Source organism: Alishewanella tabrizica, from assembly GCF_014652375.1.
Classification (GTDB): domain Bacteria; phylum Pseudomonadota; class Gammaproteobacteria; order Enterobacterales; family Alteromonadaceae; genus Alishewanella; species Alishewanella tabrizica.
Genome location: NZ_BMYR01000002.1, coordinates 288,357 through 403,699 on the forward strand (window position 1 = coordinate 288,357; position 115,343 = coordinate 403,699).

At 45.8% G+C, this 115,343-nt stretch carries 87 protein-coding genes, 2 tRNA genes and 1 CRISPR repeat array (2 of these 90 cut by a window edge); of the genes, 39 read left to right on the forward strand and 50 right to left on the reverse strand.

Annotated features, from left to right (window positions below; all coding sequences use genetic code 11):
• Positions 1 to 267, forward strand: partial view of a type I-F CRISPR-associated protein Csy3 gene (csy3, locus tag IE070_RS03645; protein WP_189480560.1) — the final stretch only. It extends 738 nt beyond the left edge of the window; 267 of the gene's 1,005 nt are visible here — the last part of the coding sequence; its start codon lies beyond the left edge, outside the window; the stop codon is at positions 265 to 267.
• An 11-nt stretch (positions 268 to 278) separates the two neighbouring features.
• Positions 279 to 848 (forward strand): type I-F CRISPR-associated endoribonuclease Cas6/Csy4, encoded by a 570-nt coding sequence (gene cas6f, locus IE070_RS03650; RefSeq protein WP_189480562.1) that lies wholly within the window; start codon positions 279 to 281, stop codon positions 846 to 848.
• 128 nt (positions 849 to 976) lie between these two features.
• A CRISPR array of direct repeats spans positions 977 to 9,228; the repeat unit is 28 nt; unit sequence CTTCACTGCCGAACAGGCAGCTTAGAAA.
• A gap of 549 nt (positions 9,229 to 9,777) precedes the next feature.
• Here cas6f and IE070_RS03655 read toward each other — a convergent pair.
• The gene (locus IE070_RS03655) at positions 9,778 to 11,001 is read right to left on the reverse strand and encodes an FIST signal transduction protein (RefSeq protein WP_189480564.1); all 1,224 of its coding nucleotides are present in this window, start codon (positions 10,999 to 11,001) and stop codon (positions 9,778 to 9,780) included.
• Positions 11,002 to 11,218: 217 nt separating this feature from the next.
• Here IE070_RS03655 and IE070_RS03660 point away from each other — a divergent pair, with 217 nt between their 5' ends.
• Positions 11,219 to 14,005, forward strand: a complete 2,787-nt coding sequence (locus IE070_RS03660; protein ID WP_189480566.1) for a DUF2339 domain-containing protein — start codon at positions 11,219 to 11,221, stop codon at positions 14,003 to 14,005.
• On the opposite strand, the gene radD is transcribed toward IE070_RS03660, so the two are convergent.
• Entirely contained in the window at positions 13,992 to 15,749 is a 1,758-nt protein-coding gene (radD, locus tag IE070_RS03665; RefSeq protein ID WP_189480568.1) for a DNA repair helicase RadD, read from the reverse strand. The genes IE070_RS03660 and radD overlap by 14 nt on opposite strands.
• A gap of 186 nt (positions 15,750 to 15,935) precedes the next feature.
• Here radD and IE070_RS03670 point away from each other — a divergent pair, with 186 nt between their 5' ends.
• Complete coding sequence (locus IE070_RS03670; protein ID WP_189480570.1) at positions 15,936 to 16,343, forward strand: hypothetical protein; 408 nt, start codon at positions 15,936 to 15,938, stop codon at positions 16,341 to 16,343.
• Between the two features lie 125 nt (positions 16,344 to 16,468).
• On the opposite strand, the gene yhbY is transcribed toward IE070_RS03670, so the two are convergent.
• Positions 16,469 to 16,765, reverse strand: a complete 297-nt coding sequence (yhbY, locus tag IE070_RS03675; RefSeq protein ID WP_189480572.1) for a ribosome assembly RNA-binding protein YhbY — start codon at positions 16,763 to 16,765, stop codon at positions 16,469 to 16,471.
• A gap of 82 nt (positions 16,766 to 16,847) precedes the next feature.
• Here yhbY and rlmE point away from each other — a divergent pair, with 82 nt between their 5' ends.
• The 17 genes from rlmE (at position 16,848) to IE070_RS03760 (ending at position 34,591) form a co-directional block, all read left to right on the forward strand.
• Positions 16,848 to 17,477 (forward strand): 23S rRNA (uridine(2552)-2'-O)-methyltransferase RlmE, encoded by a 630-nt coding sequence (gene rlmE, locus IE070_RS03680; protein ID WP_189480574.1) that lies wholly within the window; start codon positions 16,848 to 16,850, stop codon positions 17,475 to 17,477.
• Between the two features lie 50 nt (positions 17,478 to 17,527).
• On the forward strand, positions 17,528 to 19,456 hold the full coding sequence (ftsH, locus tag IE070_RS03685) for an ATP-dependent zinc metalloprotease FtsH (RefSeq protein WP_373296895.1): 1,929 nt from the start codon (positions 17,528 to 17,530) through the stop codon (positions 19,454 to 19,456).
• A gap of 147 nt (positions 19,457 to 19,603) precedes the next feature.
• On the forward strand, positions 19,604 to 20,437 hold the full coding sequence (gene folP, locus IE070_RS03690) for a dihydropteroate synthase (protein WP_189480578.1): 834 nt from the start codon (positions 19,604 to 19,606) through the stop codon (positions 20,435 to 20,437).
• A gap of 3 nt (positions 20,438 to 20,440) precedes the next feature.
• A complete protein-coding gene (glmM, locus tag IE070_RS03695) occupies positions 20,441 to 21,775 on the forward strand; it encodes a phosphoglucosamine mutase (protein ID WP_189480580.1) in 1,335 nt (444 codons plus the stop codon).
• Between the two features lie 172 nt (positions 21,776 to 21,947).
• Positions 21,948 to 22,709 (forward strand): triose-phosphate isomerase, encoded by a 762-nt coding sequence (tpiA, locus tag IE070_RS03700; protein ID WP_189480582.1) that lies wholly within the window; start codon positions 21,948 to 21,950, stop codon positions 22,707 to 22,709.
• A 2-nt stretch (positions 22,710 to 22,711) separates the two neighbouring features.
• On the forward strand, positions 22,712 to 23,047 hold the full coding sequence (secG, locus tag IE070_RS03705; RefSeq protein ID WP_189480584.1) for a preprotein translocase subunit SecG: 336 nt from the start codon (positions 22,712 to 22,714) through the stop codon (positions 23,045 to 23,047).
• 9 nt (positions 23,048 to 23,056) lie between these two features.
• A tRNA-Leu gene (locus IE070_RS03710) sits at positions 23,057 to 23,141 on the forward strand.
• A gap of 63 nt (positions 23,142 to 23,204) precedes the next feature.
• Positions 23,205 to 23,281, forward strand: a tRNA-Met gene (locus IE070_RS03715).
• 236 nt (positions 23,282 to 23,517) lie between these two features.
• Positions 23,518 to 23,973: a ribosome maturation factor RimP gene (gene rimP / locus IE070_RS03720; protein ID WP_189480586.1), complete on the forward strand. Its 456-nt coding sequence runs from the start codon at positions 23,518 to 23,520 to the stop codon at positions 23,971 to 23,973.
• A gap of 34 nt (positions 23,974 to 24,007) precedes the next feature.
• Entirely contained in the window at positions 24,008 to 25,504 is a 1,497-nt protein-coding gene (gene nusA / locus IE070_RS03725) for a transcription termination factor NusA (RefSeq protein ID WP_189480588.1), read from the forward strand.
• 25 nt (positions 25,505 to 25,529) lie between these two features.
• Positions 25,530 to 28,217, forward strand: a complete 2,688-nt coding sequence (gene infB / locus IE070_RS03730; protein ID WP_189480590.1) for a translation initiation factor IF-2 — start codon at positions 25,530 to 25,532, stop codon at positions 28,215 to 28,217.
• 258 nt (positions 28,218 to 28,475) lie between these two features.
• On the forward strand, positions 28,476 to 28,898 hold the full coding sequence (gene rbfA, locus IE070_RS03735; protein WP_189480592.1) for a 30S ribosome-binding factor RbfA: 423 nt from the start codon (positions 28,476 to 28,478) through the stop codon (positions 28,896 to 28,898).
• Complete coding sequence (gene truB, locus IE070_RS03740; protein ID WP_189480594.1) at positions 28,898 to 29,824, forward strand: tRNA pseudouridine(55) synthase TruB; 927 nt, start codon at positions 28,898 to 28,900, stop codon at positions 29,822 to 29,824. The genes rbfA and truB overlap by 1 nt, the downstream gene beginning before the upstream one ends.
• Before the next feature lie 115 nt (positions 29,825 to 29,939).
• Positions 29,940 to 30,209, forward strand: a complete 270-nt coding sequence (gene rpsO, locus IE070_RS03745) for a 30S ribosomal protein S15 (protein ID WP_189480597.1) — start codon at positions 29,940 to 29,942, stop codon at positions 30,207 to 30,209.
• Positions 30,210 to 30,397: 188 nt separating this feature from the next.
• On the forward strand, positions 30,398 to 32,518 hold the full coding sequence (gene pnp, locus IE070_RS03750) for a polyribonucleotide nucleotidyltransferase (protein WP_189480600.1): 2,121 nt from the start codon (positions 30,398 to 30,400) through the stop codon (positions 32,516 to 32,518).
• Between the two features lie 2 nt (positions 32,519 to 32,520).
• A complete protein-coding gene (gene nlpI, locus IE070_RS03755) occupies positions 32,521 to 33,414 on the forward strand; it encodes a lipoprotein NlpI (protein ID WP_189480602.1) in 894 nt (297 codons plus the stop codon).
• A complete protein-coding gene (locus tag IE070_RS03760; RefSeq protein ID WP_189480604.1) occupies positions 33,392 to 34,591 on the forward strand; it encodes a hypothetical protein in 1,200 nt (399 codons plus the stop codon). The genes nlpI and IE070_RS03760 overlap by 23 nt, the downstream gene beginning before the upstream one ends.
• An 8-nt stretch (positions 34,592 to 34,599) precedes the next feature.
• On the opposite strand, the gene IE070_RS03765 is transcribed toward IE070_RS03760, so the two are convergent.
• The 14 genes from IE070_RS03765 to leuS all read right to left on the reverse strand — a co-directional run bounded on the left by IE070_RS03765 (position 34,600) and on the right by leuS (position 47,953).
• On the reverse strand, positions 34,600 to 34,956 hold the full coding sequence (locus IE070_RS03765; RefSeq protein ID WP_189480606.1) for a PilZ domain-containing protein: 357 nt from the start codon (positions 34,954 to 34,956) through the stop codon (positions 34,600 to 34,602).
• Positions 34,957 to 35,192: 236 nt separating this feature from the next.
• Complete coding sequence (lipA, locus tag IE070_RS03770) at positions 35,193 to 36,158, reverse strand: lipoyl synthase (RefSeq protein WP_189480607.1); 966 nt, start codon at positions 36,156 to 36,158, stop codon at positions 35,193 to 35,195.
• 1 nt (position 36,159) lies between these two features.
• Positions 36,160 to 36,813, reverse strand: a complete 654-nt coding sequence (lipB, locus tag IE070_RS03775) for a lipoyl(octanoyl) transferase LipB (protein WP_268247340.1) — start codon at positions 36,811 to 36,813, stop codon at positions 36,160 to 36,162.
• Positions 36,814 to 36,890: 77 nt separating this feature from the next.
• The gene (gene ybeD / locus IE070_RS03780; protein ID WP_189480611.1) at positions 36,891 to 37,172 is read right to left on the reverse strand and encodes a DUF493 family protein YbeD; all 282 of its coding nucleotides are present in this window, start codon (positions 37,170 to 37,172) and stop codon (positions 36,891 to 36,893) included.
• An 83-nt stretch (positions 37,173 to 37,255) separates the two neighbouring features.
• Positions 37,256 to 38,419 carry a D-alanyl-D-alanine carboxypeptidase family protein gene (locus IE070_RS03785; RefSeq protein ID WP_189480614.1) on the reverse strand — a complete coding sequence of 388 codons (1,164 nt, stop codon included), beginning with the start codon at positions 38,417 to 38,419 and terminating at the stop codon, positions 37,256 to 37,258.
• Between the two features lie 40 nt (positions 38,420 to 38,459).
• Entirely contained in the window at positions 38,460 to 39,359 is a 900-nt protein-coding gene (locus IE070_RS03790) for a septal ring lytic transglycosylase RlpA family protein (RefSeq protein ID WP_189480616.1), read from the reverse strand.
• A gap of 1 nt (position 39,360) precedes the next feature.
• Entirely contained in the window at positions 39,361 to 40,482 is a 1,122-nt protein-coding gene (rodA, locus tag IE070_RS03795; protein ID WP_189480618.1) for a rod shape-determining protein RodA, read from the reverse strand.
• Positions 40,475 to 42,343 (reverse strand): penicillin-binding protein 2, encoded by a 1,869-nt coding sequence (gene mrdA / locus IE070_RS03800; RefSeq protein WP_189480620.1) that lies wholly within the window; start codon positions 42,341 to 42,343, stop codon positions 40,475 to 40,477. The genes rodA and mrdA overlap by 8 nt, the downstream gene beginning before the upstream one ends.
• A gap of 2 nt (positions 42,344 to 42,345) precedes the next feature.
• Positions 42,346 to 42,816: a 23S rRNA (pseudouridine(1915)-N(3))-methyltransferase RlmH gene (gene rlmH, locus IE070_RS03805; RefSeq protein WP_189480622.1), complete on the reverse strand. Its 471-nt coding sequence runs from the start codon at positions 42,814 to 42,816 to the stop codon at positions 42,346 to 42,348.
• Between the two features lie 6 nt (positions 42,817 to 42,822).
• Positions 42,823 to 43,143: a ribosome silencing factor gene (gene rsfS, locus IE070_RS03810; RefSeq protein ID WP_189480624.1), complete on the reverse strand. Its 321-nt coding sequence runs from the start codon at positions 43,141 to 43,143 to the stop codon at positions 42,823 to 42,825.
• 63 nt (positions 43,144 to 43,206) lie between these two features.
• A complete protein-coding gene (gene nadD / locus IE070_RS03815; RefSeq protein WP_189480626.1) occupies positions 43,207 to 43,842 on the reverse strand; it encodes a nicotinate-nucleotide adenylyltransferase in 636 nt (211 codons plus the stop codon).
• Entirely contained in the window at positions 43,835 to 44,875 is a 1,041-nt protein-coding gene (gene holA, locus IE070_RS03820) for a DNA polymerase III subunit delta (protein WP_189480628.1), read from the reverse strand. The genes nadD and holA overlap by 8 nt, the downstream gene beginning before the upstream one ends.
• Positions 44,875 to 45,366, reverse strand: coding sequence for an LPS-assembly lipoprotein LptE (locus IE070_RS03825; RefSeq protein WP_189480630.1), 492 nt, complete (start codon positions 45,364 to 45,366; stop codon positions 44,875 to 44,877). The genes holA and IE070_RS03825 overlap by 1 nt, the downstream gene beginning before the upstream one ends.
• Before the next feature lies 1 nt (position 45,367).
• Positions 45,368 to 47,953, reverse strand: coding sequence for a leucine--tRNA ligase (gene leuS / locus IE070_RS03830; protein WP_189480632.1), 2,586 nt, complete (start codon positions 47,951 to 47,953; stop codon positions 45,368 to 45,370).
• 186 nt (positions 47,954 to 48,139) lie between these two features.
• Here leuS and IE070_RS03835 point away from each other — a divergent pair, with 186 nt between their 5' ends.
• The 4 genes from IE070_RS03835 (at position 48,140) to IE070_RS03850 (ending at position 51,591) form a co-directional block, all read left to right on the forward strand.
• Positions 48,140 to 48,634: a zinc ribbon-containing protein gene (locus tag IE070_RS03835; RefSeq protein ID WP_189480635.1), complete on the forward strand. Its 495-nt coding sequence runs from the start codon at positions 48,140 to 48,142 to the stop codon at positions 48,632 to 48,634.
• Positions 48,635 to 48,666: 32 nt separating this feature from the next.
• The gene (locus IE070_RS03840; RefSeq protein ID WP_189480637.1) at positions 48,667 to 49,524 is read left to right on the forward strand and encodes a universal stress protein; all 858 of its coding nucleotides are present in this window, start codon (positions 48,667 to 48,669) and stop codon (positions 49,522 to 49,524) included.
• Positions 49,525 to 49,710: 186 nt separating this feature from the next.
• On the forward strand, positions 49,711 to 51,156 hold the full coding sequence (gene nhaD / locus IE070_RS03845) for a sodium:proton antiporter NhaD (RefSeq protein WP_189480639.1): 1,446 nt from the start codon (positions 49,711 to 49,713) through the stop codon (positions 51,154 to 51,156).
• 84 nt (positions 51,157 to 51,240) lie between these two features.
• The gene (locus IE070_RS03850) at positions 51,241 to 51,591 is read left to right on the forward strand and encodes a putative quinol monooxygenase (RefSeq protein WP_189480641.1); all 351 of its coding nucleotides are present in this window, start codon (positions 51,241 to 51,243) and stop codon (positions 51,589 to 51,591) included.
• A gap of 88 nt (positions 51,592 to 51,679) precedes the next feature.
• Here IE070_RS03850 and IE070_RS03855 read toward each other — a convergent pair whose 3' ends face one another.
• The 5 genes from IE070_RS03855 to IE070_RS03875 form a co-directional block, all read right to left on the reverse strand.
• The gene (locus tag IE070_RS03855) at positions 51,680 to 52,636 is read right to left on the reverse strand and encodes a hypothetical protein (protein ID WP_189480643.1); all 957 of its coding nucleotides are present in this window, start codon (positions 52,634 to 52,636) and stop codon (positions 51,680 to 51,682) included.
• Between the two features lie 111 nt (positions 52,637 to 52,747).
• Positions 52,748 to 53,491, reverse strand: coding sequence for an HvfC family RiPP maturation protein (locus tag IE070_RS03860; protein ID WP_189480645.1), 744 nt, complete (start codon positions 53,489 to 53,491; stop codon positions 52,748 to 52,750).
• On the reverse strand, positions 53,491 to 54,324 hold the full coding sequence (locus tag IE070_RS03865; protein WP_189480647.1) for an HvfB family MNIO-type RiPP peptide maturase: 834 nt from the start codon (positions 54,322 to 54,324) through the stop codon (positions 53,491 to 53,493). The genes IE070_RS03860 and IE070_RS03865 overlap by 1 nt, the downstream gene beginning before the upstream one ends.
• Positions 54,325 to 54,329: 5 nt before the next feature.
• Positions 54,330 to 54,854 (reverse strand): HvfA family oxazolone/thioamide-modified RiPP metallophore, encoded by a 525-nt coding sequence (locus IE070_RS03870; RefSeq protein ID WP_229796908.1) that lies wholly within the window; start codon positions 54,852 to 54,854, stop codon positions 54,330 to 54,332.
• 326 nt (positions 54,855 to 55,180) lie between these two features.
• The gene (locus IE070_RS03875) at positions 55,181 to 55,456 is read right to left on the reverse strand and encodes a hypothetical protein (protein ID WP_189480649.1); all 276 of its coding nucleotides are present in this window, start codon (positions 55,454 to 55,456) and stop codon (positions 55,181 to 55,183) included.
• Between the two features lie 145 nt (positions 55,457 to 55,601).
• Here IE070_RS03875 and IE070_RS03880 point away from each other — a divergent pair, with 145 nt between their 5' ends.
• The gene (locus tag IE070_RS03880) at positions 55,602 to 57,992 is read left to right on the forward strand and encodes a Lon protease family protein (protein WP_189480651.1); all 2,391 of its coding nucleotides are present in this window, start codon (positions 55,602 to 55,604) and stop codon (positions 57,990 to 57,992) included.
• 65 nt (positions 57,993 to 58,057) lie between these two features.
• On the opposite strand, the gene lnt is transcribed toward IE070_RS03880, so the two are convergent.
• The 10 genes from lnt to IE070_RS03930 all read right to left on the reverse strand — a co-directional run bounded on the left by lnt (position 58,058) and on the right by IE070_RS03930 (position 71,897).
• Positions 58,058 to 59,575 (reverse strand): apolipoprotein N-acyltransferase, encoded by a 1,518-nt coding sequence (lnt, locus tag IE070_RS03885; RefSeq protein ID WP_373296907.1) that lies wholly within the window; start codon positions 59,573 to 59,575, stop codon positions 58,058 to 58,060.
• Between the two features lie 77 nt (positions 59,576 to 59,652).
• Complete coding sequence (locus IE070_RS03890) at positions 59,653 to 60,522, reverse strand: CorC family transporter (protein WP_189480653.1); 870 nt, start codon at positions 60,520 to 60,522, stop codon at positions 59,653 to 59,655.
• Positions 60,523 to 60,555: 33 nt separating this feature from the next.
• The gene (gene ybeY / locus IE070_RS03895; RefSeq protein WP_189480655.1) at positions 60,556 to 61,017 is read right to left on the reverse strand and encodes an rRNA maturation RNase YbeY; all 462 of its coding nucleotides are present in this window, start codon (positions 61,015 to 61,017) and stop codon (positions 60,556 to 60,558) included.
• Entirely contained in the window at positions 61,014 to 62,054 is a 1,041-nt protein-coding gene (locus tag IE070_RS03900; RefSeq protein ID WP_189480657.1) for a PhoH family protein, read from the reverse strand. Before IE070_RS03900 ends, ybeY begins: the two co-directional genes overlap by 4 nt.
• Positions 62,055 to 62,116: 62 nt before the next feature.
• Positions 62,117 to 63,541 carry a tRNA (N6-isopentenyl adenosine(37)-C2)-methylthiotransferase MiaB gene (gene miaB, locus IE070_RS03905; protein WP_189480659.1) on the reverse strand — a complete coding sequence of 475 codons (1,425 nt, stop codon included), beginning with the start codon at positions 63,539 to 63,541 and terminating at the stop codon, positions 62,117 to 62,119.
• Between the two features lie 98 nt (positions 63,542 to 63,639).
• Positions 63,640 to 64,488 (reverse strand): DMT family transporter, encoded by an 849-nt coding sequence (locus IE070_RS03910; protein ID WP_189480661.1) that lies wholly within the window; start codon positions 64,486 to 64,488, stop codon positions 63,640 to 63,642.
• Positions 64,489 to 64,584: 96 nt separating this feature from the next.
• Positions 64,585 to 69,018 (reverse strand): EAL domain-containing protein, encoded by a 4,434-nt coding sequence (locus IE070_RS03915; protein ID WP_189480663.1) that lies wholly within the window; start codon positions 69,016 to 69,018, stop codon positions 64,585 to 64,587.
• 173 nt (positions 69,019 to 69,191) lie between these two features.
• Complete coding sequence (locus IE070_RS03920; protein ID WP_229796909.1) at positions 69,192 to 70,142, reverse strand: cobalamin biosynthesis protein CobD/CbiB; 951 nt, start codon at positions 70,140 to 70,142, stop codon at positions 69,192 to 69,194.
• 8 nt (positions 70,143 to 70,150) lie between these two features.
• Positions 70,151 to 70,861, reverse strand: a complete 711-nt coding sequence (gene mtnN, locus IE070_RS03925; RefSeq protein WP_189480666.1) for a 5'-methylthioadenosine/S-adenosylhomocysteine nucleosidase — start codon at positions 70,859 to 70,861, stop codon at positions 70,151 to 70,153.
• Between the two features lie 154 nt (positions 70,862 to 71,015).
• Complete coding sequence (locus tag IE070_RS03930) at positions 71,016 to 71,897, reverse strand: pirin family protein (RefSeq protein ID WP_189480668.1); 882 nt, start codon at positions 71,895 to 71,897, stop codon at positions 71,016 to 71,018.
• A 186-nt stretch (positions 71,898 to 72,083) separates the two neighbouring features.
• On the opposite strand from IE070_RS03930, the gene IE070_RS03935 reads away from it, so the two are divergent.
• Both IE070_RS03935 and IE070_RS03940 read left to right on the forward strand, forming a co-directional pair.
• Positions 72,084 to 72,620, forward strand: coding sequence for a hypothetical protein (locus tag IE070_RS03935; protein WP_189480670.1), 537 nt, complete (start codon positions 72,084 to 72,086; stop codon positions 72,618 to 72,620).
• A gap of 80 nt (positions 72,621 to 72,700) precedes the next feature.
• Positions 72,701 to 73,045 carry a HopJ type III effector protein gene (locus IE070_RS03940; protein ID WP_189480672.1) on the forward strand — a complete coding sequence of 115 codons (345 nt, stop codon included), beginning with the start codon at positions 72,701 to 72,703 and terminating at the stop codon, positions 73,043 to 73,045.
• 69 nt (positions 73,046 to 73,114) lie between these two features.
• On the opposite strand, the gene IE070_RS03945 is transcribed toward IE070_RS03940, so the two are convergent.
• Positions 73,115 to 73,309: a hypothetical protein gene (locus IE070_RS03945; RefSeq protein WP_189480674.1), complete on the reverse strand. Its 195-nt coding sequence runs from the start codon at positions 73,307 to 73,309 to the stop codon at positions 73,115 to 73,117.
• A gap of 231 nt (positions 73,310 to 73,540) precedes the next feature.
• Entirely contained in the window at positions 73,541 to 74,206 is a 666-nt protein-coding gene (locus tag IE070_RS03950) for a DUF2726 domain-containing protein (protein ID WP_189480676.1), read from the reverse strand.
• Positions 74,207 to 74,394: 188 nt separating this feature from the next.
• On the opposite strand from IE070_RS03950, the gene aceB reads away from it, so the two are divergent.
• Positions 74,395 to 75,999 carry a malate synthase A gene (aceB, locus tag IE070_RS03955; protein ID WP_189480678.1) on the forward strand — a complete coding sequence of 535 codons (1,605 nt, stop codon included), beginning with the start codon at positions 74,395 to 74,397 and terminating at the stop codon, positions 75,997 to 75,999.
• Between the two features lie 74 nt (positions 76,000 to 76,073).
• On the opposite strand, the gene IE070_RS03960 is transcribed toward aceB, so the two are convergent.
• Positions 76,074 to 77,012: a LysR family transcriptional regulator gene (locus IE070_RS03960; protein WP_189480680.1), complete on the reverse strand. Its 939-nt coding sequence runs from the start codon at positions 77,010 to 77,012 to the stop codon at positions 76,074 to 76,076.
• 196 nt (positions 77,013 to 77,208) lie between these two features.
• Between IE070_RS03960 and IE070_RS03965 the strand changes: the two genes are divergently transcribed.
• From IE070_RS03965 to IE070_RS03975, 3 genes are all read left to right on the forward strand, one after another.
• Positions 77,209 to 78,801, forward strand: coding sequence for an isocitrate lyase (locus IE070_RS03965; RefSeq protein ID WP_189480682.1), 1,593 nt, complete (start codon positions 77,209 to 77,211; stop codon positions 78,799 to 78,801).
• A gap of 372 nt (positions 78,802 to 79,173) precedes the next feature.
• The gene (locus IE070_RS03970; RefSeq protein ID WP_189480684.1) at positions 79,174 to 80,115 is read left to right on the forward strand and encodes a type 2 periplasmic-binding domain-containing protein; all 942 of its coding nucleotides are present in this window, start codon (positions 79,174 to 79,176) and stop codon (positions 80,113 to 80,115) included.
• Positions 80,115 to 82,532 carry a putative bifunctional diguanylate cyclase/phosphodiesterase gene (locus IE070_RS03975; protein ID WP_189480686.1) on the forward strand — a complete coding sequence of 806 codons (2,418 nt, stop codon included), beginning with the start codon at positions 80,115 to 80,117 and terminating at the stop codon, positions 82,530 to 82,532. The genes IE070_RS03970 and IE070_RS03975 overlap by 1 nt, the downstream gene beginning before the upstream one ends.
• Here the strand turns inward: IE070_RS03975 and IE070_RS03980 are convergent.
• Positions 82,522 to 83,208: a tRNA-uridine aminocarboxypropyltransferase gene (locus tag IE070_RS03980; protein WP_189480688.1), complete on the reverse strand. Its 687-nt coding sequence runs from the start codon at positions 83,206 to 83,208 to the stop codon at positions 82,522 to 82,524. The two genes, IE070_RS03975 and IE070_RS03980, sit on opposite strands and share 11 nt — an antisense overlap.
• 265 nt (positions 83,209 to 83,473) lie before the next feature.
• Between IE070_RS03980 and IE070_RS03985 the strand changes: the two genes are divergently transcribed.
• Positions 83,474 to 84,388, forward strand: a complete 915-nt coding sequence (locus IE070_RS03985; protein ID WP_229796910.1) for a pseudouridine synthase — start codon at positions 83,474 to 83,476, stop codon at positions 84,386 to 84,388.
• A gap of 121 nt (positions 84,389 to 84,509) precedes the next feature.
• On the opposite strand, the gene IE070_RS03990 is transcribed toward IE070_RS03985, so the two are convergent.
• The 3 genes from IE070_RS03990 to IE070_RS04000 form a co-directional block, all read right to left on the reverse strand.
• Entirely contained in the window at positions 84,510 to 84,959 is a 450-nt protein-coding gene (locus IE070_RS03990; protein ID WP_189480689.1) for a YaiI/YqxD family protein, read from the reverse strand.
• Positions 84,960 to 85,109: 150 nt separating this feature from the next.
• Positions 85,110 to 86,852 (reverse strand): bifunctional isocitrate dehydrogenase kinase/phosphatase, encoded by a 1,743-nt coding sequence (aceK, locus tag IE070_RS03995; protein WP_189480691.1) that lies wholly within the window; start codon positions 86,850 to 86,852, stop codon positions 85,110 to 85,112.
• Positions 86,853 to 86,966: 114 nt separating this feature from the next.
• Positions 86,967 to 88,409: a YfcC family protein gene (locus tag IE070_RS04000; RefSeq protein ID WP_189480693.1), complete on the reverse strand. Its 1,443-nt coding sequence runs from the start codon at positions 88,407 to 88,409 to the stop codon at positions 86,967 to 86,969.
• A gap of 285 nt (positions 88,410 to 88,694) precedes the next feature.
• Here IE070_RS04000 and IE070_RS04005 point away from each other — a divergent pair, with 285 nt between their 5' ends.
• Positions 88,695 to 89,105 (forward strand): VOC family protein, encoded by a 411-nt coding sequence (locus tag IE070_RS04005; RefSeq protein WP_189480695.1) that lies wholly within the window; start codon positions 88,695 to 88,697, stop codon positions 89,103 to 89,105.
• A 149-nt stretch (positions 89,106 to 89,254) separates the two neighbouring features.
• Entirely contained in the window at positions 89,255 to 91,297 is a 2,043-nt protein-coding gene (locus IE070_RS04010) for a fused MFS/spermidine synthase (RefSeq protein WP_229796911.1), read from the forward strand.
• A 178-nt stretch (positions 91,298 to 91,475) separates the two neighbouring features.
• Here the strand turns inward: IE070_RS04010 and IE070_RS04015 are convergent, their stop codons facing one another.
• From IE070_RS04015 to gltB, 6 genes are all read right to left on the reverse strand, one after another.
• Positions 91,476 to 93,461: a cyanophycinase gene (locus IE070_RS04015; RefSeq protein WP_189480698.1), complete on the reverse strand. Its 1,986-nt coding sequence runs from the start codon at positions 93,459 to 93,461 to the stop codon at positions 91,476 to 91,478.
• Entirely contained in the window at positions 93,462 to 94,667 is a 1,206-nt protein-coding gene (gene iadA, locus IE070_RS04020) for a beta-aspartyl-peptidase (protein WP_189480700.1), read from the reverse strand.
• A gap of 10 nt (positions 94,668 to 94,677) precedes the next feature.
• Positions 94,678 to 96,162, reverse strand: coding sequence for a putative basic amino acid antiporter YfcC (yfcC, locus tag IE070_RS04025; protein WP_189480702.1), 1,485 nt, complete (start codon positions 96,160 to 96,162; stop codon positions 94,678 to 94,680).
• 49 nt (positions 96,163 to 96,211) lie between these two features.
• A complete protein-coding gene (locus tag IE070_RS04030) occupies positions 96,212 to 99,184 on the reverse strand; it encodes a TonB-dependent receptor domain-containing protein (RefSeq protein ID WP_189480704.1) in 2,973 nt (990 codons plus the stop codon).
• A 709-nt stretch (positions 99,185 to 99,893) separates the two neighbouring features.
• Positions 99,894 to 101,306 carry a glutamate synthase small subunit GltD family protein gene (locus IE070_RS04035; RefSeq protein ID WP_189480706.1) on the reverse strand — a complete coding sequence of 471 codons (1,413 nt, stop codon included), beginning with the start codon at positions 101,304 to 101,306 and terminating at the stop codon, positions 99,894 to 99,896.
• A 10-nt stretch (positions 101,307 to 101,316) separates the two neighbouring features.
• The gene (gltB, locus tag IE070_RS04040; protein ID WP_189480708.1) at positions 101,317 to 105,780 is read right to left on the reverse strand and encodes a glutamate synthase large subunit; all 4,464 of its coding nucleotides are present in this window, start codon (positions 105,778 to 105,780) and stop codon (positions 101,317 to 101,319) included.
• A 569-nt stretch (positions 105,781 to 106,349) separates the two neighbouring features.
• On the opposite strand from gltB, the gene IE070_RS04045 reads away from it, so the two are divergent.
• Complete coding sequence (locus IE070_RS04045; protein WP_189480710.1) at positions 106,350 to 108,665, forward strand: ATP-binding protein; 2,316 nt, start codon at positions 106,350 to 106,352, stop codon at positions 108,663 to 108,665.
• Positions 108,666 to 108,679: 14 nt separating this feature from the next.
• Here IE070_RS04045 and arcA read toward each other — a convergent pair whose 3' ends face one another.
• On the reverse strand, positions 108,680 to 109,387 hold the full coding sequence (arcA, locus tag IE070_RS04050) for a two-component system response regulator ArcA (protein WP_189480711.1): 708 nt from the start codon (positions 109,385 to 109,387) through the stop codon (positions 108,680 to 108,682).
• A gap of 179 nt (positions 109,388 to 109,566) precedes the next feature.
• A complete protein-coding gene (locus IE070_RS04055) occupies positions 109,567 to 111,204 on the reverse strand; it encodes a sensor histidine kinase (RefSeq protein WP_229796912.1) in 1,638 nt (545 codons plus the stop codon).
• Between the two features lie 125 nt (positions 111,205 to 111,329).
• Between IE070_RS04055 and IE070_RS04060 the strand changes: the two genes are divergently transcribed.
• Positions 111,330 to 111,728, forward strand: coding sequence for a DUF3293 domain-containing protein (locus IE070_RS04060; protein WP_189480713.1), 399 nt, complete (start codon positions 111,330 to 111,332; stop codon positions 111,726 to 111,728).
• A 10-nt stretch (positions 111,729 to 111,738) separates the two neighbouring features.
• On the opposite strand, the gene IE070_RS04065 is transcribed toward IE070_RS04060, so the two are convergent.
• From IE070_RS04065 to trmB, 3 genes are read right to left on the reverse strand one after another with little or no spacing between them, the layout of a single operon-like run.
• Positions 111,739 to 112,056 (reverse strand): hypothetical protein, encoded by a 318-nt coding sequence (locus IE070_RS04065; protein ID WP_189480715.1) that lies wholly within the window; start codon positions 112,054 to 112,056, stop codon positions 111,739 to 111,741.
• Positions 112,057 to 112,106: 50 nt separating this feature from the next.
• Complete coding sequence (locus IE070_RS04070; protein WP_189480717.1) at positions 112,107 to 113,114, reverse strand: methyltransferase; 1,008 nt, start codon at positions 113,112 to 113,114, stop codon at positions 112,107 to 112,109.
• Positions 113,114 to 113,851: a tRNA (guanosine(46)-N7)-methyltransferase TrmB gene (gene trmB / locus IE070_RS04075; protein WP_189480719.1), complete on the reverse strand. Its 738-nt coding sequence runs from the start codon at positions 113,849 to 113,851 to the stop codon at positions 113,114 to 113,116. Before trmB ends, IE070_RS04070 begins: the two co-directional genes overlap by 1 nt.
• 229 nt (positions 113,852 to 114,080) lie before the next feature.
• Here trmB and mutY point away from each other — a divergent pair, with 229 nt between their 5' ends.
• Both mutY and IE070_RS04085 read left to right on the forward strand, forming a co-directional pair.
• Complete coding sequence (gene mutY, locus IE070_RS04080; protein WP_189480721.1) at positions 114,081 to 115,139, forward strand: A/G-specific adenine glycosylase; 1,059 nt, start codon at positions 114,081 to 114,083, stop codon at positions 115,137 to 115,139.
• Between the two features lie 11 nt (positions 115,140 to 115,150).
• Positions 115,151 to 115,343 carry the 5' portion of an oxidative damage protection protein gene (locus IE070_RS04085; protein ID WP_189480723.1) on the forward strand. The gene runs 77 nt beyond the window's last position, so only the first 193 of its 270 coding nucleotides appear in the window; the start codon lies at positions 115,151 to 115,153; its stop codon lies off the right edge, out of view.

The window sequence follows — 115,343 nt, forward strand, 5'->3', positions numbered from 1 at the left end:
GCTGCCATGCACTCGCAAAAAATAGGCAATGCTTTGCGCACTATTGACACCTGGCACCCTGAAACTGCAGAGGTTGGAGCAATAGCAGTAGAACCTTACGGTTCAGTAACCAACCGTGGTAAAGCCTATCGCCAGCCAAAAGATAACATGGATTTTTATAAATTACTGGATAGCTGGGTTCTTAAAGGTAAAACTCCATCGTTAGAACAACAGCACTACATAATGGCTATGTTTATTCGTGGTGGCGTATTTGGTGAAGCCGGTTAAGGGGGCTGACTATGGATAGTTTTATCGAAATAAGGGTATTGCCCGATTTAGAAGCTGATGCCAACTTTCTAATGAATAACCTGTGCTCAAAACTGCATGCAGTGCTAGGGCAGATAACTAAGGGTAAAGTAGGCGTTAGTTTCCCCGGATATGCGCAGGCTGGTATGAATCTTGGTTCTCAGCTACGTATTCATGGCACTGCAAGTATGCTAGAAAAGCTGATGGCTGAAAACTGGCTAAAAGGGCTCAGAGATTATTGTGATTGCAGCGCGTTACAGCCAGTCCCTGCCAATGCCAAACAGCGTTATTTTGCAAGACGGCAACTCAAAAGCGTACACAATAAACGTCAACGCTCTGTTGGCAAAGGTTGGTTAACGCATGATGAGGCATTGAGCAAAATCAGTGACGAATCAGAAAAAAAGCTAAAGCTACCATTTTTGCAATTAACCAGTCGTGGTAATAAGCAGCAAATGAAAGTGTTTATAGAGCAGGGGCCGGTAGTAGAGCATGCAATAGTAGGTAGTTTTAATTCATACGGTCTAAGTCGATTATCTGAAAAAGTAACAGTTCCTTGGTTCTAACCCTTTTTTGAGCAACCGCTGACAGCCCTTACCATATAAGGGCTGCTTTTTATCCTTATAAAAAGGGTAAATGACCCAAAGAGTCAAATGTTCTTTAATAATCAGGTTATTAGTGCTTAAATGCACTGCTTCACTGCCGAACAGGCAGCTTAGAAATTGGGGCAATAACAATGAAAATGGCAGTATACCTTCACTGCCGAACAGGCAGCTTAGAAACTGTTGACGGGTCTATAGATATTGTTGGGGTGCTTCACTGCCGAACAGGCAGCTTAGAAAAAGCTGGCGCGCGATCCATTCCATTGGTACGTCTTCACTGCCGAACAGGCAGCTTAGAAAAATGACGAGCTAGTGGGGTTTTACGACTACGGCTTCACTGCCGAACAGGCAGCTTAGAAAAAGCAGTTTAATGAACGAATTGAACGGATGGCCTTCACTGCCGAACAGGCAGCTTAGAAAATCGAGTCCATGCCGATAACGTTAACGGTCGGCTTCACTGCCGAACAGGCAGCTTAGAAAAGATGCGTCTTGTATCTGTTGCAGCGTAGACCCTTCACTGCCGAACAGGCAGCTTAGAAACTGGCTGATAACCCACGGCGGGACATGATGGCCTTCACTGCCGAACAGGCAGCTTAGAAACGCGCTATAGCGGAGTGTGAGGCAAGGATTAGGCTTCACTGCCGAACAGGCAGCTTAGAAACACAACAACTAAGACAAATGGCAGTAGAATCGCTTCACTGCCGAACAGGCAGCTTAGAAAGAAATCACAGCAGAGCGAGGCGTGGCTCAGTACTTCACTGCCGAACAGGCAGCTTAGAAACGTTTCGCTACGCTGTAATCTATAACGATAGCCTTCACTGCCGAACAGGCAGCTTAGAAAAGTTTACGCGCCAAACAGCATAAGTGTCACCACTTCACTGCCGAACAGGCAGCTTAGAAAAAGCCACTCGCGCGGAACTTGCGCATCATAAGCTTCACTGCCGAACAGGCAGCTTAGAAAAACACCCACCGCGCAAAGCCCTGCCAATAAAGCTTCACTGCCGAACAGGCAGCTTAGAAAAGTTGCGCGGCAAATGGGAAGCACCCGACCTACTTCACTGCCGAACAGGCAGCTTAGAAAAAGGTGATGCTAGGCAAGCACGGCTACTCAGACTTCACTGCCGAACAGGCAGCTTAGAAAAGCCACAGCAATGGTCACACCGCCATCATCCTCTTCACTGCCGAACAGGCAGCTTAGAAAAGCTAAACAGTCAATACCAACACCACCAACAACTTCACTGCCGAACAGGCAGCTTAGAAATTAGCATCAAGCGGTGCTGTAACCTTTACCGCCTTCACTGCCGAACAGGCAGCTTAGAAAAGCAAACGAGAATAAGCCCCCTTCGATGCTTACTTCACTGCCGAACAGGCAGCTTAGAAACTGTAACACCCCATCAAGATAAATACTTACTACTTCACTGCCGAACAGGCAGCTTAGAAAAATACCGCGCCAACTGCTGCCAATTCTGTACTTCTTCACTGCCGAACAGGCAGCTTAGAAACGATGGGGCCAAGCAACAGTGTTAAAATAAAGCTTCACTGCCGAACAGGCAGCTTAGAAAAATACCAGCGCCTTTAGCTTTGAACCCTTTAACTTCACTGCCGAACAGGCAGCTTAGAAATAGAAACAAGCACAGGGCTATGATGATGATCCCTTCACTGCCGAACAGGCAGCTTAGAAATTAAATATACCTCCCCCTGCTGGCGCTGGTTGCTTCACTGCCGAACAGGCAGCTTAGAAACGTAGGCGTTAACCTGCCTGAAAGCATCCTCTCTTCACTGCCGAACAGGCAGCTTAGAAAATCAATAACACCGATATGCGACCAATGCGATACTTCACTGCCGAACAGGCAGCTTAGAAACCTTGCACCTGCGCGTATCTCACTGATAAAGGCTTCACTGCCGAACAGGCAGCTTAGAAATGCTAATAAAACAGGCATTCCGAAATAGCGGTCTTCACTGCCGAACAGGCAGCTTAGAAAGCTCAGGTGTTGTGCCGTCCGGCACTTCAATCCTTCACTGCCGAACAGGCAGCTTAGAAAAACTTAAAGCGCTATGCCGATATTGTGAAAGACTTCACTGCCGAACAGGCAGCTTAGAAATGTTATTGTGCGGCTCAGCGGTATTGACAAACCTTCACTGCCGAACAGGCAGCTTAGAAATCAATGTGATAGCTGCGCTCAAACCCGTAGGCCTTCACTGCCGAACAGGCAGCTTAGAAATGCCAGTAACGCCACCAGGCATCCTTAAATATCTTCACTGCCGAACAGGCAGCTTAGAAAACTAACCATAAACCATTAGAAGAAAAGACTCTCTTCACTGCCGAACAGGCAGCTTAGAAACATTGATGGGCGTGCAGCGAGTATGATTAAGTCTTCACTGCCGAACAGGCAGCTTAGAAAAGTCAATAGCATCTTCTTTCGTTGGGAACTTTCTTCACTGCCGAACAGGCAGCTTAGAAAAAGACACTATCATTCCGCAATTGGAGCTTTACCTTCACTGCCGAACAGGCAGCTTAGAAAAGAGGAATGGTAAAGATTGGCGCTTCACGATTCTTCACTGCCGAACAGGCAGCTTAGAAATTGGCTGTATCTTGTAACGGTTTCGCCTTGGCCTTCACTGCCGAACAGGCAGCTTAGAAACGTGATGATATTGACACTGTGCGCCAGCGGCTCTTCACTGCCGAACAGGCAGCTTAGAAAAGAAATAATCAAAGGCGTAGAGCCTGAGTGTATCTTCACTGCCGAACAGGCAGCTTAGAAAATACAGAGAGGCGCTAATCAATAAAATAGGGCCTTCACTGCCGAACAGGCAGCTTAGAAAAGTAAGCCACCCACCACACCACCAAGCGATACCTTCACTGCCGAACAGGCAGCTTAGAAATTGACCGCCTACCGATTCAATAACGTTACCGCCTTCACTGCCGAACAGGCAGCTTAGAAAAAAAAAGATGGGAAGATGATCCAGAGTATTGCCTTCACTGCCGAACAGGCAGCTTAGAAAATGAAGAAGCGCTACAGCAGGCGCGCGACTATCTTCACTGCCGAACAGGCAGCTTAGAAATGACCAGCTCAGCATGGCAGGCGTTCAGGTAGCTTCACTGCCGAACAGGCAGCTTAGAAAATGCGCACAAACTTAGATTGTTTTTGTCTTAGCTTCACTGCCGAACAGGCAGCTTAGAAATCGCCCGTTTTCATTGCGGTGTCGGCGTAAATCTTCACTGCCGAACAGGCAGCTTAGAAACAAGCTCGTTACCGCCTTCATAGCTACCGGTTCTTCACTGCCGAACAGGCAGCTTAGAAATGGCGAAACAAGTGAGACCATCGAACAAAAACCTTCACTGCCGAACAGGCAGCTTAGAAAAACAGTAATTACACTCTGGCTCGTTGTTATGGCTTCACTGCCGAACAGGCAGCTTAGAAAAAGGAAAAGTAAAACCCATAGTTGAAGAATTTCTTCACTGCCGAACAGGCAGCTTAGAAAAAAACGCAAACCACGCAATCAACAGAAATCACCTTCACTGCCGAACAGGCAGCTTAGAAAACAACGAAGCGCTACAGCAGGCACGCGACTATCTTCACTGCCGAACAGGCAGCTTAGAAATGCCGACAAATCAGGCGTACCGCTTATTGTGGCTTCACTGCCGAACAGGCAGCTTAGAAAATGGGAAATTGTACAAAGCATTGTGAACACCACTTCACTGCCGAACAGGCAGCTTAGAAAACTAAAATCAGAGCGAGAGCGTTTTATTGATGCTTCACTGCCGAACAGGCAGCTTAGAAATAGCCGACGCGGTTAAGCTGGCGGCAAAGTGGCTTCACTGCCGAACAGGCAGCTTAGAAAATCATCAGCCCACGCCTGCCAAGGGTCTCCAACTTCACTGCCGAACAGGCAGCTTAGAAATGTGACAATCCAAACGGCCATTATGCTATAAACTTCACTGCCGAACAGGCAGCTTAGAAACATGAAAAAATCCGGCTAACAAGGCCGGACAAGCTTCACTGCCGAACAGGCAGCTTAGAAAAAGTCGAGCACGCTATCATCATGAACGCGCGTCTTCACTGCCGAACAGGCAGCTTAGAAATATGCTATCGGCGCAAGTAAGTCAATCAGCAACTTCACTGCCGAACAGGCAGCTTAGAAATATCCGCGTTTTTTGACGGCACAGAATTACCGCTTCACTGCCGAACAGGCAGCTTAGAAAGTACTCGTGCGCGACAACCTGCCGGCGTAGCCCTTCACTGCCGAACAGGCAGCTTAGAAAATTAACAGCGCTCACAGGCTTCACAGGGCAAGCTTCACTGCCGAACAGGCAGCTTAGAAATTGACCACCCACCGATTCAATAACGTTACCGCCTTCACTGCCGAACAGGCAGCTTAGAAATGATGGCGTTGTGGCTATCGGTGCGAGATTCACTTCACTGCCGAACAGGCAGCTTAGAAATACGCTGAGAACTTCCCTGCTCAGCCGAGGGGCTTCACTGCCGAACAGGCAGCTTAGAAACTGAAAACATGGTCGGCTTTGATTCCAAAAAACTTCACTGCCGAACAGGCAGCTTAGAAAGGAAAAAAAACCAACAATTGGCGCAAATATGCCTTCACTGCCGAACAGGCAGCTTAGAAAGCCATGCCCCCTTTATGGGGGGCATGGTGGGCTTCACTGCCGAACAGGCAGCTTAGAAATGCTTAGCTATTTCTATGCGGAATTGCTCGATCTTCACTGCCGAACAGGCAGCTTAGAAACAACCATTAACCGCAGTAACTGGCTTAGTCGGCTTCACTGCCGAACAGGCAGCTTAGAAATAACAGTTCAGGCATCAACAACGGCACGCTGACTTCACTGCCGAACAGGCAGCTTAGAAAAATCCTGCAAGCCTGTTAACCGCGCCCAATATCTTCACTGCCGAACAGGCAGCTTAGAAAGTACTAGGGCAGGGCGTAGCAGTCGACAGCCGCTTCACTGCCGAACAGGCAGCTTAGAAATAGCCACTCGCGCGGAACTTGCGCATCATAGCCTTCACTGCCGAACAGGCAGCTTAGAAAATGCCGCATCAAGACTGCTGATATTGTCGATGCTTCACTGCCGAACAGGCAGCTTAGAAAATGAAAAAATCCGACTAACGAGGCCAGAAAAACTTCACTGCCGAACAGGCAGCTTAGAAAGATCAGCAAGCCGCCCGCCAGCGCGGTACCGCCTTCACTGCCGAACAGGCAGCTTAGAAACACCTGGGACGGGTAAGACTTTCACTGTTAAACTTCACTGCCGAACAGGCAGCTTAGAAAACTGCCGATAGGTTTGGATGCTGTGCCGTCATCTTCACTGCCGAACAGGCAGCTTAGAAAGCTACCAACAAACGCGGCTAAATCGCTGTCCTCTTCACTGCCGAACAGGCAGCTTAGAAACTGCCAGCCTAGCGTTACCGTTTTACCGATAGCTTCACTGCCGAACAGGCAGCTTAGAAAGTTACCTAGAATCTTATAGCGCTGTGTATTGCCTTCACTGCCGAACAGGCAGCTTAGAAAAACACTATGTTTTGTGGTGATTTTGTTTCGTTCTTCACTGCCGAACAGGCAGCTTAGAAATAGCATAAACGTCGCGGCTTTGTACCATACGTCTTCACTGCCGAACAGGCAGCTTAGAAAATGCCACCCTTGCTTTTCTTTTCGTCATTCACCTTCACTGCCGAACAGGCAGCTTAGAAAAGAAAATATTAGCCGAATTTAAAACAGACCTGCTTCACTGCCGAACAGGCAGCTTAGAAAATCGAAGCCATTGCGCAAATTGTTGCGGGCATCTTCACTGCCGAACAGGCAGCTTAGAAAGCTAAGTTATTGTTAGTTGCATACTCTAGCGGCTTCACTGCCGAACAGGCAGCTTAGAAAGCTACAACAGCAAACCAGCCACACCCGCTGGCCTTCACTGCCGAACAGGCAGCTTAGAAACTCAAAACGCAGTGATATTGGGCTTGCCGTACCTTCACTGCCGAACAGGCAGCTTAGAAAGCTGGGCTGCTGCTGTAGCTGATGATCACGTTCTTCACTGCCGAACAGGCAGCTTAGAAAAAGCCTTTCCAGCCCACTGGCGGCAACTCCCCCTTCACTGCCGAACAGGCAGCTTAGAAAGTCAGGCACGTTTACGGGCGTTAAATGTAGCGCTTCACTGCCGAACAGGCAGCTTAGAAATGCTAAAATTTGCAGCGTACCTGTACCAATCACTTCACTGCCGAACAGGCAGCTTAGAAATACATACTGCTCGCCTTGGAAAACTAGCACGCCTTCACTGCCGAACAGGCAGCTTAGAAATACACAGAGTATCAGCGGCAGGATATACAGGTCTTCACTGCCGAACAGGCAGCTTAGAAAATGACACAGGCAGGTCTGTAACGTTTGAAACGCTTCACTGCCGAACAGGCAGCTTAGAAAAACGGGTAGATTTAACCCTGTACCGCCTGATACTTCACTGCCGAACAGGCAGCTTAGAAAGTACTGCTCGAAATTCTCCGCATAATGCAAAGCTTCACTGCCGAACAGGCAGCTTAGAAAATCAAGGCGGCCAAATCTCCTACTATTTCCAACTTCACTGCCGAACAGGCAGCTTAGAAAATCAAGGCGGCCAAATCTCCTACTATTTCCAACTTCACTGCCGAACAGGCAGCTTAGAAAAGCCCGACAGACAGCCAGAAACTTGACAATGCCTTCACTGCCGAACAGGCAGCTTAGAAAAGTTAATCGGAATGCCAGCAACTAAAGCCGCTCTTCACTGCCGAACAGGCAGCTTAGAAAGCCAAAGCCACATGGATTTACATTTGAAGATTCTTCACTGCCGAACAGGCAGCTTAGAAAATGAAACCAAAGTTGACACCTAGACAATACACCTTCACTGCCGAACAGGCAGCTTAGAAATGCCCGCTGTACGTAATGATTATTGACCCGCCCTTCACTGCCGAACAGGCAGCTTAGAAAACGCAGCCCAATCGAAGATGAGTGGGCAGACACTTCACTGCCGAACAGGCAGCTTAGAAAAAACTATCAAGCGGCGGTCGTGCCGCATACCCTTCACTGCCGAACAGGCAGCTTAGAAACATATCCGTTATCGGCTTGCGCAACGCCTTAACCTTCACTGCCGAACAGGCAGCTTAGAAGTATGCCGCAGGAGGCTGCACAAGGTGCAGAGCCTTCACTGCCGAACAGGCAGCTTAGAAAAAGCCGTGTAAGCGTGGATCGCAAGAGCGTTACTTCACTGCCGAACAGGCAGCTTAGAAAAGAACCTCCACCAGTTGAGCCACCGCCACCAGCTTCACTGCCGAACAGGCAGCTTAGAAATGATACGCCTATCATCGTTATCATGCAGCGATCTTCACTGCCGAACAGGCAGCTTAGAAATCCAATCAAAAAGCCCCGCCGAAGCGGGGCATCTTCACTGCCGAACAGGCAGCTTAGAAATAGTGCCACACAAACAAAGGCCCCGTTATTTTCTTCACTGCCGAACAGGCAGCTTAGAAATAGTGCCACACAAACAAAGGCCCCGTTATTTTCTTCACTGCCGAACAGGCAGCTTAGAAAAGCCACGTATGCAACCCCGGGTGACATTCCTACTTCACTGCCGAACAGGCAGCTTAGAAAACCAACACTTAAACCAGATGATGCAGCGGCAACTTCACTGCCGAACAGGCAGCTTAGAAAAACTACTCTTACCTTTGAGTAGTTGGTGTTATCTTCACTGCCGAACAGGCAGCTTAGAAAGCCTTCGTCTTTGTGGTTTATCAGGTGACATTCTTCACTGCCGAACAGGCAGCTTAGAAAGGTAAACGTTACGTGTGATTGATTACCACAATCTTCACTGCCGAACAGGCAGCTTAGAAAACACTTAAATACTGCGAACGTGATCAAGATCGCTTCACTGCCGAACAGGCAGCTTAGAAAGTCGCCATCATACAGCGAATATTGCTTTTCTTCTTCACTGCCGAACAGGCAGCTTAGAAACAATACAAATAATGGGGCGCTTGCTCTGTCAATCTTCACTGCCGAACAGGCAGCTTAGAAATACCACGATATTTATATTCTGTGGCGTATCTGCTTCACTGCCGAACAGGCAGCTTAGAAATCTCTGTGATAATAACCGCAACGTATGCAAATCTTCACTGCCGAACAGGCAGCTTAGAAATGTGCCAGTTCGTTTTTGTTCAGCATCTTTGTCTTCACTGCCGAACAGGCAGCTTAGAAAGTCACGAACAATAGCTAAATAAAAATCATAAACTTCAATGCCGAACAGGCAGCTTAGAAATGATTGCGCTCGGTGATTGTGCCGCCCAAAGTCTTCACTGCCGCACAGGCAGCTTAGAAATTTACCCAAACGGTGCTACTGTTGACTGGTCTGTTCACTGCCGGACAGGCAGCAAGATTTTCCAACAATGCAAAACTGATCCACTTCAACAATTGAAATCTGATCCACTTATTTCTCTACCGGCATACATTCTAGAAATATATTATTATCAATTTATTGCATACCTAGCAGTTATAGTTCGCCTTGCCATGAGCAGGCGCGCGGATTTAGCAATTTTTTGTATAAGACTGTTTCTATACAAAAGCTTGCTTAAACCCGCCTATTGCTATTGTTTAAAGAGTATTTTCGAAATACCCACAATGCAAAACATTGAGGTTTTTATATCTTTATTAAATAAGGTTATTAATATTTTTCGAGCCTTACGAGTACGTTTATCGTCTGATCTGCGTGTTGCTAATACAAGCGCGGCGATACTTGTACTGAGTGAGGATAAGGCCAAGAAGCGACTGGCGAGGCAGTGTTTCGATGCCACTCTTGCCTGTTCTGGGCTGGTTGATGTTGAGTGGAGTTTGTAAAGGAATTCAAGCCCACCACGCAAAATCTGAGCTTTTAGCTAGCAGGCTGGGTAAGGATAATTAACACACCGCTCCAATCTAAACTGCGGCTTTGATTACCAACAGGAGCGATTTCTACGCCGGTGTAGATGCCTAGCAAGGGGATTTGTGCTTGCGTTAGCACACGTTGGATGAGTTTGGCTTCTGCTTGATTACCACAAATGCGCCCCGCGCAATCAAAGTATAGCGCGACAATAGGCTGGTGTTTATCGTCTTTGATGTGTTGTAGCAACTGTTCGGTTTGTTGTTGGGCTGCCTGCAGAATACTCTCTGTATCGCGCTGCATAATTTGCACTTGCATGCCTTCGTGAAAATCGGGTTCAAATAGAATGATTCCGTCATCGTTAGGCAATACGCCGCTGATCAGGCGCGTAACAAATGGCGTGCTGTACGAGGTTGGTATAGCAGAGGGATAACGGACACCGAGCGCTAGGCGTCTCACGGGGTGTTGTTGTCGCCATAAACTGTTGCCACTAACCTTGTCTAAAATGGCTGTTACTGGAGTATTGTCTAGCGTGTAAAGAAACTGCTGAAAAATACCTGTTATGGTAAAGCGTTGATGGTTGACTGGCGTGCAGCCATGCATGGCACTTATGTAAGGTTTTATTGCGCCCGACATCGTTAACGCTGTTGCTAAATGTTGACTGGCCTGTTGTTGATAAAATTGGCAAGTCGGACCAAATTGTAAATCAGCCAATAAACCGGCACCTACAATTGGCGTGCTAGCTGAAATTCGTTGGTATAATCCTTGAAGTAAAGGCGGTGAGGGAACGAGCACGGCAGGTTGTTGTTGACTGCCCGCATAACGCACTGAATCATAGAATAAGATGATTAACTCAGGATGTGTAAAAGCTGATAATGCCGCGCCTAAAGCTTGCCCAGCGAGAAAGGGATCACGTGCAAGTAAGTCGCTACAGGCGGCTTGAAATGTTACGTCGTTATGCACTGCGGTTAAGGCTAACGCCGCTGCGGGATACCCTTGTACGTCGATGATTTCCTGCGTGATGATCCCCACGGCTGAACCGCCCAATATCAGGGTATTTGCGCCGCATACGGCTCTAGCGCCATCGAGTAAACGCTGGTAATCGGTATTGGCACTGCAAAATAACAGTAACACGTCAGCCTGTGACAGGTCGCCATTTAACATTGCACGCGTTGCTAAATCTTTGCCTGCGTTAAACGCGGCGGCGGTGTTACTAAACGCTATCCCTGCGCGCATAAACTCTGTCCGTTTATTTACATGTGGTTATTTTAACGCAAATCAGCACATCTGCTAACACTTTCTTTTGCGCTATTTGCAAAGCGAGTTTATTGCATGTGTTGCTATCGTTGCTATCATTGCTTATCGGTTATGCTGAGCAGGCGGTAATGCGCGAGCTTGCATTTCTATAAAACTGTTTTATGCTGCCTACAATATATATTGCAGGTTGGTGCAAATGATAGGATTTTTAGTTTTACTGGTATTAGGCGTACTCGTTGGGGCAGTTTGTGGCATTGTAGCCATCGTACGTTTTAGTCAGTTACATCAGCAGCTCCAGCAGTTACAACAGCAATTGCAGCATTTGCAGGCAAGGTTTACGGCTAAGCCGAGTGACTCGAATTCATCATCGCCCACTTCAGCGACTCATGTCGACAGTCAAATGTTAGATGCCATCGTGCCTGTAACGCCTTATTCTGATGCAACCTTGGCGAGTAATGTGCCAACGCATGCTACAACGAATGCGCCAGCTACGGATCCCACGCTTATTATTAGTCCTATCGCGTATCATCACTTCGCTGAAACGACCTCGTCGAGAGAAACATTGATTGCCAATGCAGAACATGCAGAGCAAGCGGAGCAAATTAAAAGTTCTGTAGATCAGGGTGGGCGCCAACGTGAAATCAGTTCAGAAAGTATTGCAACAAGTTCTGTTAATAAGCCTAATACTGTAAACAGCAATTGGCTAAGCTGGTTAGAGCGCCAACTTATTGATCGCGGCATGGTGTGGCTAGGGGCTATTGCTTTAGCTTTTGGCGGAGTGTTTTTAGTGCGACATTCATTAGATGCGGGCTGGTTTTCGCCGACGTTACGGATTGCCAGTGGCGTGCTGCTAGGGCTGCTGTTACTGGGCGTGAGTGAGTGGCTGCATCAGAGAAAAATGCTGAGTCAAAGGTTAGAAAATTATATTCCGGCGGCATTAGCCAGTGCGGGCTTTATTACGATGTATGCTGCGCTGTTAATGGCGCAGAACCTGTATCAACTTATTCATCCGCTGCTTACCTTTGGCTTGTTGGCAAGCGTTGCGCTAACCGCGTCGTGGTTTTCGTTACGGCAAGGACCTATTTTAGCAGTGATCGGCATTATTGGTGCTTATGCGGTACCCATTTTGGTGGATACCGGCAGTCAAAATATACTGGGGTTAGTTTGCTATTTAGGGCTGATCACAGCATCGTCGGTGTGGGTAGAGCGCTATGTACAACGCGCGTGGTTATGGTTTTTGCCTATGCTGGCGCATTGTGCTTGGCTAACACTATTGATTATAGAGACTGGCGCGAGTCAGGTAGGGGTTTTATGGTGTGCCTTATTGCTAAGTTTTTTGGGATTAGTCTGGTTGCCACGCATCCAGTATGGTCGGCATGTGCAATTTGCGCCGGTATCCATGCGGTTGTGGTTGCCGCCTTTACGAGAGCATAGCTTAGGGTTAGTTTTATTGCTATTGAGCGTATTGTTACAGTTCCAATCAGCAAGTCCGTATCACTTTTATGCCACCCTTGCGTTAATGGTAGTGCTGTGGATGGCTGCGCTAACGGATGCCCGTTCAGAGTGTTGGTTGTGGGCCGCGGGGCTTATGGCGTTGCTTTGGATAAGCTTGCAGCAAGTGGTACTGATTAGCGATACCTTTACCCTATTTGATGGCATTGTACTGCACTGGCAAATTCTGCTGTGGCTGATCATTGCAGCGTCGTTGCTGGTGTCCGTTCGGATGCCGCAGCGTTTACAATGGTCTGCTTTTCTCGCTATTGCCCCTATTTTGGTCTTAGCGCTAAGCTTTTATCAATTGCCGCTGGCCTCTAAGCCGTTATTGCAATTGGCATGGATGTTTTATGCTGCCCTATTGGTGATTGTGCAAGCACTCTTGGCAAAGCGCGCGCGCTTACCCGTGCAAGCCTTTATCCATGGTGCTGGTGCTAATTTGGCGCTGAGCTTTAGTTTTACCCTCTATTTAAGTGCCGCAAATCTTACGTTGGCACTGGCGTTACAAGTGGTGATGTTAACGCTGTTAGCAATAAAACAACGGTTTCCTATACCGCATTGGGTGCTCAAAGCCCTTATTGCGGTCATCTTATTCCGTTTAACCGTCGCGCCGATGCTGGGGAGTTACGAAACGATTACTTTCTCAGGATGGCATTGGTCGCTCTGGGTGTATCCTGTGGTACTGAGCTGTTTTATGTTGGCTACCCGCCTGTGGCGACACACAGTGCTACAGCCATGGCTCGAAGGGGCGTGTTTGCATCTTGTAGCCGTGTTCATTACGGTACAAAGCCAATATTGGTTAAATGATCGGAGCCTAGATTTTAGCCAAATTACCTTTCAAACCCTCAGCGTTCACAGCGCCAATTGGCTATTATTGGCTTGGGTGTATCACTGGCGCAGTGAGCTGGCGGGCGCCTTACAGCGATTATACCGCATAGTTGCCGCCGGGCTGGTGGGCATGGCGCTTGTAGTACAAGCCGCAGTCTTGCTGCACTATAATCCATTTTTTAGCCATCAGGCGGTAGGCGAGTGGCCTGTTTTTAATTGGATTTTAGTCCTGTGGGGGATCCCTGCATTATTGCTGATTGCGCTGGCGCTTTTAAAAAGGCCACAGCTTTATCATCCATGGGGCTATACGATTGCTGCTGCGTTGGGCACCTTATTTGTATTAGGTAGCGTACGGCAGTTTTGGCAAGGGCCGATCATTGCTTGGAACTTACCCACCAGTACTGCTGAACATTATAGTTATTCTGTGGTGTTTTTAGCCTTGGCGGCTTTGTTAATTGTGCTGGCTGAATTACGGCAATGGTGGCCGCTGCGTAAAGCCGGCTTTGTCTTACTCAGCGTAGTGGTATTTAAGGTATTTGTGTTTGATCTAAACGAGCTTACGGGTTTACTGCGGGCCGCGTCATTTATCGGTTTGGGCGCAAGCCTAGTATTACTCAGCGCCTTATTTCAGCGTTTAGCAAAGCAGGTTAGGCCAGCGTAGCGGGTTCGGTTTGGTAGCGGCCGTTATAATCAAAATAGCTTTCTAGGTGCTGCCAGCCATGCTTTTGCTTTTTAAGTAAAATAAGGTGTGGCGGCCGAAATTTTTCTGCGAAGGCACACAATTCGCTGGCGTTAGTGAAGGCGGGAAAGGGGATGCCGGGCGCTTTACTATGCGGTTTGATAAAAGCGGCAAATACTGCTTGGCGTTGCGGGCGAGTGTCTAGCTTAAACCAGCGATAAAACGGATTACCTTCAATATCGTAATACGTTACCTTAAGCGAGCCGTTATCGTCGCTCAGTTGCATACTTTGACAGCGAAACAGGTGATGGTGTTGCTGATTTAGGACTTCACGAAGACGTTTATCAGGATCCACTAAAACCGATTGGCATTGATGACAACTGCGCGCGGCAATGTCATTCTCCGCACCACATTCAGGACAGCTACGGCTGCGAAAACGAAAATCGCATTGTTGACTTTGATCTGTCCTAGCGCTGATAAGGGAGGGTACTATTCCCTGACAACGACGACCATAATGTTCAATGATATCGTCATCACTGTCGGTGAGTCCCCAAAAAATATTGGCAAAGCCACACGCCGGACACGGAACTTGAACCGGCACCGACTTGCTATTGGGTTTAGGTTGCCCGACTTCCGGAAAATACAGATCGTAACCATTGGCAGCATAATCGATAATTAAACACTCGGTTTTACCCGGCGCTAAGCGTAATCCTCGGCCGACCATTTGTTGAAATAAGCTCACCGAGGCGGTGGGGCGCAAGATGGCAATCAGATCAACATGGGGCGCATCAAAGCCCGTGGTGAGCACCGACACATTCACTAAAAACTTCAACTGCTGTGCTTTAAATTGCGTAATAAGCGCATCGCGCTCGGCATGAGGCGTATTGGCAGTAAGCAGCGCCGCAGCGGTTCCCGTCAACAATTGCATGATTTCTTCAGCATGTTTTACCGTGCCGGCAAAGATAATCACACCTTGTCGTTGCGCCGCTAAATGCATGAGTTGTTTTACAATTAAGCGCGTCGCTCGGCCCATTTTACCCAGCAGGCTATTAACGTGCGATTCCGAATACTCTCCCTGCTCGTTGGGGCTAAGCTGACTAAAATCATATTGCGCGGTTAAGCCATCGTAAAGTTTCGGTGGCGTAAGATAACCGTGTTTAATCAGTGGGCGCAGTGGCAGTTCAAAAATACAATGCTCAAAAACAGGGTTGTCGGTATTGCCAATACGGCCGTGATAATGCTGGCGATAGATCCAACCGCTGCCAAGCCGATAAGGAGTGGCGGTGAGACCGAGAATTTTTAGTTGCGGATTGTATTGGCGTAAATGGGTGAAGATCTGTTGGTATTGGCTGTTTTCGGCAAGAGTAACCCGATGACATTCGTCGATAATCAACAACGAAAAAGGCTGCGAAAAGGCCGCTACATTTCGTGCGGCAGATTGCACACTCGCTACAACGGTTTTTGTGTTACTGGTTTTTTGTTGTAAACCTGCTGCAAAAATACCAGGCGCGTCGGTGAGTGCCGCAATTTTTTCAGCATTTTGGGCTACTAATTCCTTAACATGCGTCAAAATTAACACCCGTCCGCGTGCTTGGCGGGCAAGCTCCGCAATGACAATACTTTTACCGGCGCCTGTGGGCAGTACTAATACCGCGCTTGCGGTGTTTTTTTGAAAAAACGCTATGGTCGCATCAACAGCATGCTGTTGATAATCTCGTAATTGCATGAATGACAGGGCTGTGTACTAAGGCTTATTTTTGCGTAAGCCTAACACAAAATGGCTTACGCTACGTAGTGTATACCGTTCAGGGTAAAGTGTACGTTAGCGCTCGGAAATAAACACCGTCATAGATTAACACAGCGTTGTTTTGTTATTTTGATAGAGAAATAGGCATGTGGAAGGAGAAATAGGATGGCAAAAAAAGCATTTCAACTGACCTTGCAGCATAAGGTGTTATGGGTAGCAGCAGACGGTTTATGGACGCTTAGCACGGCGCAAGACTACGTAAAAACGTTCCGCGAATTAGTTTCGCCTATCATGCACGAGCCTTGGGCCATTGTGTTAGATATTCGCGGTTGGCAAGTCAGCCCCGCAGAGGTGTTTGCATTATTGGTAGAGAATACGCATTGGAGTTATCAACATAACTTGCATCACGTTGAAACCATATGCGCTGACAATGCCATGGTGATGTGGCAGTTTGCAAAAGCAACATTGGCAGAGAAGCCAGCGCATTTAGTCAGCCAAATTGCATTGGATGAATTTTCGGCCAAGCAGTCGTTGATCACAGCAGGGTACATTCAAGCAAATAGCTTGGTTTGAAAACACGTAATCGAGGAAATGCTGGGATGGTCTACAATTAAACTGGCAAACGAGTAAGCTTTTCGTTACAGCAAGGGCTGCTAAAACAGTTAGTTTTACTGCGTTTTGCCAGTAATGCGGTTTAATTAACCGCGTGGTAATTGAATTTTTTTATCTTCGGTTTGCCGGAATAACACCAAGGTTTTGCCGATAACTTGGACTTTTTGCGCCTTAGTTTCGCGAATAATGGCATCCATTATTAACACTTTCTGCTCGCGATCTTCACCCGGCACTTTAATTTTTATTAATTCGTGATGATTTAGCGCGTTTTCAATTTCGGCCACTACGCCTTCCGTCAGGCCATTGCCGCCCAATAAAATGACGGGTTTTAAATCATGGGCTTTGCTTTTTAAAAATTGTTTTTGTTTATTGGTGAGACTCATAAGGTTAGAATATCCGTAGAAAAGCTTGAATTATGCCTATTGTAGCGCCATCTACAGCATAAGACTATTTAAGAGTAGTAACATGACCAAGAAAAAACGCTCAGCCAGCTCTACCCGTTGGTTAAAAGAGCATTTTGATGACCAATTTGTGCAAAAAGCCCAGAAATTGGGGTTACGCTCGCGTGCCTCATTTAAGCTGGAAGAAATTCAGCAACAAGATAAACTGTTAAAACCGGGCATGAATGTCGTTGACTTAGGTTCTGCACCAGGCAGTTGGTCGCAGTATGTCGCCGGCGTGGTCGGTCAGCAGGGTACGGTAGTGGCTTGTGATATTTTACCCATGGATCCGTTAGCGGGCGTCGCTTTTTTACAAGGCGATTTTCGAGAAGAGGCAGTATTAGCGGCATTACTGAGCCGAATCGGCGGTAAGAACGTAGATGTGGTACTATCTGATATGGCACCGAATATGAGTGGTAATGATACAACCGATCAAGCCCGTTCTATGTACTTGGTAGAATTAGCCTTGGAAATGTGTCATAACGTGTTAAAGCAAAATGGCAGTTTCGTGGTCAAAGTATTTCAAGGCGATGGTTTTGAGCAGTACCTGAAAGACGTGAGAGCTGTTTTTAGTACGGTTAAAATTCGTAAGCCTGATTCGTCACGTGCCCGTTCACGTGAGACATATATCGTGGCTACCGGCTTCAAACTTTAGTAAAGTAGGCCGTAATTAATGATTTCTAGAGTAAAGATGAGGTTATCACCTTGAGCGACATGGCAAAAAATCTGATTGTCTGGTTAGTAATCGCTGTTGTACTGATGTCAGTATTTAACAGTTTTGGGCCGAGTGAAAACACTGACCGCCAGACTAGCTACACCCAGTTTGTAAAAGAAGTTAATCAGGGGCTGATCCGCGAAGTGAAAATTGAGCGTTCAGGCGTGATTACGGGCGTTAAGCGCAGCGGTGAGCGTTTTGAAACCGTGTTGCCAGTGAATGATCCTAAATTAATGGATGATTTAATCACGGCTGACGTTCGCGTGCTGGGTGCTAAACCTGAAGAAAGTAGCTGGTTAGCTACCATCTTCATTTCATGGTTCCCAATGTTACTGCTAATTGGTGTATGGATTTTCTTTATGCGCCAAATGCAAGGTGGTGGCGGTAAAGGAGCCATGTCTTTTGGTAAAAGCAAAGCGCGCTTAATGGGTGAAGATCAGATCAAAACTACTTTTGCTGATGTTGCCGGGTGTGATGAAGCAAAAGAAGAAGTATCTGAACTAGTGGATTACTTAAAAGAGCCTTCACGCTTCCAGAAATTGGGCGGTAAGATCCCTAAAGGGATCTTGATGGTTGGCCCACCAGGTACCGGTAAAACGTTATTGGCAAAAGCCATTGCGGGTGAAGCTAAAGTTCCGTTCTTTACCATTTCAGGCTCTGATTTCGTAGAAATGTTTGTTGGTGTGGGTGCGTCGCGCGTTCGAGATATGTTTGAACAAGCGAAAAAAGCGGCGCCCTGTATTATCTTCATCGACGAAATTGACGCTGTAGGTCGTCAACGCGGCGCCGGTTTAGGCGGTGGTCACGATGAACGTGAGCAAACCTTAAACCAAATGCTGGTTGAAATGGACGGTTTTGATGGTAACGAAGGCATCATTATTATTGCCGCTACCAACCGTCCTGACGTATTAGATGCGGCGTTATTGCGTCCTGGTCGTTTTGACCGTCAAGTTGTTGTCGGCTTGCCAGATGTACGGGGTCGTGAACAAATTTTAAAAGTGCACATGCGCAAAGTGCCAATGGCAGATGATGTAAAAGCCAGTGTCATTGCACGAGGCACACCGGGTTTCTCAGGTGCAGATTTAGCCAACTTGGTAAATGAAGCCGCGCTGTTTGCTGCACGTGGTAACCGCCGTGTGGTGAGCATGGAAGAGTTTGAGCGTGCGAAAGACAAAATTATGATGGGTGCTGAACGTCGTTCTATGGTCATGACCGATGCAGAGAAAGAGATGACGGCGTATCATGAAGCGGGCCATGCCATTATTGGTTGTTTAGTGCCAGAGCATGATCCGGTACACAAAGTTACTATTATTCCTCGTGGTCGTGCTCTAGGTGTTACGTTCTTCCTGCCTGAGCAAGATGCAATCAGTGTAAGCCGTCGTAAATTAGAAAGTAAAATTTCGGTTGCTTACGGTGGCCGTTTGGCGGAAGAAGTCATTTACGGTACTGATGCTGTGTCAACTGGTGCATCGCAAGATATTAAATACGCTACTTCTATTGCCCGTAACATGGTTACGCAATGGGGCTTCTCTGAGAAATTAGGGCCATTGCTTTATGCAGAAGAAGAAGGTGAAGTGTTCTTAGGTCGTAGCATGGCGAAAGCCAAGAATATGTCAGATGAAACAGCGTCTATTATTGATAGCGAAATTAAAGCCATTATCGATCGTAACTATGATCGGGCGAAGCGTCTGTTAGACGAAAACATGGACATTTTACATGCCATGAAAGATGCTTTAATGCTTTACGAGACAATTGATTCACGCCAAATCAAAGAGCTGATGGATCGTAAGCCAGTAAGCCAACCAGAAAACTGGGAACCTCGTGATAAAGGTTCAAAGGGCGACGGTGGCGATGACGCCAAAGCTGAAAAAGCAGCTCCTACGGCAACAGACAAGCCGTCAGAAAGCACAGCTGTTTAAGCATGCTGGCAGTAATCTAAGATATTGCTATAATCACAACCCCGGGCTTGCCCGGGGTTTTTATTATAAAAGCAGGTTGGGCTTGTTGCACCATAGCATGTTGGCAATAAGCGTATATTAGTCCAATCAAAGCCAAATGAGATCCTTATGCAATTACAGTTACCACGGCAGCGAGTATTGTCGCTGTCGCGTCCTCAGGTTATGGGTATTTTAAATGTAACGCCTGATTCTTTCTCGGATGGCGGTAAGCATCGTGCTTTAGATCAGGCATTATTTGCCGCTGAGCAAATGTTGCGTGATGGTGCCACTATTCTAGATATTGGTGGTGAATCAACACGGCCAGGTGCGGCAGAGGTCACAACAGAAGAGGAATTGGTGCGGGTGGTACCCTTAATAACCGCTATTAGGGCGCGTTTTGATTGCGTTATTTCTATTGATACCAGTAAAGCGGCTGTTATGTCAGCAGCGGTTCAGGCCGGTGCTGATATCATTAATGATGTAAGAGCATTACAAGCGCCTAATGCCTTATCGGTTGCCGCGTCGCTTGGCGTTCCAGTCTGTATTATGCATATGCAAGGCGCACCACGTACTATGCAACAGGCGCCACAATATAACGATGTGGTGGCAGAGGTTTACCAGTTTTTAATCGAACGGGCCATGCAATGCCAGCAAGCGGGTATTGCTGTCCAGCAAATCATTCTCGATCCGGGGTTTGGTTTTGGCAAAAGCGTGGCACACAATTATCAATTATTAAACGCATTACCCCAGTTTGTGCAAAGTGGTTATGCGGTATTGGCGGGAATGTCGCGTAAATCGATGATTGGTCAACTGTTAGACATACCCGTATCAGATCGGTTGTCGGGCAGTCTTGCGTGCGCAACCTTAGCAGCTTATGCTGGGGCGCAAATTATTCGAGTGCATGATGTTAAAGAAAGTGTTCAGGCCGTGCGGATTGCCGCTGCGGCGCGCTATGGAGTGTAAGGGATGAGCAGAAAATATTTTGGTACTGATGGTGTTCGTGGTCGGGTTGGCGAATTCCCCATTACCCCTGAATTTGCGATGAAATTAGGATGGGCTGCAGGTCGTGTCTTATCGCAGCGCGGTACACGTAAGGTATTAATAGGTAAAGATACACGTATTTCTGGCTATTTATTAGAAACCGCACTAGAAGCGGGGTTGATTGCTGCGGGCATCGATGTTCGCCTATTAGGCCCCATGCCAACACCGGCCGTAGCATATTTAACGCGTACCTTCCGAGCCGAAGCTGGTATTGTGATTAGCGCCTCTCATAATCCGTATTATGATAATGGCATTAAATTTTTCTCAGCCGACGGCACCAAGTTACCAGACGATATTGAGCTGGCAATTGAGCATGAGCTGGAACAGCCTATGGTGTGCGAGTCGTCAGAGAAGTTAGGTAAAGCGGTGCGGATTAACGATGCGGCTGGCCGCTATATCGAATTTTGCAAAAGCCATTTAAGTAATAATTTATCACTAAGTGGTTTGAAAATTGTAATCGACTGTGCCCATGGTGCCACCTATCATATTGCTCCTGCGGTATTTAAAGAGTTAGGTGCAAATGTTATCACCATTGGCTGTCAACCCGATGGTTTGAATATCAATGATAAATGCGGTGCTACCCATACCGATTTATTAAAAGCCACGGTATTAGAGTTACAGGCGGATTTGGGGATTGCATACGATGGTGATGGCGATCGTGTAATGATGGTCGATCAGCATGGTCGGGTTCTCGATGGCGATGAAATTGTTTATATTATCGCGCGTGCTGCCAAAGAAGCCGGCACCTTGCAAGGTGGCGTAGTGGGGACCTTAATGAGCAATATGGGTCTTGAGTTGGCCTTAGGCAAGCTTGATATTCCTTTTGCTCGCAGTAAAGTGGGCGATCGTTACGTTATGGAATTGCTACGCGAATACAATTGGCGTATTGGTGGTGAGAATTCGGGTCATGTGCTCAACTTAGATTACACTTGTACTGGTGATGGTATTATTGCTTCCTTACAAGTGCTCACGGCGATGTTATCCAGTGGTAAGAGTTTGGCTGATTTATGCAGCGATATGCATAAATTACCGCAAGTACTGGTAAACGTTAAATTTGCTAAGGGTAGTGCACCATTAGAAAAGTTGAATGTACAGCAAAGCATTAGTGAAGTGGAAGCCGCTTTAGCGGGTAAAGGCCGTGTGCTGATCCGCAAATCAGGTACTGAGCCGTTAATTCGCGTAATGGTGGAAGGTGAAGACGAGGCGGAAGTGCGTGCCTACGCCGAGAAAATTGCTGCTGCAGTAAAAATTGCCAGCTAAGCACAGGTGTTTCTACTAAGCCTATAATCATCGTCAACGAATAGCTAAAATGCCCGGTAAAACGGGCTTTTTAGTTAAAAAATGTGCAACTAACAGCCCGTGATTGCGAAAAGCTTGTTCTCTGCAGTAAGCTTGGTTACTATCAGCGCGGATGAGCAAAGGACAAAGCCGAATGTCGCGTAATTACTTGATTGCCGCAAATTGGAAAATGAACGGTTCCAACGCTTTAGTTAAGTCGATGTGTGCCGAGTTAACGCCTGTTTTAAGCCAATTATCACCTGAGATTGCGGTGTTAATTTGTCCTCCTGCAACCTTGTTAACTGCCTTTACAGGGGTAAACGCCTTGGCTATTGGTGGGCAAGATGTGAGTGCTGAGGGAGCAGGGGCTTATACCGGTCAGCTAAGTGCAGCCTTGTTGCTAGAAGCCGGAGCAACCTACGCCATAGTGGGGCATTCTGAGCGTCGTCAGTATCAAGGCGAAACCGATGAGCTTGTCGCGGCTAAAGTTGCACAAGCAATTGCCGCGGGCTTAACTCCCGTGCTTTGTGTTGGTGAAACGCTAGCAGAGCGGCAGCAAGAAAAAACACAACAGGTTATTGCGAAACAATTAATGGCGGTGTATGCTTCGCACCCCGAATTGCTGGTGAAATCAGTGATTGCTTATGAGCCAATTTGGGCCATAGGAACGGGATTATCGGCGACACCAGAACAAGCCCAGGAAACGCATGCGTTTATCCGGGATACGCTAGCGCAGCTTAATCAAGATGCGGCTGAGCAAGTAAGAATTTTATATGGCGGCAGTGTTAATGCAGAGAATTGCTCAGCACTTTTTACACAGCCAGACATAGATGGCGCTTTAGTGGGCGGTGCTAGCTTAAAGCCAGACGAGTTTGCTAAAATTTGCCTTAGTATTAAGATTGGCGCAAAGGAATAAACATGTACGAAATATTTGTTGTATTTTATTTATTGGTTTCTATCGCGCTGATTGTTTTAGTGTTAATCCAGCACGGTAAAGGTGCAAGCATGGGTGCCGCATTTGGCGCTGGTGCGTCTGGTACTGTATTTGGTTCAAGTGGTACAGGTAATTTTTTAACAAAAACAACCACCATTTTAGCTATTTTGTTTTTCATTTTAAGCATTGCCTTGGGTAACCTTACGGCAAAACAAAGCAAGCCTGATGATGGTTCAGATTTCTTTCAAACGGTTCCAGCGTTATCTGAACAGGCTCCGGCTAAAAAAGATGAAAAAAACGATATTCCAGTAGGAAACTAAGCTTTACACGCCGAGGTGGTGAAATTGGTAGACACGCTATCTTGAGGGGGTAGTGTCTTCGGACGTGCGGGTTCAAGTCCCGCTCTCGGCACCAAATAAAGCAAGCTGCGGCTTGCGCTATCAGAATAGGCACTATATAATGTGCGCCAGTTACGGACGCGGGATGGAGCAGCCTGGTAGCTCGTCGGGCTCATAACCCGAAGGTCGTCGGTTCAAATCCGGCTCCCGCAACCAAATTTGAAATGGTTTGTTATGGTGAATAAGCCCTAGGGCTCCTCTCTACAACCACAGGGCGAAGGTGTTAAATCCGGCTCCCGCAACCAAATCAACAACCATTATGCATTGGCGATATGTGTAATGATTAGATGTACTTCGCCCCGCTTGTTCGGGGCGTTTTCGCATCTAGAGTCCGTGTTTTATGCAGTAATGGGCGCTTCGCCCATTTTTTATTTGTGTTTCGGAGGTCTTTTTTGGCTAGACAAGAACAGCAACTAACCGAGCTGCTGACACCGACTGTGGAAGCAGCCGGTTATCAATTGTGGGGTATTGAGTTGGTCCGTGCTGGCCGCCATACCACCCTGCGAATTTTTATCGATAAGGCAGACGGCATCACGGTAGATGATTGCGCGTTAATCAGTCGTGAAGTCAGCGCTTTGCTGGATGTTGAAGATCCTATCCCTAATGAATACACCTTAGAGGTGTCTTCACCTGGTATGGATCGCCCGTTATTTACCGAAGCACAATTTACCCAATATGTTGGTCAAAAAATCGAAGTGAAACTTACCGTTCCGCAAGATGGCCGGCGCAAATTTAAAGGATTACTGACGTCGTTTGATGGCGACATGTTAGTAATTGAAGTGGATGGCAAACCCTGTAGTTTGCTTTTCGATAATATTGATAAAGCAAACGTGGTGCCCGTTTTTTAAGGTAACCAGGTAGCGACAGAGTGAGGCATATACAATGGCAAAAGAAATACTATTAGTTGTTGATGCAGTTTCGAATGAAAAATCTGTTCCTCGGGAAAAAATTTTCCAGGCATTAGAATTTGCATTAGCGGCCGCCACAAAAAAGAAAAATGAAGGCGATATCGAAGTTCGGGTAACGATTGATCGTAAAACCGGTTCATACGAAACATTCCGCCGTTGGGAAGTCATTGCTGATGATGCATTGATGGAACACCCGTACCGCGAAATGACCTTGTCAGCAGCGCAGTACGATGAGCCTTCTATTAAATTGGGTGATTATGTAGAAGAACAGATTGATTCTGTAGAATTCGATCGTATTACCACCCAAATGGCTAAACAAGTTATCGTGCAAAAAGTACGCGAAGCTGAACGCTCACAAGTGGTTGAAGCCTATATTGATCAAGTAGGTGAATTAGTCACTGGCGTGGTGAAAAAAGTCAATCGTGAAAGCATCATCGTTGATTTAGGGAACAATGCTGAAGCCATGTTGCCGCGCGAAGAGATGTTACCACGCGAAACTTATCGCCCAGGCGATCGTATTCGTGGCTTACTGTTTGATGTGAAACCTGAAGCGCGTGGCGCACAATTATTTTTAAGCCGGGCCAAGCCAGAGATGTTGCTGGAATTGTTCCGAATTGAAGTGCCAGAAATTGGCGAAGAAATGATCGAGCTGCGTGGTGCGGCACGGGATCCAGGTTCACGTGCCAAAATTGCTGTTAAAAGCAATGATCGTCGCATCGATCCGGTTGGTGCTTGTGTTGGTATGCGTGGTTCTCGCGTACAAGCCGTGTCGAACGAGTTAGGTGGCGAGCGAGTTGATATCGTGTTGTATGATGATAATGATGCGCAATTTGTCATTAACGCCATGGCGCCGGCTGAAGTTGCCTCTATTATTGTGGATGAAGATACTCATTCAATGGATATCGCCGTAGAAGATTCTAACTTAGCGATGGCCATTGGTCGTAATGGTCAAAACGTTCGTTTAGCTAGCCAATTAACGGGCTGGGAACTAAACGTGATGTCTGTATCCAATATGAAAAAGAAACATCAGGAAGAAACCGAGAAAGTGCGTCAAGTCTTTATGGATGCCCTGGAAATCGATGAAGATTTCGCTGATGTATTAGTAGAAGAAGGTTTCTCGACCTTAGAAGAAATTGCTTATGTTCCTGTAAGTGAACTGCTTTCAATTGATGGCTTAGATGAAGCCACTGTCGAAATTTTACGTGGTCGTGCAAAAGATGTCTTAACTACTCGGGCGTTAGCCAGTGAAGAATCGCTGGAAGATGCTAAGCCAACTGAACAATTGTTGGCATTAGAAGGTTTAGACACGCACACCGCTTATGTGATTGCCAGCAAAGGGGTAACCACCCTGGATGACTTGGCCGAATTAGGTGTAGATGATTTGTTAGAAATTGCCCAAATGACCGAAGATAAAGCGGCTGAGCTGATTATGGCTGCACGTAATATTGTTTGGTTTAATGAAAGTAACTAAGTAGTCAACGGAGGTAACAACACAAATGGCAGAAGTCACCATAGAGAAATTGGCCAGTGATGTCGGTACAACTGTTGATCGGTTAGTGCAACAATTTGCTGATGCAGGTATTACCAAGGCACAAGGCCAATCGGTAACCGAAGAAGAGAAAAAAACGCTGCTGGATCATTTAAGTAAGCAGCACGGCGGTAAGGCTAACGAGCCTGCTAAATTAACCTTGGTTCGCAAAGAAAAAACTACCTTGAGTGTTGCGGGTGGTGCTGGGCGTAATCGTGAAATTCAGGTTGAAGTGCGCAAGCAAAAAACCTTTATTAAAAAGCCTATGCTAGACGACGCCGCGTTAAAAGCGCAGGAAGAAGCGCGTTTAGCGGAAGAGAAAGCAAAAGCCCAAGCCGAAGCGGCCCGCTTAGAAGCCGAGCGCCAAGCGCGTGAAGCCGCGCAACTGAAAGCGAAAGAAGACGCTGAGCGTAAAGCGGCTGAAGCAAAAAAGCGCGATGAACAAAAGAGTGCGCAATTAGCTAAAGACGATCCGGAAGAAGCGGCGCGTCGTGCGGCAAAAGAAGAAGCACGCAAAGAAGCTGATCGTATTCGCCAACAGCAAGAAGCTGAAGCCTTACGTAAGCTTGAAGAAGAAGCTCGCAAACAGGCAGAAGAAGCTCGCCGGTTAGCGGAAGAAAATGGTGAGCGTTGGGCGCAGGAAGAAAAAGTTAAGCCTGCCGATACTGACGATTACCACTTGACCAGCAACCAGTTCGCTAAGCAGGCTGAAGACGAAGTCGACGCCAAAGAAGAACGTGCAGGTCGTCGTGGTGTCGGTAAAAAAGCGCCTGTTGCCAAAGGCAAGAAAACTAAAGACGATGTGAACGATAAAGAAGCCTTTAATCGTGCTAATCGTCATGCCAAGAAAAAGAAAACGCCAACCAGTATGCAGCATGGCTTTAACAAGCCTGCACAACCAGTAGAGCGTGAAGTTAAAATTGGTGAAACCATCACTGTGGCTGAATTAGCCGCCAAAATGGCTGTTAAAGCCTCTGAAGTGATTAAAGTGATGATGAAGATGGGGGCTATGGCCACCATCAACCAAGTTATTGATCAAGAAACTGCTGCTATCGTTTGTGAGGAAATGGGGCATAAATTTACCCTGACCAAAGAAAACGAGTTAGAAGAAGCCGTAATGTCTGACCGTGAAGGTCAAGGTGAGCTAGAGTCTCGCGCACCGGTCGTGACGGTAATGGGTCACGTTGACCATGGTAAAACGTCATTACTTGACTACATTCGTAAAGCGAAAGTGGCGGACGGCGAAGCCGGTGGTATTACGCAGCATATCGGTGCCTACCATGTAGAAACCGAGCGCGGTATGGTGACCTTCTTAGATACGCCAGGTCACGCAGCGTTTACGTCAATGCGGGCTCGTGGTGCGAAGGCAACCGATATCGTTATTTTGGTGGTTGCGGCGGATGATGGTGTGATGCCACAAACTAAAGAAGCCATTCAACATGCGAAAGCTGGTAATGTGCCATTAGTGGTTGCGGTAAATAAAATTGATAAGCCGTCGGCTGATCCGGATCGTGTGCGTAATGAATTATCGCAGTACGATGTTATTTCGGAAGAGTGGGGCGGTGATACCCAGTTTGTGCCAGTATCGGCCAAAACCGGGCAAGGTATTGACGATTTATTAGAAGCCATCTTAAACCAAGCCGAATTGTTAGAATTAAAAGCGGTTCATCAAGGTTTAGGCCGTGGTGTGGTGATCGAGTCACGCTTAGATAAAGGCCGTGGTCCCGTTGCGTCTATCCTGGTACAAGAAGGTACGTTAAAGCAGGGCGACATTGTACTTTGTGGCTTTGAATACGGCCGTGTCCGGGCAATGCGCGATGAGAACGGCAAAGAAGTGAAATCGGCTGGCCCATCTATTCCGGTAGAAATCTTAGGCTTGTCGGGTGTACCACAAGCGGGTGACGAAGTGACAGTGGTCAAAGATGAGCGTAAGGCCCGTGAAGTTGCGCTGTATCGTCAAGGTAAATTCCGTGATGTTAAATTGGCCCGTCAGCAGAAATCGAAACTAGAAAACATGTTCGCAAACATGGCTGAAGGTGACGTGTCTGAACTGAATATCGTGTTAAAAGCCGACGTACAAGGTTCGGTAGAAGCGATTACGGAGTCGTTGATGAAACTGTCAACGGATGAAGTAAAAGTGAAGATTGTTGGCTCAGGTGTCGGTGGTATTACTGAAACTGACGTGACCCTAGCGACAGCCTCTTCGGCAATCGTCATCGGCTTTAACGTACGTGCTGATGGCACGGCACGTAAATTAGTTGAAGATGAAGGCTTAGACTTACGTTATTACAGCATCATTTATGAGCTGTTAGACGAAGTTCGTGCGGCCATGACCGGTATGTTAGCGCCTGAGTTTAAACAACAGATCATTGGTTTGGCTCAGGTACGTGATGTGTTCCGTTCACCGAAGTTTGGCGCAATTGCTGGCTGTATGGTGACTGAAGGTATCATCAAACGTAATGCCCCTATCCGCGTATTGCGTGATAACGTGGTGATTTACGAAGGTGAGCTGGAATCACTGCGTCGCTTTAAAGATGACGTGAGCGAAGTACGTAATGGCTTTGAGTGTGGTATCGGCGTGAAGAACTACAACGATGTGCGCGAAGGCGATCAGATTGAAGTATTCGAAACCATCCAGGTTGAGCGTACGCTATAATTACTGATGTAACACATTAATTTATCAGGGGCACATGTTGCCCCTGTTGTGTTTATACTCTTCGTCTTTCAAGCTGCACGGGTGTTGGCTACGCTCGTGAACCCTAGTCACTTAGTACTGCTAAGCTCATAGGGCCTCACAATCGAAGCCGCCTAGGTGCAACGTGAAATCCATTGAGTAAATACTCTTGGTCTTTCAAGCTGTTCTTTAACAGCAAAGATTACGAGTAGACATGCAAAAAACTAGGATTGACAAAGTATGGCTAAAGAATTTTCCCGGGTTGACCGGCTTTCACAACAAGTGAAAAAAGAAATGGCGGTGATTTTGCAGCGCGAGATAAAAGATCCTCGCTTGCACACCATGATTACGGTATCAGATGTTGAAGTATCACGCGATTTATCACACGCTAAGGTATTTGTGACCTTTTTAGGTATGGATAACGCTAAAGTTGAAGATAACTTAAAGATTTTAAACGATGCGGCAGGTTATGTGCGTAGCTTAATTGGTAAGCGGATCCAAACCCGCATTGTGCCACATATCCGCTTTGCCTTTGACGAATCGTTAAACGAAGGGATCCGTATGGCCAGCTTGGTAGAAACAGTGCGCCGTGATGACGAGCGTCGTCGTAAAGAAGCTGGACAAGAAACCGATCGGCCAGAAAAAGGTGGAGAAGAGGAATAATGCGCGCCCGTAAAAACGCGCGGCAAGTGCATGGTATTTTGCTGCTGGATAAACCGTTAGAGGTTAGCAGCAACGGTATTTTGCAGCGCGTGCGTTGGTTGTATCAAGCCGCAAAAGCGGGGCATACTGGGGCATTGGATCCAATGGCATCGGGCTTACTGCCCATTTGTTTTGGTGAGGCAACCAAATTTAGTCAATTTTTGCTAGATACCGACAAAACATATCGAGTTACCGCTAAGTTTGGTGTGCGCACGAGTACCAGTGATGCGGAAGGTGAGGTGATTAGCGAAAAGCCTGTTAGCTTTAGTGATGTCGAACTGGAGCAGGCGATGCAGGCGTTGCGGGGCGATATCTTGCAAGTGCCTACCATGTTCTCAGCACTAAAGTATCAGGGACAGCCGTTATACAAATATGCGCGCCAAGGTATCGAAGTGCCGCGTGAAGCCAGGCCTATTAGTATTTTTCGCTTTGAGCTGATATCGCGTCAGCACGACAGTGCCGACTTTATTGTGCATTGTTCTAAAGGCACCTATATCCGCACCTTGATTGATGATCTGGGTGAAGCCTTAGGTTGCGGTGCTCATGTGGCCAAATTGCATCGTACCCACGTAGGGCCTTTTAAAGCCGAACAAATGATCACGCCCGCCCAGTTAGAAGCATTAAATAGTGAGGCAAACTGGTCAGCGCTTGACGCTTTATTGCTGCCTATGGATGCCGGCTTAGTGGGTCTGCCAAGTCTTACCTTGGATGCCCAACAGCAAAAACACATTATGCATGGTCAATCGTGTAACGTAAATTTGCCGGATACAGCGAGTGTAAAATTGTACAGCGAAACGGCTCAATTGCTAGGGATTGGTGAAGTAATTAGCGGAGAGCTCCAAAGTCGCCGACTGGTTAATCTAGAACTGCTCAGTGCGTTTGAGTAGTTTAATCTGCTTGTATAAATAGCGTGTGGCAGGTAAAATATGCGCTGTTTTGCTGCCGCTGGATGAGTGATCGGCGGAAAGCGTATCTTAGTTCACTCACATTTGGAGAAATATCATGGCTTTAAACGCTGCTGATAAGGCTAAAATTGTTGTTGATTTTGCTGTTAAGCAAGGCGACACCGGTTCACCAGAAGTTCAAGTTGCATTGTTAACTGCTTCTATCAACCACTTGCAAGGTCACTTTGCAGAACACAAGCACGATTTCCACTCTCGTCGTGGCTTACTGCGCATGGTTAGCCAGCGTCGTAAATTGTTAGATTATTTAAAAGGCAAAGATCAGACTCGCTACGCGACGCTGATTGAGCGTTTAGGTTTACGTCGCTAAGACGGAACAAAAAAAGAGGCTTTCGAGCCTCTTTTTTTATGGGTTTTTACCGACAATTTCCTATAGTAATTTTTTTATGGCTGAGCCACGGAACTATCTTTTGTTCTAGGTTACAGAGTATACTGTTATCGTAAATAAAACAGAGTAAGACATCGCAATTCGGCGATTAAAGCAAAGGAACATACCACGTGACTCCCATCGTAAAATCATTCCAGTTCGGCCAACACACTTTAACCTTAGAAACCGGCGTAATCGCCCGTCAGGCAGATGCCGCAGTGCTGGCAAGCCTGGGAGATACCTCCGTTTTAGTAACTGTTGTTGGTAAAAAAGAAGCTAAGCCTGGTCAAGACTTCTTTCCATTAACCGTAAATTACCAGGAAAAAATGTATGCCGCTGGCCGTATTCCGGGCGGTTTTTTTAAGCGTGAAGGCCGTCCAAGCGAAGGCGAAACCTTAACTTCGCGTTTAATTGACAGACCTATTCGTCCGTTGTTCCCAGAAGGTTTCAATAACGAAGTTCAGGTTATTGCGACTGTGGTCTCTGTACAACCTGAAATCCAGCCAGACATCGTTGCCTTAATCGGTACTTCTGCCGCCTTAGCCTTATCAGGTATTCCATTCGCGGGTCCTATCGGTGCCGCCCGTGTTGGTTATATCAATAACCAATACGTATTAAACCCATCAGAAGACGAGCTGAAAACCTCTAAGTTAGACTTAGTGGTTGCCGGTACTGCCGGTGCGGTATTAATGGTGGAATCAGAAGCCAGCATCCTGTCAGAAGATGTGATGCTAGGTGCGGTTATGTATGGTCATGAGCAAATGCAAATTGCTATTAATGCCATCAATGAATTTGCTGCTGAAGGCGGCAAGCCTAAGTGGAACTGGCAAGCGCCTGCCAAGAACGAGCCATTAATTGCTAAAATTGATGAGCTGGCTCGCGGCCAATTAGGCGAAGCTTACCAGATCACTGAAAAAGCTAAGCGCTATGAGCGTATTGCTGAAATCAAAGCGGCTTTAGTTGAAAAGTTGACTGCTGAGCTGGCTGAAGGCGAAGAGTTAAACAAAAACGAAGTAGGCGAGATTTTCCACGATTTAGAATCAAAAGTAGTGCGTGGCCGTATCACCAAAGGTGAGCCGCGTATTGATGGCCGCGATCCAGAAATGATCCGTGGTTTAAGCGTGATGACGGGCGTATTACCACGTACTCACGGTTCTGCATTATTTACCCGTGGTGAAACTCAGGCGCTGGTAACAGCAACCTTGGGTACAGCCCGTGATGCCCAAAACATCGATGATTTGTTAAGTGCTAAAACCGATACCTTTATGCTGCATTATAACTTCCCTCCATACTGTGTGGGCGAGACTGGCATGGTAGGTTCACCGAAGCGTCGCGAAATCGGCCATGGCCGTTTAGCTAAGCGTGGTGTGTTAGCGGTAATGCCAGATTTTAATGATTTCCCATACACTGTTCGTATCGTGTCTGAAATCACCGAATCTAACGGTTCAAGCTCTATGGCTTCTGTGTGTGGTTCTTCATTAGCCCTGATGGATGCGGGTGTACCTATCAAAGCCTCTGTAGCGGGTATCGCTATGGGCTTGGTGAAAGAAGGCGATGACTTCGTTGTTCTGTCAGATATCTTAGGTGACGAAGATCACTTAGGGGATATGGACTTTAAAGTAGCCGGTACTACCGAAGGTATTACTGCACTGCAAATGGACATTAAGATCGACGGTATTACCCAAGAAATCATGCAAATTGCGCTTAAGCAAGCTAAAGCGGCACGTTTGCATATTCTGAACGTAATGGATCAGGCGATCAGCGGTCACCGTGAAGAAATGTCTGAATACGCGCCACGTATTTACACCATGAAGATTAACCCGGAGAAAATCCGTGAAGTTATCGGTAAAGGTGGTGCGGTAATTCGTCAAATCACTGAAGAATCAGGTACCACTATTGAGCTGGAAGATGACGGCAGTATCAAAATTGCTGCAACGACCGCCAAAGCCGCGCAAATTGCTATCGACAAGATCAATGCGATTACTGCAGAGATTGAAGTTGGTACTATTTACCAAGGTGAAGTGGTACGTATCGTTGATTTCGGTGCTTTCGTTAACGTCTTACCAGGCAAAGATGGTTTAGTACACATTTCACAAATCTCTGATGAGCGTGTGCAAAATGTTAGCGAGCATTTGCAAGTCGGTCAGAAAGTTGCTGTTAAGGTACTAGAAGTTGATAAACAAGGCCGCGTGCGTCTGAGTATCAAAGAAGCCGTTGCTAAACCTGCTGCAGAAGCGGCTACAGAAGTATAATAGTGACGAAAACGCTACTTAAACTCGCCCTGGTAACAGGGTTAGTCACGCTAACAGGTTGCGCCCAGCAACCTGTTAGTATGCAAGAGGCTTGGTTAACCCCTGAGCCTTTGCAAGTGCCTTACCGGAATGAATTAGCGATAGCGCGCCTAAGCGAAATTTTGCAGCGTGCTGAGTTAACGGAAGCACAAAGTGCCCAATTGTTTTATGATCGTGGCGTGATGTACGATAGCGTTGGCTTACGTTCATTAGCGCGCTTAGATTTTATGCGGGCGTTGCGGTTAAAACCCGATATGCCAGACGCGTATAATTTTCTAGGCATTCATTACACCTTAGTCGGCAATTTCGACCAAGCGTACGAGGCCTTTGATTCTGCCTTAGAATTAGCTCCTGATTATGATTACGCGTATTTAAACCGCGCCATTGCGTTTTATTACGCTGGCCGTTTTGATTTAGCGCAGCCTGATTTTGAGCAGTTCTTACAGCTAAAGCCTAACGATCCTTATCGAGTTTTATGGCGGTACATTGGCTTTTCAGCCGTAGCGCCAGACACGGCTAAGTTGGCGTTAAATACCCATCTGTTGGCGCTAGCGCCGGATGATTGGGCTACTAATCTTGTTCGTTTCTATGCCGGTGAACTGTCTGAGCAAGCGCTGTTAACCTCTATTTTGACCGAGTTAACAGGGCCCAAGCAATTAGCAGAACGCTTATGTGAGGCCTATTTCTATTTGGCTAAATGGCATCAAGCAAAAGGTAACCAAGCGCAAGCGTTAGTTTACTATCATAAAACATTGGCGACCAATGTGTATGAATTTGTTGAGCATCGTTATGCACGGATGGAAATCGCTAAACTGCGCGGCGAAGAAGTTAGTAATGAAGCGCCAGAGTTTAATTAAGTTAGTCACTAGTCTTAAAAAAAGCCGGCTTGCTGGCTTTTTTCTTTTGGGGCTGCTGTTGGGATGTCAACCAACGGCGCTGCAGGAAGAACAGCAGCTTATGCTGGCCGCTAAAACAGACGCTATAGCAGCAAAACGCTTGGCACGGCAACGTTTAGCAAGCAATGAATTACCTGCCGCTTTAGCATGGTGGCGCCAAGCCGCACGTTTAGGTGCACAAGATGCGCTAGAACACGCCATAAGGTTACAGATCCGTTTAGAAGGCAAGCTGGCTACTGCACATTGGCTCACTCAGCAGCCACACTTACCAACCCTTAATAATCCGGCTATATTGGCTGAGCTTGGAATATGGTCAAAAAACGTCCCCCAAACCGATGTGGCAGCTTGGCAGCACACTGCAGGCTGCGCCCTGACGTTGCAACCTGTTGTAAGCCACGCACAAGGTGAGCGTACCTGGCAGGCATTACTTAATGCGTGGCAACACGATCCACAATTAGCGCAGTTACCCGTGTGTTTTAAGCCTTTATTGCGCGTTAACAGTACTGAATTAAACTGCAGTGAGCAGCTTGGTCAGCGTATTACATGTAATTATGCCGTATTGGCGCCGAGGGTGGCACAGGGTGATTTTCAGCAATTACTGGTTATGGCTGGGCGTGGTGTGGCCAGTTATAACAATGGTATTGTACAATTGCCTGAAGAGGCAAGCTTAGGCTTATTACGGCATGAGTTTATGCATATTGCTGGGTTTTTAGATGAATACGCATTAGCGCCCATCATTGCTAAAACGCTATGTCAGCCGGGGCGTATGGCGCCGAATTTATTAGTAGGCAATGACAGTAAGGTGGTAGCACGCTATGCTAAGCGTTATGGTGTAGCTCAGACAAGTTTGCAACTTACTCCTGTAGACACCTGTAACGCCGTTGGTTTACAAGCATATCGCCCGATTGCCGTTATAACACCGATGCGCCATCTTGACGCGCCCATGCCCGCGCTTTACCAGCAGTTATTGCTAAAGGCGCTTGCCACTCCACAGCAGCTGATGCCGGTACAATATTATTTTGCGTATTTAGCGCGACAAGAACAAGCGTGGCAAAATTGGCAGCACTTTATGCAAGGTGCTGCCGCGTTTGGTTATCCAGCCGCAATTTCGGCGTTAGCGGTTGAGGTAGGGGAATAATCAACGGGTTAGAGATTGATTAACTCGTCTAACTCGCGGTTTAACAGCGCGGGATCGCCTAAGTTTAGCTCAAGTAATCGACGTAAATGACTAATACTGTCGATATCAATTTTGTCGCAATGTAAGCCTAAAACGTCGGCATGTTGATGCGCAATACTGACTTGCATGGTTATGGTTTCCTCACTCTCACTTAAGTGTAAGCTTAGTAACAGTGGGCTGGTACCCGTACTCACGGTTTCAGCCGGTTTTTTTATCAAGGCGCCTTTAAGGGAAAGATCGATGACCTCAGTGGCATAGCGATGTCCATCACTGACCAGCTCTGCCTGACTAAAAAAACGTACACGTTTAAAATGTCTTTGTTCCATAATCCCTCCACTGAATTGCAATAAGCTTAGCAAGGGCTGCAGCACAAGCATATAGGTGCAGCATAAATATGTTAGCTCCCGCTGAATGTGAAGGTACAAAAGAACAGCGTAACATGGTGCTAAGCGATGCTACGAAGCTGAAATGGTAACATTTAGAAAGGCAAGATGTTGTCTTGGCTCACGTTAGATACCAACAGGTACATAACGTGAGCCAAAACTGTAGGGCTTTTATTCGCTTAGCTAATATCTTCACCTGCTGCTTGGCGATCAGCATGGTAGCTGGAGCGCACAAAAGGCCCACAGGCTGCATGCTTAAAGCCAATTTCATTAGCATAGGCTTTGATTTCATCAAATTCAGCGGGTGGCATAAAACGTCTTACGGGCAAGTGATGCTTACTGGGTTGTAAGTATTGACCAACGGTTAGCATATCGACATTATGCTCGCGTAAATCGCGTAGCACCTCTAACAGCTCGTCTGTGGTTTCGCCTAAGCCAACCATTAAACCCGATTTAGTCGAAACGTTCGGGTGAGCTTCTTTAAAGCGTTTTAATAGTTGTAATGACCATTTGTAATCGGCACCCGGCCGCGCCAGTTTGTAAAGGCGAGGAGCCGTTTCTAGGTTATGGTTAAACACATCTGGTGGGCTTTTACTTAAAATGTCTAACGCAACGTCCATGCGGCCACGGAAGTCGGGGACTAATACTTCAATTTTAATGTCAGGGCTGTATTTGCGAATCGCCGTAATACAATCAGCAAAGTGTTGTGCGCCGCCATCACGTAAATCATCACGATCGACCGAGGTGATCACCACGTATTTTAATTTCATATCGCGAATGGTCAGTGCCAATTTTTCAGGCTCTTCTGCGCTTGGCGGTAAGGGTCTGCCATGCGCAACGTCGCAAAATGGGCAACGACGCGTACAGATGGCGCCCAGAATCATAAAGGTTGCGGTGCCATGGTTAAAACATTCAGATAAGTTAGGGCATGAGGCTTCTTCACACACCGAATGTAAGCCATGTTTGCGCAGGGCGCCTTTAATTTCGTCGATGCGCTCGGTGCTTTTAGGCAGTTTTATCTTTAGCCATGCCGGTTTGCGTAGCAGTTCATCGCGTTCAGTGGGTAATACTTTTACGGGGATTAATGCCATTTTTTCGGCATCGCGCAGTTTTACACCGGGCTCCATACGTGCTGTTTTTGTCATATCAGTTATTTAACCCCGTTTTAAACACTGGCTCGCTGATGGCCAGCTGTTGTTGAAATAATGCAGCCAGTTGGGTACTGGCTTCGGAAATCGTTACGGGCCCGCCTAAATCAGCACTTTTTACCATTTGCATACCAGCGTATCCACAAGGATTAATTTGGCTAAAAGGGCTAAGATCCATATCAACATTTAAGGCTAAGCCATGAAAACTACAGCCCTTACGGATCCTTAAGCCTAAAGACGCAATTTTCGCACCGTTAACATATACGCCGGGTGCATCACTTTTGGCTTCAGCCTTAATGCCGTAGTGGCTTAAAAGCGTGATGAGAATATGCTCAAGTAACGTAACTAATTGTCGCACGCCCAGATTACGACGTTTGATATCGAGTAATACATAGGCGACTAATTGGCCTGGCCCATGATAGGTGACTTGGCCACCGCGATCGACTTGAACTACGGGGATATCGCCGGCAAACAACAGATGTTCTGCTTTTCCCGCTTGTCCTTGGGTAAAAACGGGATGATGCTCAAGCAACCAGATCTCATCTGGCGTGTCGCTGTTGCGCTGATCGGTGAAATGTTGCATGGCTTGCCAGATCTGCGTGTAATCTTGTAAACCAAGCTGACGGATCACAAGTTGCTGAGTAATAGACACGGCATACTCCGTAAATAAACTGCTGGTATTATAATGCGAACAGGCATGAATACGAAGTAGCATGCCACAGGTTAACGTTATAACACGTAACGAACCAGTTCAATTTTGCCAAGCTCGGTGTACAGTAATTCTATATGTTCTTTACTGGTAACGGTCACTTTAATGGAAACTGAATGATAATTTCCCTTGGCGCTTGGCTTTACTTGTGGGCTGTAATCCGTTGCCTGAGTATGTTGTTGGATCACCGTCATCACGTCGTCGACCAGTCGTGCTTCTGCTAACCCTAATACTTTAAAGTTAAACTGGCAGGGAAATTCTAAGTATTCATCAAATTTGGTGTTTTTAACTTCAGTAACCATCGTCTTATCTCTGTGTCATTTACACGGGTATTCTAACAAAAAATCCCGGCAGCTGCCGGGACTTGGGTTAAAAGTGCCAGTGCTTAATTAAATTGCATTTTAATGTAATCAATCATCCGACTGAAAAACCCACCTTTTTCAACCGTTTCTAACGCCACTAGCGGATATTCTGCAACCTCTTGTTGCTCGGTGCGTAAGAATATTTTGCCGACCACTTGGCCTTTAGATATCGGGGCGACGAGTTGTTGATCCAAGGCGATCTCGGCTTTTAAATTACGACGTTGACCGCGTGGTAAGGTAATGGGTGTTGCTTGTGCTAAGCCCAGTTCAATAGTTTCTTTCGCACCTTGCCAAATGCGTTGATCAGCAAATTTCTCACCGGCTTGATAAGGCGAAAACGTTTCAAAAAAACGGAAGCCGTATGTCAGTAATTTTTTATTTTCTGCCGCGCGAGCCCGCTCGTTTGCTGTGCCCATAACCACGGATACTAAGCGCATGCCTTCACGTGTTGCCGAGGTAATTAAACTAAAACCGGCCTCCTTAGTATAACCGGTTTTAATACCATCCACTTCTAAGCTGCGATCCCATAATAAAGAATTACGATTAGATTGACGGATATTGTTATATGCAAATTCGCGCTCAGAATATAACGCGTATAAATCGGGTACATCACGAATTAACGCCCGTGATAAAATGGCCATATCGCGCGGGGTAGTGTATTGATCTTCAAGATGGAGGCCATGGCTGTTGCTAAAACGAGAATTTACCATGCCTAAACGCTCGGCATGGGCGTTCATGAGATCAACAAAAGCACCTTCGGTACCGGCGATATGTTCAGCCATGGCAACACACGCATCGTTCCCTGATTGAATCATAATACCGCGCGCTAAATCTTCTACCTTAACTTGGGTACCCACTTCAATAAACATTAATGACGAACCAGGGAAGTTTTTCGACCAGGCACGCTCACTGACGGTAACCATATCTTGCAAGCCAATATTGCCTTGCTTTAACTCCATGCCGATAACATAAATTGTCATCATTTTTGTTAAGCTAGCTGGAGCAAGCGACATGTCCGCGTTTTCTTCGGATAACACCGCACCGGTGTCATAGTCCACAAGGATATGCCCTTTTGCGGCAACGGTAGGCGCTTGCGGCGTTACGGTTTGCGCGCTTACGGAAGCGGTTAAACAGACGCTACTGATAGCTAATGCGGCGGCGCTGATAATGTATTGATAGCTTGTCATGGTACCTATTCTTTTGTTTAAGTTGTGAAAGTGTTATTCGTTAGCCGCATTGGCGACGATCGAAAAAGAAGGCTTCTGGATAGTTAGCCGCCCGAAAGCGTCTTAGCCAGTCATTCGCTTGTTGCATGTCTGACGTTGGCCCCACGAGTAAACGGTGTAAACCGTTACCAGAACGAACTTCAGTAGGAACCGAGTATTGTTGTGCAATTTGCTGTTGTAGTTGATTCGCACGACGGTTATCGCTGCTGGCCACGAGTTGAATATAGCACTGTCTGGCTAAGGTGCCGACAACCTGTGACGAGCTGCTTGAACTGCTTGTTGTAGGGGTTCGTGAGCTACCCCGCGGCTGATTAGCCAGCATAGCTGGAGATTTTAACAATTCAACCTTAACCCTGGCTGTACCGCGCTTAAGCATACCAATTTTGTAGGCGGCTGAGTACGATAAATCAATCACGCGATCTTGATGAAAAGGACCACGATCATTAACGCGCACAATGGCGCTTTGTTTAGTATCTAAATTGGTAACACGAACATACGAGGGTAAAGGCAGGGTCTTATGTGCCGCGGTCATAGCAAACATATTATAGACTTCACCATTCGAGGTGTAATGACCATGAAATTTATTGCCATACCAAGAGGCAATACCAATTTCTTCATGTTCTGTAATGTTGGCCAAGGGTAAATAGTTTATACCAAATATATTATAAGGATTATTTCCCCCTCGGCTTAAGGGTTCGGCTTGCGGATCGGGATCGGTCATTTCTAACAGCGTGGGTAATCTGTCTGGAATGCTGTCTTTATCCTGCTGATAACGCCCTTCATTGGGTGATACCATTTTTTTGCTGCTGGGAGGTGTGTCAGGGACTTGTGGTTTGCTACTGCAAGCAGTTAACACTAAGGCCGAGAGTAAGCAGATACCGCTAAAAATTATTCTGGTCATATTAGGTCTTGGCTAAACTACGTTTATGAGTACTGACTGACATTATTATGCCAAAAGCTGCCATCATGGTCACCATTGATGTGCCACCATAGCTGACTAAAGGTAAGGGTACGCCGACAACGGGTAGCAGCCCTGATACCATGCCTATGTTAACAAAAACGTAGACAAAAAAAGTAAGGGTAAAGCTGCCGGCAACCAGTTTACTATAATTGTCTTGAGCGCGGGCAGCAATCAGTAAGCCACGACCAATAATAAACAAATAGATTACAAGCAAAATCAACACACCAATCAGCCCAAATTCTTCGCTTAGCACAGAGAAAATAAAATCGGTGTGGCGCTCTGGTAAAAACTCTAATTGTGATTGGGTGCCTTGCATCCAGCCTTTGCCCTCAACGCCACCTGAGCCAATAGCAATTTTCGATTGAATAATATGATAACCCGAGCCGAGAGGATCGCTTTCAGGATTTAAAAACGTTAAAACGCGCCGCCGCTGATAATCATGCATAAAAAAGGTCCACAGAATGGGCGCAAATGCAGATAATAACGCGGTAACAAAGCCAATCAGTTTCCAACTCATCCCCGCCATAAATAGCACAAAAATCCCTGCGGTTGAGATCAGTATTGAGGTACCTAGATCAGGTTGTTTAGCGATTAAGATGGTAGGGATAAGACACATCAAAAAACCGATCAGAAGATGATGAACACGGGGCGGTAAATTATGGGACGAAATAAACCAAGCAATCGCCATGGGAACCGCCAGTTTCATAATTTCGGAAGGTTGAAATTTCATAAATCCCAGATCGAGCCAGCGCTGTGCGCCCTTACCGATATGGCCAAAGAGTAAAACGCAGACTAATAAGACCGTACCAAATAAGAATAGCGGTAACGACCATCGCCTAATGGTTTGCGGATTGATTTGTGCAAAGCCAATCATTACGGCAAGCGCAATGCCTAGCCGGATAATTTGGCCTTCTACCATACTTTCACTTTGCCCAGAGGCACTGTACAAAATGATAAGTCCATAACTAATCAGGGCAAGCAGGCCTAACAGCAGTGGGGTATCGATATGAAAGAACGCCAAACGGCTGATCCGGTTTTTAGCGTGAGCCAGACTCTCATTCATCGGTATTTACTCCGGCGCTAAAGTAATAATCAAGCATTTGTCTTGCAATAGGCGCTGCAGTACTTCCGCCGCCCCCGACGTTTTCAACGGTAACCGAGATAACAATAGTGGGGGATTCCGCCGGAGCATACCCCACATACATAGCATTGTCGCGATGCCGTTCGTTGATGGCATTGGCGTCATATTTGGCATCTTGGGCAATGCTGACAATCTGTGCGGTACCCGTTTTACCACCCGAGGTATAGGTAGCGCCACGGAAGGCGTTAAAGGCGGTACCTTTTTGGGTATTAACGGTTTGCAACATGGCATCTCTTATCACTTGCCAATTGCGGGCGTTTACTACCGGCGTGACGGTTTTTAATTCGGTGCTGACAATATCAGTGCCTAATTCATTACTAAGCTCTTTCGCTAAGTGCGGCGTAGGCTGGTCCCCGTTGTTTAATAATACTGCCGTGGTCACGAGCAATTGCAGGGGATTAATCGTCCAATAGCCTTGGCCAATACTTACCGCTACGGTATCACCATGATACCAAGGTTGATTATGCCGTGCGCGCTTCCAGCCACGCGAAGGCATATTGGTGTTAGATTCCTCTAGGATATCAATGCCACTCTTTTCTCCAAAGCCCATGCTTTGCATATAATCGAAGATACGATCAATCCCCAATTTAACGCCCATATCATAGAAAAAGGTATCGCAACTTTCGACAATGGCGCTGTATACATCTACCCAACCGTGTCCCCAACGTTTCCAATCGCGATAGCGATGTTCTACCCCCGGTAATTGAAAAAAACCGGGATCCCAAATACGCGTTGTGGGTGAAATGGTATTGGTTTCCAGCCCAAGTAATGCCAAGTGCGGTTTAATTGTTGATGCTGGCGGATAGATACCTTGCGTTACGCGGTTAATTAAAGGGCGGTCAGGCGAATTGAGCAGGGCATTATAATTCGTACTGCTTATGCCATGCACAAATAAATTAGGATCGTAGCTCGGATTGCTATAAAACGCCAAGACTGCACCATCACGTGGATCCATAGCAACAATGGCACCGCGCTTTTCCAAGAGAATTTGTTGGGCGGTTAATTGCAGGCCAACATCTAAATTTAACCGAATATTTTTACCCGAGCTCGCCGGGACTGAACGCAAGACACGGATCAAACGACCACGATTATTCACTTCGACTTCTTGAAACCCCATGGTGCCATGCAATTCGCTTTCATAGTAACGTTCTAAGCCAATTTTACCGATATCCCGGGTTGCGGCATAATTCGCCAATTGATCACTTTCTTCAAGTCGGCTTAAATCACTGCTATTAATGCGGCCAATATAGCCAAGTGCATGAGTAAACAAGTCACCAAACGGATAATGCCGACTTAAGCGCGCCTCCACAGTGACGCCTGGGAAACGATGTAAATTGACCGAGATGATGGCCACTTCTTCATCATTCAATTGTTCTTTAACGGCAATGCTATTAAAGCGGCGTTGCTGGCGCACTTCTTTTAAAAAATGGGTTTGTTGCTCTTCGGTGATCTCGATCAAGGTTGACAATTCGGCAAGCGTAGCAGCCATATCATCAATTTGTTCGGGAACTAATTCCAGTGAAAAAACCGGCCGATTGTCGGCGAGTAAAATGCCATTACGATCGGTAATTAAGCCGCGATTGGGTGCCAGTGGCACGACTTTTATGCGATTACCCTCGGAACGGGTTTGGTAAACTTGATACGACGTGACTTGCAGATGATACATGTTAACGATGATGATACTGAACATCAGTACCACAAATGCCATAGCAAAAATTGCCCGATGATTAAATAAACGGGTTTCTGCTGCAACATCTTGCATGGCAATACGTTTTTTTAACATGCTTACTCGCGATGATAAGGATGGTTAGTACTGATACTCCAAGCCCGATAAAGGGCTTCGGCTAACACCACCCGCACCATAGGATGTGGCATGGTTAACGCCGACAGTGACCATTTGGCTTCGCTGGCCAAAATACAGGCTGGCGCTAGCCCTTCGGGTCCCCCGACTAAAAAACACACATCGCGCCCATCGTGCTGCCACTCTTGTAGTTTGCCTGCAAGTTGTGGACTGCTCCAATTAGCGCCGGTGACTTCTAAGGTGACAATACGGCTGCCTTTAGGTACCGCGGCGAGCATTTTCTCGCCTTCTTGTTCTAAAATGCGCTTGATATCCGCATTTTTACCGCGTTTCCCAGCAGAGATCTCAATTAATTCAAACGCGAGATCGCGTGGAAAACGGCGCGCATATTCCTCAAAGCCCGTTTCGACCCAAGCAGGCATCTTGGTACCTACGGCAATCAGGATTAACTTCATAACAGCTTAAGCGCCCCAGAGCTTTTCCAATTGATAAAAGTTACGACTTTCTTCCAGCATGACATGTACGACAACGTCGCCTAAATCCAGCAATACCCACTCACCCGAGGCTTCGCCTTCGATCCCCAGCGGTTGTAAGCCAATTTTTTTGACTTCTGCTGCAAGGTACCCGGCAATAGACTTGGTATGGCGGTTAGAAGTTCCAGAACAAATGATCATATAGTTGGTTACGTTAGATTTATTACGAACATCTAATGTAACAATATCACGGGCTTTCATGTCATCGACTTTGTCAGCGACAAAAGCGACCAGTTCGTTAGTTTGCACCTTTTTTCCTCAGTGGCAATTAAAGGGCGGCATTTTAACACAGTTTGCGCAGGGAAACAGAGCTTAGCAACCATAGAGTTGTTGTTGGCAGATATATTGCCAAACCGCAGGCACTAACATGGCTTGAGCTTGGTGGTTGGTGGCGAGTTCTTGTCGGATAAATGTCGCACTTGGCGTAAAATCGGGATTATCCAGACAGTAAATGATCCCCGCGTCTTGCTGAGAGAGTTGTAAAAGGCTACCGCCATATTGACGTAGTAGCGCTGGAGCATCACCTGTGGCTGAGGAGTAGCCCGGTCGCTGACATACTATCAAATGGGCGAGGGTAAGGATTTGCTGCCACTTATGCCATTTTGTGAAGTACTGCAATGAATCCATACCAATAATAAAAGCCAGTCGCTCGTAAGGATACTGCGCTTTCAGTTGTTGCAAACTGTCTACCGTATAGGAGGGTGCTGCGCGATTGAGCTCTAGCCGTTCAAGTTGCATTTGCGGTTCGTCAGCAATGGCCAGCGCCACCATTTCGGCGCGTTGGATACTGCTTACGCCCGGTGTGGCACGATGCGGCGGCAGATGGCAAGGCATTAATCGTATACTGGCTAAGTGACAATGCTGTAACACATAGCGCGCGCAGGCTAAGTGGCCATGATGGATAGGATCAAAGGTTCCGCCAAAAATGCCAATGATTGGGTTATTCATAAGCATGCTGTAATGAAAAGCCACGGGGTATTGGGTGACAAAATAGCGTAACTAAATGTGCTAAGGCTAATAACGGATCGGGTAAATTTCCGGATTTATACTCCCGATCAAACGCGGCCAGCTCTTGTAAAATATACTCTATCCAACGCAGGGTTAAGCGTTTAATAGCTTGCTGATATAAAGGTTGGCGTTTAGGCCAAATAGCCATTTGTTTAAATTGCTCTGCTAGCGAACCTGATGCTGCGGCTGCCTGTAATTGCCGTAATTGCAGTAATTCTTTTTGCAGTTGCCAAGCGATAATAACCGCTTCAGTATCCTGTTCGAGTAAGCGTTTTAAGCGGTGCAAAGCGTCAGCACTGTTACCTGTTAACACTGCGTCAATAAGTTGAAATACAGTGTAGCTGGCATTGTCAGCCAAAAACCGACTAAACACCGTGGCATCTACTCGTTCGTTTGTGTGGGTTAAGGCCAGTTTTTCTAATTCTTGGCGAGCGGCTAATAAGTTGCCTGCACTAAATTGCTGTAATAGCTGTAATGCATCAGACGTTAATTGGACATTAAGCCGTTGCGCGCGTTGTTGCAGCCATTGTCGCTGTTGGCGTTCATCCAAAGGATAAATGGGCACTTGTACTGCATGCGCTTGTAATTGTTTAAACCATGCCAGCTTACTTACATCACTATGGCTGCGGCTACCGTGTATCAGCAAGACAATATCGGGATGAAGCTGCTGCGCCAAGCGTTTTAAATGCTCATTAACCGTTGCCGGTGGCTTTGCTTGCGCTAACTCAAGTTCAATTAAACGTCGTTCGGCAAACAACGACATAGCACTTAATTCGTTATAAATATCTTGCCAATCAAATTGGGCGTCGGCCGAAAAACTAAGACGCTCTAAAAACCCTTGCTGCTTGGCGGCAAGGCGAATTTCTTCAATCGCTTCTAATTTTTGTAATGGCTCTTCGCCAAAAATTAAATAGCAGGGCATAAGGCCCTGCGTAAGTTGTGAGGCTAACTGATTGGCATAGAGTTTTTGCATTAGCCCAAACGTGCCAGTTGGCGAATAATACGATTGGCGGCTTGCTGGCGAAGTTCGCTTAACAATAGCTCTAATTCCTGTGCTTTTGCCAATGCTTTATTCGGATCGTCTTGATAGTCTCTATACAATTCAAATTGATAAAGTTGTGGTTCCTGACCGGCTAACTGGATCCGGTACTCTACTTTATAAATGAGCTCGTATTCTGCCACTTGGCCGTTAGCAAATAGCGATAATGTGCGCCGTTCCAGCGTATCACGAATTAAATACAATGCCGGTTTATTGGCATCAAAGTCTGCTAAACGCGCCACGTTATTTTGTTGAAAACGCTGATTGAGTAGAGCCGCAAGCTCTGAGTGTGCCTCGCTTTGAACATAAATTGCAGGGTATTGACTCAACGGCAAACTACCGCGTAGATGAAAACCACAGCCCACCAGCAAGCTGGCGGCTAGGCATAACAAAACTAACCGGGCTTTAAACCAGTGGGCAACCATATTAACCTACCACCAAATTGAGTAATTTACCGGGAACAAAAATGACTTTGCGAATAGCGACGCCGTCGAGGAAACGCTGTACATTATCATCTTCTTTCGCCAGTGCTAATACCTGTTCTTGAGTGGCATCTGCAGCAACGGTAATTTTTGCGCGCACTTTACCGTTTATCTGTACTACAACCAGCTTTTCATCTTCAACTAAGGCTGCAGTATCCACTGTAGGCCAGCTAACCTGTTCAATATTGTGCTGATTACCTAATTGCGCCCATAAATATTGGGCGATATGCGGTGTAATCGGATTAAGTAACTGTAACAAGGCCGTACAGGCTTCGCGCATAACAGCACGATCTAATGGTGTCGCTAGGCTAGCTTTTTGTAACTTATTACTAAGCTCCATAATAGCGGCAATAGCGGTATTGAAGGTGTAACGACGGCCAATATCGTCGGTGACTTTGGCAATGGTTTTGTGTAATTCACGACGTAGCACTTTGTGCTCGCCATCTAAATCGGCCAAAGTTAACGCACCCGGTTCCCCAGCGGCTTGTACATCGGATATCAAGGTGTAAATACGTTTTAAGAAACGATGCGCGCCTTCTACCGCGGAATCTGACCATTCAAGCGTTTGTTCTGGCGGGGCAGTAAACATCATAAATAACCGCACCGTATCAGCACCGTATTGATCAATAACTTTTTGCGGATCAATACCGTTATTTTTTGACTTCGACATTTTACTCATGCCAGCCGATGATACGGGGTGGCCATCAGTTTGCAGAACGGCTTGCGTAATACGGCCTTTTTCATCACGCTCTACTTGCACATCTTGTGGTGAAAACCATTGTTTACCGCCATTCTCAGTATCGCGATAGAAGGTCTCTGCTAGCACCATACCTTGGCAAAGTAAGCGTTTAAAGGGTTCATCACATTGCACTAAGCCCACATCACGTAATAATTTATGGAAAAAACGGGCATATAATAAGTGCAAAATAGCGTGCTCAATACCGCCTATGTATTGATCAACCGGCAGCCAATAATTAGCCTTTTCAGGATCCAGCATTGCTTGATCATGATCTGGGCTACAATAACGCGCATAATACCAACTTGATTCCATAAACGTATCAAAGGTATCGGTTTCATGAAAGGCTTCACTGCCGTTGTACTGGGTTTTGGCCCAGGCTGCGTCTGCTTTGATCGGAGATGTTACGCCATCCATTACCACATCTTCGGGTAACACTACCGGCAGGCGATCTTCGGGAACAGGTACCACTGAGCCATCTGGCAGGTTTAACATAGGGATAGGTGTGCCCCAGTAGCGCTGGCGCGATACGCCCCAATCGCGTAAGCGATAATTTACTTTTACATCGCCTTTACCCAAGCTTGCTAGCTTGTCAGCGATTGCTTTAAACGCGGCATCAAAGTCTAAACCGTCAAATTCATTAGAATTGATCAGTAAGCCTTTTTCGGTATATGCCGCGGAATCAAGCGTTGTCGCGCTACCGTCGATAGCCGTGACAACTTGTTTTATCGGTAATTGATACTTGGTCGCAAATTCATAATCACGCTGATCATGACCCGGAACAGCCATTACAGCGCCTGAACCATAATCCATTAAGACAAAGTTGGCTACCCACACCGGAACATGCTCGCCGGTAAGGGGATGTATTACCGTCATGCCGGTAGCACAGCCTTTTTTCTCCATGGTCGCCAATTCAGCTTCGGCCACCTTGCCGCCTTTGATTTCATCAATAAAAGCGGCCAATGCACTGTTGGTTTTCGAGGCGGCTTGCGCCAAGGGGTGTTGTGCCGCAACGGCCACATAGGTTACCCCATACAGAGTATCTGGGCGGGTGGTATAGACTTCAAGCTCACTGTCTTGGCCCGCAATAGTAAACCGGATATTGACGCCCTCAGAGCGACCGATCCAGTTTTTCTGCATTGTGCGTACTTGCTCTGGCCACTCGGTGAGTTGCTCTAAATCTTGCAGCAGCTCTTCGGCATATTGGGTAATACGAATAAACCATTGGGCTAATTCACGTTGCTCGACCAAGGCTCCTGAACGCCAACCGCGACCATCAATCACCTGTTCATTTGCCAAAACGCATTGATCAACGGGATCCCAGTTCACTGTTGCCATTTTTTTGTACACTAAGCCTTTCTCGTACAGCTTAGTGAAAAACCATTGTTCCCAACGATAGTAATCGGGTTTACAGGTAGCAACTTCGCGATCCCAATCATAGCCAAAACCTAGCCGTTTTAATTGGGTTTTCATATAATCAATGTTTGCGTAAGTCCATTTGGCCGGTGCGGTTTTATGATTGATTGCCGCATTTTCGGCCGGTAGACCAAAGGCATCCCACCCCATGGGCTGCAAAACATTTTTACCCTGCATGCGCTGGAAACGGCTAACAACATCGCCAATGGTGTAATTACGCACATGACCCATATGTAATCGGCCACTGGGGTAAGGAAACATGGAGAGGCAGTAAAACTTTTCTTTGCTGGGATCTTCTGTCACTTTAAACGTATTGTTGTCTTGCCACTGTTGTTGCAGGGTGGTTTCAATGTCTTGTGGATTATATTGCTGTTGCATTTAGGTCTTCCAGAAAAGTCTTAGTGCGGGCCTGCGAGTTTGCACGAAAACAACATACAGGCAAAAATTCGCTATAGCATACCTTAGGCGGGTTTTGACAACAATAAGCAGTGTTTGGTCTATACTTGTTTTAAGCGCCTGTTTGACGCGCTCATCTTTGTTTTCATTTGCTAACCGGAGTTTGAGATGGCTGAATTTAAACAAAAGTACCAACAATGGCTGCATGATTTAAGTGACACCCTAGAGCACGCCCGTGAGCATCAGATCCAAAATATGTTGGAATGGGCCGAGACAGTTAAAGCTTATTTAACAGCAGGCAAAGAATTAAGTGCTTACGAGAGCCAGTTATTTATCGAAACGCTCAAGCGTCAGTGGGCAGAAGCGCAAGACCAAGCACCTTCTGATCCCAGTGCGATCACGCAAGCAAAACACCCCTCAATGTGGACCGAAGAGCTTTGGCTGCAATTAAGTCAGATCACTGATAAAACTCAAGTAGAATGGGCAGAACTGCTCGACGATTTGCATCATCAAGGGGTGTACTATCAAGGCGAATATGTCGGGATGGGGCGTTATCGTTGCAGCGCGTGCCATGAAAGTATTGATTACACGCATCCTGCCGAGTTACTGTCATGTTTTAATTGTCGTGGCGTACAGTTTTTTCGCGATGGTTTACCCGTTTAGTGGTAAGTAGGAATAGGCAGAGGGTTTAAAATATGCTGCAACATCAGGTAATCGCTTGTATTGATCCATCACCTTATGCCGAGGCGGTATGTGATTATGCGATTTGGGCTGCCATGCAATTAGAAGCCCCTTTAACCATGTTGCATGCCATTGATAAAGCCCAGCATACTCAGACGCCAGACTTAAGTGGCAGTATTGGCTTGGGCTCTCAAGAGCTGTTATTGCAGCAATTGGTGGCGCTAGATGAAAAACACAGCACGTTAGCGCTTGAGCGAGGCCGGGTAATGCTTGCTGCGGCAAAAGTACGGGCCTTACAAGGCGATGTGAGTAGTGTTAATGAACACCTTGAACACAATACTCTGGTTAATACGTTAAAAACGCTCGAGCCGGATATGCGATTATTAGTGTTAGGCAAGCGCGGTGCGCAAAGCGCTGAAGAGCATGGTCAATTAGGCTTTCACATCGAGCAGGTGGTACGCAGTGTACCGCGACCGATTTTGTTAGCGCAGCAACACTTTAAAGCCCCGATGCGGGTCATGCTGGCCTATGATGGCAGTGCGACAGCACAAAAAAGTTTGGCGATGCTAGCGGCTAGCCCTCTGTGCCGCGGGCTGTTGATTCATGTAGTTTATGCCTCTACACGCGCAGAAGCGGCAGAGTTAGCCGTAGAAGCGGCCGCGTTACAGTTACGAGAGGCGGGGTTTAGCACTCAAACGGCCATTGTACTCGGGGAGCCTGATGAGGTGTTACACACCTATCAACAACAGCATCATATTGATTTACTGGTTATGGGAGCCTATGGACACTCACGTATCCGACAATTTTTTTTAGGCAGTACCACCACAGCAATGATGAGAAATGCTAAATGTGCCTTATTAATTTTACGTTAGGCAGCTGAATAGGTTTTAATCACTTACACCTTATTAGACTAAAAGCCAGTATAGCTTTTACGTTTTAGTGGTAATTAGACCTACTAAAGCAAAAAAAAGGGCGTATCATATGTTCTCAATATCTGCAGCGGCTTTTGTTTTGTAGATAGAGAACCCTCCCTGCTTACTAACGTTACAGAAGTCATCATGTTCAACTTTAGAACTCTTTTGGTGTTACTGCTTACTGTTGCTGTTTTTCCAGCATCAGTGTTTGCTTCCTCCGGTCCTATCGATTTAACCCTCAGCCCCATTGGTATAATTGCTATAAGTTTCTTTGCTTTAGCATACATATTAGTAATGGCAGAAGAAAAAATTCATCTGCGTAAATCTAAACCAGTATTGGTGGCAGCGGGGATTATTTGGGCATTGATTGGCTGGCATTACATGCAAGCGGGTATGCCTGAAGCCTCTGAATCAGCGTTTCGGCATACGTTGTTAGAGTTTTCGGAATTAATGTTGTTTTTGCTTGTTGCTATGACGTATATCAATGCGCTGGAAGAACGGCGTGTATTTGATGCGTTACGTGCTTGGCTTATTCGCTCAGGCTTTAGCTATCGAACATTATTCTGGATCAGTGGGGTGCTGGCGTTTGCTATCTCGTCTTTTGCCAACAATATGACAACCGCCATGCTAATGTGTGCCGTGGTGATGAAAGTGGCTGAAGGTGATAAAAAGTTTATCAACCTAACGTGCGTGAATATTGTGGTCGCGGCGAATGCAGGCGGGGCCTTTATTCCCTTTGGTGATATTACCACCTTAATGGTGTGGCAAGCCGGCATTGTTACCTTTAATGAGTTCTTTACTTTGTTTGTTCCGGCCGTGGTTAACTATATAGTACCAGCCCTGATTATGAGCCTGTTTGTGCAAAAGCGCTCACCTGGTGGCTTCTCCGAAGAAGTGGAATTAAAACGTGGCGCGCTGCGCATACTTACCCTGTTTTTACTGACGATTGCGACTGCCGTCGCGTTCCATTCTTACTTAGGTTTACCCCCTGTCTTAGGCATGATGACAGGCCTTGGCTATTTACAATTTTTTGGTTTCTTTTTACGCAAAACCTTACCAGGATCGTTGGCTCGGAAAAAAGCCATTGCCGAGCGCGAGGGTGATATCGAGCGCTTACGTGCCTTAGGTCAAGTCGTCCCCTTTGATGTATTTAGTCGGGTAGCACGCGCTGAGTGGGATACATTACTGTTCTTCTATGGTGTGGTCGTGTGTGTGGGCGGGCTAGGATTTATTGGTTATTTAGAGTTGTTATCGACAGCGCTTTATACCAACTGGAACCCCACTGGCGCTAACATTGTGCTTGGCTTAATGTCTGCAGTAGTAGATAACATTCCGGTGATGTTTGCTGTATTAACCATGAATCCTGAAATGTCACATGGTCACTGGTTATTGATTACACTGACGGCGGGCGTGGGGGGCAGTTTACTGTCTATCGGTTCTGCCGCCGGCGTTGCCCTGATGGGACAAGCGCGTGGTTATTACACCTTTGTTGGACATTTAAAGTGGGCGCCGGTCATTTTGTTAGGCTATTTTGCTAGCGTAGCGTGTCATCTGTGGTTAAATGCTGAGCTGTTTACCATTTTCGGGTAAACGTAAAGCGTAGTTTTGGCATTAACGCCCTAAGGTAACTCTGGGCGTTAATTTTTAGTTTTTGATAATAAATGAGCGTTGAATATGTCAAAAAAAGTGTATTGTATTGCCCAGTTTTTGCCCAAAGCAGGCCAAGAAGCAGCATTATTTAAGGTGTTACAGCAGTTAGAGCCCAACACGCTGCGTGAAGATGGCTGTTTGCAATACATTGTGACGCGGCAAATTCAGAGTCCTTTCGCCGAAGGTAAAAGTTTCCCCATCGTGTTTAACGAAATTTGGGCTGATTTGGCGAGTTTTGAAGCACATTGTCAACGCAGTGGTATTAAACAATTTTTTGAACAGTATTGTTTAGCCGAGAATGGTCTCGCGGCAGAGTGGAATGTGTGTATTTATTCAGACGAGCCTACAGATTTTGATGCACCCACTTTTGTATGATCCTTTTAGCAATGTCTTGCAGATAAGCCTAGTAAAGTAGGCTTATCTGCTGAGTTCTTCGATGTTGTACGTTTAATAATATCTTTAATTACGCCACTTCTTTTTCGGCTAAATGCAGTTCCATCATGGCTTTTAACAAGCGGAATAAGCGAATTGACGCATCAATTTCTTCGCGTCTGTTGGTTAAACTCTCTACATTTAATCCCAATGGGATCTCTAGTTTGGCACAATGTTGCAGGATCTGTTGCAGGTTATCGCGGCAAATTTTGATCGATTCATTTAACGGATTTTCGGCATCTAAAATGCGGTATTGGCTACCCTCTGGTACCGAGATCCCGAGCCATTGCATAAAGGTTAGCGTTTGCTCGCCGCCACAAGGCGTAAAGGTTAGGATGATGCGCTTAGGACGTAAGCCTTGTTGTTTGCAACTACGCGCATAACTTGTCAGCAAATCTATTGTAGCTTGCGCGTTATATACCGCTTGCGAGATAAAAAACTCACAGCCTTGGGCTGATTTGTCTATTAAGCGTAAATGCTCATTACCCTTTTTAGCGTGACGTTCGGCAATCGCGACGCCGCCTAAATAAAACTGTGCTGGATGTTCAGCTAACTGTTGATACGCTAACGGTAAGCTCAGCTTAATCTCGCCATTGGATGAGGGACTGCCCACGAGCACTAAATTTTGTAACTTATACGTCTGCGCCGTTTGTGTTAACCATTGACCAAAGGCATCGGCATCACGCTGTGCGACACTTTTGTAGGTGATGATCTCTTGTTGAGACAATTGCTGTAACAGGCAGCTATATTCACGTGGATCTAAGGTGCTATGAAAAGGAAAAGGCCGTTCTACAGTCACTCGGCTACTTTCATCTTGGATGTCATAGACAATTAATCCGTCGTATTCAATTTCATTGAGCCGGCTTAACAGCTTTTGTGCAATACGCGCAGTTTTATCTGCCGGCGTAGTGGCTTTCGGTGGCGTAGTACCAATTAAGTATACACCTTGACGGGGATCTGTAATTTTTTGCTGTAACGATAATGCCATACGAAGTGCACCTCAAAAGCCGGTTGCTTTACGTTCAATGCGCTAAGTATACAGTTATTTAGATGGCTAGCCATCTAAAATTTAATGAAATTACATTATATTGATAAAAAATTACCTTGCCGCGACCAGCGCGCCTTGGGCTGCCCATTGCGTAATATAGGGTAACGCTGCCAGTTGTAACTGGTCAGGCGTAAGCATCGGTAAATGTGGCGCGATTGCCATGATCACGTCAGTTAAGGTTTGCCCAGGCATTTCTGATATCTGATGTAATAAGAGTAAGGTGGCGTGATTTAAGGTGACAAAGATTACGTCGTCCTGCTTATCCCGATAAATTAAAAAACGGTGCAATTCTCCCGGTGCCTCCGGTTGATAACTTGGGCTGATATAATGTACCGGGTAGGGATAGGCCGCTAGCATGGCCACGTCGGATAATGCCAAAGGCGTTATTAGCAACTGCTCAGGATCAATTATCGTCTGAGGTTCAGTATTTGGTTTGCTACCTATATATAACTCTGCCCATTCGTAATGGGCCAATTCTGCAACAAACACCGGATCTACGCTTTTTAGGGAATACTGTTGTAAAAAGCTCACAAACTGCTCAGCAATATGCAAGAAAAAGGGCGATTGACAGGGATATTCAGCAAAAAACTGTTGTTGTAAGGCAAGCCAGGCGTTTTTATCATAGAGGCTATGCAACACCGGAAAGGCGTTATCTATAAAACCACACACATTGTTAAAGAATAAGTCTCGATATACCTGTAAGCGTTCACTGGCTATCCCTTCAGGTACAGGATGGGCGTTTGGATCGCGCAGATAATTAGCGAAGCTAAGTTGAGTGGCTTTTAGAGAGGACATTAACGTTTAACCGTAGCATTATGTTGCACAAATTTTATTTGGGTGAGCTCATCACACAATGCGGCCATCGGGGGAAGATTAAAATCGCGCTCATATAACGTAGGTTTTACTCCATGTTGTTGATACGCTTGCTCTAAGAGTTGCCAAACTGGCTGAGGAATATTCGCACCATGGGTATCAATTAGCAGGGTTTCGTGTTGCTGATAATGTCCGGCAATATGATAATACGCAATGCGTTCACTCGGCAGGGCGTTTAAAAATGCCTCGGCAGAATAGCCGTGATTAACTGCATTAACATAGATATTGTTTACATCGACTAACAACTGACAATCTGCTTCAGATAATACCGCATTTATAAAGTCTAACTCCGTTAACTGTTGCGCGGGTGCTGCATAATACGAAACATTCTCGATAATCAAAGGACGTTCTAAGATGTCTTGTACCTGCCTGATCCGTTTGGCAACATAATGTACGGCTTCGTCAGTAAACGGAATGGGCATTAAATCGTATAAGTGGCCGGCAGCTGAGCAATAGCTCAGATGTTCACTGTAAAGCAGAATCTGATGCTGCGTTAAAAACTGCTTAATTTGCATGATAAACGCGGTATCTAAGGGATCTGGACTGCCAATTGATAAAGATAATCCATGGCAGAAAAAAGGATGGCGCTCACTCAGTGCTCGGAAATCACGTTGTAATTTACCGCCATAAGGTAACCAATTTTCTGGCGCGACTTCAAAAAAATCGATAGCAGCAGGTTTGTCGGAGAGTAACGCTGGCAACATCTCACGACGCAGGCCTAAGCCTGCGCTATGCAACGGCAGTGAATAGGTCATTTAGATCAGTGCGAACCACATTTGCCTTCGCCACACTTCATTTCCTTTGCTTTATCGCTAGCGGCTTTTTTGGCATCGGTAGCCTGTTTTTTAGCCTCGGCAGCGGCTTTTTGCATCTCTGCGCCACATTTACCTTCACCACACTTGCCTTCACCACATTTCATTTCTTTGGCTTTGTCAGTGGCAGTATTTTTGGCAGCCGCAGCTTGTTTTTTTGCGTCAGCAGCGGCCTTTTGCATCTCGGCGCCACATTTACCTTCACCGCACTTTCCTTCACCACATTTCATTTCTGTGGCCTTATTAGTAGCGCTATTCGCCTGTTCTTTTAATTTGACTTTAACACCTGCATTGGTGCTGTTGTTATCGGTAATTTGATAGGCCATGCTCAATTGCTGTGCCTGAAATGGGTTGGTTTGATCTGCCGCAAAAGCGCCGCTGCTCAGCGTTAATGCACCTAGTGCAAGCGTTAATTGGGTTTTTGTCATAGCATTCATCATAGTATCCTGTAACGTAGCATATTTTAACAACATACTATTAAGCCTAAACAGCTTAAGAGCGTCTGTAAAGTTACCACGCGTTATTTCTGGGGGATGTTTCGCATTATACTGTAGCTTTTAATAGCCAGATATACCTAAGCATATGCAAATTGGCAGCAGAATCTTTGCAAGAAACACTTTTGTTGGGGATGTTCTAGAAAAATTGGAGCAAGACTCGCTGTGAGTCTTGCATAATGTTGTACAGAGCTACACCGGTTATGTTGTTAACCATTTTTGCCCAGATTGTCGCACGGTTTGTCGCACAGAATGCCGCCTAATTAGTGGCGGGGTCGCCGTTTTTGGTGCTGGTAAAACAGGTGTTAATGCACCCGATAAAAACGGCAAAAATAATCAATAACGCTATGGGCATCTAAGCGTTGGAATTTCAGATGATGCTTTTCTACCAATGCGCGTCCCAAGGTTTGCAGGGTATGATCCAAAGGCGCACCTGCTGGGCGTTCAATTTGGTGCTGACTAAACAAAAAATCTAAGGCAGCTGACGTGTAGGATTTTCCGGGTGAAGGCTGCGCTAATTCTAGCTCGTGTAAACGTACCCCTAAATTACGAATTTTCTGTAAACAGTAGCGCTCGTTCATGATCAGCTCCGATAATCTAAATTGTGATATACCATTATCGGCGGCATTTTCATAAACTTTAGCGCTGGGCAGACCCCTTGGCTTTTTGTTAGTATAGTCATACTTCTACAGCGCAATACCGTGCAAATATTATTTAAGGCAATACATGACTCAGCTTAGCCAAACGCTGGCGCTTAATCCTTCGCAGTTGTGTCCACAACTGGATCCACAATTGATTACAAACGCACTTAAAAAGCAAGAACAGCTGCCTGCTTTTATTGGACAAGATCGGGCGCGTACTGCGCTGGAGTTTGCGATTGGTATGGATATGCCTGGGTATAATTTGTACGTTATGGGGGAGCCGGCGCTGGGGCGCTTTACCTTAGTGCAAGAAATCCTACAACACGCGGCGAGCGAAAAAGCGACCCCCGACGAATGGTGTTACTTAAGTAATTTTGATGATGAACGGGTACCTAATACGTTGCGCTTACTCCCTGGTGAAGGCCGGCAATTGGTAAAAAAATTAGAAGCCTTAATTGATGAATTATTGGATACCTTTCCAGCCGCTTTTGATAACCCAGGCTATCAACGTAAAAAGAAGGCTATTCACAGAGCCTTTGATCAGCGATACGAGCAAGCGATTGAGCGCGTTGAGAAAAAAGCACTAGAAAAGCAAGTTGTTTTGTATGAAGAAAATGGCGCAGTCAGTTTTTCACCGATTATCGATGGCAAACCGTTGGACGATCAGGAATTTTCAAAGCTAACCGAAGAGCAACGGCAATACTTTTACGGCTTAGTGTCGGAGCTTGAAACCATTCTTAATGAACAATTGTTAGAATTGCCACAATGGAAGCGTGAGTTATCAGAAAGCCTGCGTACCTTACGCAAAGAAACCATTGAGCAAGCCATTAAGCCCATGCTAAAGCAATTAGAGCATGATTACAGTGCTGAATTGGGCGTACTTAAATATTTGCGTGATATGCGTTCACATTTGGTCCAGGCCGTACTAGAGCTGTTACCTGACGAATCAGACGGTGAAAAAAACGAAGAGCCCGTTAGTCGCGAAATCTTTATCGAAGAATTTGTGCCCAATGTGTTAGTACATTACGAAACGATGTCGGGGGCGCCGATTATTTTTGAAGCAAATCCCAGTTATGGCAATTTATTTGGGCGCGTAGAATACAATTCTGCTGGAGGTTCACTCTTTACGAATTATCGGATGATTCGACCTGGTGCGCTGCATAAAGCAAATGGGGGCTATTTAATTTTAGATGCTGATCGTTTGTTGTCGCAACCTGCCGTGTGGGATACGCTTAAACTGGCATTAAAAGCGGGGGAGGTGGCGATTGATACCCTCAGCGAGCATGCCGTAACAAACTCCACCATTATTACCCCGAAAGCCATTCCCCTGAATGTGAAAGTGGTATTACTGGGATCGCGTGATCTCTATTATCTAGTTCAAGACTTTGATGAAGAGTTTAATGAGTTATTTCGCGTTTTGGCCGATTTTGAACATTACTTGCCATTTAACAGCCAAACCTTAAGTGACATGACGCTGCAAATTCAGTTGCAAATGCAAGAGATGCATTTTAGCCATTTGACAGAATGCGGCTTACAGCAACTTTTGCTCTTTAGTTTTCGGCAGGCAGAACATCAGCGCAAGTTGTCGGCTCGGTTTGCCGATGTGTTAGAACTGGTACGTGAAGCCTGTTATTTTGCGCGGCAAGAACACGCCACTGAGCTCACTGCCGTGCATGTAAAGCAAGCCTTGGCGGGTAAGCAATATCGTACCGGTCGTATAAGTGAAGGCTTTTTAGAAGATATTCAAGAAGGACAAATTTTAATTGATACCGATGGTTTAGCCATAGGGAAAATTAATGGCCTAACCGTGCTGGAAATTGGCGATACCGCCTTTGGCACGCCAGCCCGGATCAGCGCTACTGTTTTTGCCGGCGCCAGCGGAGTGGTTGATATTGAACGTGAAGTTGAGCTGGGTAAAGCAATCCATTCAAAAGGGGTTTTATTACTCACCGGTTATTTAGGCGCTAAGTATGCGCGGCAGTTCCCATTAACACTGAGTGCCAATATTGCGATGGAGCAATCTTATGGTCATATTGATGGCGACAGTGCGGCCTTAGCCGAAGTGTGCGCCTTGATCTCTGCCATCACTGATTTGCCCATTAAGCAAAATTTAGCGGTGACGGGCTCGATCAATCAACATGGTCAAGTGCAAGCCATTGGCGGTGTGAATGAAAAGATTGAAGGCTTTTTTAGACTTTGTCACTCACGTGGTTTAACGGGGGAGCAAGGCGTCGTTATTCCAGCAAGTAATCACATTAATTTGGTGCTACAAGATGATGTTGTTGCTGCAGTAGCCGCCGGGCAATTTCATATTTACACCGTACGCAACGTTGATGAAGCCCTTGAACTATTAATGGGGCAGGTGGCCGGTGAGCGCAATGCCCGTGGTCAGTATCCGAAAAAATCCATTAACGGTAAAGCCCTTGCACGTTTAGCTGAAATTGCTGAGCTGGTAAATGGCGGCTCGGAAGCGTAACGAGTCAGTTATATCACGTGGCGAGAGACGTCCTTTCAATAGCGCATAGATTGAAGGACGTCGTTTTAAGAACGAACGCGACGCCATCCGGCGACAACCAGAATTAGGCCAGCGATACTAAAGATGGGAATATTGCCCCATCGACTGTAAAGCGTTGTCCCGGTGGTCAGCGGGATCTCATCACTTACAATAGCCTCTGTAAACTGCGGTGCACGTTGTCGAATTTTACCATCGGCGGCAATGGTGGCGGTAATACCGTTGTTTGTAGCGCGGATCACGGGTTTGCCAAATTCCAAAGCGCGCATTTGGGCAATTTGCAAGTGCTGATGTGGGCCGATGCTGTCACCAAACCACGCATCATTACTGACGGTGAGCAAGAGTTGTGTCTCTGCCGTCATATTGGCGCGAATTTGTGCTGGAAACGCAATTTCAAAACAAATGGCCGGCAGTAAATGATAACCATTGGCCAGCATATTGGGTTGGATGTAGCTGCCGCGACTAAAAGAGCTCATCGGCAAATCAAAAATAGGTGCTAAGCGCCGCAACAGACTTTCAAACGGCACAAATTCGCCTATCGGCAATAAATGATGTTTACTAAAACGGTTACTATGGCCGTAAACATAGTGGCCGCTGTTATCCTCGGCGTGCTGCTTCCCTACTACCACCAAATTATTCCATGCTTCACCGGTTTGCTGACGATAATCAATGATCCCGGTGATCACCGCGGTATCGCTGTATAATGCGGATTTATCTAAATTCTCTAAAAAGTCTTGTGCCAAGGGTTCCAATCGCGGAACGGCTGCTTCTGGCCAAATAACAATTTGATGACTGCTAAGATGGGGGCGTGTTAGATCTAAATATTTCAGCATGGTGGGCCATTCTTGTTCAGGCGCCCAGCGTAGATCTTGTTTTATATTCCCTTGTACCAGTAATACGGGGACGTTTTGCTCGGTATAGTGCCATCCTTTTAGCCCTGCTAACCCTGGACTGATGCCCAGTAAGCTAAGTGCAAAGCCAGTAAATATAAGGTGCGGTTCACGACCAGTGCGTAACACCAATATGCTACTCAAGGCTGCGGCGGCGAATACCATTAATAGGCTGATGCCGATTTCACCAATCAAGGGCGCCCAATGGCGCAGGGGCGAATCGACTTGGCTGTAACCCAACGATAACCAAGGGAAGCCTGTTAACATAACGCTACGCAGCCATTCGATTAACACCCAACTGGCCGCAAAAATGAGCGGAAAGGGTAACGCAGTACGCAGTTTTTGACTAAGGTAGCCCGCAAGCGCTGGAAACAACGCTAAATAGGCCACGAGTAAAGCCATCAACGCTATGCTGCCAATCAGGGGTAAGCCGCCAAATTGATCAATACTAACATGGACCCAACTGATGCCAACACCAAACCAACCGAGGCCATATCCAAAGCCAAGCCAAGCGGCCTGCTTCGCACTGGTGCTTTGCTGCAGATAAACACAGAGCAGCAACAGGCTAACGAACGGTATCCACCACAGAGTATAGGGCGCAAACGCTAAGGTGTTACTGGCCCCCGCAAGGGCCAATAAACCGACTTTACCAATGATGCGCCATCCTGGGCGACGATCCGCTGCGGATGAATGAGAAGGGCGTGCCTCTGGTGTATTGAACAAGCGCAGTATGATTAGCTTCCTTCTGATTCCGTTTCTCGCGCCCGAATCACCTGCAACTGCATTAAGCGTCGACTATTGGCTTTGCTAACTTTAAAGGTTAAATCGCCTAGGGTAATACTTTCACCGCGCGCGGGCATATGGCCAAAAGCGTGTAGCACAATACCGCCGATAGTATCGGCATCTTCCTCGTCAAAGGCGGTACCAAAAGTTTCGTTAAATTCATCTAAGGGGGTTAAGGCGCTGACTTGAAACACTCGCGAAGCCATTTTTTTGATATCGTGCTCTTCTGCCTGATCATGCTCATCTTCAATTTCACCCACTATCTGTTCTAAGATATCTTCGATAGTGACTAAACCTGAAACGCCACCGTACTCGTCCACAACAATCGCCATATGATAGCGTTTTTGTCTAAACTCACGTAACAAGGCATCGACCCGCTTACTTTCTGGGATAATCACAGCTGGGCGAATTAAATCGCGCCATTGCCAGTCGGCATTATTCGGATCTAAAGCGTATTGCAGGATATCTTTAACGATTAAAATCCCTTCAATATGATCTTTGTCTTCATTAATAACGGGATAGCGGCTGTGGTTATTTTCAAGCAGGATAGGTAAAACCTCGGACAAAGGCTGTTCGATATCAATCGTCGCCATTTGCGAGCGTGGCACCATAATATCGCGTGCGCGTACTTTGGACACATCCAAAACGCCTTGCAACATATCTTTGGTGTCGGAATCAATCAGTTGCCGCACAGCAGCTTCACTGATGATATCTTCTAAATCTGAAAGATCTTGAGGTTCTGCATTGAAAATACTGGCAATACGTTCTAACCAGCTGCGCCCCGCAGAACCGCGACTAGAGTGTGGGTTGTCTTCACTCATGAGTGAACTTTAGCTCCATAAAAAAAAAGAAATCTATTCATCATCCAATAAATAGGGATTATTGACACCAAGTTGCTGCAAAATTTGGATCTCTTCAACTTCCATCTCTGCTGCATCGTCGTCATTTATATGGTCAAATCCCAATAAATGCAAGCACCCATGTATGACCATGTGCGCCCAGTGTGCTGCGGGTACCTTACCTTGTTCGGCGGCTTCACTTGCCACCACCTGTGCACAGATCACTAGATCACCAAGTAAAGGTAATTCAATACCCGGTGGACACTGGAATGGGAAGCTCAGCACATTGGTTGGCTTGTCCTTAGCACGGTATTGATAATTAAGCTGTTGGCTCTCGGCCTCATCAACAATGCGAATAGTAACTTCCGCCTCTTGTTGAAATGGCAGTACGGCGGCTTCAAGCCAGTGTTGGAACTGCGATGCAGTGGGCAAATCGGTTGCTTGGCTGGCAATTTGCAAATCTAGGATAATGCTCATTTTCGGCGCCACTCACGCGGATCAGCTTCTGTTTTTGGATTCGCGGCTTCAAACGCTTCATAGGCCATGACAATCCGCTGCACGATAGGGTGGCGTACAACATCTTTGGCATTAAAAAAGTTAAAACTGATTTCGGGCACGTTTGATAGCACCTCAATAGCATGTTTTAAACCAGAATATTGCCCACGCGGTAAATCAATTTGCGTAACGTCACCGGTAATCACGGCTTTGGCACTAAAGCCAATGCGGGTTAAAAACATCTTCATTTGTTCGGTGGTGGTATTTTGACTTTCGTCCAAAATAATAAAGGCGTCGTTCAGGGTGCGACCACGCATATAAGCCAGTGGCGCAATTTCAATAATGCCGCGCTCTAAGTATTTTTCGACTTTTTCAAAGCCAAGCATTTCAAATAAGGCATCGTATAAAGGCCGCAGATAAGGATCTACTTTTTGCGCTAAGTCACCAGGTAAAAAACCAAGTTTTTCACCGGCTTCAACCGCTGGGCGGGTAAGCACGATACGTTTAACTTGACCGCTTTCTAGGGCATCTACCGCGCAGGCGACGGCAAGATAGGTTTTACCCGTACCTGCAGGACCAATTCCAAAGCTCACATCATGGTTTAACACATTAGAAACATAAACCGCTTGATTAGGATTACGGGGTTTAATCAAGCCTTTTTTCGTTTTTAAACTGAATTCTTTGACGCTGCCCGGTTCTGCCTGATACTGAATATCAAAGTGTTCGCTGATCAATAAATGAACCTGTTCTGGAGAGATGACTGTAGGCGGATGCTGCGTATTGTCGGTGTGTTGATAAAGCTCACGGATTATAAGCTCTGCGGCCATGACATTAGGCTCAGGGCCTTCAATTTTAAACAGCGTATCGCGATGACTAATGTCAACTAATAAACGCCGTTCGATATGCTTTAGGTTGTCGTCATAAGGACCACATAACAGCGTTAAACGCCGATTGTCAGCTGGGGTTAACTGCAACGCTAGGCTGTGGCTTAGGGGCTTGTTTTGGTTATCGCTGTTCAATACGTCTCTCTCTGTTGCATCCCATAGCGACACTTGCCGCTATGGGTATACTTCAATAAAAGTTAGGGTACAAACGTGGTAACACCCAACTCATTCGCTTTTGCTTGTCTGGCCAAAATTTGTTGGGGTGCGGTATCGCGACGCAAGCCCATTTCAGCTTCCGTACGGATCAAATCGCCTCGTAAAGAATTACTGAACACATCCGTAATTTTTACATCAACAAATTGGCCAATCATCTCGGGTGAACCTTCAAAGTTTACGACTCTATTATTTTCGGTACGGCCAGTCAGTTCCATAATATTTTTCTTGGAAGGACCTTCTACCAAAATACGTTGTTCTGTCCCCAGCATACCACGCGCAATTTTCAATGCCTGCTGATTAATACGATCTTGCAAGATATATAGACGTTGTTTTTTAGCGTCTTCAGTTACATCATCGGGTAAATCCGCTGCCGGCGTGCCAGGACGCGCGCTATAAATAAAACTAAAGCTCATATCAAAGCCAATGGCTTGAATCAAATCCATCGTCGCTTGGAAATCTTCATCTGTTTCGCCAGGGAAGCCGATAATAAAATCAGAGGACATAGCTAAATTAGGACGCACTTTCTTTAGCTTACGAATTTGTGCTTTATATTCTAGTGCAGTATGACCGCGTTTCATTAAGTTTAAGATCCGATCCGAACCCGATTGCACCGGTAAGTGCAAATGATCAACCAGTTCAGGAATATCGCGATATACCTCTATGATGTCGTCGGTGAACTCTACCGGATGAGACGTGGTATAGCGAATACGATCAATACCGTCGATAGTGGCCACTAAGCGTAATAATTCAGAGAAATGACAAATGCTGCCATCATGCGCGGCGCCGCGATAAGCGTTAACATTTTGCCCAAGCAAATTGACTTCACGCACGCCTTGTTGTGCTAGCTGTGCTATCTCAAATAACACATCATCAAGCGGTCGGCTGACTTCTTCGCCACGCGTATAGGGTACGACACAGAAGGTACAGTATTTTGAGCAGCCTTCCATAATAGAGACAAAGGCTGTCGGGCCGTCGGCTTTGGGTTCAGGCAGACGATCAAACTTTTCAATCTCAGGGAAAGACACATCCACTACCGGTGAATGACTACCGCGCACGGCATTAATCATCTCGGGTAAGCGGTGTAGGGTTTGTGGTCCAAACACGATATCGACGAAAGGTGCGCGCTCACGAATAGCTTTACCTTCTTGTGAAGCCACACAGCCGCCAACACCAATAATTAAGTCAGGATTTTTCTCTTTTAGTGGACGCCAGCGACCTAACTGATGAAACACCTTCTCTTGGGCTTTTTCCCGGATTGAGCAGGTGTTTAACAAGATCACATCCGCGTCTTCGGCTTCTTCGGTTAACGTATAGCCATGCGTTGCATCCAATAGGTCAGCCATTTTTGACGAATCGTATTCGTTCATCTGGCAGCCCCAGGTTTTTATATGCAGCTTTTTGCCCATTGTCAGTGGTTACCTGTGTTGTCGCGTCTAAAAAAGGGAGCGTATTTTAGCCTGTAAGTGGCCGCAGTACCAGAGAGCAGCGGAAAAGTCTTTGCCAATTACAGCAGACGCTGGCGTGTTGTTACATAACCCGCGTAAAAAATGACAACGACTCCTGCTATCCAGCTCATAGTAACGGGTTCTTGCCAGAATAAATAGCCAAAGGCACCCGCAAAAATAACACTGCTATAAGTCCACATTCCAATATCACTGGCCGGGGCAATGGCATAGGCACGCGTCATTGCAAGCTGCCCGATGGCGGCTAAAATACCCATGCCAAAAAAAGCCAGCCATACCGCCCCATTTAAGGGCTGCCAGTAAAAAGGAACTGGAATAGCCGATAAGATAGCCGTGAGCAGTGAGAAGTAAAAAACAATGCGGACAGCGGGTTCAGTATCAGACATATAGCGAATAGTGGTTTTGGTGACCGCCACCAAAACGGCAGAAAATAGGGCAACAACCAATACCGCATTGAGGGTTGCATCAGGTGTGGGTAGTGCCAATACCACGCCGACAAAGCCTAATAGTATGCCAAATAGGGTTAAACGTGACGGCCGTTCTTTTAGCCAGAAACGCGCAATAATAGGCACCACAAAGGGCGATAGCAGCAATACCAACATGCCTTGGGCAAGGGGTAAGCGTGCTAACACGTAGAAGAAACAATACATAGAAATAATACCGGTTAAAGCCCGGCTAAGGTGTAAGTACCAACGCTGTGTTTTTAATAACTTAAAGCCATGTTGGTATAAAAACGGCAACATCAGTAGTAATGCAAAAAAGTTACGAAAAAAGACCACCTGCACTTCACTGGCCGTTTCGCTGGTAAACTTTACAATTGCGCCAATACCCGCAAAGCAGGCTTCGGCGAGTAACAGAAGTAGGGCACCTTTAAGCAGGTGAGGAGCCATAACAATTATTCCAAATACAACAATGCTGATGCGCGTAATCGAGCGCGCGCAATTATGCCTGTTCTCTGTGAAGAAAGCGCGGTTGTTGTTACGTCGTTAGGAGGTCGGCGGATTCACGGCAAACTGTTCCGTACCCAGTAGGGCGAGTAACTGCGCTGCAGGTAGGGGCCTACTAAATAAGAAGCCTTGAATTAAAAAACAGCTACGTTTATTGAAGAAAGCTAATTGCTGCTCGGTTTCTACCCCTTCAGCGACACAATATAAACCTAAGCTATTTGCCATACTTAACATGGCTTCGATAATGGTCTCATCATTATGATCAATACCGATATCCTGCACAAAACTACGATCAATTTTTATCGCATCTAAGGGCAGCTCTTTCAAATATTTGAGTGAGGAGTAGCCCGTGCCAAAGTCATCCAGTGCCAGTTTAATCCCCGAATCACTCAATGATTGCATGGTATGCACTGCACTTTGCTGATCGCGCATCAGAGCACTCTCGGTGATTTCAAAGCGTAAACAAGGACAAGGCAGCTGATATTTTTTGAGTAAGGCCAGCACGGTTTCTGCCAGAGCGGGTTGCTCTAAATGTTGGGTTGAAAGATTCACCGATACGTAAAGTTCATAACCGGCAGCACGCCAGCGCGCAACATCGGCTAATGCTCGCTCCAGGAGCTGTTGTGTCATATTAACAATTAAGCGTAAATCTTCTGCCAAAGGAATAAATTCGGCAGGCGAGATCATGCCCTCTGAACTTTGCCAACGTAATAACACTTCTACCCCGACAATGCTTTGGTGTGCACTGTCTATGATCGGTTGGTAATAATTTACAAATTCTTGTTGTTGTAACGCTTTACGCAGTCGCGTTTCTCTGGCGAGTTGCATGTGCGCTTTTTCATTCATTTCTTTAATAAAGAATTGGAAGTTATTACGACCTGCTTCTTTGGCATGATACATCGCCACATCAGCATGTTTCATTAATTCAGTCCCGTTGAGTGCGTCATCGGGATAAACGGCAATACCAATGCTGGGCGATACGCCAACACTGTCGGAACCCAATTGCATGGGTTCACTGATCACGGTAAGCATTTTACGGGCAACATGGCTGATATTATTATTATTTTTATAACCCTCTAACAAAATAACAAACTCATCTCCCCCTAAGCGTGCCACAGTATCACTGTCACGTAGGGTAAGTTTTAAACGCCGAGCCACTTCTTTAAGCATTAAATCGCCAATATCGTGGCCCAGAGAATCGTTAATATGCTTAAATTTATCTAAATCAATAAAACACAGCGCAAGAGAACGTTGTTGGCGTTTGGCTTGCTCAATACCATGTTGAATACGATCCATTAATAAAGCGCGGTTAGGTAACCCTGTTAATGCATCATAATTGGCTAAATAACGTAATTCGTCTTCTGCCGCTTTTTGAGCAGTGATATCCGTAAACACCAACACAAAAAAAGTCACATCTTGTTGGCCAACGGCACTGACATTAATTAATGTCGGGCGCTCACGGCCATCAGGGGTAATCACCTGTTCTTCGCCCTGCCAATGCTGTCCCGTTACCAATTCTTTGAGCAGCTTTGTGTAAAACCGTCGGCGCACGAGACTGATGCCTAAATGATGACTTCTTGGGCTATCTAAATAGGGCTCAATTCCGCCAAATGCTTGGCAAAACGAGTGGTTAGCAGCAATTACTCGTTGGCGATTGTCTAATATGACGACCCAATCTCGGGTTTGCTGAAAGGCTTCACCAAATAAACGTGCCTTTTCTTCATTGGCTTTGGTCTCGGTAATATTGCTGTAAGTCCCCAGTATTTTTAAGGGCGCCTGTTGTTCATCCAGTTCAGTGACCCGACCTTGATCTCGGAACCAAAGCCAACGGCCATCTTTATGACGCATGCGATAAGTAAGATCAAACCACTGATCAGGTTGTTTCAGTAAGCGCTGCCAATGTTGCTCAAATTCTGGCAAATCGTCAGGATGAATTAGCGAGCAATGTTGTTGCCAAGTAATGGTGTGCATCAGTTCATTGGTGCCCAACATACGTGGTAGCCGACTTGAGACTAAGGCGTGATTATGAGCCGACCATTCAAAAACACCGCTATTTACCGATGTTAATGCTTGCGTTAAGCGTTGCTCACTGGTTTTAACTTGTAAATGTGCTTGTTTTAACAGAAATTGTTGTTGTTGCCGCTTGCGCCAATAACTCCAAGCAATACTGCCAAGCAATAACAGGTAGCACAGATAGGCTAGCGGTGAGCGCCAAAGAGGTGGCGCAATATACAGCTGCAGTGTAGCGGGTTCACTTTCTTGCTGGGTGAGCGGATGAATTGCTACTACATTAAAGTCATAGGTTCCAGGCGGTAATTGGGGGAAAATGACTTGGCTGTCAAATTGCGCAGGATAATGATTATTTTGTTTACCACTTAACCAAAAGCGATAAGCAATTTTATGATTATTATGAAAGCTCATGGCACTAAAACTGAGTTTTAAGCCGGTATCATTATGCGATAAAGTAAACTGCCGATTATTTAAAAAACCATGCACGGCGCGTGGTTGGCCCGCTAACACAGAAAAATCGGTGATCACCACGTTTAAATTGTCTTGGGTATGCAGTAGCTTGTCAGGCGTCACGGTCACGGCGCCGCGTATCCCGCCGAACACAATACGACCGTCTTCTAATACGGCTGCCGCGCCATCATTAAAGTCGTTATAGGCTAAGCCATCGGCTTTACTAAAATAGTCGATTTGCAACGTTATTGGATCTAAACGTGCAAGTCCTTCTCGTGAAGAAAACCAAATAAAACCCGCGTGATCTAATCGTAAAGAAAAGACTTCATTGCTGCGTAATCGATTATCTACAGAAAAAGTATGTATTAGGTTAAAGGTATCGGTTTGAAAACCAAGTAAACCAACACCTTGCATGCCGATCCACAAGGTACCGTGTTGATCATATAGCATACTTGTAGCATAGCGATTGAGCTGTGGGAGATAGTCTGCATGTTGATACAGTAGTGTTAAGTCACCGTTATTCGGTTCAAAGCGCCACAATTGATCTGCTGCACTGAGTAACCAGCTTTTATCCTTTAGTTGTCCTAAAATACTGCCAAAATGTAAATTAGGGAGGTGCTGGTTTAATGGCGCTATAGGGGATATCTGACCGCTTGAGGGCTCATAGCGGTAAAAGTGCTTTTGTTGTTTGATAATCAGCGTACCACGCTCGGTATCAAAGTATTGTGCTCGTGCTTCTGGACCAAGCAGTGCTGCCGTTGCAGCATCTTGCGTTATGGGTAAAACGAGTTCTTTCTTATTTAAATCAAAAGCATGAATGCCTGTAATTGTCGTAAGCCAGAGGATGTTATTCGGTGCTGCAACCACATGGCTGATATTACCAGCATGCCACATTTGATTGGGCTGACTATTGACTAAAAATGTACTTATCGTTTGCTCGGTTAAATCTACACGGTTTAAGCCATTAGTGGTTGCTAACCACAGTGCCCGATCATCAGGCCAAATATGGGTAATATTATTACTACTTAATTCGTTAGGCTGCTTTGTTAATTGTTGAAAGGCTTGGCTTTTAGGATGCCAATAAAACGCGCCTTCTGAACGGTTTGCTAACCATATTCCCCCGTTAGTATCGTGGTTAAAATCAACAATAGTGTGGTCCAATAACATAGGATTATCACGAAAACTAAGGATCTCCTCTGTTTGCCCGTTAGCGTTTAGGTGATAGAGCCCGATATCGGTGGCCGCATGTAATTGATCAGCAACCGTTGCCAAATGCCAGATGTTACGTTCTGCCAGTACGTGTTTAGGTGCATACGACTGCCCTTGTTCGAGGTAGGCTTGTATTCCTGCAACCGGCATTTTAAATAGGCCCGATACCGTGCCAACGTACAAATATTCATTATCAAGAAACAGCGACTTGGTATGGAGTTGATCAGGCGTGGGCTGATTAATAGAGTGAGGTAAATGGGGAAGATACTGATGTTTACCGTTTTGCATATTGTAATGAATAACACCGTTAAAAGTGGCAATAAACAGGTGCTGTTGCGATAACAATAGATAGCGTATCCAACCCTTAGGATGGCCAATAGAGCTTAGATCAAAAATTTTGGTCAGCTGTCGATCTGTGATGCGAAGTTTATAAACGGCTTGATTAACGACAAACAACAAATGATCCGTATCGTACTCTATTACGGCTAAAATGGTCGATTCATATGGATGGCCTGATTCACGTGGCGCTGTAACAAACAGATCAAACCTACCTGCAGCGGCATCATACAAATATAATCCTGTATTATCTGCGCTTAACCAGAGTCGGCCTTGACTGTCTTCTAAAATATCATTGAATGAAATTTCTGATAAGCGATAATCTTTAGTATGCAATTCAATGATTTGGTTACCATCGTAGCGATTGATACCGCCTGCAGTAGCTATCCACAAAAAACCTTGCTTATCAATATGCAAATCTCGCACAGCGCCTTGTGAGAGGCCATGCTCTGGCGTCAATGGCAGCATGATCGACCTTGCATTGACTGCAAAGATACTGCAAAGCAGTAAAAGCAAAAAGCTAAGCCATCTCACCGGGGAATAAACCTATTTTTTTATTTTAAATAACGCTGTGCAACATATAACGAGCAAGCTGCTTTTGTCTAGTGGCGATGATTTTATTAGCAAAAGTGCATGAATAACTATTGGCTAAATAAACTGACAGCAACCAGTGCAGAAAGTAGAAGTAAAATAAGCGTAAACTGATGTTGTTGAAGACGTAATAGCCGATTTAAATCGGCTAAATTGGGTTCGTTTGTTTGCTGTAATCGGATACGTCTTACCAACTGCTGTTGGTAATAAAGCGGACCGACCAAACTCACGTGTAGCGTGCGACTGACATGTTGTAAAAGCCATAATTTTGTCAGGGGCAATGGCTGCCCTTCAGAGGGAGCAGGAAGCGGGGCGGCGGTGTGTGTTTTCAGGCTTTGTAAACGGTATAACAGGGCGCTGAGGCTATAAGGTATTGCACATAAGAGCGCATGTAAACGACATGCCGCTTGTCCAAAATATTGATAAGTCGTTAACTTTACAGACCATTGTTGGCTGGCAATTTGGCAAAGCCGATAGCAAAGTAATCCCATGGCACCGGCGATGAGGTACCAAAATACCATTGCTATAATGTGTTGGCTAAATCTTAAGGTGAGGCTTTCAATTATTGCTTTAATCAAACCCAGTTGACTAAGCGGTTTGGTATCGCGTAAAAGCAAAAGTCGGGCTTGGGTGCGCGCCAAACTGAGTAAGGATTTATCTAGGTTTTGCCCGATACGCTGCGCCTGTGCTTGGTAAAGCTGCCAATTACTACAACATAATAAGACGATGGCATCAATTAATAGCGACCAACTGGCTAAAAGGTAGGTGCAGGCCAACAGGATCATCGGCAAACCCACCGCTAAAAGCAGTGCCATGACACCGGAAGTGTGTTGTTGCATCGTTGTTCGAGATAAGTTTAGATGCACTTTTGCCGCTAAAGCCTGACAAAACAACGCAAAAAAACTCAGGGGATGATACGCCAATGGAATAGGAATAATGCGACCACATAGCATTGCTGCAATAAGCAGCAATGCTGATAACGAAAAATCAGAAAACACCATGGCGTCGCTTATAAATTAAGCTCCGCAATGGCACCTAATAATTCGACGACCATCGCCGAGCTATTTTTTGAAGCCACAGCAAGGTAGGCTTCAAAGGATTCTGGCGATTCTTTACCCGCAATATCACTTAAACTGCGGATCACGACAAAAGGCGTGTTAAGCATGTGGCAGCTTTGGGCAATTGCTGCGCCTTCCATTTCTACGGCAAGCATTGTGGGGAATTGTTGCCGAGTAAGGGCGATGCGAGCAGGATCACACATAAAACTATCGCCCGTGGCGATGAGCCCTTTTTTGGTTTTGCAATAGCCTAAAGCGGCAATACTTTGCTCGGCAGCCGCTATCAAAGCGGGGTGGGCAAGATACGCCGCTGGCATTTGAGGAACTTGGCCAAGTTCGTAGCCAAAAGCGGTTACATCAACATCATGATGTCTCACTTCAGTACTAATGACGACATCGCCAACATTAAGTTCCGGATCAAAACCACCTGCCGAACCGGTATTTATTACGCAATCAGGTTTAAATTGAGTAATCATTAACGTTGTAGCGACAGCTGATGCGACTTTACCAATTCCTGACTGAACCACGACAACATTTTTACCGGCTAAGGTGCCAAGATAAAAAACAAAGCCTCCCAGCTGTTCAGTGCGGCTTTGTTGTAATTGTTGTTTCAAGAGCGCGATCTCCGGTTCCATCGCGCCAATAATACCGATAAGTTGCATGAGCCAGCCTCAACGAATGTCGTTAAATAAGTTTAAAACAAGATTATATACGTAATTACACTGCACGAGAATCCGTAACCGAGGCTAGTTTAGTGCTAAAGCATAAATAACAGTGAAGCAGGCAAGCCATCTATCAGCTGGCCTGCCTACTGCATTATTGATGCAAATTAATGGTGGCTGCAGCGTGTCCTGACGTTAATTTGCCTTGCTGATAATCGCGAATAGCTTGCTCAATTTCTGTCATGCTGTTCATCACAAAGGGACCATATTGGACGATTGGCTCACGGATGGGTTTTGCTGCCAATACCAGAAATTTAGCTGCGTGGTGGGCAAACACGGTTACGGTTCCTTCCGTGGTAAGAACCGCCGCATGGTGCTCAGCGATATGCGAGCTTGCATCAGAACCTAATTGTACTGAACCTTCATAGGGGTAAAGTAACGCATTATGACCATCCGTAATGGGAAACGTGATCTGGCTGCCTGCGGCCAGATGGATATCAAAATACAGCGGCTCAGTGCTTAATCCTTGGATTGGGCCAGCCCATTGCTGCTGCTGATAATGAAATACCCCTGCGATCACTTTAACACTGATACCTTGTGCCGGTGTTGCCACTGGGATTTGTGCCGGTGTGATGTCAACATAAGCAGCCGCTTTCATTTTTTCCGCCGCAGGGAGATTTAACCAAAGCTGAAATCCACGCATTAAGCCTGATTCTTGTTGTGGCATCTCTGAGTGAATAATACCCCGTCCCGCCGTCATCCATTGTACTCCACCGCTGGTTAGATGACCTTTGTTACCCAAATGGTCTTCGTGCAACATGTGGCCATCCAGCATGTAGGTTACGGTTTCAAATCCTCGGTGTGGGTGAGCCGGAAAACCTGCGATGTAATCGTTGGCTTGCTCTGATCCAAAACAATCCAACATCAGGAAGGGATCCAGTCGGATTTGCGGTGATTGCCCTAAACTTCGTTTGATTTTTACACCTGCGCCATCAGAGACAGTTATCGCCGGTATGAGCTGTTTTAATGAACGCATAGAACCTCCCAAGAGTAATTACAGATATTAAAGCTGAAAAATGCTGACAGATAAATGGCAAAATACCCATACTACTCTTCGATATATTAGAAAGGTATGCGGGTTCAGTGACTGTTAAGGCGCATCTAATAGAATGACGACATTGATTAAACGCCTTGTCTTGTGGCGAACCCCATGGAGAGTGTTATGAAAAAAATATTAATTGCATCAATCGCTGCGGCGTCTTTGTTCAGTGCAATGAGTCATGCCGATATTCGCTGGAACACTATTGGCGCTGGTTACAGCGATGCTGCGGGGGATGGCCCCTATATTGAAGGTTCATATTTATTGAGCCCCAGCTTTGTATTGCATGCTGATTATAGTCGTCAATCTGTGGGCCGAGCAGATTTTAATGTGCTTGATGTTGGCATAAATTATTTGACGAATTTTAAATTGGATTTTGCCCCGCGTAGCCAAACTTACCTCACGGTTGGGATTGACAGTATTTCTGGTGATGCTGACGAGAGTGGTATCTATGTTGGTGCCGGCGTTAAGCATCCATTAACGCCTGAAGTCGAGTTGTACACACAAGCAACGTATCATAGCATCGCTGATAATTATGGCAGTTTAGCTGGGGGAATTGCCTATTTTGTTAGTCCAGATTGGGCGATTCGCAGTAGCATTGCGTTAAACAGCGGAGAGACTAAAAATGAATTTCGTTTTGGTGTAACGTACCAGTTTTAAATAGGCGTTGCAGTTGCCTTCAGCAACTCTTATCATTGAAAAAATGACAAAGGATACGTTTTGCTAGGAGTGACAATCGCATGTTGGACGATTTTTTTATTCAGCTAAGTACTGAGCCGGATTCGATTAATTTTGCGCAAACCATCGCGGTAATTGATGAACATTATCATTTTACACCGGTTGCTTTTCAAAATGGCGAGCAGCAGAACGCTGCGGGTGAAAACAGCGGCTCCTGCAAAGTGTTTGCGTTCGGATTGATGCATCAATTGTCTGCCCCGCAAACCTTACAGTTGTTTGGTGAGTATTATCGTCAGGTAATGGATACCCCTAACGGTACGGATCATCAAAATATTCGCAATTTCTTACGTACAGGTTGGCATGGTGTGGTGTTTAGTGCACCCGCGCTACAGTTAAAATCAGGTTAAGAACTTGTCCAGTAGATAGCTAAAAAATAAGGCCAGTTAGCACTGGCCTTATTTATTTTACATGATGCGTTATACCATCACATTAATCGTTTGACCAAGATTACCAACAGGCTGTGCTGCAGCGGTTTGTTCAACCCCTTGCATGGCACTTTGCACCAATGACATGGCCATTTGTGCTTGTTGATCCTGTTGCTTTTTAGCCATAACAGCGCCCAACACTTCAAAAGCTTGAGCAGACGCAAGTGCGCCAACGGATTGACTCATGGAACCTCCTATCAGCAAAACGTCATTTAGTTATCGGCCAAGATGGCATAAACTTTAGGTGGAGTTATAGTGTTAATGCATTATTTTCGTAAAAAGTGTCAAAAATAATTGAGTGAACAATATCGGCAGAAGGGTAAGCGTTTTTTTGGGTGAGTATCCTTGGGGTGAATGCCGCCTGTTGCAGCAGGCGGCATTCGATCTTAGCGCGGAGTGACTCATTTCTCCAAAGCGTTAAGAAACTTGGATAAGCGCAGTGGATTGCGCCTTAATTTGTGAATGTGACAAAGCAGGAGCCATCAACTTTCCAACCACAGGGCTATTAGCTGCTACTGTAGGTTTTAGCGAGCGAATAGGGCGGGTCGGCCCTTTTTTCACTAAGCCTTTCAATAAAGGCTCGGCTTTGGGCGCGGGTTTGCCCAGCTTCATGGCCAAAGCAGCTTGTAATTCTGTTACGCTATACCCAGCTTTAATACCTATACGAAGATAAGGCACGCCCGCAGCCTCTAACGCGCCACTAACAAACCAATCGGGTACTGCTTTATGCCCCTCTTTGCTGTGCGTATTAACTAAGTCTAGTACAGCAATAACTTTCATGCTGTCAGGCTCGCACAACACATAGTCTAGGTATTTTGCGTTTAGCTTTAGTGCGATGCTCCGACGGCTTTTATCTGAGGCCGGTTCGCGCACATCCAGTACATCGGCCAATTTTACTCGGTTTACGATACGATATTCGTTTTGCACTGCTTTTTCTAACAACCCTAAAAAAGACCGTTCTACCGGACTTAGCAACGCGGGCTTGCGCTGAACTTGAAACGGATTGCTGTTGTCAATAAAACGACTGGCAACGAGCGCAATCACGATCACCAGTACCACTAATAACAGCATGATAAATTCCATGCGCCCCTCCGACGAAAAATTGACGAATCAAAAGACTACAATGACTAAGCATAAGGCATGCCACTTTTTTGTATTATTGTTTAGAACGCTATTTCTGTAGGTGATGCTAGTCATTGTTTCCATTAATGGCTTTTATAGTTCATTTCAGCATATAGTTAGGGTAACTGAAACATTACAAGGATTCGATCATGGCAACAGCAACGGTTTCCTGTGGCGCATTAACGATAAAAGGCATATTAAAAGCAGAATATCAGCAGATATTAACGCCTGAAGCAACACACTTTGTGGCTGAGTTAGTCGCGCGTTTTCGGCCGCAATTGCAAGACCTACTTGCCGCACGTCAGGAACGCCAAGCCCATTTCGATGGCGGAGCCTTGCCCGATTTTTTACCAGAAACCGCGGCTATCCGTGCCGGTGATTGGCACGTCGCGGCCTTGCCACATGATCTCCAAGATCGTCGGGTAGAAATTACCGGGCCTGTTGATCGAAAAATGATAATTAATGCCTTAAATGCGGATGTAAAAGTGTTTATGGCGGATTTTGAAGATTCGCAAACGCCCAGCTGGGATGGCCTTATTGAAGGGCAAATTAATTTACGCGACGCCAATTTAGGGACTATCAGTCATACTGATCCACAAAGTGGTAAACACTATGCTCTCAATAAGCAATCTACGTTATTGATTGCCAGGGTAAGAGGCTTACATTTATGGGAGAAACATGTAGAGCTAGATGGCGAACAAATCCCAGGCAGTCTGTTCGATTTTGCGTTGTATTTTTTTCATAACTATAAAATTCGTATGGAAAAAGGCACTGGGGTGTATTTTTATTTGCCGAAATTGCAAAGTCATCTAGAAGCAAAATGGTGGGATGAGGTGTTTCGTTTCACAGAACAGCGCTTCCAAGTACCCATTGGGACTATTCGTGCCACCGTGCTCATTGAAACGCTGCCGGCAGCCTTTGAGATGGACGAAATTTTATATATGTTAAAAGATCACATTGTGGCATTGAACTGCGGCAGATGGGATTATATTTTTAGCTATATCAAAACGTTAAATAATCACCCAGACCGTGTTTTGCCTGATCGCCAAGTGGTGACTATGCATCAACCCTTTTTAAATGCCTATTCGCGCTTGTTGATTAAAACGTGTCATAAACGTGGCGCGTTAGCCATGGGAGGAATGGCGGCCTTTATTCCAGCTAAAGACGCTGCCGCTAATGAGGCTATTTTAGCACGCGTAAAAGCTGATAAAGAATTAGAAGCTAGCAATGGTCATGATGGTACTTGGGTGGCTCATCCTGGCTTAGCGGCTACGGCTAATGCGGTGTTTGCTCACTATTTAGCAGATAACCCAAACCAACTTAGTGTCAGCCGAGCAGAAGATGCGCCTATTACGGCAGAAGCATTATTAGCTCCTTGTGAAGGTGAGCGAACCGAGCAAGGTATGCGCACGAATATTCGTGTCGCCCTGCAATATCTTGCCGCGTGGATCAGTGGCAAAGGCTGTGTTCCTATTTATGGTTTAATGGAAGATGCTGCAACGGCTGAGATTTCTAGAACGTCGATTTGGCAATGGATCAAACATGGTAAAAGTTTAAGTAATGGTAAATTGATTACCGCAACCCTATTTGCTTCTTTTTTAGAGGAAGAAGCAAAGGTGGTGTTAGCTGAAGTCGGTGTTGATGTGTGGCAAAACCAAAATTTTGAACGCGCTAAAACACTGTTACTCGACATCACCACAGCAGAAACGTTGGTAGACTTCCTAACCCTACCGGCGTACCAATTGCTGGAATAATCTACAGCTAAAACGTAATAAACCTGAATGACAAGGCGCCTTAGGGCGCCTTTTTTGTTTTGTTAATTAGAAGCTTAGTTGAGCTCGTCGGCGGTTTCGCTGATAAGTCTCCTAAACCAGATATGACTGGCATCTTGATGAAGTAACGGGCTCCAAATCATTTTTAATTCAATGGAGGGAATGGCAAAAGGCGGATCCATAATGGCCATCGTGCTATCTTTTTCATAGAGTTTTGCCGCGCGAGTGGGGAGTGTCGCAATCAAATCAATGCCAACCGCTAAGTGCATCGCCACATGATAGTTGCGGGTAAATACTGTAATATTTCGTTGCTTGCCCAGCTTCGCGAGCGCTTCGTCTACCCATCCGAGTTTCTGAACATCTTTTGGATCCATACCAACGCCCACACCAAAGCCTGTTTTACTGACCCAAATATGCTGTGCCTTTAAATAGCTATCTAAATTAAATTGTTGCAACACCGGATTTTGTCGATTAATTAAACATGAAAAACTGTCGCGCCAGACGGTTTTTTGGTGAAACGATTGGGGCAGTTGATCAAAACGGTTAATCGCCATATCGACTTTGCCATTTTCTACATCGTGAAAGGTGACATCTGACGGTGTCATAATATCTAAACTGGTAAAAGGGGCCTGTACTCGCAGTTTTTTCAATAACGCGGGGATCAATGTAGAGGCCGCATAATCGCTTGCCATGATCCGAAAAACCCGTCGGCTTTGTGATGGTTCAAAATCTTTGTTGGGTTGTAAGGTTTCTTCAAGGGTGAGCAAAACGCCGCGTACTATTGGTGCCAGTTCGCGTGCCCGTTCGGTAGGGACCATGCCATCGGATGTCCGTACTAAAATGGGATCATTCAACACATCGCGGAGACGTTTCAAGCCGTTACTCATCGCCGGTTGGGTAATATTCAGTTGGTTAGCGGCGCGAGTCACATTCTTTTCGCGCAGTAAAACATCGAGATACACCAAGAGATTGAGGTCCATCTTATTAATATTCATCGGCTTAATACCTGAGTAGAGTGTGTATTGCTTAGATGAATCATATCATTGCCATTTCATTAGCCCAAGTAACGCTTTTACTATTCACTCAAAAAATGATGGGAATCAAAAAAATCACCTATATGAATTCAGTTTTTGTTGTCTATAGTGAAAGCACACCAACAGGGTTACTGTTACCAGCAAAGAGGAAATCATTATGTCGGCTTATCAAGATCAGATTAATCAGTTAGCAGCGGTTTGTAAGGGACAGCAAGGTTGGAATGCGATTAGTCCAGAATATGCTGCGCGTATGCGTTTACAAAACCGTTTTCATACCGGTTTAGATATTGCCAAATATACCGCCAAAATTATGCGTGAAGATATGGCAGCATACGATGCCGATAGCAGCCAATACACGCAGTCTTTAGGTTGCTGGCATGGTTTTGTTGGACAACAGAAGTTAATCGCCATTAAAAAACACTTTGGCACTACTAAACGCAAATATCTGTATTTATCTGGTTGGATGATTGCGGCGCTGCGCTCAGAGTTTGGCCCGCTGCCAGATCAGTCAATGCACGAAAAAACCGCTGTACCAGCCTTAATTGCTGAGCTGTACACCTTTTTAAAACAAGCCGATGCCCGTGAGCTGGCGGGGTTGTTCCATGAATTAGATGCCGCTAAGGCCGCAGGTGATAGCGCTAAAGCGGCTGCAGTGCAAAGTAAAATTGATAATTTTGAAACGCATGTAGTACCCATTATTGCAGATATCGATGCCGGTTTTGGTAACGAAGAAGCTACCTATTTACTGGCCAAGAAAATGATTGAAGCCGGTGCCTGTGCGATTCAAATTGAAAACCAGGTATCAGACGAAAAGCAATGTGGTCACCAAGATGGCAAAGTAACGGTACCGCATGCTGATTTCTTAGCAAAAATTAACGCCGTGCGTTATGCCTTTTTAGAGCTGGGTGTTGATGATGGCGTAATTGTAGCGCGCACCGACTCCTTAGGCGCAGGTTTAACCAAGCAAATTGCTGTTACCAATGAGCCAGGCGATTTAGGCGATAAATATAACAGTTTCTTAGATGGTGATTACATTACCAGTGCTGAAGATATTGCCAACGGTGATGTGGTGGTAAAAGCCAACGGTAAGCTGTTAAAACCAAAACGTTTAGCCAGTGGTTTGTTTCAATTTAAACCAGGCTCTGGTGTGGACCGTGTGGTACTGGATTGTATTACCTCATTGCAAAATGGTGCTGATTTACTGTGGATTGAAACTGAGAAGCCGCATATCGGCCAGATTAAAGAGATGGTTGACCGTATCCGCGAAGTGGTACCAGGCGCGAAGTTGGTATACAACAATAGTCCATCCTTTAACTGGACCCTGAATTTCCGTCAGCAAGTGTTCGATGCGTGGCAAGCTGCAGGTAAAGATGTGTCAGCTTATGCTCGTGCTGGCTTAATGAGTGCGGAGTATGATGCCACTGAATTGGCGCTGGAAGCGGATAACCGTATTCGGACTTTCCAAGCGGATGCAGCGCGTGAAGCGGGTATTTTCCATCACCTGATCACACTACCAACCTATCACACTGCGGCCTTGTCTACGGACAATCTAGCAAAAGAGTACTTCGGTGCCGCAGGTATGCTGGGTTATGTTGAAGGTGTACAGCGCAAAGAAATTCGTCAAGGTATTGCCTGTGTGAAACACCAGAATATGTCAGGTTCTGATATTGGTGATGATCATAAAGAATACTTCTCAGGTGAAGCGGCATTAAAAGCCGGTGGTGCCCATAACACCATGAACCAGTTCTAAGTTTTTGCAACGTGGTCAGGTAACTGACATTTGGGCAGCCATTGGCTGCCCTTTTTTATGTTTACTACTTTATTGCCTGCCTGTGTCATTAACTGACACTATTTACCACCACGATATCAATTCGCTAGTTTTTTGACTCTACAGGATTTGCATGATCAAGTCACTTTTGCTAATTACGGATAAAATACATCCACATACTTAATAGAATGCTACAGTGATCATACCTGTTACCCGTAGTTTTTCTGATACTTTGATAAATGCCTTAGATAATGTCCAAACATAATAGTCTTTACGCTTTAAAGTGTGACGATGCTAAATAAAAGAAAGGCCGTCATATTTTGTTTTGTAGCGAACACACATCTTTGGAGTCTTATGTTAAAACCTCTTTTGCTCGTAGCGCTATTAATTCTTGGCGCCTGTAGCAAACAGCATGAATCCCTTAATCTTGCCGGTAATACATGGTTAGGCTATCAACCTCTTTATTTAATTCAAGCCAGATATGCCTGCCCTGACTGCAACTTAGAAGTGTTGCCTGGGCGATCTATGAAAATTACTATGATGCCGTCAACTACTATGGTGTTAAGGTTATTAGGTGCAAAACAGCTCGATGCAGCCATGCTAACCTTGGATGAAGCTATTAGTTTTCAAAGTAATACGGGAATTGCTATCTGTGTAGCTGCCGCATTAAGTTACTCTAATGGCGCCGATGCTGCATTGGTCATGCCTGGTTTTGATCCTAATAAGCAGCAATTAAAAGTAGGTTATGAAGAGACCGCTTTAGGGGGCTATATGCTGCATCGCACTGTCGAAAAGCTAGGTTGGCCCCGCGAAAAGTTAGCGATGCAATTATTAGTACCTAAAAACCATGTTGACGCGCTAACACAGGGACAAGTTGATGTTGTGATTACCTATGAGCCTTATCGTAGCCAACTAAAAAAGCAGGGAGCACAAGTGCTATTTGACAGTAAAGCGCTGACAGGTGAAATCGTTGATATTTTAGTGGTGCAGCAAGCAAGTTGGGCGCAGCACCGCGAGTTACTAATAAATATGATCGCCAAGCAATGGCAGGAGGGTGTGACCATCTTAAACACGTTTTCTGCCACTGAATTGGCTTTTTTGCAACAAAGTACCACGTTAAAAGCGGATGAATTAGCTTCTGCGTTATCGGGTATGCAATTTTTTGATGCTGCGCAGAACGAGGTTTTTCTAATTGAGAAACTGCCCATGGTCATTGAGCAGATGAATACATATTTGCTCAATAGTAAGCAAATCTCGAAGCCGGCTGAGCTCCCAGCTTGTGATCTGGTGCGTTGATGATTGCGCAGAGAATCCGTACTAACCGTTTTAGCTTAAGGCTAAGATTGCTGTTTATCTTATTATTATCTGCGTTTGTGCTAATGCTGATTGCCACCTTTGCTATTTGGGCTGAGCATCACAGACAAAGTCATAAGGCTAGCCAACAAGAGATATTAAGCATCGGCAGCTTGGTGCAAGGATCTATGAGTCGAGCGATAAGAATGCAGGCTTATGATGTAATTGAAGAAATTAAGGCTGAACTGCAAGCGCATCGTCGTATCCAGCGAGTGGTTCGCGTCTCTGAGGCTGCTGTGGTGATTGATGCGTACCATCCGCAATTTATTGGTGCTCTTGCTCAAGAGCTGTTCGTTGGTTTAAATAAAGAACAGCTTATTAACACAAGCCAAAGCGGTTTATTAGCATCGGAGTTTGTTGGAGCAGCGAATAAGTACATCGTTTATGTTCCACTCGTGGTGCCGGCCGTGGAGCTAGGTAAGCCACAAAGGCATGTGCTGTTATTCGAATATGAACATAGAGACGACTGGCAGCAGGCATTACAACACCGATGGTTAGAGCTGCTATTGGCTCTGGGACTTTTAACCACTGCTGGTTTATTACTATGGTGGTATCTACAACAAAAAATAGCCAGTCCTATTGAGCATTTACTCCAGGCAATAGAGGATTTTCATTTAGGTAAAACGCTTGCTATAACGCAAGCAGAACCATTATCAGAATTAGGTCAATTAACGTCTGCAATCAATAATATGGTTGCGCGTAGACAGCAAGACGAAATGGAATTATTGAAACTGTCTGCGGCTATTGAGCAGAGCCAGGACGGCATTTTGATTACCAATAAAGCGGGAGTAATACATTATGTAAACTCGGCTTTACTTAGTTTGTCGGGTTACAAGCCCGAAGAGCTTATAGGTCAAAACCCAAGGATCTTCGGTACCGGTAAAACGCCCGTTACAACCTTTATTGATATGTGGACAACCCTAAATGCAGGCAAAGCGTGGTCTGGTGAATTTATCAATAAAAATAGCAGTGGTATTGAATATATCGAGCGGCAGACTATCTCTCCATTACGAGATCCCCAGGGTAAGATCACGCACTTTGTTGGTATCAAACGTGATATTACTGAAGAAAAAGCACTGGCACAGCGTTTACATTTCTTAGCTTACTATGATGTTTTAACACACTTACCCAATCGTTTGGCGTTATTAGAGCAGATCGCTGTTAGGCAGAAGCATCCTACTACGCAGGGATTGCTGATGATTAACATTGATCGCATGAAGTTTATTAACGATGCTCGAGGTTATAGTTATGGTAATCAAGTCATTCAACGATTTGCCGAGCGTATCAACGCGCTTAGCCCACATTTCTTGGCCCATCTTGGCGCTGACAGTTTTTGTATCTTATTAACAGAAAACGACAAAATTGCACTAAACGAACAATGTCAGCAAACCGCCGATAAGGTATTACTTGCTTCCAAGCAACCTTTAAATGTTTTAGATGACGCTTTAGTTGTTTCTTGTAGTTTAGGTATTAGCATTGCTAACACCCTTACTGTTGGCGACGAGTTGCTACAACGTGCGGAAACCGCCATGCATATTGCCAAGCGGCAAGGTGGTAATAATTTGGCTTATTATAATGATGTTGATGGTAAGCAAGCGCTACTCATGTTTCAAACAGAAAAAGCATTACGTTTGGGATTGGAACACAACGAACTCAAATTATATTTGCAAAGTCAACTTGATGAGCAAGGACAACTGGCCGGGGCTGAAGCATTGGTTAGATGGCAGCATCCAAGCGAGGGGTTAATTTCGCCAGGCGTATTTATTCCTGTTGCCGAGCGCTCTGATTTAATAATCGCACTTGATAATTGGGTGTTGCAGCAATCTTGTCAAGTACTTGCCAGCTGGCAAAAGCAAGGTAAAAAGCTTACCTTATCAGTGAATATTAGCCCAAGGCACGTGCGCCATGTTGATTTTGTTTCTGATGTTACACGGCTCTTAGACTTTTATCAGCTTGATGCGACAGCCTTAGTTCTGGAAGTAACCGAGGGGATTTTAGTCGAGGATATCACCGCCAGTATTGCAAAAATGCAAACCTTAGCGGCCTTGGGAGTGCAATTTGCTATTGATGATTTTGGTACGGGGTACTCATCATTGTCCTACATTAGAAACTTGCCAGTACAAGAATTAAAAATTGATCAAAGCTTTATCAAAGGTATTCCGTTGCATACCAATGATGTCGCAATGGTTAATACCATTATCTCAGTAGCCCGGCAATTGGGCTTGCGTTTGGTTGCTGAAGGCGTGGAAACAGCTGAGCAAAATGCGTTTTGCCAACGAGAGGGACTTTGGGCTCAAGGCTATTTTATTGATAAGCCCTTACCTGTGGTGGACTGGCAGCAACGTTGGTTTAACCCTTAGGTTCAGCTAAGTGCGGCTTACCCTTTAAATACGATTGGCGGAACACCTGAAAATACGCGGCTAATACGGCTGCTGCTTCGGGCTCTTGCGCCATATCTAATACCGAAATAGCCACCTCTGCCGTGCACAATTGATGCAAATGTGCGGCTTCACGTAGCAAATAATCACTGGCTTGTTCCGGCTGAATACCCAGCACGGGTAGTGTGGCAAGATAGGGGCTTCGAAACATCTTTTTAGCTTCGCGCCACGTGCCATCTAGCATCACAAATAAGGGAATACGATCTGCAGTCGCCTTAGACAATGCTTGAGCATGACGTAAACAGCGCTCTGGTGCAGCATATTGTTCTGGGAAGATCACAATGGGCGCGTATTTAGGATCGGCCAGTAGCGCTAATAGGGCGGGATCGGGTTTTGTTCTATCCCACACAAAGGCATGATTATCGGCGGCAACATCACAAATTAGCCGGCCTGTATTACTAGGTTTGTAACACTCACCGGTATACATAATAAAGCAAAACGCCGCGCGCGCTAGCGGTTGGGGTTTAGCGGCGCAGATACAATCGGTTTGGGGTAATAGACAGGCATCGCAGCGGATCACTTTACTGCCGCGGGCATTAAATACTCGGGTGGCCTTAGCAAGTTCTTGGCGGCGTAAGGTTAAAATGGCGTTGCCCATAGTGCTATCCTCGTTGTAACACTTTTTGCTGTTCACTCGCTGCAGTGTTATCAGTTCTCGTGTTGTTGTTTTTTCGATGTCACGCCATTATCGTGCCGTTGCTGTATTGCTATCGTGCGGCTTTGCGTTACGATTAAATAATGACATTGCGTCAAGTGGCTAAGCCATACCACTCACCTTTGTCGCTACGAAACCACGTTTTGGCATGCCGCGCTTGGGGCGCATATTGTACTGGCTTTTATGTTAAACTGCGCGAGCTTTTCTTTTGTTTTATAAGCCTATGACTATTGCTAAGCACGCTTCGGAAATTACTTTACCAGCCCAAAACCAAGGTTGGCCTACCGTATTCGCTTTTTTATGCGCGTATTTTTCGCGGATAGCACCTGACGTTTGGCAAGCCCGTATTCAGGCGGGTAAGGTGTTTTGGTATCAAGGTGAACCTATTACCGAACAAACGCCATTTTTGCCCAGCCGCCGTTTGTGCTATTACCGCGAAGTGGCGGTTGAGCCCAAGATCCCGTTTGCACATCGTATTGTGTATCAGGATGAACATATTCTGATTGCCGACAAACCACACTTTTTGCCTGTGACGCCAGGCGGGGATTTTGTTAATGAGTGCTTATTACAGCGCCTTAAAAATGACACCGGTTTAACCGCGCTAGTACCAGTGCATCGCCTAGATAGAGATACCGCAGGCTTAGTGCTTTTTAGCAAAAATGCGGAAAGTCGAGCCGCTTATTATCAGTTATTTAGCCAGGGGCAGATTGTTAAAACCTATCAGGCCTTAGCCAGAGTGGATAATGATATGGCTGCCTCGCCGCTGCCTATGCAGTGGCAGTTAAGCAATCGGATAGAGAAAGCCGAGCCGCGTTTTTTAAATGCCATCGTAGCGGGAGAGCCAAACGCCTACTCGACTATTGCGTTACTGCACGTCAGGAAAGGTATTGGCCTATTTCGCCTAACACCTCATACAGGCAAAACGCATCAGCTAAGATTGCATATGCAAAGCTTGGGTTGCCCCATTTTGCACGATGCCTATTATCCTGAGCTTAAACCGAAAAATAGCAGCGACTTTAGTCAACCACTGCAGTTATTGGCAGCAGCGCTCAGCTTTACCGATCCGCTAAGCGGTGCAGTACAGCAGTTTCATTCCGCATTGCAATTACAGATGGCCCTGTAAAGCTTTAGCCTTCGCTGGTAAGGGGACTGATTTAGCCAGCGTTTCAACGCTCGATATGCTGATTAAGCCGTAAAGGTAACAGTTAAGCGAAACCGCTAAACCTAACGTAGCCTAACCTAATCTAACGTTGCTGCAATATTTTATCCAGTTGATTGGCAAACGCTTGCCGATCACTCTGGTGTAAACTGGCAGGGCCGCCCGATTGAATGCCGCTGGCACGCAGGGTTTCCATAAAATCCCGCATGGTCAGTTTTTGCTTAATGGTATCGGTGCTATAAAGCTCACCGCGAGGGTTTAACGCTAAACCGCCTTTCGCCAGTACCTCGGCTGCCAGCGGAATATCAGCGGTGATCACCAAATCGCCGACTTGAGTACGGCGCACAATTTCGTTATCAGCCTCATCAAACCCTTTGCTAACAGTAAGGCTACTAATATAAGGCGACGGCGGTGTGCGCAGCGGCTGGTTAGCAATTAATACTAATGGCAATTTTTTTCGCTCTGCTGCCCGATATAAGATGTCTTTAATGACTGTAGGGCAAGCATCGGCATCGACCCAAATGGTGAACGACATAATTCTTCTCGTTATATTTTAAGGATATTTTTACTGTTAACGGGGTACTTACGCAGTAAAAAGGAGAAAATGGGATGATGTTCTTACCGTTTTTCTCTTTTTTGTCTCTTAGTTTTATCTCTTTGTATTATCTCTTTGTTTTATCAGGGGTTATTGCTGTCCCGTTTTTGGAAAGCGATAACAAAAGCGCATGGCATGCGGATAGGGGTAAATATCTTCTACCACGCCCTTACGAATCGCATACTGTTTTTGCCGCCAATAGACAGGATCCCGTAATTCTGGGTGTTTGCTAAAAAGCATTTCCCGAATATCGGCTTGAGGTGTGACAAAGGTCGCAATTTGCTCGGGAAAAACATCACCGGGTTCAGCCCAGCAAGTGGCTTCAGCATTAACAGCATCTTCGAAGGTATCGGTTTTGGGTAACGCCCGAAAATTTACATCCAGTAGATATTGCACTTCATCATAATCGTAAAACACCACGCGATTGTGTCTAGTGACCCCAAAATTCTTTAACAGCATATCGCCCGGGAAAATATTGGCGGCAATCATTTGTTTAATGGCCTGGCCATAATCATCCATTATGTCGGCTTTTTGCGCCACGCTTGCTTGCTCTAAATATAAATTCAGCGGCACCATACGCCGTTCAATATATAAATGTTTAATAACGACCAGATCATCTTCTAGCTGCAGTGATCCGGCAATACTTTGTTGTAGCTCGGCCAGTAATTCGGGATGAAAGCGATCACGTGGTAAAGCGACATCAGAGTATTCCAGCGTATCGGCCATGCGGCCCACCCGATCATGCTTCTTTACCAGTTGATAGCGTGCTTTAACCGTTTTACGATCAAAGGGCTTGCTCTCGGCAAACTTATCGCGGATCACTTTAAATACATAAGGAAAAGACGGTAGGGTAAATACCATCATCACCATGCCACGAATTCCGGGCGCAGCAACAAAGTGATCTTTACTGTGACTAAGATGCGCCAATAGCTCACGATAAAACTCAGTTTTACCTTGCTTATGTAAGCCTATAGCGGCATACAATTCTGCCAGCGTTTTATGCGGAATAAGCTCACGTAAAAAGTGTACTAAGGCCGAAGGTACTGGACATTCCACCATAAAATAGGCACGCGAGAAGCCAAAAATAATACTCATTTGCTGCGGATCGGTAAGCAATGTGTCGAGATAAAGCCCTTTATTCGCGTCGTGTAACAGCGGGATGATAAAGGGTTGTTGTCCTTGCGGGCTCACCAGCCTGCCGACAAGGTAAGCGGCTTTATTGCGAAAAAACGGGGTACGTAAAATATCTAACCGCATTAAATGTACTGGGTTAGCCCCATGGCTAGATTGCGCAATAAAGCTGCGCAGAATGCAGCGGATATCGTGTTCTAAATCTATGAAAGGGGTATTAAAACCAAAATCTTCTATGATGGTGCGAATGCATTGCCTTAAGCCTACTTCAGCCGGGAAATAGCTTTGGTATACCGAGGATATCGGTGCGGGTAAGTGCTGTTTATCTAACGTCGATTCCACAAAGATATTTTGGTTATGAAAATATTTACGGGCAAATAAGCGACAAAACACTGAGTTATAAAAGGTTTCGGCCAGCTCGGCCTGCGGGTGAAACAGTAAAAATTCCAAATAATGTTGCTTAACTTGCTGCCACAATGGCTCGTTTACACATTCAGCCGGTAATTGCTGGCGCAAGGCATTAATGGTTTCATTAACGCGGGTATCATAAAATTGGATGCGCTCAGAGCTATCGCGTTGATAGGCTTGCCAATCGGCTTGCTCGAACCGCTCTCTGGCGCGGGCAGTAACCTGCTGAAACAGCCGAAAGTGCTTACGAAATCCTTTTAAAATAATATCGGCGATTTGCCTAGCTTCAGTCATAGGGTAGGTTTTTTAATAAAGATACCCGCACTTTACTGGTAAATACGGTTGTGATGCAAGTAAACAAAAGGGCGCCGTAGCGCCCAAATGAGAAGTATAAACGTTGCAGCTCGCTTAGTTTGTTTGTATCTGAGTAGCCGTATTTTTCATAGCCTGTTGTTCGACCGGTTGTTCCTCATTACCATAGTCAAACATTACTGCTAGCACTAACACCACAGAGGCGGCTAGCATTAATTTAATCATTAGCGGCAAGCAAAAGCGGAACCAGTGACCGTAAGGGATACCGGCGATACCAATAATCCCCATCAAAATAGCATTAGTGGGAATAATCATATTAGAGAAGCCGTCACCAAACTGGTACGCCAAAACTGCAACTTGACGTGGAATTTCCAATAAATCAGACAGAGGTATCATTAATGGCATGGTGACATAAGCCTGACCACTGCCTGAGGGAATAAAGAAATTGAGTAGCGTTTGTATGATAAGCATGCCTACGGCAGCTGCTTCAGCGCCAACATAAGAAAGTGGCATAGACATGCCATGCACCAGCGAATGTAATACTTGGCCATCTTCTAAAATCAGTGAGATCCCGCGTGCGACACCAATTAATATGGCGGTAGTGGTAAGCTCCATGGCGCCTTCAATAAATTTTTGCGCAGCCGTATCAACCGATACTTTGCCAACCAAGGTAATAAACAATCCCCAAGCAATAAAGGCGGCACCAAGTTCATATAAATACCAGCCATTAACCCGAATATTGTACGCCACGATCCCAATAGTAAGTACAAAACTGCCCAAAATGAGTTTGTGTGCCAGCGTGAGTGTGGGATAGTTCACACTATGTTTGTCACCCAATGGACAAGGCAGATCTTTCACCATAGAGTTATTGGGATCGGCAATAACCTTCTTGGCATAACTCCATACATGATGAAAACCGATAAGAACAAAGGGTAAAAAGATAGCTGCTCGCACTTCCCAGCCTGATAAAATAGGAATGTCAGCAATTTGCTGAGCAATTACCAGTGTAAAGGGGTTAACAGCCGAAATACCATAACCAATACCATAACCGGCAACGGTCATCCCTACCGCAGTCATTGCATCTAAACGCATGGCTTTACACAAGGCCACTAAAATTAACACAAAAGGAATATATTCACCGGCGGTGCCAATAAAACTGGAAGCCATAGCAAAGCAAAAAATGACCATAAAAATGAGCATGTGTGGTTTGGTACCAAAACGCTCAAGTAAACGGCCAATGAGGGCATCGACAGTGCCGGTTGCACGCGCAATCGCTAGAACACCCCCTAAAATCATCACAAAGAAAATCACATCCTGTGCAGCAGCAAAGGCGCGGGGTATGGCGGTAAGTAATTGCCAAGGGGAGAGATAGCTGCGCTCCTCAACCAGCGCAAAGGTGCCCGGCACAACCACCGCGCGGCCATTAGCCAGCGTTTCGGTAGCAAAAAAGCCTTGCGGCACGATCCAAGTAGCAATCATCGCAATTACCATCATGCTGAATAACAGCGTGAGGGTATGCGGAACTTTAAATTTTCCCATAAGTTAACCTTAGCTGCGCGCTAAGCGCATTATTATTGTGTTTTTATCGTATTGAACCGTTTGTTGGCCACAGCGGGCGATAGACAAAACGGAGTAGGCAAGTCTACCCGATGCGCTTGCTTTGAACAAATACTAGCAGCACTGCATGCTACAGCCGTTTGCTACCCTTTTCGGCTTTTGCCTCTAAGACGCATAAGTAAATGTAGCTTTGACGCTGTGATTGCTTTTTAAAAACTGTCGCAGGTTAGGGTAACATATCCTTTTAAAAAAGTAGGAGATGCAAACATGGTGGCGCAAGTGGAACAACATATTGGTAAAATTGCGTTGTTGGTTGCTGATTATGATGCAGCCATTGCCTTTTATACCCAAAAGCTGCAGTTTCGGTTGGTTGAAGATACTCTTTTGGCTGGCGGTAAACGTTGGGTAGAAATTGCACCCCCCAACACTATTGGCACGCATCTATTGTTAGCACGGGCAAGCAATGACGCGCAACGCCTCGCCGTTGGCAATCAAGCTGGCGGTCGAGTATTTCTCTTTTTACAAACAAATGACTTTTGGCGAGATTATCATCAGATGCAAGCCAATGGCGTTATTTTCAATGAAGAACCCCGAGAAGAGGCCTATGGCACGGTAGCCGTGTTTCAGGATCTTTATGGCAATAAGTGGGATTTATTGCAATTGCACACTACCCCATAACATGCGCTTATGCTCGGAACTTATCCACGGCCTGTGTTTCCTACGATATCGCACGCTAGGGGTGAGTGCACGATATTCTTAGCAAGTCAGGCTTGCTCTGGTAAAAGTCATTGTATACGCTAAGCGTTTTTTTACGCAGGAGCGCTGATTTGCCGTTATTTCCCATTGTGGTTTTTTTAAGTGCTGCCTTGTTGTTTTTAGTGCAGCCTATGTTAGCGCGCATGTTGCTCCCTTACTTTGGTGGTGGCGCACAAGTATGGGCAGCGTGTTTACTGTTTTTCCAAACACTATTGTTGGCAGGGTATGCTTATGCGCATCTGTTAACGCGTTTTTGTGCGATCAGGCGACAATTACAATTGCATGCTGTATTGCTGTTAATCGCTATGGCATCGTTACCTTGGCTGCTTACGCCTGAGTTTACCACTCGTTCGGACTCGCCCCTTGGTGGGATCCTTGCGGTGTTAGCGCTCACTATCGCGTTACCTTACTTTGTGTTATCTGCAACTGGGCCATTACTGCAGCATTGGTTTGCTGCGGCATTTCCTTTGCGCTCAGCATACCGTTTATATGCCTTGTCTAATTTGGGCTCCTTTGCAGGCTTATTACTTTATCCGTTTGTGATAGAGCCTTACTTACCCTTGGCGATGCAGCGCGCCGTTTGGGCAGGTGGCTTTGTTATGTTTGTGTTGGGGTTATGGGCATTGATATGGCAATTAATCGTGCCACACCGTAGAGCATCGTTAACCCACTTAACTGTTGCGCCACTGAGCGTTAATGGGCAGCCGTGGTTACGTTGGCTTGTATTATCCGCGTCTGGCGTGGTGCTCTTACTCGCGGTAACGCAGCAAATGACTCAAAATGTGCCACCTGTACCTTTTTTGTGGATAGTCCCGCTGGCCCTGTATCTGCTGAGCTTTACGTTAGTGTTCAATCGCGATAGCTGGTATCAGAGGAATATTTGGCTGTATTTATTTGGTATTAGCTTAGTGATGGCGTTGATACTTTACTATTTAGGCCGACAATTTGATTTGCTTTCACAATTAGTGTTGTACTTAGTCTTGCTGTTTAGTGGTTGCATGCTGTGCCATGGCGAATTGGCGCGCAGTAAGCCCGCGCAGGGTGCCTTAACCGCGTTTTATTTAGTGTTGGCGAGTGGAGGAGTGATTGCCGGCGTGTTTGTAAACTTGCTGGCCCCGTTGCTGTTTACTACCTATTGGGAGTTTCCGTTAGTACTGTTGGTTATTCTGTGGTTGGTGGCATTACCGAATTGGCGTCAGCAAGCTTGGTGGAAAAGTACTCTAGCGATTGCAGGTGGAGGCCTCTTTATGGGCTGTTTTGTGCTGGCAGAGTTTGCTTTAGGCCAGCATGATGTTGCGAAAAGCCGTAACTTTTATGGCAGTTTGACGGTGCGTGATGTACCTGTGGCCGGAGAATGGCAGCGGCAATTAATTGATGGCACCACCAGCCATGGTGCGCAGTATTTAGCCGCTGAACGGTCCAGCACGCCACTCAGTTATTATCGCCCGGGAACCGGTGTCGCTTTGGCCATTCAACATTTTTTACCGGCAGATGTCGCCAGAACATCGCAGCAGTTGCAACATCGGCGTGTGGGGTTAGTCGGGCTTGGGGCTGGGGCATTAGCGGCGTATGGTCGGGCAGGGGATAATTTGCATTTTTACGAAATTAATCCCGCCGTGGTCGCTGCGGCAGATCAGCATTTTAGCTATGTCGCAAACAGCGCGGCGCATGTTCAGATCCATCTTGGTGATGCACGCCTTGTTCTCGCTGAACAATTAACAACGCAGGGCAGTCAGGACTTTGATGTACTCGTACTCGATGCCTTCAGCAGTGACGCTATTCCGATGCATTTGTTAACGGCAGAAGCCATGCAACTTTACTGGCAGCATTTGCTACCAGACGGTGTGCTGGCAGTGCATATCTCAAATAACTACTTAGATTTAAGTTCTGTGCTGCGTAATCAGGCAACGGCGCTTGGCTTAACGGCGGTGTTTATTCCAACGGCTGCCGATAGTGAAAACCCAGCAGCTACCGAATGGGTATTGCTAAGCCGGAATACGCGTTTTTTAGCACAGCCAGAGCTTACGCAGGCGTTGCGGCCGTGGCCAAGGCCGTTAACACCTGCATTATACTGGACGGATCAACACAGTAACTTGTTTCAGGTGTTAAAGTAGTCGCCAAAGCGTAATGCTATGGCTGGGCAGGATGGCTAAGTGTTACGTGCGATCGGTTAATAGAAGACAGTTGCTAGAAGATAGCCACTAGAATATAGCTATTGGAAAATTGTTGATTGCATAGAAACCCCGAGCGATAAGCCGTGTAAAGGAGTACGCACGGGGTCTTGTCAAGCGGTTACTCTGTGCTGATGCGCAGTCGTTGTGTTGTAGTGAGTTTGCCATTGGCCGCTTGCAAACAGGGAGCATCTTTACTGACTCGGATCAGATAAGGTGGCTCGCTAATGGTCGCCGCGGCAAAGTTACTGTGACACAGCGAGTGACTTAAACTGCGATAGTGATCGCGGCTAAACAGGGGGCTTTTGCTTTGTAACGGGCTAGCGGTATTCGTCAGAGGCGTTTTGTCCGCTGCAGGTATTAACGTCAGTGTACCTTGCTGAAAATAAGCGGTATCACCTGTTGTTAAGCTGTACGTTTGAGCCAGCAGTTGTGTGGCGCTTGCGTCGGGTTGCAGTGCGCTAATGTAAACTTCGCCTGCCCCAGTTGCCGCTAACTGGACAATTCTTTCTAGTTGGCCTTCTGTTTGGCTTGCAGTTTCGCCCTGAATTTGCTCTTCTAGTTGCCCTTCTTGTTTGAAACCTAGATCAACCAATAACGCGGTCGCTTCATCTATGCCAAATCCTAGTGGGGTTTGTGTAGCCTGTTGTAATACCAACAAGCGCGCTTGCCGTCCACGTTCAGCAAAATGCGTATCTAAAATACCCAGTGGAAACAATCCTAATCCCCCCGCGGCGGTGAAAGTAAGCTGGCGCTCACTCATTTGTTCTGGGCAGCGTGCTTCAGTACGACAACCCGGCCATGGCGGCATAGCGGCTTTAGCGCCGTACTGCAGTGCATGATAGCTATCACCATTGGTGATCATCGGTATGGGTAAGGCTGCTTCGGGGGTAAATTGATTACCACTCATTACCGCTGTGCCCGCACTGGTGCCTCCGACTATCAGTCGTTTTTGTTTAATGCTCTCCACCAGCGCAAGCAGTTCCGGCGTTGCTAAGCCATCCTGCTGTCGTAATGCCAGATAGGTCAGACTTTGATCGCCACCATTAAAAAATATCCCATCAGCATCTGCCATCAAGGCAACTATAGCTTGGCTACCTTTATTACAGAGTTGCTGTTTATTGGCAAAAAGATCGGCATAAATCTGTTCGCGCCGATAACTGCCATGTAACTGGGCTAAATATTGAGGTAGGGCATCACAATTTTTTTCAGACAGTGCGCGTTGCATCGCGGCGGTTAAAGGCAACCACTGTGCGTCAGCACCGGCTTGACGAAACACATCAACATAGAAATCGACAGCCGCAAAAGGATCACGTGATGAGGCCGTAACAATTAAGATCTTCGGTTGGGTACGGCCCTTCGTCACGGCTTTTTCTGCCGCGAGTTGCACAAATTGCCGATAAAGCATAGCCGATTCGGTGTCTGCAGTGTGTGCCAGATCAACCTGTTCAGTGAGTCGGTACTTGCCATCAGTACTTAACGTAGGCACTTCTAGATAATCTAAAACGGCATTAAGCTCGCGCTCAGAGAGTGCCTGCCACAGCGTTTCACCGCTTTGAGGGGACGATTCACTCTCGGTTTCTGCTCGCCATAACGCGATCAATTGTTGTTCACTAATCGGCTGAGGGGTTTTCTGTTGTAAAGCACTGAATAAACTGACTAATTGTGGCTGCAGATCGCGACGTGCTTCACTAAAAATCTCGGCATTCGCGAGCAATTGAATGGTGGACGGGTGTAACAGGTAACGATTAGCCGTTTTAGCCAATTCATTAAAGGTGGTATTTTCTACGCAGCTTGCTGCAGACATTGAGCTGCAGGTTGCTAAACCGCCACCGATTAACATTAAATCATAGTTTGCCGTGGGAAGAGACACCACAGGTTGAGCTGCATCTTCGGCAGTCGCCGGATCGTGAATTGGCGAATTGGGCTCGTCTGTTAGGACGGGCTCATGTGCTACTGCAGGTATGTCTTGAAGCTCGGTAACCTCTTGCAAGACCCGTGCAGTGTACTGAGTATTTACCGTTTCAAGCTGCGACTCGGAATTCAGAGGGGGTTGTGCGTTGACGAATGAACTAATAACGAATAATGATAAGCAAGATAAACGCATTTAACCTCCTGTTGCACAATGCTGTGGCTTTTCAAATGTTCCCCAAACTACGGGCTTGCCTGCGCTCACCAAGCAACGACCTTTGGCGAATAGGGTGTCTAGGCTTAAATCGTGGCGATTGAGCAGCAGCATATCAGCATCTTTCCCAACTGCAAGCTGCCCTTTTTGTTTTAGCCCTAAAATATTTGCAGGCGCAGCTGTTACGCTAGTAAGGGCGGCACTGAGTTCAACTTGATACTCCAATACAGCACTTTGGAATGCCGTTAGTAAACTTTGTACTTTACCTACCTCTAGGCCAATTAATTCACCATTGGCATGGTAAATCGGCAAGCTGGCATTACCGTCAGAGCTCATGGTGAGTTGCATTGCCGGGATCCCCGCCGCGAGTGCTCTTTGCAGTGCCGCCGCAGCCGCCACTTCGCCATGTTGTAAATCATAGGCAGTAGTACTGGTGGTAAAATCAATGACGCCGCCAGCTTGCGCAAAACGTAATCCTGCCTGAAACAGGGCTTCGTTGCGATTAATATGCGTAGGGTAGAATTGTTTTAGGCTTAATTCAGAGCCTGCGACTGCGTCAAACAGCGGTTGCAGTAGGCTTTTGCCACTGCCAACGTGCACACTTACGATGCCTTTTTTCCCCGCTAACATGCCGCCAACTCTTGCCGCAGCAGCAACTTTACGTAATTCGCTCAGCGTGGGTTGTGATGAGCGATGATCGCTAATGGCGATTTCGCCAACACCGATAATTTTATCAATTAAAATAAGATCGTCTGTAATATGGCCAGTAAGGGTGCGACACGGGATTTCGTAAGAGCCGGTATGGCAATAGGTACTTATTCCCTCCGTTTCTAATGCATGGGCTTTTGCTAAGAGATTGGTGAGCGTGCGCGTAGTTGCGTCAGTGCCAAGAACACCTATTGCCGTTGTGACTCCGGCAAGCGTGGCATCGGTAAGCTGCATTTCCGGTGTACGCGTGGCAAATCCGCCTTCGCCACCACCGCCAATATAATGGACTAAGGAGTCGACGAAACCTGGTACGAGCAATTTGTTGCTGCCATCGATCACCGTAACCGGTAAATTGCTGTTTTCCAGCGTCAGGTTTTCACTGATTGCGGCAATCCGATTGCCAGCAATCAGCACATCTTTAATCCCCTGTGCAGTGGGAGCAAAAACGCTGGCACCTTTTATTAGAATAATATGTTCCAAGTTTACCTCGTTATTGATATTTAATGGCTACAGCGAGCAACATAAACAGGCTGGCGAGCGCAAATAAGCAAAGTTGTAATTTCCACATAAATTTAAACCAGACGGTCCAATCGACACGAACAACGCCTAAACAGCCAATTAATGCCGCGGAAGTAGGAATAATACAATTCGTTAGGCCATCGCCCAGTTGGAAGGCCAGCACCGCAATTTGCCTTGATAGCCCTAACATGTCAGAGAGTGGTGCAATTAATGGCATTGTTAGTGCTGCCTGACCGGAACCCGATGCCACAAAGAAATTAAACACCGATTGCATCACCAGCATCAGCCAAGCGGATAGCCAAGCCGGAAAGTCGCCAAGGGCTTGGCCCGAGTAAAACAGTAAGGTATTGAGTACTGAAGGCGACTCAGGATTATCTCCCCCCAAAATCAGAACAATCCCTTTTGCCATACCCACAATAAGGGCTGCCGGCAGCAATTCTGCTGCGCCTTGTTTAAAGCCATCGGCCGCATCATTCATGCTAAAGCGTTTTCCGATAACAGCGATGACTGCGATAACAACACCGATTGTAAAAAATTGGCTGGCAATTTCGGGGATATAGTATTCGCGCTGGGTTACTCCCCAAATGATCCAGACTAAGCCTAAGAAAAATACCGTTAAAATAACACTGTCTAATCCCGTGTAGTCTGAGGTTACTGTCGCTTTTTGTTGTTGGCGTAGCCGTTGATCGGTGTCAAAACTGAGCGAACGCGTGGGATCTGCTTTCACCTTTGAGGCATAACGCATGGTGTAGAAAATACCGAACAGTGTAAAGGTCCCCCACATCCAATACCGTAGGTATGCACCAGAGAGCAGGGGTATATCGGCTATTCCTTGCGCGATAGCCACATTAAACGGATTCATCCATGACGTCGCAAAACCGATTTGTGTTGCCACATAGGTCACCAGCACAGTGGTAATGGCATCGTAGCCAAGGGCTAACATCAGCGGTAGCAAGATAATACAAAATGCGATCGCCTCTTCCCCCATGCCAAACACGGCACCGCCAAGCGAAAATAAGCTAAACATGAGCGGAATAAAGAGAAACTCGGCGCGCTTAGTTTTATCAATTAACGCGATGATACCGTTATGAATGGCACCGGTTTTCATAATGATCCCAAAAGCACCGCCGGTAAGCAGGATAAATGCAATAACCCCTACTGCAGAGCCCCATTTTGAGCCCGATACCATTCCTTCAAAGGCATAGTTAAAAAAGCCTATCTCGCCGCCTTCGGCAAACAAAGGGACACCGTTATGGCCGTCACTAGCCAATTGAAAACTCTCAGGATCTAGCTTGCCTTTGGTTTTTGCTGCACCGGTTGTTTCCGTAGCCAGCTCAGTGAGACTAAAGCTGCCCGCAGGCACCAGATATGAGGCAAGCGCCGCCAGTATCATCACAAAAAATAGGATGACAAAAGCGTCCGGCATACTGGCCGGTTTTTTTGTTGGTTCAGTCATAAAAGTCGCCTATTTGTTGGCTGCCAGCAGTCACTGGCAGCCAGCGGTTTTAGAAGAAATAACTAAAGGATAGACGATAGTTTCTTCCTAGCGCGTCATGATTAATAGAGTCAAAACCGCGTGTAGTACCAAACACTTTAGGTGGATCTCGATCAAGTAGGTTATCGATGCTGAAGGTCACACTGGCACGGGTAAATTCGTAACCAAGGTAACCCCGCAAGGTGGTCCAAGAGGCCACATCGCGCTCACCGTTTTCATCTAATACCCCAAGCGCTGCCATCTCGGCTAGATCACGGGTTCGTAAGCGGCTTATATCATCTGCATAAGAAGCTGTATAATTAGCGGCTAAACCGGTGCTGAAATTATCGGCACGCCACGAGACGCGTAAGTTGGCAATGTTACGCGGATAGCGATAGGTTCCAACCAGTGATTCAATTTCATCTGAGCCCGCTTTGTTACGCTCAAAAGATAAATAGTGCGTCCAATCGATGTCTACGCCAAGCTTACCTTGGGGGAGTTCAAAAGTATGGCTTAAACGGGTATCAATGCCTTTCACTTGCTGACGACCGACATTGTCTAGCAAAATGACATGATCACGTTGCAATGGCAAGCTGGTGATCCTTGCCGGCGTACTGCTCACCCAATTGTTAAGGATTTGCGTCATATTGGCGTCGGCGTTGGTTAAATTACGACCTTGGCTATCTAGCACCTGACAAATATTGAAGCGATCACGTCCCACCGCTAAATTGGGATTTAACGAAATACCTGTTTGCCCTTCAGGCACTAAACCACAATGTCGTTGCGTCACATCTCTGATACTACGTGCCATGGCAGCAGTTAAATCGGTATCAACCAGTTTCTTATGATCAAACTGCCAATAATCAACGGTAAGCGTGGTATTACTAGTTGGGCTATAGCCAAAGCCCACACTAACGGATTCTGACGTTTCGGCATCTAACTCCGGATTACCGAGTTCTAACACATTAACGCTACTGGTACCGCCTAAGCCACCACAATAAAATTGATTGACTAGTTCATTGGCTGAGCAATCATAACGGGCGGTGGTGGTACGCAATTTCACCCCGGATTGTGTTAAAGAGGGCGCGCGGAAGGAGCTAGCCCAAGATGCCCGCACAACTAACTCATCGGTAGGCCGATAGGTAAAGCCAATTTTCGGATTAAAAGTGCCGCCAAAATCGTTGTAGTGATCATAGCGTCCTGCGGCCAATAGCTCCAGTTGTTGGGTTAACGGAACGTATACTTCGGTAAAAACTGCCGCTTGGTTACGACTGGCAGACGAGAGGCTGGAACCAAACCCAAACACATCGACTAAATAATTATTTTCAAAGCGAGCCTGCGCATTAAGTGACGGTTCGTCAGTGATTTTTTCGCGTCGTAGCTCTGCACCAAAGGCGGCTCGAACCATTTGCTCATTAAAGGAAAATAGCTCGCCGCTGATCCGAGCGTCCCAACCATAGAGTGTACTCAAACCATCCCGTGTCGGCACCTCTTGTGCCAAGGCCAAGCGGGCCTCATTTACTGCGTCGTTTTGTAAGAACGGATTATATAATCCAACCAAATTGGCCCCGGTATTACAGCTTAGCGTGTTGCCAGTTCGGCTAGCAATGCTACTATCTGAACAAAGTTCGCCCGCTATCGCTGCATGGTATTTGTAGCGATTATAAATCCCTGCAACAGCCTCTTGCGTTGATTTAGAACGAGAAAGTAATAAAGCACTTTCCCAATCCCATTCTCGATAGGTTCCAGATAAACCAGAGACTAGACGTACGGCTTCAGTGGTTATATCAATGGTTCTTGGCGTGTTAAAACGCGCATCAAATTGAAAACCAAACAGTCTGCGGCCCGTGGGTGATAAAAAGGGATCGAGGTAAATGTCATCATCACCAAACGTAATAAAGCTATTATCGCGCGTGGTACCCGGGAAAATATCTAGCGATGATTCTGGCGCCCAAGCACCTTCGGCATCATTTAGCTGATTAATCGGTGCGGGGCTAGATACCGCCGTTGATTTGGTTCGGGTATAAATAACGTCCGTTTGCCAATTCAGAGTAGAAGATAGGTCTTTATTAAACATTAATCCCGCAGCAGCGCTTTGAAACGGGCTACGTAGCACATCATCTTCATTAGGATAGTAGGCACAAATACGTTCGCCAAATTCAGTGGTAACAAGCGGAGTGGCACAGCCTGGCGTCGCTATTTCATCGCCACTAAGCGTGGATAGATAATAAATATTTGGCGTGCCTTTGGGTAAATAGGAGTAGTTACTCTGTAAAATGGGCGCACGCGTGAAGGCCCGATCGGTCGAACGAAAATCTTGGCGATCGAAAATATCGGCGAACAGGGTTAAGTTTCCTCCAGCGAGCGCTTGTCCCCAAATAATATTCAGGTTTGCGGTACCTTCATCACTTGATGCCGTGCTATTACCATAAGAAACGTTTACTTCTGCCTTGTCGTAATCTTTCTTTAAAATGTAGTTAATAACCCCAGCAACGGCGTCCGCACCATAAATCGCTGAGGCGCCGGTAGCTAAAATTTCCACTCGCTCAATGGCCGCTAATGGAATACTGTTAATATCCACAAAGTTTTGTGTGCCGGCGGCAAACGAGGACGCGGCAACCCGTCGCCCATTAATTAGCGTTAGGGTTGATGCGGGACCTAAGCCTCTTAATGAGGCTGCTGCTTGTCCGGCAGGGGTTGAGGTTGACGTCGCGCCACTTTCGGAGGTTGAAAAGGTGCCACTGCCTCCGCGTAACTGCCCTAAATCTTGTAATAACTCATATAAAGAACTGGCGCCTGAGTTTTTAATATCTTCAGCTGAAAGCACAACAAGGGGTTGTGCGCCCTCAAGATCCACACCTTTAATGCGGGATCCGGTAACAGTGATGCGCTCGGTAGTGGTGTCGTCGATGTCGGTATTGTTCAGATTTTGTTGTGCACTGGCAGAAAAACTTACAGCAAATGCGGCAGCCATAGCTAATGATAGCGAAGTGAATTGTGTCATATTTTTATACCCCTGGGATAAAGTCAGCCGCATAGCTAACGCCAACAGTAAAATGTTGTAAGGCGCAAGAATGCTGATGCAGCTGAAGGCTTCATCAATGCTTTTTTAGTTTTTTATTTAGTGGTGCTGAGTAAAACCAGTAGAAGCAGGTAACCATGCGTAACACCCTATTACAGGGTTAAGCAAAAGTAACCTGGTGCGTTTCTACTCGTTAAACCACTCCGAGAGGTAGTATGACGAGTAGTGATATGATCCGAGTTGGATGGCTTTCTTTAACATATCGCTACTTAATAAGAATGCGTTAATATTGGATGGGCAAACAATTTATAGCGTAAACTTTAAACGTTTTGCCAAAACATCTGGGCAGTACACTTACATCATGGTTCGATTAAATAACCAACCCGCACTAATAGATTTACTTGTCTTATCGAAAACTGTCAAGCAACAAATGCACGTTTGTTAAAATAAATCTTAGCGAATACAGACACCCGCTTAGCGTTGTGTTTAGGACCAAGAGTTAGAGGGAGTATGCACAGGCTGTATCATGATGTTATAGGATTTAAGCCTACAAACAACGCCATAAGCTAACATTTTTTTTTGGTATTGATTAGAGGCGGGTAAAAGGCCTCTTAGCGTCACGCCGCAGCATGGGCTAACGTTAAGAGGCCGCAATAATCACGTAAACAGGTGAGTGTTTTTCGGTTCGCCGTTAAACTTCCAGATAATCTAAGATACCCTCGGCAGCTTTACGGCCCTGCGCGATTGCAGTTACCACTAAATCAGATCCTAATACCATATCGCCACCAGCAAAAATTTTATGCTGGTTAGTTTGTAAGGCATAGGTGCTTTTTTCACTGGCAACAACACGACCTTTGGCATCTAAGGCCACGCCCATATCAATCAGCCATTGTGGTGGGCTGGGTTGAAAGCCAAAAGCGATAACCACGGCATCCGCTGGTAAAATTTGCTCTGAACCGGCAACCGCGACTGCGCTACGACGCCCTTTTGCATCGGCGGGCCCCAGTTCTGTTGTCACGACTTTTACGCCGCAAACCTGTCCAGCGCTGTTAAGTTCAATGCCCAGTGGTTGTAAGTTGAATAAAAATTCAACGCCTTCCTCACGGGCATTTTGCACCTCTTTGCGTGAGCCTGGCATATTTGCTTCATCACGCCGATAGGCGCAGCTGACTTTGGTAGCACCTTGGCGAATCGACGTCCGGACACAGTCCATAGCGGTATCGCCCCCTCCTAGCACCACAACAGTCTTGTCTTTTAAGCTGACAAATGGATGCTCAGTTTGCCATCCCATTAAATTGTTCACATTACCAATTAAAAAGGGGAGGGCTTCATACACGCCAGGCGCATCCTCGTTCACTAAGCCGCCTTTCATCGGGGTGTACGTCCCCAGCGCTAAAAACACCGCGTCGTACTCGTCTAGCAAGCTATTTAAGCTGACATCAACGCCAACGGTGGTATTCAGCCGAAATTCGATGCCCATTTCGGTAAAAATCTTCCGACGTAATTGCAGCACGCCTTTTTCCAGTTTAAATGGTGGAATACCAAAGGTCAGTAAGCCGCCAATTTCTGGATAACGATCAAATACCACTGGCGAAATACCATTTCTAACGAGCACATCGGCGCAGGCTAATCCTGCCGGTCCTGCACCAATAACGGCCACCTTTTTATCGGTTTTAGTTACAGCAGAAAGATCCGGACGCCAACCCATTTCAAATGCTTTATCAGTAATGTATTTTTCAATACTGCCAATTGTTACGGCGCCGAATCCTTCATTTAAAGTACAGGCACCCTCGCAAAGACGATCTTGTGGGCAAACCCGACCGCAAACCTCTGGTAAGCTATTGGTCTTATGTGATAACTCTGCCGCTTCAATAATTTTGCCTTCGTTAGCAAGTTTTAACCATTGTGGGATGTAGTTATGCACGGGGCATTTCCATTCACAATATGGGTTACCGCAATCCAAGCAACGATCAGCTTGGCCAGCTGCTTGTGTAGAGGTCAGCGGCTGATAAATTTCTACAAATTCAATAGTTCGCTCACTGTGCGTGCGTTTTGGCGGATCAATCCGTTTAACATCGATAAATTGGTATACATTCTGTGCCATAACGCCTCCCTTACATCGCTTGTACACGCAGCTCAGCAGATGAGCGAGCGCGGTGACCAAGCAAGGTATTTACATCACTTGTTTTAGGTTTAATCAGCTTAAATTTAGGTAAATATTGGCTGAAATTATTCAGGATCCGCTGCGCTTTTTCGCTACCGGTTTCTTCTAAATGTTGATGTAACAGGCTACGTAAGTGTTCCTGTAGGATCGGCATTTCAATATTCAACGCCTCCACAAGCTCAGGGTTTAACCGTAGCGTCAGATCATCTTGTTCATCAAGAAGGTAGGCAAAGCCACCAGTCATACCAGCGCCAAAGTTAACACCCGTGCAGCCGAGAACCACTACCACACCGCCTGTCATATATTCGCAGCAGTTATCGCCGGTACCTTCTACTACGGCAAGCGCACCTGAATTGCGTACCGCGAAACGTTCACCGACCTGACCCGCAGCATAGAATCGCCCGCCGGTGGCACCATACAAACAGGTATTACCGGCAATAGTAAACCCATTTTTAGCAAAGCTAGCACCTTTGGCTGGATAGATAGCAATTTGGCCGCCCGTCATGCCTTTACCAACATAATCGTTGGCATCACCTTGCAGTGATAAATGTAGGCCCCCTGCGTTCCATACGCCAAAGCTTTGTCCAGCGGTGCCGATAAATTTTAAGCGGATGGGATCGGTCGCCATGCCCTGATTGCCGTGCTGTTTGGCAATAAAGCCAGATAACGCGGCACCCACTGAGCGATCAGTGTTGCGGATAGGAAAGTGTAATTGGCCACCGGTTTTACGTGTCACCATGTCTTGGCACTTTTCTACCAGTAATTGGTTTAATACACCCGGATCAAAAGGCGTATTGTTTTGTACACAATGCAACGGTTTTTCAGACGTTACGCCACTTGCCGCCAAAATAGGCGACAAATCTAAACGGCTTTGTTTTTGCGTTTCACTGGTTTGGTATTCCAGTAAATCTGTACGACCAATCAAATGCGTTAGCTCTGTAACACCCAATTGCGCCATTAGCTCGCGTACTTCTTGTGCCAAAAAGATAAAGTAATTCATCACCATTTCTGGCAAGCCAGTGAAGTGATCGCGCCGTAAGGTGGCATCTTGCGTGGCTACACCTGTTGCGCAGTTATTTAAATGGCAGATACGCAGGAATTTACAACCCAATGCGACCATCGGACCTGTACCAAAACCAAAGCTCTCTGCCCCTAAAATAGCCGCTTTTACCACATCGAGGCCGGTTTTTAAACCGCCATCCACTTGTAACCGCACACGATCGCGCAGGCCGTTTTCAACTAACGCTTGGTGAACTTCTGCTAAGCCAAGCTCCCAGGGGCTACCCGCATATTTTACTGAAGTAAGCGGGCTGGCGCCGGTACCGCCGTCATAACCCGATACAGTAATAAGATCTGCGTAGGCTTTCGCTACACCGGTAGCAATAGTGCCGATACCAGGTTCGGATACCAGTTTTACCGAGATCAATGCCTGTGGGTTAACCTGTTTCAAATCAAAAATTAGCTGGGCTAAATCTTCAATTGAATAAATATCATGGTGGGGTGGTGGCGATATAAGCGTAACACCAGGAACAGAGTAGCGTAAGCGGGCAATTTCAGCCGTCACTTTTTCACCCGGTAACTGGCCGCCTTCGCCCGGTTTTGCACCCTGAGCCACTTTAATTTGAATAACTTCGGCATTAACCAAGTAATGTGGTGTTACCCCAAAACGACCAGAAGCTACTTGTTTTATTTTCGAGTTTTTCTCGGTGCCAAAACGGCGTGGATCTTCACCGCCTTCACCAGAGTTAGAGCGGCCACCTAAGCGGTTCATGGCAATTGCCAGCGCTTCATGTGCTTCGGGGCTTAAGGCACCAATGGACATCGCAGCACTATCAAAGCGTGGATAAAGTAGTTCTGCCGCTTCTACTTGATCTAAGGCCACGTTAGGGGTGTTTTGTTTAACTTTAAATAAATCACGGATATGAGCAATGGGCCGTTGATTTACCAAGGCACTGTAGTGCTGATAATCTTCATAGCTGCCGCTGCGCACGGCTTTTTGCAGCGTTTGCACCACATCAGGGTTATAAGCATGGTATTCACCATCATGCACATACTTAAGCAAGCCACCATGGTTCATGGGTTTGCGCTTTAACCAAGCAATATTGGCCAGTTGTTGGACATCTTGCTCAAAATCCGTAAAGCCCGCACCACTAATACGTGATGGAATATCAGCAAAGCATTGCTGCATCACTTCCTGGTTGATGCCCACGGCTTCAAATAAATTTGAACAGCGATAGCTGGCAACAGTTGAAATACCCATCTTCGACATAATTTTATAAAGGCCTTTATTGATGCCTTTACGATAATTGAGCACTGCTTGTCGCGCGGTGAGTGGGATATTGCCTTTTTCAACCAATTGCTCAACCGTTTCATAAGCTAAAAACGGATAGATTGCCGTAGCACCTAAGCCAATTAAAACGGCAAAATGATGTGAATCGCGGGCTGCGGCCGTTTCGATAATGATATTCGAATCACAGCGTAACTGTGCATTGACTAACGCCTGTTGCACGGCACCTACGGCCATTGCTGCTGGAATAGGCAATAAGCCTTGGGCAATTCGACGATCCGTTAGGATCACCAATACCACGTGTTGTTCACGCACCGCTGTAATCACATCGGCACACAGCAGGCTTACTGCCTCTTTTAAACTGTGTTTTGATGGATCAAAGTTGAGTGAAAAAATCTGGTGTTTATAGTACTTTTCATCAGCTTGTTTTAACTGCTTTAGATCAGAGTACATTAGCACCGGTGATTCAAACTGAATACGTCGAGCATAACCTGCCGTTTCTTTAAACACGTTATGCTCACGGCCAATACTGGTCGCTAATGACATAACATGTGCTTCGCGTAATGGATCAATCGGCGGATTAGTGACTTGCGCAAATTGTTGGCGGAAATAATCGAACAAGGTACGTGGTTTTTTCGACAATACTGCCATTGGCGTATCATCACCCATTGAACCCACGGCTTCTTGTGCATCTTTAGCCAGCACAGTAACCACTTGATCAATTTCTTCATAGCTGTAGTTAAATAGCTTATGCATCACCAGCATTTCATCGTCGGTGAAGGCACGCTTACCAATTAAATCGGTTTCGTATTGCTCATAGGGTACTAACCGCTGCACGTTGTCGTTTAGCCAACTGCGGTACGTATGACGCTGCATTAAATCAACATCAATTTCGTCTGAGCGCCAAATTTTGCCAGTAGTTGTGTCGATGGCTAACATCTCACCTGGCCCAACCCGGCCCTTTTCGACCACTTCATCTGGCGTGTAATCCCAAATACCCACTTCAGAGGCAAGTGTTATTAGTTTGTCGCGCGTAATTACAAAGCGAGCGGGACGCAAGCCATTGCGATCTAGATTACAAGCAACATGCTGGCCATTAGTCAGAACAATACCTGCTGGACCATCCCAAGGCTCCATGTGCATGGAATTAAATTCATAAAAGGCTTTAAGATTATCATCCATCACCTTATTGCCTTGCCACGCTGGTGGAACGAGCAAACGCATCGCGCGGAATAAATCCATACCACCAGCTAGTAATAATTCTAACTGATTATCGAGCGAGCTGGAGTCTGAGCCGCTTTGGCCAACAAAGGGAGCGGCATCTTGTAAATCGGGCAATAATGGCGACGCAAATTTATATTGTCTGGCGCGCGCCCATTGCCGATTACCTGTGATGGTATTGATTTCACCATTGTGCGCAAGAAAGCGGAATGGCTGCGCCAGTTTCCAGCGCGGCATCGTATTAGTAGAAAAACGCTGATGGAATACACAAATGGCCGTTTCCATGCGAATATCGGCCAAATCGAGATAATACTTCGGTAAATCGGCCGGCATCATCAAGCCTTTAAATACCGTGACTAAGGATGAAAAGCTTGGAATATAGAAATCTTCATCAGCAGTAAGCTGTTGTTCAACGCGACGGCGCACCATGTAAAGGCGGCGCTCTAAATCATGATCGCCCCAGCCATGTGGCGCATTCACAATAACCTGTTCAATTTTAGGCATTGAATCATGTGCTAATGAGCCAAGTACCGTTGCGTCAATAGGCACACTACGCCATGCGACAAGCGTCAGTGTTTCTCTGGCGATTTCTTTATTGATGATCTCTTTTGCTAGGGCGGCTTTAACCGGATCTTGACTGAGGAAGATCATGCCTACGCCATACTTTTTGCCCAGATTCCATTGATATTCATCGGCCAGGGCGCGAAAAAAACTGTCTGGTTTTTGCATTAATAAGCCACAACCATCACCGGTTTTTCCGTCTGCGGAAATGCCGCCGCGATGCTGCATTCGATCCAGCCCATTAATCGCGGTTCTGACTATGCGGTGACTGGCGACACCTTCTAGGTGCGCAATCAGCCCAAAGCCGCAGTTTTCTCTTGCCTGACTATGGTGATATAACGCCATGACTCGCCTCCAAACTTATCCTGAAATAAATAATTATTTAAATTTTTTGAATTATTATTCTTATAATGGTTTTTGCTTGCGTGACAAGAAAATACCTTTTGTTCTAGTAGAGGTCAATGTGCTGCGGACGTTTATTTGATTTATTTGGCCGTCTATACATTTAGAGGTTAATAGGTATACCGATATTTCTATCAAATTGCAAGTAGGATTTCTTGAACGTATCAAGCGTAAACACTGTGTTTTTACCCGAATTACCCACTAAGCTTATTTCTATGCGCATGGTCTGAATGCTAAATAAGAAATTAAATTGCACTGTAAAAGAAAACACTTAATAAATTAAAGCTATTAACTGCATAGAGCAAATAATTATGCGTAATCGACTTTGTAATCAATCGGCAGCGATGTCAGGCTTCCATGTCCTGCAACATTGGCAAGCGGGGTAATAACCGTTACTCTATCTGCTATGCCAATACATATCAGTATAGTGACCGTTGTTGATGTTGGCGAATGAGAAAGTACGTTACACAAAGCGCTAAAAAGACCCTTTACTCAATTTAAGTTAGGTTGTTATGCAAAACCCGGTTCATCCTCAAGTTAGAGCCTTTGCCAGTCGAGTACGTCAATGGGGCCGCTGGCAACTTGGTGCATTGTTGATTGTGTTGATGTCCACACTGATTTTACTCAGTTATTTAGCCTACACCGCCGTGTTCGCTAGAGAAGTGGTATTGCATGAATTACAACTGCTGCTTATTTATATAGTACCTTTACTCTCGGTTGTCTTTCCGGTTTTGTTCTACTTGGTTTTAAAGTTAGATGACGCGCTACGTTTTGTGGATGAGTCGGCGTTAGCGGAGCGCCAACTTAATCAATCGATGCAAGAAAATATTCGGCAATTACATTATGAGATTGAAGAGCGGAAAAAAGCATTTCAAGCAAAACGTCGGGCTATTGAGGAATTACGACGAGAAATTAGTGAACGGCGTAAAACAGAGCACGAGTTAGCTGAGCAGAGTTTATTGATCCGCTCGATCGTCGACAGTTCGCCCGATTTGTTTTACTACCGTGATGAGAAAGGGTTATTGGCCAGCTGTAATAAAATGTTTGAGCGTATTATGGAAAAGCCAATGGCAGAATTAATCGGCCAGAACTTAGCCACGTTATATGCGCATGATAGCCCTCAAGCCGCCATTTTATCGGAATACGAGCAAACTGCGCCAGAAACAGAATTAACCTTAGATATTGAGTTTAAACAACTTGATGGCGTAGTAACGTGGTTTGAGATGCGGCATTTGCCATTCTATGATCGGCAAGGACGCTATATCGGTTTATTAGGCTTTGGCCGCGACATCACGTCTCGAAAATTAGCTGAACAAGCGCTAGAAAAGGCGTACCAGGATAAAGGACAATTTATTGCCACGTTAAGCCATGAACTGCGTACACCTTTAAATGGTATTGTTGGATTAACGCGCCGGCTATTAGGCAGTGAGCTCAATGCCGAGCAATTCAGTTGGGCGAACACCATTTTTACCAGCTCAGAGACACTAGGGAATATTTTTAACGATATTATTGATTTGGATAAAATTGACAGACGTGAGCTAGATATTATCTATGAGAGTGTTCACTTACAGCGCTTTTTGCAAGATATTGCGAACTTTGCACAGCTAATCTGCCAGCAAAAAGGGTTAGATTTTGTGATGGAGACGTCTGGTGAACTGGATTGTTACTTATTACTTGATGCGACGCGGTTACGACAGGTGTTATGGAATTTACTCAGCAATGCCGTAAAGTTTACCAGTGCGGGGCATGTGACGTTGAGTTGTGCATTGCAAAACGAGCAGTTATGCATTGGTATTGCAGATACTGGTATCGGTATTGCTGGGCATGAATTAGATCGTATTTTTGATATGTACTACAAATCGCAAGATGGACAGCGTTTGAGTATTGTCGGTTCTGGCATTGGTTTATCGGTTGCACGTTCATTAATTGAAGCCATGTCGGGTAGTATTAACGTTCAAAGTGAGCGAGGCGTAGGCAGCCAGTTTACGTTACAGTTACCTGCCGTGTTGGCGAGTGCGCCCATGAACACTATTGGTATGTGTTGCCCCTCATTGACCATATTGCTAGTTGAAGACGTGCCGTTGAATGCTGATATTGCGATTGCCTTGCTTGAGCAGCGCGGCCACACGGTGATCCATGCTGATACGGGAGAAGATGCTTTAGCGTTACTTGAAACCGAGGATGAATTAGATCTGGTTTTACTCGATATGCAACTGCCTGATATGGATGGGGATGTGATTGCCCGTTATATTCGTGCAGAACCCCGATTAGTTAACTTACCGGTAGTGATGCTAAGTGCAAATGTGCGCAAAGCACAAGATATGCTCAGTGATGTGCGTTTGGATGGTGTTCTGAGTAAACCCCTTAATACCGATAAGTTAGATTATTTACTGCTAGAGTTGTTTGCACCAAGCTTATTACAACGGCAGAAAAAGGGCAGTGGGGTATCCTCTCGAGGACTTGATACACAACAGGTATTAGAGCCGCATTCAGACGTTTTAGATTTACTGACGCTGCAAAGTTATTTGCAATCCTTAGGTAAAGAAGGCATGCAGCGCAGTATTAAGCTGTTTGCCCAGCTCTTACCTGGTTATATTAACAAACTGCTAGAAGCGGCCGTACAACAGCACGAGGCTGAATTACAAAGTAATGCACACAAACTCAAAGGTGCTGCAGCGGCAATTGGGTTACTTTGGGTGCAAGAGCAAGCTAAATTATTAGAAGAAACGCCATTAATTCGTGCAGGGCTAGAAAGAAGGATTTTAGATTTACATTTTACTGCAGAGCAGCATTTAACTACTCTGCAACAATATATTGAACAGTATTGATAGGTAATTGGAAGTTACTTATCAATTTTACCTACGAAGCGATATCCTTCACCATGGATCGTACTAATCAGCTCTGGGCTGTCTAAATCCGTTTCAAAGTGTTTGCGAATACGACGAATGGTAACATCAACGGTGCGATCATTTGGACGTAAATCACGGCCAGTCATATGACGAATTAACTGTTCGCGGGTAAATATTTTACCTGGTGTGTCTAACATCAATCGTAAAGCACGATACTCACCTTTCGGTAAACGACGTGCAACGCCCTCGGGCGATGTTAAGTTACGACTGTTTTCATCCAGCGTCCAACCATTAAATTTAAGTACACTTTTATGTTCTTCAATCACAGGTTGAGCTGAAGTGCGCCCTAATAAATTACGGGCACGGATGGTTAATTCGCGAGAATTAAAAGGTTTAGTTAAATAATCATCTGCGCCGATCTCTAAACCGAGAATACGATCGACTTCGGTGTCGCGGCCAGTTAAGAAGATTAAACCAATATTCTCTTTTTGGCGCAATTCCCTTGCTAAAATCAAGCCATTTTTACCCGGTAAATTAATATCCATTACGATAAGATTGACTCGATTTTCCTCCAGTTTTCTGTGCATCTCATCGCCATTAATGGCTTCGATCACATCATAACCTTCTCCCTGGAACAGACTTACCAGATTTAATCGGGTAACTTCTTCATCTTCAACGACTAGAATCACAGGTGTTTGCATTGGAGTTAAACCTTATTTAAGAAGTGTAAAAAATTAAGCATGTCAAAAACAGCTAAATTGACAGTGCTTTGTCAAATTACGTGTAATTATAAACTACTGGGTCAATTGTTAACAAGATTTTTGTTAACAATTAGAGTTTTCTAATTTTAATAGTTCTTTATTCTATATAGATCAAGTTGTTAGTTATTTAATTTTGTTGGACTAACGTTACCGACAGGAAAGTCAATATGGATTTGAATACCCTCACCCAAACGGCTTTCTAATTGAATTTTACCATTAAGTGCTTGAGTAACAAGGTTATAGACTAGATGAAGTCCAAGGCCACTTCCGCCTTCCCCTCTACGAGTAGTAACAAAGGGATCAAAGATACGTTTACGGATATGCTCCGGAACCCCTTTGCCATTATCACTATAATCTAGATAACAACGATGATTATCGAGCACGATGGTGATGTTTATCTCGCCAGTGGTTGTTTCATCAAAGGCATGGATCAAACTATTCATAATAAGATTGATAAGAATTTGGTTAATTGGCCCAGGCTTACTGGTGATCATTAATGCAGTAGGACAATCGACTTTAATTTTATGTAAGGTTTTTTTCAGATTGGGGCGCAGTGACAGTAATACCTCGTTAATTAATTGTTGCATGTTAAATTGCCGCATACTGTCGTTAGATTGATCGACCGCCACTTGTTTAAAGCTGCTGATTAAACCGGCGGCTCGTTCTAAGTTACGATAAATAATACCCAGGTTTTCTTTACTGTCTGCCAGAAAGCGTTCTAATTGGCTTGAGGTCAGCTTTTTCTGCTCAAAGGCTTTCTCAATATCATGCACTTTATCTTGGAGCAGGGTAGATGCTGTTACGCCTAAACCAATAGGAGTATTCACCTCATGCGCAATGCCTGCGACCATTTGACCGAGGCTGGCCATTTTTTCCGTTTCAACAATTTGGTTTTGATACTTATGTAAAGTGGCAAGGGTATTAAGCAGTTCCTGATTTGATTCTTTTAAGGCGGCCGTACGCTCTAGGATTTTGTGCTCTAAACTTTGATTCAATAGTGTGATCTCATGTTCAGCTTGTTCACGCTTATGTAGCTGGCTTTCAATGCGATCCATCATAGTGTTAAACGCGCGATTCAGTAAATTGAATTCTTGAAGTTCTGCCGAAGGGGCGCGTACTTGGTAATCTTTACTGCGAGCAACTTTATGAACTAAATCCAGTAAGGTGCTTAATGGTGCTGTAAAGCGTTGTTGTAATTTTAAAATTAATAAATAACTTATGGCAAGCGCTGCAAAGGCAATTAATACTGTGATAAGAATTTGAGTACGTTGGGCCGCTTGCAATTGCTCTGTGCTAGCACGTAAATATACGTAGCCTAATAATTGATTATCGAATTGCACAGCCTTGGCTTGTTCGATGCTATCTTTGTTACTTACGGGGTTAGTTAATACACTGACACGCGTGAATTGGGGAGGAAATGGGCCGGTGTCCGCTTTGTTATAGCTGGCAAAAAAAGTAAGTGTCTGATCTTGTGGTTGCAGTTGATAAATATGTACATTTTTAATAAACGGGATGCTTTTAAGCGCACTTAAACGTTGTTCTTCACGAAACTTATTATTACTCGCCAAGCTCGATTGCGCATTTATCGCAATGATCTCCAACAACCCAGAAAGTTGCTCTTGTAAGTTTTGCTGCTGCTGTTGGTAATTGAGGTAATTTGAAAGGAGTAATGCCACCGCCAAGGTAATACTGCAAATTAACATGACGAGCCAAATCAATGCGCTTTTCATTGAGGCCGAGCGAGTGGGGCTCATCATCCGTATCGTTGCTCCTTTTATTGATTATATGATGCTAACCAGATATTACCTTTTTCGCAAAGGGATAGTGGAAAAATTATTAACCCAGTTTATAGTAATCAGGAAATGATTAAAGTAGGTGTGTCATGGAACTATGGGATTGTTATAAACGCAGCATCTTCTTGTGTCATCAGCGGTTAGCTGAACATGTAAATTTCGCCATTATTAGTGCGCAAAATCCTGCTGGCTTAGTCACCAGCAACGTTTCCAATCAATTACTGGATAAAAAACTTCAGGCGCACTTGTTGCAAATAGGCGTGCCTTATCGCTCGGTAATTGGTGCCGCTCCGGATTTAAGTGTCCAAGAGAAAAGTTGGATGGTGCTTTGCGACAAAGCGCAAGCGGTAGCCACTGCACGCTTATTTGCGCAAAATGCCATTTTTTGGATTGAGCAAAATCAGCTGTTTTTGGTACCGGTGTTGTTAAACCTGCCAGAAGAAAATTTAGGTTTATTTCATAGCCGAATGGTCTTGCTGCCATCTTAAGCATAGATGTTTAGCGTTCACGTTTAAGCACTTCTAGTATGGGCTCTATGTCGTGCTGCAGTTGTTGAGTAAATTGTTGTTTTAATCGGAGCTGTTCTAAACGTTGCTCGGGTGATGTAGGCGCCTTTAGCAGAGAAGCAAAGTCGGTGACACAGATACAACGTAAAGCCGGTTGCGTCATACCGGGTAGTTGCATTGCACGATAAAGTTGATGAGGGCAGGCTTTTGTTCGATTTTCTGCTTGAATACATGCCACATTGTCACGGGCAATAGCAGCCGGAGTACTTAAAATAAGTGTCATAAAAATTATTAAAAGTACTCGAAGCATAAACGTTTTCCTCGACGCTGCGCGTGATATTGCTAAGCCCGCAATAATAATTAAGCTTTTATAGCTCGGTATATAATAAAACCCTGTGCTCTGGCAAGAATAGTGACTTTGCCAAAAGCCTGCTCCAACAAGGTTTGATAGGCTAAATGATTGTTCGCGACCAGTGTCAAACTGCCGCCTGATTGCAAACGTTGTACACTTTGCGCAATAAAAGTCTCACTAATACTGTAATCCGTTTTTATGCCCGTATGAAAAGGCGGATTACTCACAATATGCTTAAATAAAGTAGGCTCTGTGGGCAGTCCGTCAGCGGCAATCACCTTGCCAGTTAAGTTATTTGCCTGAAGCGTTGCTGTGGTCGCAGCAACAGCTAAGGCGCTGATATCAGAGCAGTAGAGATCTATTTTGGGCGCTTGTTGTTTTAAATATGCGCCAATAATTCCCGCGCCACAGGCAAAATCAAGCACTTTGCCGTCGTGAATATGACCTAAATGCTGCAGTAATAATGCGGTGCCTTTATCCAGCTTACCATGGTTAAATACCCCAGGTAATGAACAAATGGTTAACGATTGCTGCGAAAAAGTCAGGGAAAACGTGCTAAACGCTGAGGGTAATTGCGTTGATAAATCGCCTGTTAACGAAAACCACAAACAATGTTTTGCATTATCGAGCTTGTGCGCATGCAGACCAATTTTTTCGGCATGAGCAACCAAGCTTTTTATACCCCCTTTATTATCGCCAACCACGAAGATATTCGCTTCTGCGGTTAATGCTGAATGTATAAGCGATAAGGTACCGGTAAGTTGTTCTTTACTCTTTGGGTAAAAAACGACGACAGTATCAAACTGTTCGGTAAAGTGGGGTTGCGTGCTAAAGTAAACTGTCGCACCGGCTTGCTGCCATTGTGCTTTTACGGCGGCATCGGTAGTAAAGCAACTTACTGTGTTAAGCGCTGGCAACTGACGAGCCAGTTGATCCGCTTCAGGCTCAACAAAAAGTACCTTGCCGTTTAAATCGGCAAGATTGCGCATAATAAGTTGGCTGGTATTGGCAAGCATTAACGGATCCTTTTAAACATTAAATCCCAAACACCATGCCCAAGCTTCTGGCCGCGTTGTTCAAACTTTGTGAGTGGTCTATGGTCGGGACGCTCAACATAATCGTTGCTCGGCGAAAGATTTTCAAAACCTTCAGCGGCTTGCATAACGTCTAGCATATGCTCGGCATAATGTTGCCAATCGGTAGCCATATGAAAAACACCCCCTATTTCGAGCTTAGTTCGTAGCGCCTGCACAAAGTCGGGTTGTACTATGCGTCTTTTATGATGACGTTTTTTATGCCAAGGATCAGGGAAAAATAACTGCACAGTAGCTAAGCTTTGCTCAGGGATCATATGATCCAGCACTTCTACCGCATCATGTTCAAAAACTTTTAAATTTGTAACCTGGTTTGCTTCTGCTTCTGACAAACAAGCGCCGACACCGGGGCGATGCACTTCAATACCAATAAAATCGTGTTCTGGTGCGGCTTTAGCCATGGCAACCAATGATTTACCCATACCAAAACCAATTTCCAGAACGCGTGGCGCTTGGCGGCCAAAAACGTGGTTTAAATCCAAAGGTGCGTTTTGGTAATCAATACCGTAGTCAGACCAAAAGTTTTCCAGAGCATGTTGTTGGCCTTTGGTTAAACGCCCTTCACGCAGCACAAAAGAACGGATCCGTCGCAGATAGGGCGTGGCTGTAGTGTCGTCTTCTGGCGAATTATCTGTTGGCGTATTGGCCTCTGTGTTCATGCTCTGCTCCAATGTAGTAAAATAGCGGCGTATTATACCCAATGAATTTCCAAATGCACGTGGACGGGCGCAGCCAACACCCGTGCATTTAGAAATACGACGGGTATATCCTTGGATTAGCAGCTTAGCTCAACCTAATAAAATACACGCTATCTGCTACCATAGCGCAATACGCCAGTGTTGCGCTTGCCGGCTTTCATTCCCCCTAAGATTGTAGGAGCAATATATTTTGCAAAACGCAAGTTGGTTTAGCGAACAATTAGTAAATTGGTACCGAATTTATGGCCGCAAAACATTACCCTGGCAAATAGAAAAAAGCCCATATAAAACATGGCTTTCTGAAGTGATGTTGCAGCAAACACAAGTAGCAACTGTTATTCCTTATTTTCAACGTTTTATAAGTCGTTTTCCTGATGTGGCTTCTTTGGCTGATGCCCCTATTGATGATGTTCTGCACTTATGGACCGGTTTAGGCTATTACGCTCGAGCACGGAACTTACATAAAGCCGCTAAAATAATTGTTGAGAAGTTTGCAGGTGTTTTTCCAACACAATTTGCCGATGTCTTGGCGCTCCCTGGGATCGGTCGTTCTACCGCGGGTGCTATACTTTCTTTATCGCTAGGGCAACATTACCCTATTTTAGATGGTAATTGTAAGCGCGTATTAGCGCGTTTTGCGGCAGTTAATGGCTGGCCAGGTGAAAAAAACGTGGAGCAAACGTTATGGCATCTCGCAGAACAGGTAACGCCCAAGGAAACGGTTGCTGAATTTAATCAAGCTATGATGGATTTGGGCGCATCGTTATGTAGCAGAAGTAAACCACGTTGCAGTGAATGTCCGTTAAAATTGCATTGTGTCGCGGCGTTACGTGGCGAACAGGTGCAGTATCCTGGTAAAAAGCCAAAAAAATCCCTGCCAGAACGTCAAAGCTACTGGTTGCTGTTACGTTTTCAGCAGCACGTATATTTAACACAGCGACCCAGTTCTGGTTTGTGGGGGGGCTTATATGGCTTTCTGGAGTTTGACACCCCCCGTGAGCGTGACGCGTATTTGTTAATTCAACAGATTAAATACACTCGACAACAAGAACTGCCAGCGTTTCGCCATACTTTTAGTCATTTTCATTTATGGATCCAGCCTTTGATTGTTGAATTGGATATATTACCGGAGATAGTACAGGAGCAATCGGCAGCAAGTTGGTTTACAATATCTGCCATACCCGAAGTGGGATTATCTGCGCCCGCAAAATCGCTTTTCACGCAACTCACTGCACCAATTATAGATTAAGGACTTTTACCATGAGCCGTAACGTGTATTGTCAATTTTTAAAAAAAGAAGCTCCTGGCTTGGATTTTCAATTTTATCCTGGAGAGTTAGGTAAGAAAGTGTTTGATAATATTAGTAAAGAGGCTTGGGCGCAGTGGCAAACCAAACAAGTCATGCTGATTAATGAAAAGAAATTAAACATGATGAATTTAGAGCATCGTCAAT

Bases quoted from the DNA above. Each gene is read 5' to 3' on its own strand.
- IE070_RS04000 (WP_189480693.1), bottom strand. From the start codon at position 88,409: ATGGGAAAATTTAAAGTTCCGCATACCCTCACGCTGTTATTCAGCATG.
- miaB (WP_189480659.1), bottom strand. From the start codon at position 63,541: ATGGGCAAAAAGCTGCATATAAAAACCTGGGGCTGCCAGATGAACGAA.
- IE070_RS03990 (WP_189480689.1), bottom strand. From the start codon at position 84,959: ATGTCGTTCACCATTTGGGTCGATGCCGATGCTTGCCCTACAGTCATT.
- IE070_RS03760 (WP_189480604.1), top strand. From the start codon at position 33,392: ATGAAGCGCCAGAGTTTAATTAAGTTAGTCACTAGTCTTAAAAAAAGC.
- IE070_RS03840 (WP_189480637.1), top strand. From the start codon at position 48,667: ATGCTGCAACATCAGGTAATCGCTTGTATTGATCCATCACCTTATGCC.
- IE070_RS03930 (WP_189480668.1), bottom strand. From the start codon at position 71,897: ATGCGTTCATTAAAACAGCTCATACCGGCGATAACTGTCTCTGATGGC.
- IE070_RS03880 (WP_189480651.1), top strand. From the start codon at position 55,602: ATGACTCAGCTTAGCCAAACGCTGGCGCTTAATCCTTCGCAGTTGTGT.
- folP (WP_189480578.1), top strand. From the start codon at position 19,604: ATGCAATTACAGTTACCACGGCAGCGAGTATTGTCGCTGTCGCGTCCT.
- aceK (WP_189480691.1), bottom strand. From the start codon at position 86,852: ATGACTGAAGCTAGGCAAATCGCCGATATTATTTTAAAAGGATTTCGT.
- IE070_RS03875 (WP_189480649.1), bottom strand. From the start codon at position 55,456: ATGAACGAGCGCTACTGTTTACAGAAAATTCGTAATTTAGGGGTACGT.
- IE070_RS03660 (WP_189480566.1), top strand. From the start codon at position 11,219: ATGATAGGATTTTTAGTTTTACTGGTATTAGGCGTACTCGTTGGGGCA.
- IE070_RS03980 (WP_189480688.1), bottom strand. From the start codon at position 83,208: ATGGGCAACGCCATTTTAACCTTACGCCGCCAAGAACTTGCTAAGGCC.
- IE070_RS04035 (WP_189480706.1), bottom strand. From the start codon at position 101,306: ATGGCACAGAATGTATACCAATTTATCGATGTTAAACGGATTGATCCG.
- yfcC (WP_189480702.1), bottom strand. From the start codon at position 96,162: ATGACTGAACCAACAAAAAAACCGGCCAGTATGCCGGACGCTTTTGTC.
- IE070_RS03890 (WP_189480653.1), bottom strand. From the start codon at position 60,522: ATGAGTGAAGACAACCCACACTCTAGTCGCGGTTCTGCGGGGCGCAGC.
- IE070_RS03865 (WP_189480647.1), bottom strand. From the start codon at position 54,324: ATGACCTATTCACTGCCGTTGCATAGCGCAGGCTTAGGCCTGCGTCGT.
- trmB (WP_189480719.1), bottom strand. From the start codon at position 113,851: ATGAACACAGAGGCCAATACGCCAACAGATAATTCGCCAGAAGACGAC.
- IE070_RS03765 (WP_189480606.1), bottom strand. From the start codon at position 34,956: ATGGAACAAAGACATTTTAAACGTGTACGTTTTTTTAGTCAGGCAGAG.
- yhbY (WP_189480572.1), bottom strand. From the start codon at position 16,765: ATGAGTCTCACCAATAAACAAAAACAATTTTTAAAAAGCAAAGCCCAT.
- IE070_RS03910 (WP_189480661.1), bottom strand. From the start codon at position 64,488: ATGGCTCCTCACCTGCTTAAAGGTGCCCTACTTCTGTTACTCGCCGAA.
- holA (WP_189480628.1), bottom strand. From the start codon at position 44,875: ATGCAAAAACTCTATGCCAATCAGTTAGCCTCACAACTTACGCAGGGC.
- rodA (WP_189480618.1), bottom strand. From the start codon at position 40,482: ATGAATGAGAGTCTGGCTCACGCTAAAAACCGGATCAGCCGTTTGGCG.
- IE070_RS03825 (WP_189480630.1), bottom strand. From the start codon at position 45,366: ATGGTTGCCCACTGGTTTAAAGCCCGGTTAGTTTTGTTATGCCTAGCC.
- IE070_RS03935 (WP_189480670.1), top strand. From the start codon at position 72,084: ATGAAAAAAATATTAATTGCATCAATCGCTGCGGCGTCTTTGTTCAGT.
- IE070_RS04070 (WP_189480717.1), bottom strand. From the start codon at position 113,114: ATGCTTGCCAATACCAGCCAACTTATTATGCGCAATCTTGCCGATTTA.
- radD (WP_189480568.1), bottom strand. From the start codon at position 15,749: ATGCAATTACGAGATTATCAACAGCATGCTGTTGATGCGACCATAGCG.
- nadD (WP_189480626.1), bottom strand. From the start codon at position 43,842: ATGAATAACCCAATCATTGGCATTTTTGGCGGAACCTTTGATCCTATC.
- leuS (WP_189480632.1), bottom strand. From the start codon at position 47,953: ATGCAACAGCAATATAATCCACAAGACATTGAAACCACCCTGCAACAA.
- IE070_RS03945 (WP_189480674.1), bottom strand. From the start codon at position 73,309: ATGAGTCAATCCGTTGGCGCACTTGCGTCTGCTCAAGCTTTTGAAGTG.
- IE070_RS03975 (WP_189480686.1), top strand. From the start codon at position 80,115: ATGATTGCGCAGAGAATCCGTACTAACCGTTTTAGCTTAAGGCTAAGA.
- mtnN (WP_189480666.1), bottom strand. From the start codon at position 70,861: ATGCAACTTATCGGTATTATTGGCGCGATGGAACCGGAGATCGCGCTC.
- rlmH (WP_189480622.1), bottom strand. From the start codon at position 42,816: ATGAAGTTAATCCTGATTGCCGTAGGTACCAAGATGCCTGCTTGGGTC.
- IE070_RS03915 (WP_189480663.1), bottom strand. From the start codon at position 69,018: ATGCTGCCATTGACGCCAGAGCATGGCCTCTCACAAGGCGCTGTGCGA.
- IE070_RS03970 (WP_189480684.1), top strand. From the start codon at position 79,174: ATGTTAAAACCTCTTTTGCTCGTAGCGCTATTAATTCTTGGCGCCTGT.
- rpsO (WP_189480597.1), top strand. From the start codon at position 29,940: ATGGCTTTAAACGCTGCTGATAAGGCTAAAATTGTTGTTGATTTTGCT.
- glmM (WP_189480580.1), top strand. From the start codon at position 20,441: ATGAGCAGAAAATATTTTGGTACTGATGGTGTTCGTGGTCGGGTTGGC.
- truB (WP_189480594.1), top strand. From the start codon at position 28,898: ATGCGCGCCCGTAAAAACGCGCGGCAAGTGCATGGTATTTTGCTGCTG.
- IE070_RS03855 (WP_189480643.1), bottom strand. From the start codon at position 52,636: ATGGCATTATCGTTACAGCAAAAAATTACAGATCCCCGTCAAGGTGTA.
- IE070_RS04060 (WP_189480713.1), top strand. From the start codon at position 111,330: ATGGAACTATGGGATTGTTATAAACGCAGCATCTTCTTGTGTCATCAG.
- rbfA (WP_189480592.1), top strand. From the start codon at position 28,476: ATGGCTAAAGAATTTTCCCGGGTTGACCGGCTTTCACAACAAGTGAAA.
- IE070_RS04030 (WP_189480704.1), bottom strand. From the start codon at position 99,184: ATGACACAATTCACTTCGCTATCATTAGCTATGGCTGCCGCATTTGCT.
- IE070_RS03655 (WP_189480564.1), bottom strand. From the start codon at position 11,001: ATGCGCGCAGGGATAGCGTTTAGTAACACCGCCGCCGCGTTTAACGCA.
- IE070_RS03835 (WP_189480635.1), top strand. From the start codon at position 48,140: ATGGCTGAATTTAAACAAAAGTACCAACAATGGCTGCATGATTTAAGT.
- IE070_RS03965 (WP_189480682.1), top strand. From the start codon at position 77,209: ATGTCGGCTTATCAAGATCAGATTAATCAGTTAGCAGCGGTTTGTAAG.
- arcA (WP_189480711.1), bottom strand. From the start codon at position 109,387: ATGCAAACACCTGTGATTCTAGTCGTTGAAGATGAAGAAGTTACCCGA.
- IE070_RS03670 (WP_189480570.1), top strand. From the start codon at position 15,936: ATGGCAAAAAAAGCATTTCAACTGACCTTGCAGCATAAGGTGTTATGG.
- IE070_RS03790 (WP_189480616.1), bottom strand. From the start codon at position 39,359: ATGACCAGAATAATTTTTAGCGGTATCTGCTTACTCTCGGCCTTAGTG.
- nusA (WP_189480588.1), top strand. From the start codon at position 24,008: ATGGCAAAAGAAATACTATTAGTTGTTGATGCAGTTTCGAATGAAAAA.
- IE070_RS03940 (WP_189480672.1), top strand. From the start codon at position 72,701: ATGTTGGACGATTTTTTTATTCAGCTAAGTACTGAGCCGGATTCGATT.
- lipA (WP_189480607.1), bottom strand. From the start codon at position 36,158: ATGACAAAAACAGCACGTATGGAGCCCGGTGTAAAACTGCGCGATGCC.
- IE070_RS03785 (WP_189480614.1), bottom strand. From the start codon at position 38,419: ATGACAAGCTATCAATACATTATCAGCGCCGCCGCATTAGCTATCAGT.
- tpiA (WP_189480582.1), top strand. From the start codon at position 21,948: ATGTCGCGTAATTACTTGATTGCCGCAAATTGGAAAATGAACGGTTCC.
- IE070_RS04005 (WP_189480695.1), top strand. From the start codon at position 88,695: ATGGTGGCGCAAGTGGAACAACATATTGGTAAAATTGCGTTGTTGGTT.
- secG (WP_189480584.1), top strand. From the start codon at position 22,712: ATGTACGAAATATTTGTTGTATTTTATTTATTGGTTTCTATCGCGCTG.
- IE070_RS03850 (WP_189480641.1), top strand. From the start codon at position 51,241: ATGTCAAAAAAAGTGTATTGTATTGCCCAGTTTTTGCCCAAAGCAGGC.
- aceB (WP_189480678.1), top strand. From the start codon at position 74,395: ATGGCAACAGCAACGGTTTCCTGTGGCGCATTAACGATAAAAGGCATA.
- IE070_RS03950 (WP_189480676.1), bottom strand. From the start codon at position 74,206: ATGGAATTTATCATGCTGTTATTAGTGGTACTGGTGATCGTGATTGCG.
- ybeY (WP_189480655.1), bottom strand. From the start codon at position 61,017: ATGAGCATTATCCTAGATTTGCAAATTGCCAGCCAAGCAACCGATTTG.
- IE070_RS03960 (WP_189480680.1), bottom strand. From the start codon at position 77,012: ATGAATATTAATAAGATGGACCTCAATCTCTTGGTGTATCTCGATGTT.
- IE070_RS03870 (WP_229796908.1), bottom strand. From the start codon at position 54,854: ATGTTGTTAAAATATGCTACGTTACAGGATACTATGATGAATGCTATG.
- IE070_RS04055 (WP_229796912.1), bottom strand. From the start codon at position 111,204: ATGATGAGCCCCACTCGCTCGGCCTCAATGAAAAGCGCATTGATTTGG.
- IE070_RS03860 (WP_189480645.1), bottom strand. From the start codon at position 53,491: ATGTCCTCTCTAAAAGCCACTCAACTTAGCTTCGCTAATTATCTGCGC.
- cas6f (WP_189480562.1), top strand. From the start codon at position 279: ATGGATAGTTTTATCGAAATAAGGGTATTGCCCGATTTAGAAGCTGAT.
- IE070_RS04045 (WP_189480710.1), top strand. From the start codon at position 106,350: ATGCAAAACCCGGTTCATCCTCAAGTTAGAGCCTTTGCCAGTCGAGTA.
- infB (WP_189480590.1), top strand. From the start codon at position 25,530: ATGGCAGAAGTCACCATAGAGAAATTGGCCAGTGATGTCGGTACAACT.
- ybeD (WP_189480611.1), bottom strand. From the start codon at position 37,172: ATGGTTACTGAAGTTAAAAACACCAAATTTGATGAATACTTAGAATTT.
- gltB (WP_189480708.1), bottom strand. From the start codon at position 105,780: ATGGCGTTATATCACCATAGTCAGGCAAGAGAAAACTGCGGCTTTGGG.
- IE070_RS04015 (WP_189480698.1), bottom strand. From the start codon at position 93,461: ATGCGTTTATCTTGCTTATCATTATTCGTTATTAGTTCATTCGTCAAC.
- IE070_RS03920 (WP_229796909.1), bottom strand. From the start codon at position 70,142: ATGGTGTTTTCTGATTTTTCGTTATCAGCATTGCTGCTTATTGCAGCA.
- rlmE (WP_189480574.1), top strand. From the start codon at position 16,848: ATGACCAAGAAAAAACGCTCAGCCAGCTCTACCCGTTGGTTAAAAGAG.
- mrdA (WP_189480620.1), bottom strand. From the start codon at position 42,343: ATGTTAAAAAAACGTATTGCCATGCAAGATGTTGCAGCAGAAACCCGT.
- nhaD (WP_189480639.1), top strand. From the start codon at position 49,711: ATGTTCAACTTTAGAACTCTTTTGGTGTTACTGCTTACTGTTGCTGTT.
- IE070_RS04065 (WP_189480715.1), bottom strand. From the start codon at position 112,056: ATGCTTCGAGTACTTTTAATAATTTTTATGACACTTATTTTAAGTACT.